This window comes from Agrobacterium sp. ES01, from assembly GCF_050320885.1.
Classification (GTDB): domain Bacteria; phylum Pseudomonadota; class Alphaproteobacteria; order Rhizobiales; family Rhizobiaceae; genus Allorhizobium.
The window spans coordinates 1233421-1346018 of the sequence record NZ_JBNQTH010000001.1 but is presented as its reverse complement, the minus strand read 5'-3'; the positions used below and the strand labels follow the sequence as shown (position 1 = coordinate 1346018).

Genomic DNA, 112598 nt, shown 5'->3' with positions numbered 1-112598 from the left:
GGAAAAAGAAGCAGCGTTAAACGCTGGGAAAGACAGTATGGACGAGCAAGACAACCCGATCACACGGCTTGAGGAAACGGTGGCGCATCAGGGTCGCGTTATTGAGGAATTGTCAGATCAGCTGGCCGAGCAGTGGAAAGTGGTCGAGCAGACCAGAGCGAAACTCGACCGACTCACGGAACGCTTCCTGTCGATCGAGGAGCAGGTCATCGACGCGCCTGCCGATACAAGGCCCCCCCACTATTGATCGACAGGGTAGCGGTGGTGAAGACAGAACTCGGCACAAAAAAGCGCCCCGAAAGGCGCTTTCTTACATATGACTTGATTATTCGCTGAGCGTGTCGAAGAAATCCTTCATCCGGGAGAAGAAGCCGGTCGATTCCGGATTATTCTCCTTGGATGAAAGCTGCTCGAATTCCTGCAGCAATTCGCGCTGTTTCTTGTTCAGCTTCTGCGGTGTTTCAATCCGGATCTGCACATAGAGATCACCAGTCTGCGCGGACCGCAAGATCGGCATTCCCTTGCCCTTCAGACGGAACTGCTTTCCGGCTTGGGTGCCGTCGGGAACCGTCACACGGGACTTGGTTCCGTCGAGTGTGACAACATCGAAGGTGCCACCAAGGGCTGCCGTCGTCATCGAAATAGGCACGGAGCAATAAAGGTCTGCACCATCACGCTGGAAGAACTCATGTGGTCTCACCGACAGGAAGATGTAGAGATCGCCTGCCGGGCCGCCTCGAAGACCTGCCTCGCCTTCGCCTTGCAGACGAATACGTGTCCCATCGTCGATGCCGGCCGGAATGTTGACCGAAAGCGAGCGCTCTTCGGTGACGCGGCCCTGACCATGACACTTGGTGCACGGATCGGAAATCGTCTGGCCGCGACCGTGGCAGGTCGGGCAGGTGCGTTCGATCGAGAAAAAGCCTTGCGCTGCGCGTACGCGGCCCGATCCCTGGCAGGTGCCACAGGTAGTCGGCTGTGTGCCGGGTTTGGCGCCTGAACCTGAACAGACGTCACAGGTGATTGAGGTTGGAACCCGGATCTGCGCTGTCTTGCCGGTGAAGGATTCTTCCAGCGAAATTTCCATATTGTAGCGAAGGTCAGCGCCACGTTCGCGTCCACCGCTCGCCCGACCCCGTTGACCGCCGCCGCGGCCGCCGCCCATCATCTCGCCAAAGATATCTTCGAAGATGTCGGAGAAACCACCACCGCCGCCAAAGCCGCCGCCCTGGAAGCCGCCGCCACCGCCGCCCATTCCGCCTTGCTCGAAGGCGGCATGGCCGAAGCGATCATAGGCAGCCCGCTTCTGCGGGTCCTTCAGCGTTTCATAGGCTTCGTTGATTTCCTTGAACTTCTTTTCCGCCTCGGTATCGTCCGGGTTCTTGTCCGGATGGAATTTCATGGCAAGTTTGCGGAAGGCACTTTTCAGTTCCTTTTCATCCGCCGTCTTGCCAACCCCGAGGGTCTCGTAAAAATCTGCTTTTGCCATGGTTTTTTATAAAGCTCTCAAAGCTTTCCCCACACTCGCGTGGCTGCCAATCTTGTGGCCGGTCAATTTTTCACAAGCCTGCATGTCCTTGCGGAAATCCTCAGCTGCGGATTTGGCGTCGCCAAGAAGTAACTGGCGCTCCTGTTTGCCGTGTGCAAGGCCTTCCAGTGTGGACACCGCTACAAATGCAAGAGAATGTGCTGACATATCGCAGGCCGTGACCGTCTCGCCACGCTCCCGACGCGCCATGGCGCTGTCAATGAGCTTGCCCAGCGCACCGACTGAGCGCTTGAGTGCTGCGCCGTCACTGGCCTTGAGGGCCATCAGGACACGCGCTTCTTCGCTCGCAACCTTCCGATAGACATCTTCGTCCTTGCCCGTCTGGGCACTGGCACCAAAGCCATAGGCCAGCACGAACACGGCTGGCCCTAGGGCCAGCCGTTTCAGAACTGTGCGAAACAGTCGCCCTTTCATCAGGCAGACTTCTTCGTGTCTTCGTCCTTTACCTCTTCATAGTCGGCGTCAACGACATCATCCTCGGCACTGGCTTCCGAAGCGCTTTCGCCGCCTTCAGCCTGCTGTGCCTCGTAGATGGCCTGACCAAGCTTCATGGAAACCTCCATGAGAGACTGGGTCTTGGCCTGAATGTCGTCTGCATCCGGTTCGGAAGCTTCGATTGCAGTCTTCAGAGCAGCAACGCCGTCCTCGATCGCCTTCTTGTCTTCTGCGGAAACCTTGTCGCCATACTCGCTCAACGACTTTTCCGTGGAATGGATCAGGCTCTCGGCATTGTTCTTGGCTTCAACCGCTGCGCGACGCTTTTTATCCTCATCGGCGTGCGATTCGGCATCCTTGACCATCTTCTCGATGTCGGCATCCGACAGGCCACCTGAGGCCTGGATACGGATCTGCTGTTCCTTGCCGGTGCCCTTGTCCTTGGCCGAAACCTGAACAATGCCGTTGGCATCGATATCGAAGGTCACTTCAATCTGCGGAATGCCGCGTGGTGAAGGCGGAAGGCCGACAAGGTCGAACTGGCCGAGCAACTTGTTGTCCTGAGCCATTTCGCGTTCGCCTTGGCTGACGCGGATGGTGACGGCATTCTGGTTGTCTTCGGCAGTCGAGAACGTCTGCGACTTCTTGGTCGGGATCGTCGTGTTGCGATCGATCAGGCGGGTGAAGACGCCACCGAGCGTTTCGATGCCGAGCGACAGCGGGGTCACGTCGAGCAGAAGAACATCCTTGACGTCTCCCTGAAGAACGCCGCCCTGAATGGCCGCGCCCATGGCAACCACTTCGTCAGGGTTTACACCCTTGTGCGGTTCCTTGCCGAACAACTGCTTGACGACTTCCTGTACCTTCGGCATGCGGCTCATGCCGCCGACGAGCACGACTTCATCGATTTCGGAAGCCGACACGCCAGCGTCCTTGAGAGCTGCCTTGCAAGGTGCAACGGTGCGCTGGACCAGATCGTCAACCAGCGTTTCGAACTTCGAGCGCGTCAGCTTCATGGTCAGGTGCTTCGGACCGGAAGCATCAGCGGTGATGAACGGAAGGTTGATTTCGGTTTGCTGCGAGGAGGACAGTTCGATCTTGGCCTTCTCGGATGCTTCCTTGAGGCGCTGCAGAGCAAGCTTGTCACCCTTGAGGTCGATGCCCTGATCCTTCTTGAACTCGGCTGCAAGGTATTCGACCAGACGCATGTCAAAGTCTTCACCACCGAGGAAGGTGTCGCCGTTGGTCGACTTCACTTCGAAGACGCCATCGCCGATTTCAAGAACCGAGATATCGAAGGTACCGCCGCCCAAGTCGTAAACGGCGATGGTCTTGCCGTCCTTCTTGTCGAGGCCGTAAGCCAGAGCGGCAGCCGTTGGTTCGTTGATGATGCGCAGAACTTCAAGGCCTGCAATACGACCGGCATCCTTGGTGGCCTGACGCTGGGCATCGTTGAAGTATGCGGGAACGGTGATGACGGCCTTTTCGACCTTTTCACCGAGATAGGATTCAGCAGTTTCCTTCATCTTTTGAAGGATCATGGCCGAAATCTGAGCCGGGGAATAACCCTTGCCCTGCGCTTCGACCCAGGCATCGCCATTGTCACCGCGAACGATATCAAAAGGTACGAGACCCTTGTCCTTTTCGACGGTCGGATCTTCGTAGCGGCGGCCAATCAGGCGCTTGACTGCGAAGAGGGTATTGGTGGGGTTGGTAACCGCCTGGCGCTTGGCCGGCTGGCCAACGAGGCGCTCGCCATCGTCAGTGAAGGCGACCATTGAAGGCGTGGTACGTGCGCCTTCGGAATTTTCGATGACCTTCGCGTCTTTACCATCCATGACAGCGACGCAGGAATTTGTCGTTCCAAGGTCGATACCGATTACTTTAGCCATGTCATTCTCTCCTTGAAGCAGACTGTCGGAACCCGGTTGAGGCATTCATAGACAGCCCCTTGACGTGGATTGCCGTTAGGGTTGTGCAGTCGTGACTGCTCTGTATGCGGCGTATATAAGAAGCGAATTTTCCGACTGCAAGTCTTCAAATCCGGCGTTATCCAGTAAAAATAAGATATTGCGGCTCGATCGTGTTCCGTCAACGGTTGCATGCTCGCTTCCCCGAGCGCTCCGGCGCCGGGCGTTATGGAGCGATAGCCTTGCCCAAGGCATGCCACCAAACCGGATTCCCCCCTCTGCAGCGGGCAGAGGGTGACCTTAACCTCCCATAATCAGATCGAGAAGTGTCGTTTTTCGCGGCGCTGAAGGTGTGGGTTGGGTGCCGATATCTCCCGGTGGAACCGGGCCGGTCGTACCGGTCTTGCGCCCGTCTGTGCCAATTGTTGCCGGAGCGTTGGGGAAGCTGTCTTTGCCCGTAAAGACCTCGGAAATGATCTGGCTGATGGACGCAGGCTCTTCGGGTTCGCCACCTCCGCTAAGCGGCACGGATCTCAGACCCGAATGCGCTGCGGTCATGAATTCGTGCCAGGCCTTCGCCGGCAGTCCTCCGCCAGTCACTTTCTTCATCGACGTACCGTCGTCATTGCCGAACCAAACGCCGGTGGTGAGGTTGCTGGTATAACCTACAAAAAGTGCATCTCTGAAAGATTGCGTCGTGCCGGTCTTGCCCGCTGCCTGCCAGCCCGACAGCCGCGCATTTTTTCCGGTTCCTTCCGTGAGGACCCGCGTCAGCATGCTGTTCATCTCGTTCACAACAGTACCGCTGAGAACGCGGGGAGGATTGGCGTAATCTGTCTCGTAGAGCGTCTTGCCAGCGGTCGTGGTGATGCTCTTGATCACATGGGGCGTTGCCTTGTACCCCCCATTCATGAAGGGCGCATAGGCCGATGTCAGCTCGACAAGTGACACTTCAGACGTTCCAAGCGCGATCGAGGCATTGGCCTGAAGATCCGACTCGATGCCCAAGCGGTGTGCGAGCTTGACCACGCGCTGCGGTCCAACCTCCATCACCAGTTGAGCTGCAATCGTGTTCAGCGAATGCGTCAACGCATAGGAAAGCGTTACCGGTCCACGGTAATTCTTCTCGTAGTTTTCCGGTGTCCAGTTTCCGATTTTCACCGGCGCATCGTTGCGCACCGATTCCGGCGTATCGCCGATTTCCATTGCAGCAGCATAGACGAAGGGCTTGAAGGAGGAGCCGGGCTGACGCTTGGCGGTCACGGCACGATTGAACTGGCTGGTCGCATAATCTCGTCCTCCGACCAGTGCGCGAATGGCGCCTGTCCCGTCGACTGAGACAAGTGCGGCCTGTCCTGCGCGGAATTTCTTGCCATCCTTGGCGAGACTGTCGGCGATCGCCTCTTCGGCCTTCTTTTCGAGAGTCATGTCGATGGTCGTCTGAACCACGAGGTCCTGATTGACCGTGCCGATCAGGTTTTTGACGTCACTCATGACCATGTCGGCAACATATTGCCCGGCACCTGACCAGTAGCTTCGCGCCTTGGTCGGTTTTTGCGACATCGCGGTCTTCACTTCACTTTCAGTGATGAAGCCGACTTCGCGCATGGTCCCCAGCACCACCTGCGCACGCTCCTCCGCAGCCTTCGGATCACGCGCCGGCGAAAGCCTTGAAGGCGCCTTTAAAAGTCCGGCGAGAAGAGCCGCTTCGCCAAGGTTTACGTCTCGTGCAGACTTGTTGAAATATCGCCGGGATGCCGCCTCGACGCCATAGGCATTAGAGCCGAAATAGACTCGGTTCAGATACATCGCCAATATCTGATCCTTGGAGAACTTGTGCTCCAGCCAGAAGGCGAGCAGCACTTCCTGCACTTTTCGCTCGATGGTCCGCTCAGGCGACAGAAAAAGGTTTTTTGCCAGCTGTTGCGTAATCGTCGATCCGCCCTGAACCGTGTGCCCGGTCACAAGATTAGTGACGATCGCACGAGCGAGCCCCAGCGGATCTATGCCGAAATGAGAGTAGAACCGTCGGTCTTCGATCGCCACAACCGCTTCCGGAATGAAGGGAGACATCTCGTCAAGCGAAACCGCTTCGCCGCCGGTGATGCCGCGATTGGCAATCACGGCCCCGTCCACGGACACGATCTTGATGTTGGGCGGCCGGTCGGGAATAGACCAAGTGCTGGCGCTTGGCATGCGCGCGCCATAATAGACAAGAATACCGGCAACGCCGATACCGCCCCAAATACCCAGAACCACGCACCAGTAGGCCAGCCGCTTGAACAACCCGAAGATGCCACCCGAAGAGTGCCGACGCCCGCCCTTTGCTTTGCCCTTGCGAGGTTTGGAACCGGATCGGGACGACTTCGTGGTCTTCTGTTTCGAAGAACCATTCCCTGCCACACGGTCACTGGCATCCAGCCTCAAGTCGCTGCTGCTGCGGCGTCCATCAAGGGTGGGTTCGATGCGTTGTCTTGGATTGCGTTTGCCAGCCATTGCGAGCGGATCTTGCTCCTTGAGGATAATCGCCGCGTGACGCAGCGTCTCGATGGGAAGTTCGCCGAGACCCGAAAGCCTCGAATTTGAGGTGAACTTTAATTGCGGCGATTTAAGGGGACGTTAAACCTGGGTTAACCGAGTGGTTTTCAGGCGCAGCCGTGCGCGATTTTCAACGCGCCTTGTGATTGTCTTGCGGGTTGGTGCTGTCTCAGTTGCAGACATCGACCCAGGTAGCCCCGACCAGTTCCGCCATTCTTTCGGGCGAAATACGGATCGCCGAATTTGTGGAGCCGGCCGCTGGTACCACCTCGCCATAAGCCTTCAACGATGTGTCGCAATAGATTGGCAATACCGTCGCCAACCCGAAAGGGCACACGCCACCGACAGGATGACCGGTCAGTGACGCAACGTCTTCTGCGCCCAGCATTCGGGGCTTTGCTGCGAACTGATCTTTGAATTTCCTGTTGTCCAGCCGTCTCATGCCTGCCGTGACAACAAGCATGGCCTGATCGCCAACGCGTACGCAGATCGTCTTTGCGATCTGGTCAGGCTCAACGCCATGGGCATCTGCTGCCTCAGCAACGGTCGCCGAACTGGCTTCTGTCTCGATGATTACAATGTCGGGCGCGCGGTCAGCAAAGAACGCTTTTACGGAATCAAGGCTCATGCAAGTTTTGTAAAAAATGGAACCTCTTTGAGCAAGCCCAAACCCCGCAGATCGTCTTGCGTCTTGAAATTGGGGCCGGGAATAACCACCTCATGCCTATTGCGATGCTCCCTGGGTTTCCAGGATCGTCACGTAATGTTGCAAGAGCGTTTCAGTGAATAACGATTTGTTAATCACATCGCGGCAACATGAAGACGTCAGATAGGGAATTGAAGGCCGACCGGCCACAGGAACTGTCTGGAAGCATTACAGCGTTCATCGCGGGTCTGACCACGGATGTACTGGCAGGTCGTTGAATGAACGGAGGAAAGGTCGGGCTTGCCCGGCCTTTTTGCTTTTCCGGGCTGCCCGACAGATCTGTTACTTCTTAGCCAATGCGTCCAGAATGCGAATCCATGACCGGATCCCCTTATGGAAGGATTTGAGCTCGTATTTTTCATTCGGCGAGTGGATGCGATCATCGACCAGTCCGAAACCGACCAGCAATGAATCCATGCCGAGCGTCTTCTGGAAATTGCCCACAATCGGGATAGAACCACCCATGCCGATCACAACGGCTGGATTGGGCCATTCTTCCGAGAGCGCATTCTTTGCTTTTGTAAGCACAGGCGAATCATAGGACAACTGGATGGCAGGCGAGCCGCCATGTTCGTGAAACTCGACCGAGCAGTCACCGGGAATGTTCGAACGGACATAGGCGCGGAAACTTTCGCGGATCTTCGCCGGATCCTGTTCACCGACAAGCCTGAAGGACACCTTGGCGGATGCCTTCGCCGCGATGACGGTCTTGAAGCCTTCCCCGGTGTACCCGCCAGTGATGCCATTCACCTCCGCAGTGGGGCGTGCCCATGTCAGTTCCAGGATGGAGCGTCCCTTTTCTCCTGACGGAATGGAAAGGCCCACCTCGCCAAGGAAATCGGAGGAAGAACGTTCAAGCGTCTCCCAGGACGCCTTGACGTTGGAAGGTGTTTCTTCGACCCCATCGTAAAACCCGTCCAGAGTGATGCGGCCATTCTCGTCATGCAGTCCCGCCAGGATCTTGGTCAGAATATGAATGGGGTTGGCGGCAGCGCCTCCAAAAAGTCCGGAATGCAGATCGCGGTCGGCCGCGATCACGGTCACTTCCTCGCCAACAAGACCGCGCAAAGCTGCAGCGATTGCAGGTGTATCCTTGTCCCACATGGACGTATCGCAAACGAGGGCGAAGTCTGCCTTCAGTTCGTCCGTATTGGCCGTGAGAAACGGCATCAGCGATGGCGAGCCCGATTCTTCTTCGCCTTCGAACAGGATTGTAATCTTGATCGGCAGAGATCCATGCGTGTCCTTGTAGGCACGGCAGGCCTCAACGAAGGTCATCAACTGACCCTTGTCGTCCGATGTGCCACGACCGGTGATCACCTTGCGTCCGGGCTCCAGTTCCTTGAGTGCCGGCGCGAATGGATCATTTTCCCAAAGATTGAGCGGATCAACCGGCTGAACGTCGTAATGCCCGTAAAACAGGGCATGCGGCGCGTCTGGTGAAGCGGCATCATGATGTGCGACCACCATCGGGTGACCGGCGGTCTCGCGTATAGATGCCTCGAAACCGATATCGTTCAGCGTTGTCACCATATATTCGGCAGCCTTTCGGCATTCCGCCTTGTAGGCGGGGTCCGTGGAGATCGATGGAACTTTCACAAGCTCGAACAGACGCTCAAGGCTCTGGTCGAAATTCGTGTCGGCTCGCTGAAGAACGGCGGAAATGTCAGTCATGAGGGAGGTCCTGCTTTTTCGAAGGTCGCGGGACGTTATCGCAAAGCAGTGCGCGTTGCGAGACTGTTAGCGGAAAATCCCCGGCATCCACCGCAGCAGAGGTGTCAGAGTTTCTTGGAGTTCTCGATCGCCCAGCGGATATATTCCAGCATCAGTTCTTTTTCGAACCGTCGAAAGCCGGCAAACAGAAACTCGTCTGCCTCTTCGGCTGTGCTCATGGCCTCTTCACGCATGGCGCGCGCCTTCTCGGTCAGGAATACAAGTTGCGCGCGCTTGTCTTTTGGATGAGGGCGCCGCTCCACCAGACCGTCGCGCTCCATGCGTGACAATGTGTTGGCCATCGTGGCCTGCTCGATGTCGACCCGGTCCAGCAACTGCTTTTGCGTCAGGCCTTCTTCCTCCCAGAGTTCGATCAGGATGGGAAACTGGCCAGGGGAGAATCCCAGACGGGCAGCCTTCATCTGCAAAGAGCGGTTAAAGCCTTTGGCGAGTTGTGCGGCGAGATAAGTGGCGGATTCCATGCTGTCCCGGGAAATTGCTGTCATTGCCGCGAGTGTCTCCGCGAAAGGATAATAAATCGCTAGCGATGCATTTTATTTTCGATCGCTCGGCTGAAAGCGGGCATGCAAAAGCCGCCATGGCATTGGGGGGAGGACCATGGCGGCTTGAGATGAATTGGACAAAGGCCCGGAGAGGGGGATAAGGCCTTTGTCCTAGCCTGAAGCGGCGGGGGACGAGCCAACTTTCAGACGGCGGCGTGATCAAGCGCCGGTGACTATGAAATGCGCCGCCAAATGTGTTTTTTCAAGGGATAGGTCGATTACAAATCGGTAACATTGGCGTGACGCTATCTGACGCCTTCGGTCCAAGTTTGTATGGACGTGCAACACGGCCCACGCTATCCATGCAACCATGAAAAAAGGCGATCATTTATTTCTCGTTGACGGCTCGGGATTTATCTTCCGTGCGTTCCATGCCCTGCCGCCGCTGACGCGGAAATCCGATGGCTTGCCGGTGGGCGCAGTTTCGGGCTTCTGCAACATGCTCTGGAAACTCCTGACAGATGCGCGCGATACCTCTGTTGGTGTCACGCCCACGCATTTCGCTGTTATCTTTGACTATTCCTCAAAGACGTTTCGCAAGGACATCTATCCGGAATACAAGGCAAATCGTTCCGCACCACCGGAAGAGCTGGTCCCACAGTTTGGTCTCATTCGCGAGGCCACCCGCGCCTTCAACTTGCCCTGCATCGAAACCGAAGGCTTTGAAGCGGACGATATTATCGCCACGTATGCCCGCAAGGCGGAAGCAACCGGAGCAGATGTCACCATCATTTCTTCCGACAAGGATCTGATGCAGTTGGTGACCGACAATGTCCACATGTATGACAGCATGAAGGACAGGCAGATCAGTATCCCTGAGGTGATCGAAAAATGGGGCGTCCCACCGGAAAAGATGATCGACCTGCAATCGCTGACCGGTGATTCCACCGATAATGTCCCAGGCGTTCCAGGCATCGGTCCTAAAACCGCAGCTCAGCTTTTGGAAGAATATGGCGATCTGGACACGCTTCTTGAGCGCGCCGGCGAGATCAAGCAGGCCAAGCGTCGCGAAAACATTATGGCCAATACTGAGCTCGTCCGTCTGTCGCGCCAACTCGTCACATTGAGAACCGATGTTCCTTTGGAACTGGAACTTGATGCACTGGTGCTGGAGCCGCAGGATGGCCCGAAGCTGGTCAGCTACCTGAAGGCCATGGAATTCACCACGCTGACGCGCCGGGTTGCTGAGGCGACCGAGACTCAAGCCAATGCAGTGGAATCTGCGGAACTGACGGTCGAGTGGGGCGATAAGGCACATGGGCCCGATATCGATGAATCGGAAGGTGGCACTACAACTGAAGGCGCTGCCGCAACGGGTGATGCCGGGGGGGCAAAGTCACCGACGGTTCTCGCCAACGCGCGCGCAGCAGCCTTGCGCGATCAGGAGATAGACCGCTCAACCTATGTGACCATCCGCGATATGCCGACCCTGATGGAATGGATCGCATCGGCGCGCGAAACAGGGCTCGTGGCCTTCGATACGGAAACGACATCGCTCGACCCGATGCAGGCGGAACTTGTCGGCTTCTCACTGGCCATTCAAGCCAATGACGCAGCACCCGATAGCAGCAAGATCCGCGCGGCCTATGTGCCTCTGGCCCACAAGAACGGACATGGCGATCTGCTCGGTGGCGGTTTGGCCGAGGGGCAGATTTCGTTTGACGATGCCCTGGTGGTGCTGAAGGATCTACTGGAAGATCCATCCATTCTGAAGGTCGCGCAGAACCTGAAATACGATTATCTGGTGATGAAGCGCCACGGTGTCGCCATTCAGAGTTTCGATGACACCATGCTCATCTCCTATGTGCTGGAAGCCGGCAATGGCACCCACGGTATGGATGCCTTGTCCGAGCGCTGGATCGGCCACAAGCCGATTGCGTATAAGGATGTGGCAGGCTCCGGCAAGTCGGCGCTCACCTTTGATCTGGTCGAGATCGACAAGGCCACCACCTATGCCGCTGAAGATGCCGATGTCACACTGCGCCTCTGGCTTGCCTTGAAACCGCGCCTTGCGGCCGATCGCCTGACAACAGTCTACGAACGTCTGGAAAGGCCACTGGTGCCCGTTCTGGCCGATATGGAAGCGCGGGGCATTTCGGTCGACCGTCAGATCCTGTCGCGCCTTTCCGGCGAACTGGCGCAAAAGGCCGCAGCCTTTGAAGACGAAATCTACAAGCTGGCGGGCGAGCGTTTCAATATCGGTTCACCGAAGCAACTGGGCGATATCCTGTTCGGCAAGATGGGGCTGCCCGGCGGAAGCAAGACCAAGACAGGCCAATGGTCCACGTCGGCGCAGGTCCTCGAAGATCTCGCCGCAGAGGGCGAGGAACTGCCCCGCAAGATTGTCGATTGGCGCCAGCTTACCAAGCTGAAATCGACCTATACCGACGCGCTTCCAGGCTATATTCATCCGCAGACAAAGCGTGTTCATACGTCCTATTCGCTCGCATCGACCACGACCGGGCGCTTGTCATCGTCAGAACCCAATCTGCAGAACATTCCAGTGCGCACCGTCGAGGGTCGAAAGATACGGACGGCCTTCATTTCAACGCCCGGGCATAAGCTTCTGTCTGCAGACTACAGCCAGATCGAACTGCGTGTGCTGGCTCATGTGGCCGATATTCCGCAGCTTCGTCAGGCGTTTGAGGATGGCATCGACATCCACGCGATGACCGCGTCCGAGATGTTCGGCGTTCCGGTCGAGGGCATGCCGTCGGAAGTTCGTCGGCGGGCAAAGGCCATCAACTTCGGCATTATCTACGGCATTTCCGCCTTTGGTCTGGCCAATCAGCTTGGCATTGAGCGATCTGAGGCAGGCGAGTATATCAAGAAGTATTTCGAGCGTTTTCCGGGTATCCGCGATTATATGGATCAGACCAAAACCTTTGTCCGGGAACACGGATATGTCGAAACCATCTTCGGCAGGCGTGCGCACTATCCGGAGATCAAGTCGTCCAATCCGTCCATGCGGGCCTTCAACGAACGCGCAGCCATTAATGCCCCGATCCAAGGCTCTGCTGCCGATATCATTCGCCGGGCCATGGTGCAGATCGAACCCGCCATTGCGCAGGCGGGTTTCGCCGAAAAGGCGCGCATGCTGCTACAGGTCCATGATGAATTGATCTTCGAAGTCGAAGACAAGGCCGTCGAGGCTGTCACGCCATTGGTGGTCAGCGTCATGGAACAAGCAGCAATGCCTGCCATTTCCATGAGGGTGCCACTCAAGGTGGATGCCCGTGCCGCCCATAACTGGGACGAAGCGCATTAGCACCATCGCCCATAGAAATTCAGCCGACAAGATGTTTTGCATCTCGTCGGCTGTCCACGACACAATCAATTTTTAACAATCAGCGGCAGATCTTTTAGCCGGTTTTGCCCATGCGAAGCGCGCGTCGTCGCTCCACCCGGGCCCGGATCGCTTCGATATTCGTCACCGGTGTCGCTGCAAATAGCTGTTGGGTGTAGGGATGTGTCGGATTGGCAAATACCTCTTCCCGGCTTCCCTTTTCGACCACTTCCCCTTGCGACATCACCATTACATCGTCAGCGATATATTTGACCACAGAGAGATCATGGCTGACGAAAACATAGGTCAGGTTAAACTCTTCCTGAAGGTCGGCGAGCAGGTTCAACACCTGTGCCTGCACAGAAAGGTCAAGCGCCGACACAGGCTCATCCAGCACCAGAAGCGTCGGATTAAGCATCAGTGCACGGGCGATGGCGATGCGCTGCCGCTGTCCGCCCGAAAACATGTGCGGGTAACGGTTAAAATGCTCCGGGCCAAGGCCGACTTTCACCAGCATGGCTTCTGCGCGCTCCTGGCGTTCAGCGGTGGAGACGGATGTATTGATTACCATCGGCTCCATCAACACGTCGCCGATCTTCTGGCGAGGATTGAGGCTGCCATAGGGGTTCTGAAAGACCATTTGCACCTTGGATCGCAGTCCCCGACCGGGACGACGGCGGCTGATATCCACCACGTCTCCGTCCATCCGTAGTTCTCCGCTGGATGGCGCGTCGATCAGCGCGATGATACGGGCAAGGGTCGACTTGCCCGAACCGCTTTCACCGACAATCGCGAGGGTCTTTCCCTGCTCAACCGCAAAGTCCACGCCTTTCAGCGCCCGAACGGTCTTCGCGCCACCAAACATGCCGCCGGGAACATGGTAATCTTGGGTGATGGCCTTGCCTTCAACGGTGAAGTTCATTGCACACCCTCCTGCCCGAAGAAGTCTGAAACGGTCGACAGACGATCACCGGTCGCATGTTCCGGCAGAGAAGCCAGCAAGGCCTTGGTATAGGCGTGCTGCGGCGCTTCAAACAGGCTCAGTACATCGGCCTCTTCCATCTTGCGTCCCTTGTATTGCACAACGACACGGTCGGCTGTTTCTGCAACCACGCCCATGTCGTGCGTGATGAGGATCAGGGCCATGCCATATTCTTCCTGCAAGTCCATCAACAGGTCGAGGATCTGTTTCTGGATCGTCACGTCGAGCGCGGTGGTCGGTTCGTCGGCAATCAACAGGCGCGGTTTGGATGCAATCGCCATTGCGATCATGACGCGTTGGCATTGCCCACCGGACATCTGGTGCGGATAGGATTTGAGCTTGGTCTCCGGTTCGGGAATGCCGACGGATTTAAACAGTGCAAGCGCTTGCGCACGCGCGTCTGCTCCTGACAGTCCGAGATTGAGACGCAGGACTTCCTCGATCTGGAAACCGACCGTGAATGATGGATTGAGCGAGGCAACCGGTTCCTGGAAGATCATGGTGATCTCCCGTCCGATCAGCCTGCGTCGATCCTGTGCCGACATGTGAAGTATGTCCTGACCGTCAAACGTCATCTCGTCGGCAGTCACGGTCGCGGTATCCGGCAAAAGGCCCATTACTGCGAGCATGGAAACAGATTTTCCGGAGCCCGATTCACCAACGATGGCCAGAACTTCGTGCTTGCTGACGGACACATCGATGCCGTCGACAGCGGTAAAAGCTCCGGCAGCGGTGGCGAACTTGACAGTCAAATTCTTGATATTGAGCAGGCTCATCGCTTAGCTCCGCTTCAGTTTGGGATCGAGCGCATCACGCAAACCGTCACCCATAAGATTGATGGCAAGCACCGCGATCAGGATCGCCAGGCCCGGCAAGGTCACCACCCACCACGCGCGCAGAATGAACTCGCGCGCTTCGGCCAGCATCGTGCCCCATTCCGAAGCCGGCGGCTGTGCGCCCATGCCAAGGAAGCCCAAGGCTGCGGAATCGAGTACGGCCGACGAGAATGACAGCGTTGCCTGAACGATCAGAGGTGAAAGACAGTTGGGCAGAATGGTCTTGAACATCAGGCGCAGATTGCCGGCACCGGCAACGCGGGCGGCGGTCACATATTCGCGCTGAAGTTCGCCCATCACCGCAGCGCGTGTCAGGCGCGCAAAATGCGGTTGGTAGACGATCGCGATGGCGATCATCGCATTGGTGAGTCCGGGTCCCAGAATGGCCACCAGCACAAGAGCCAGCAGCAGCGACGGGAATGCCAGGATCACATCCATCACACGCATGATGACCGTATCGACCCATCCGCCGAAGAACCCTGCCAAAAGGCCGATGAAAATGCCTCCGACAAGTGCGATCGATACCACCACGATACCGATAAACAGCGAATACTGGGCGCCGTAAATCAGCCTTGACAGCATGTCGCGGCCGACAGCATCCGTGCCAAGCAAAAATTCGGCACGCCCACCTTCTTGCCAGAACGGCGGCAAGAGAAGGAAGTCACGATACTGCTGGGTCGGGTCGTGTGGCGCCAGTATCTGGGCAAAGAGCGCCACAAAGACCAGCAATGCGAATACAGCCAGACCGACAACCGCACCGCGGTTCTGTCGGAAGTAGAACCAGAAGTCGGCCAGCATCTGTCGACGGATGGCAGCACTTGAGAGCTTGACGCCCGTCTGTGTCGTCATATCGCTCATTTGTGACGAATCCTCGGATTGATGAGACCATAGGTGAGGTCGACAAGCAGGTTCACGATCATGACCAGTGCCGCAATCAGCAGCAGGCCGCTCTGCACCACCGGATAATCGCGGCGGGAGATGGAGTCGATCATCCACTTGCCGATACCCGGCCAGGAAAAGATGGTTTCTGTCAGGATGGCACCGGCCATAAGCACGCCGACCTGAAGGCCGATCGTGGTGATGACAGGGATCATGGCATTGCGCAGTGCATGGATGCCGACAACACGGGAGGGCGGCATGCCCTTGGCGCGCGCTGTCCGCACATAGTCTTCCCCCATCACTTCCAGCATGGCCGAGCGCGTCTGCCGCGCGATGACGGCAAGCGGAATAGTGGCCAGCACGACGGATGGCAGGATGAGATGCGACAATGCCGAAGCAAAGGCGCCCTTCTGGCCTGACAGCAGGCTATCGATCACCATGAAGCCCGTCACCGAAGGGAAATAATACATCAGCGAGATGCGGCCCGAAACCGGCGTCCATTGCAGGATGCCGGAAAACAGGATGATGAGAAGCAATCCCCACCAGAAGATTGGCATGGAAAAGCCGATCAGCGCACTGGTCATGGAGATCTGGTCAAACCACGAGCCGCGCTTGATGGCGGCAATCACGCCAACGGGAACGCCGATCAGCGTGGCGATCAGGATCGCCGCGATGCCAAGTTCTGCGGTCGCTGGAAACAGCGCCAGGAACTCAGTCAGCACGGGTTTCTTTGTCACCAGGGAATAGCCGAGATCGCCATGCAGCAACCGGCCCAGAAATTCGAAATACTGTGCCCAGATCGGCCTGTCGAAGCCCAGGATGGCTGACAGTTCCGCATGGCGCTCAGGCGTAATACCGCGCTCGCCCGCCATCAGCAGCACTGGGTCTCCAGGCAGCACGCGGACAAAGGCGAAGGCAATGATCGTTATCCCGAGGAATGTCGGGATCAGATAAAGAAGTTTGCCAAGAATGAACCGGATCATGGACCTATCCTGAAAAGAGCGCGCGGGCAGAACCCGCGCGCTCCGTAAGCGGAAATTACTCTGCGATATCGACGTTGTCGAAGGTGAAGTCACCAAGCGGGCTCATTGTGAAGCCTGTAACCTTGGCAGACATCGGCACAAACTGTGTCGAATGCGCAAGCGTGGCCCATGGAGCCTGTTCCTTGAAGATCACCTGGGCCTGTTCGTAGAGCTTGGTGCGCTCTGCGACATCAGTCACCTGCTTGGCCTTGGAGATCAAATCGGAAAAGTCTTCATTGCACCACTGTGCACGGTTCGAGCCACCTTCGCCGGCAGCAGCGCATGACAGCAGAACGCCCATGAAGTTGTCCGGGTCACCGTTATCGCCGGTCCAGCCGAGAATGACGGCACCGTCACGGTTCACTTCGGTCGACTTCTTGAGATACTCGCCCCATTCGTAGGAAACGATTTCCACCTTCACGCCGACCTTGGCGAAGTCTTCCTGCAGCAGTTCAGCCGTACGGCGTGCGTTCGGCATGTAAGGACGCTGAACAGGCATCGCCCAGATCTTCATTTCAAGATCCTTGACGCCAGCTTCTTCGAGCATCTTCTTGGCGGCTTCCGGATCGTATGGATCGTCCTTGATGGACTCGTTATACGACCACATTGTCGGTGGGATCGGGTTTTTTGCAACCTGACCGGCACCCTGGAACACGGCGTCGATGATGGCCTGCTTGTTCATGGCCATGTTGAGCGCCTTGCGCACCTTCGGATTATCGAAAGGAGCAACAGTGGTGTTGTAGGCAAGGTATGCAACGTTCAGACCTGGCTGCTCATCGAGCTTGAGGTTGGAATCGGCGCGGATCGAGTCGAGGTCAGCCGGAGCCGGATATGGCATCAGGTTGCACTCGCCAGCCTTCAGCTTCTGCAGGCGAACGGCAGCATCCGGCGTGATCGCGAAAATCAGATCGTCGATCTTTGGCGCGTCGCCCCAGTAGTCGGCATTCTTTTGGTAGCGAATGACCGCGTCCTTCTGATAGGCGACGAACTTGAACGGACCTGTGCCGATCGGCAGGTTGTTGAAGTCTTCCTTGGTGCCGGCCTTGTCGAGCGTGTCGGCATATTCCTTGGAAACGATCGAAGCAAAAGGCATCGCAATATTGGCGATGAAAGGTGCTTCCGGGCGGGTCAGCATGAACTTGATCGTGTAGTCGTCGACCTTGACGATTTCCTTGATCAGCGACGGCATTTCCATGGCTGTATAGTATTCGTAGGTGATGCCCGCGATATACTGGTTCCACGGATTGCTCGTGTCGCCCTGACGGTTGAAGCTGAAGATTACGTCATCGGCATTGAAGTCACGTGTCGGCGTGAACTTGTCGTTAGACTGCCACTTGACGCCCTTGCGCAGATGGAAGGTGTATTCCAGACCGTCTTCGGAAACGTCCCAGCTTTCTGCCAGACCAGGCTCAACCTCGGTCGTGCCCTTTTTGAATTCGGCAAGGCGGTTGTAGATAGGGTGTGCGGAGGCGTCAAAAGTGCCGCCTGCTGTGTAGGGAGCCGGATCGAAGCCTTCAGGAGACGCTTCAGAGCAGTAGACAAAAGTCTTTGCCATCGTCGGCATGGCCGAGGCCAGCATGATCGCGGAAGCCGCGAGCAGGCTACGGGTTAGCAGTTTCATTTTATTGTTCCTTTCCCTCTTATTGATACAAGTCCGATCTCATCGGACCTTCCTTCTTCGTCTCTTCCTCGCAACCGCGGCTTGATTTCAAGTTCTGCGGTACGCGACCATCAGTTCCTTAATCGGATCCTGATGCGAAGAGACGATCGAGGCTCGTTTCCGGCGGGCAGAACCATTTGGGTCCCTCCGCCGTCATATAGGCGATATCTTCCAGCCGGACGCCGCACTCCCCATAAACGCACAGCATCGGTTCGATGGAGAAGCACATTCCGGGTTGAAGCTTCGTGGTGTTGCCAGCGACGATATAAGGTTCCTCGTGGATGTCGAGTCCCAAGCCGTGGCCTGTGCGATGCGGCAGACCGGGTACCTTGTAGCCCGGGCCAAAGCCGGCATCGCCCAGCACCTTGCGTGCGGCAGCATCCACATCGGCGCATGCTGCATCCGGTTGCGCGGCTTCAAACGCTGCGGCATGGGCATCACGTTCGATGTTCCATAGAAAGCGCTGCCGTTCGCTCGGCTGCCCGAAGACATATGTTCGCGTGATGTCGGATCTGTATCCGTGCAAGATGCCGCCCATGTCGATCAGTACCATGTCGCCGTCGTTCAGGGTCTGTGCATCTGGCACGCCATGCGGATATGCGGTCGCCTCACCAAACTGTGCAGCATAAAACAGTGGCTTCAAGCCTTGAGCGCTGTGGGCAGCGGTGATGAATTGTCCAACTTCCGTCGTCGAGATCCCGCGACGCAATCCGGCATAGACGGCCTTTTGCACGCGGTAACTCGCATCCATGGCTTCCTGGATGATCGCGATTTCGGCTGCCGACTTGATCTGGCGCTGGGCGGCGATGATGGCCTGTGCCGAAATGATCGGCCGGCGCAGTTGCTGCATGTAGGCTGCGGCAAACGAAAAGGGCGTTGCTGGGTCTATGGCCAGCGTCTCTCCGGCGCAAGAAAATGCGTCGATCCGCTCTGCCGCCAGTGCGAAGGGGCTCTCATCCTCTTCCCATACGAGAATTTCACCATCGATACGCAACAGGCTCTTGAGCTTGGGCTCTTCGAAGGCGGGGCTGACATAGGTAATTGGGCCACTCGCTGGTATAAACGCGCCATGAATGCGCTCTGACAGACCGAGAGAAATGCCGGTGAAATAAGTGAGGGATGAGGAAGCGTCGAGCCAAACGGCCTTCACACCATCCGTCATCATTCTGGCTTGAAGCGATGCAATCCGCTGCCGCAATTCTGCGTCGCCGATGGCCGGGGCACTCACACGCTGAAAAAGCCCGAGAGCCTTCTGGTAATCCGTCATATTTCCTTTCCGTTGCCCGGGTCATCTGGCATTGAAGACCGGGCTGAACGGCTGATATCGATAGTTCTATACACGGTTGCATAAAGCTCCAAAGCGTTGCACGCAACTCATTGTTTTATGTTAGAAGCTTTATCGCTAGGGTTTTTTAGCCGCACGCCGGGAAACGAACCGCCAAAGTTTCGCGTCATGAAATACTTGCGACTGGAACGGCGCACCGTCGCACAGACTGGCAGCGCCCAGGCGCAAAAAAAGGACACCCTCGCAGATGCCCTTTTGTAGCTCGCTCAATTTGGCAAGTCAGGCCACAGCCATCATTCCCACTCGATCGTGCCAGGTGGCTTGGAGGTCACATCGTAAACCACGCGGTTGATGCCGCGAACTTCGTTGATGATCCGGGTCGCGGCACGGCCGAGGAATTCCATGTCGTAGTGATAGAAATCCGCTGTCATACCGTCGACCGACGTGACGGCGCGAAGCGCGCAGACGAATTCATAGGTGCGTCCGTCGCCCATGACGCCGACAGTCTGCACCGGCAGCAGCACGGCAAAGGCCTGCCAGATGGCGTCGTACAGCCCGGCCTTGCGGATCTCGTCGAGATAGATGGCGTCGGCTTCGCGCAGAATATCGAGCTTTTCACGGGTTACGCCACCTGGGCAGCGGATCGCGAGACCCGGGCCCGGGAAGGGGTGGCGACCAATGAATGAATCGGGCAGGCCAAGTTCCTTGCCGAGCACGCGCACTTCATCCTTGAACAATTCGCGCAATGGCTCCACCAACTGCATGTTCATGCGCTCGGGCAAGCCACCCACATTGTGGTGGCTCTTGATGGTGACCGACGGTCCGCCAGAGAAGGAAACGCTCTCGATGACATCAGGATAGAGCGTTCCCTGGCCGAGGAAATCGGCGCCGCCGAGCTTCTTGGCTTCGTCTTCAAAGGTTTCGATGAACAGGCGACCGATGATCTTTCGCTTGGTCTCAGGATCAGCAACGCCTTCCAGCTCGCCAACGAACCTGTCGATCGCGTTCACGTGGATCAGGTGAAGATTATAATGCTCCTTGAACATGGCAACGACATCCGCCGCCTCGTTCTTTCGCATCAGGCCGTGGTCGACGAGAATGCAGGTCAACTGGTCACCAACGGCTTCATGGATCAGAAGGGCTGCGACCGAAGAATCGACGCCGCCGGACAATGCGCAGATGACGCGCTTGTCGCCGATCTGGTCACGGATCTGCTGAACGGCCTTGGCACGATAGGCAGACATTGACCAGTCGCCCTTGATGCCAGCGATCTTGTGCACGAAATTGCCGATCAGCTTGGCGCCATCGGGTGTGTGCACCACTTCGGGGTGGAATTGAACCGCGTAATATTTGCGCTTTTCGTCAGCAATGAAGGCAAAGGGCGCGTTGGAAGACGTTGCAACAACTTCGAAGCCCGGTGGGATCGCGGTGACGCGGTCGCCATGGCTCATCCAGACCTGGTGCCGGGAGCCGACCGACCAGAGGCCGTCGAAGAGTGGGCAGTCCTTGTTGATTTCGAGGAAGGCACGTCCGAATTCGCGGTGGTGACCGCTTTCCACCTTGCCGTCGAGCTGCATGCACATGGTCTGCTGACCATAGCAGATACCGAAGATCGGCAATCCGCTTGAGAAAATGATCTCTGGCGCGCGTGGGCTTCCCTCGTCAAGGGTCGAGGCCGGGCTGCCGGAAAGGATGATCGCTTTCGGCTGAACGCGCTTGAAGCCCTCTTCGGCGGATTGGAATGGAACGATCTCGCAATAGACACCGGCTTCGCGCACGCGGCGTGCGATCAGCTGGGTAACCTGGCTGCCGAAATCGATGATGAGGACGCTGTCTGGATGTTCTATCTGGGTCATGGCGAGCCTTTAATGAAATGCGTCCATTCTTTCAATCGGAGAATTGTCGCGATTGTCTGCAATTGGGCGTATCAGAGCGGAAAAGTGGTGTTCTCGATGGAATTCAGCAAGCTGTCGATGGCGACCGCCAGCTTTTGATCGATCACATGCAGATATTCGGTCCAGTCGTTTACATGGGTGAGCTCGGCCTTGCCGTCCGAGATTCCTCGGATGCCGACCATGGGCAAATCAAAGGCCTGGCACGCACGCAACACTGCAAATGTTTCCATGTCGACCATATCGGCGTCAATCGACGCGTAGGCAGCGCCCGACACGATATTGGCACCGGTCGAAAGTCTGGCCTCGCCAACACCTGGAATGCAGTGCGGAAGTTCCACTGATACCGGCAGGTCGAGAAATGGCGTTCGCCCTTTCTCAAAGCCGAGGGGTGACGCATCCATATCTCGGTAGGAAACGGAGATCGCCTGATACACCTCTGTCTGCTCCAGTGTACTGGAGCCGGCAGATCCAAGAGAGACGACGAGATCCGGCTTCTTGTCCTCGGCCGCAAGCGTGGTCAGCGCGCGCGTCAGCGTAACGGCAGCTTCAACCGGTCCAACTCCTGTCATCAATGGTGCTATTCGAGCCCGCAAATGCGGCCCATATTCAGCGTCGACAGCCATCACAAACAACAGGGATTTGCCGGCAACCTGCTTCAGTTCAAAACTCATCCGCTAATTCCCTCTCGGCCGCGAATGACCATCATGGTGCTGGTCATCGAGGCGATCAGTTTGGCCGGTCCGTCGCCCATTGCATAACCGCGTCCGTCGGCGACGATAATTGTCGAGCCGGGCTTCGTGATCTCGCCGCGGAATAAGAAGCGTTCACCTCTGCCGGGCGACATCAGATTGACCTTGAATTCGATGGTGAGGATAGAGGCTTCGGGCTCAATCACCGAATAGGCGGCGTAGCTGCAGGCGGTATCGAGAGCCGCAGAGATTACGCCTGCATGAAGAATGCCATGCTGCTGTGTCAGCTTGGTGTCGAAAGGCAATTCGATCTCGACTGCACCTTGATTGATGCGAGTCAGTTCGGCACCCAGGGTGCGCATGGCCCCCTGTCGCTCAAAGCTCAAGCGGATGCGTTCGCGAAAGTCGCCACTGTCCGTTTCTTCGTCCATCGTCCACCGCCCTATTTGCAGATGCGAAATTTGCATTTTGGCGACCGGGCGGCAAGCGTGCCCGAGGCAAATCAGTTCAGAATGAAGAGCGAAAGATTGAGGATGCTGGCAAACCCCACCCATGCGACATAGGGCAGAAAGAGCAGACTGGAAATCCGGTTCTGCTTTCGGGCTGTGACGATAAAGGCGATGACGCTGGCAAGTAGCAGCGCGATGATGGCAAGTCCAAGCGCTGGATTTTGCATGCCGAAAAAGGCCGGGGACCACAGGAGGTTCAAGACCAGTTGCACAAACCAGATCTGCATCGGCAGGGACGAAGGCGCGCGCAGCCATACCCGCGCACCGGCGATGCCGATCAGTACGTAAAGGGTGGTCCAGACCGGCGCAAAGAGCCAGCTGGGTGGATTGAACACTGGCTTTGTCAGGGTCTGATACCACTCGCCAGGCGGATTGGTGAGGCCGGAGAAAATGCCAAGCCCGACGGTGAGGGCGATGAAGAGGGTGTATATGACTATCTTGCGCATGAGCTTCATATAGCGTGCCAGCGGGTCAAGCCAAGTCTGCGCCTAAGCAAGCCTGACAATATGTTGGTCAAAGGCCACCGGCTGGTGGTTTGAGGCAAAGGTGCCGCGGTAGCTCGAAACGGCAAATCCATGTTGGGCGGGCGCAATGCCGGCGGCATCCGGCACGGCTGCTTGATCGATCACCTTGCCCGAAACCGCATCCAGCGTGACGGAAACGCCGCCCTTGGGCGAGGCAAGTCCCACGAGCCCGTCACGACGGTTGACTGCAATCGCACCGACATAGTTCGCAAGACCTTCGGTGACGGTGTGGGGCAAATCCACGAATGTCATCTCTTCACCGGGGGCAAAGTGCCCGACAAGGGGAGGCAGGTCGTTTCGCGGGCCTTCATACTGGCAGGCGAACCACACACGTCCGCTTTCCATCGTATCGAGATGCCGTGTTGAAACCTGTCTGAGTGCCGGCGGCAACACGTGTTTTTCAACAAGTTCCCCGGTCTTGGCATCCGACAGAACGAGCGACGGCTCCATATGGTCGATATTGAGTTTCGTCCGGCCAAAGTCCGGATGCGTCTCAATGCCGCCATTTGCGATGATAAGATAGCGACCGTCGTCGCTGACGGTCATGTCGTGGGTTCCTATGCCGTGAGCGGGAAACTCGCCGATACGGCGAAAGCCGTCTGTCGCATCATAAAGGCCAATCACGCCGTGCCCGGCCCCGAAGTCATTTTCGCTCGCATAAAGCAGGCGTCCATTGGGAGAGAAATGGCCGTGGCCGAAGAAATGCCGGCCTTCGGGCGAGGATATGATGACCGGCTCTGCCTGCCTGCGGACGTCAAAGACGACGGCAAACGTTCCAGGGCGCCGGGCAAAGGCGACGGCCATCCCCGATGCTGGGCTGTAACCGAGACCGTGGATACGGTCAGGCAGGTCTATTCGGTCGATGATGTCGCCGCTCTCGGTCAGCAAGGCGATGCCGAACCGGCCGTCGGGCGATCGAAACCCTGAGGCAAAGACGGCATCAGCGCGCTCAAGCGCAAAGGCGGCTTGTGGTGAAAGGCCGGCAAGGAAAGCAATTCCCGCAGCCTTCACAAATCCGCGCCGGTCGATAAGCGCGCTGCGCATGCCGTTAATCTCCGTCGGAAAATGAAAAGCCTGAGCTGAGACCAACCGCGCCGCCATATTCATCGTTGAGACGAAGGATCAGGTCCTTTGCGTTGAGGATCAGGAAGTCGAGCTTGGCGCGTGCGGCCTTGTCTGTCACCGCCAGTTCCACGTCAGATTTGACATCCGCATCAAGGCTTCGGGTCGTCCGCTTCAGCGACTTCAGTACGAATTCTATCGAACTGACAACTGACCGCACTTCGGGATCGAGCAGCTCGGCCATATCAGAGCGGTCCAGAAGGGTCTCGATCCCGATGAAGTTGTCTTCGATGGATGTGAATGTGAGGCCCGACCGACGATAGATAGCCTGCAGCGGGAATGGCCGAGCATCGGCTCCCTTGTAGAAGGTCTCGATGCGCTGATCGCGGATGGCCTCGGCGCCGTGAACGAGAATGCCGAGAAGGGCCGTGACCGCCTCGGCATTGGTCCTGAAGGCCGGATTGTCTTTGCCCGGATGTTTCCACGCGGACTGGATGCCGTCCGGCTGGTCCCAGGCTGCGACCAGTTCGCCAGCCAACCGCTTCAGATTTTCCGAAACGGCCATGCCGTAGCGGCAACGATAGCCATCATGGCTGTCGAGCAGATCCTCGTTCCCGGTGCCGTAGAGAATGAATTCCAGCGCCCCAAGACCCTGCATCGCAACACTCTTGCGCTGAAGGGTGTCCACTGATGTCGCTGTCTCATCCTGGCTCGCGAGGGCAGCCTGAACCTGTTTCAGGCCGGTGCTCTTTCGATCCGGATAAAACAGGATGCGTTCAAAACGGTTGTCCTCGAGAACTGGCCCCACGCGAACGATCTCGATTTTTGACCATGCCTCGACAGTGGATGCAAAGGCGTGCCGCGCAGCATCGAGGTTCTTGGGAAACGGCTCGGCACACAGCCCGCCGACATCGGCGACCAGCTTGTCAGTCGATTTCAGAAAGTCGCTGTAGCCCGGGCGGATGAAGTCATCCACGGCCTTCGCCATGACGTCCGGTACTTTCTCGGCGTTGAACTCCGGCGGCGGAAGATTGGCATCCTGGGCAAGGACGGGTACGGCAAGGGCCGTTCCAACGAGGAGAGCGAGAACAAAACGCATCAGAGGGACTCCAGAAATGTAATGAGCGCTTCGCGATCATCAGGTTCCATCGCGGCGAACGCATTGCGTGCCGCTTCCGCTTCGCCGCCATGCCACAGAATTGCTTCCTTGAGCGACCGCGCGCGGCCGTCATGCAGGAAATTTGTGTGGCCGCTCACGGCATCGGTGAGACCGATACCCCAAAGTGGAGCCGTGCGCCACTCGTTGCCATTGGCAAGCCCAACCTCTTGGCCGTCGGCCAATCCGTCGCCCATGTCGTGCAACAGGAAATCGGAATAGGGCCAGATGAGCTGGAAGGCATGGGCCTTGTTCGCGGCCTTGCGGCTTGTGACGAATTTGGGCGTATGACAGGCCGCACAACCGGCCTCGTAAAAGGCGGACTTGCCTTTGAGCACATCGGGACTGTCGACATCGCGGCGCATCGGGACCGCGAGGTTCTCGGCGTAAAACGTTATGAGATCCATGACAGGATCGGGTGCCTCTGTTTCGCCGAGGCGCTTCTGCACGCCATTTTGCATTTGACGACATTGAACTTGCGCTTCAGTGCAGTCTCCCCAATGGCGCGGTGCATCCGGGGAAGATATACCGATGTCGCCGGCAAGGGCCCCGGCGCTCTGGTCTCGGACAGACGCATTTTGCGCCTTCCAACCGAAACGTCCGATCTGGATGTCACCGCTTCGATGATCTCGGACCTTGGCGAGCTTTCCCGAAATGCCGTCGCCGTCACGATCATCGGGATCTGCAAGTCGTTCGAGGTCCTCATCGGCGATGGCCTCTATCAGGCCGAGGCCGATCATGGGATTGGCAACGCGGGGCGAAAGCGTTGTGTCCGGATCGAGTGGACCATATTGCGCGCCGCCGACGTCGTAGTGGGGTTCGCGAAGGGAAACCGTTTCCCCGTCCGCAAGCGTGACTGATCGCTCGGCATATCGGATCTTTATCTCGCCTTCAGAGGCAAGTCCTGGCACGGCGAAATTTTGAAGTTGCTCCCCATAGACCGGGTCGGGAAAGTTGAGGACTTGAAGATCGGATACGGCTTTTTTCTCTTCTGCGGTTCGCGCGGGCCGCGCGAGCCTCAGAAACATCGACGTCGCGGCTTCGCCTGCCATTGGCGGCCGTCCGCGGCCATCCTTCAGGTGGCAGCTTTGGCAAGCGCGCGCGTTGAACAACGGACCGAGGCCATCGGATGCCTGCGTGGAGGAGGGCGATGAGACCCAGAATTTGCGAAACAGCGCATTTCCCAGCTTGAAGGTTTCTTCTTCGGCAAAGGTAATGTTGCTGGAGAAATGCGAGAAGGAATCGGCGTTGACCGGTTTTGTCGAGGTTGCAGCGCCGCCTTGCATAGCCTCGAAACTCTCCGGCTTGGAGAAATCGCTGGTCGGACGTGTCACGCTCTCGACCCGTGCGGCATCCTTGGGATTGAGATCGCTACGGGCGGGTCCAGCATCGGCCAAAGCCGTTGAGACAATTGACAGGGAAGAAAGGGCGGCCAGAACGACCGCGCCCGCAGGTCCAGATTTGACCCTGATCATATTGGCATCGGGCTGCCGATCAAACGACAGACAGCCCGCCTTTTGCTTATTGGAACACAGCGTTAGGATTATCGAGGCTGTCAGAACCTTCAAGGGCAATCGTGCCAAGATCCAGTGACGCAATGACGCGCTCGATGGTCTTGGTCTGGTCGATCAAACCGTCAATGGCGGCCTGGACGGTGGCATTGCCCTCGTCATTGCCTTCACCGATCATCTGGTCATAGGCCTCAACAGTCTCCGCACGCTTCACCATGGCCGACATGGCATCCATCGTCGCTGTCAGCTTTGCCTGCATTTCTGCGTCAAGCTCGGGGTTCTTGGCCTTCACCAGTTCGGAAAGCGAAGGACCGGTCATCTTGGTGCCGTCGGCGCGGGTATATTCGCCGGTATAGGCCGACTGAATGCCCAGCGCGTCGTTGTAATGCGAGGCATGTGTGTTGTCGGAGAAGCAATCATGCTCTTCTTCAGGATCGTGCAACAGCACGCCAAGCTTCATGCGTTCGCCAGCGAGCTCGCCATAGGACAGCGAACCCATGCCGGTCAGTATGGTCGAAATGCCCTGACTTGGGTCTGCTTCAACCGTCTTCGTTGCTTCGCCTTCCGGCGCCCACGCATCCACCATCTCCTTGAGATCGGAGACGAGCAAAGTCGAGGCGGACTTCAGATAGTCAGCGCGACGGTCGCAATTGCCATGGGTGCAATTTGCTGTGTCATAGTCCGTGTAAGGTCGGTTGCCTGCGCCCGGGCCGGTTCCGTTCAGATCCTGGCCCCACAGCAGGAATTCGATGGCATGATAACCGGTGGCCACATTGGCCTCGACTTCTCCGGCTTCATGAAGCGTATTGGCCAGGAAGTCCGGCGTGATCTTGCTTGCGTCAACCTCTTCACCATTGATCTTGATGGAAGGGTTGGCAATCACGTTAGCGACGTAAAGCGAATTTGAATCGCTCTCGCTGCCATAGGATGCATCGACGTAGTCGATCAAGCCTTCGTCCAGCGGCCACGCATTGACCTTGCCTTCCCAGTCATCGACGATCGGGTTGCCGAAACGGTAGACTTCGGACTGCTGATAGGGAACGCGCGCTGCGATCCATGCAGCCTTGGCAGCCTCCAGTGTCTCTTCGCTTGGTGTGGCAATCAGTGCGTCGATGGCGCTGTCGAGCTTTTCAGCTGTCGCCAGCGAGTCGGAATATTTCGCTTCCGCCATTTCTGCATAGTATTTCACGACCTCGGCGGGCGTCGTGTCTGCCCAGGCCGAAGTCACTGCAAACGCGGTCGTTGCCGCCAGAAGCGCCAAGGTAGCGCGCAAAGGGCTTGTCGGTCTCATGATCTCTCCTTTGACGCTTGAAAGCGCCATATCCTCAAATGAACGGCCCTTATTCGCGTAAAAATAAACTGGTGTCAAATAGTCCAGTATAAAAACTGGCGGATTTGCACTTCGTCAATTTTACGCGAAAGCAAGCTTAAGTAAGTTTTGTCATCCGGCAGAAGAAGAACCCGTCGGTGTTGGTGCGGGCAGGGGTCAGAGTGATCGTTCCCTCATCGCTGAAATGTGGCTTGGGGGCCGCGGGGAAGAGAGTTTCCCAGGATGTCTGCGCCGATGTGATCGAGAAATCGGAATGCTCTTCGCAAAAGCGACGAACCTGATGCTCGTTTTCGGTCGGCAACATCGAGCAGGTGATGTAGATAAGCGAACCACCGGGACGAACATAGCGACATGCCTGTTCCAGCACTTTTTTCTGCTGATCGACACGCTCCTGCAGTGTGCGCTCGCTCAGCCGCCACTTGGTATCGGGTCGCCGACGCCATGTTCCGCTTCCCGTGCAGGGGGCATCAACAAGAACGCAATCAAGACGACCGGCCAGCGATTCCAGTTCCTGAGCATTGCCATGAACCTGAACATTTCGAGTGCCTGCTCGCTTGAGACGCTCGATGATGGGGGCCAGGCGACGCGCTTCTGCATCGTAGGCATGCACCTGTCCCTTGTTTTCCATCGTTGCGGCCATAGCAAGCGTCTTGCCGCCGCCGCCGGCACAATAGTCGAGCACCTGATCGCCAGCCTTGAGGTCTGCCAGATCGGCGACGATCTGCGATCCCTCGTCCTGGATCTCGAACCAGCCTTTCTGGAAAGAAAGTTCTGCCGTAACATTTGGAAGACGTGATGCGCCTTCTCCGGCCGGCACACGAAGACCCATGCGGGCAATGTGAGCCGGAACAGCGCCTGCGCGGTCCAGCGCCTTCATCACTCTTTCTGGACTGGATTTCAGGCTGTTGATTCGCAGGTCAAGAGAAGGCCGCGCTGCAAGCGCTTGCGCTTCTATGATCCATTCCGAACCGAAGCGCTCTTCCATGAGCGCCGCAATCCATTGCGGCATGTCAGCCTGTATATGCGGTGCGGCATCTTCAAGCCTTCGTTGCGAGAAGGCTTCCAGCCGAGCCGCGTCGAGAGGTGCCGGGGCATGTGTATCCCCCTCGAGTTCTGCGGCCAATGTTTCGGACGTGTAACCCCATTGCCGCAGCATCACTGCAAAAGCCAGAGAATGCGAGCTGTCGTCATCCATAAGCCAGGCGTGAGACAGTTTCATACGCAAGGCATCGTAAACGATATTGCCAATTGCTGCCCGGTCGCCCGAACCCGCAAATCGGTGCGCAAGGCCCCAGTCCTTGAGGGCTTCGGCAACCGGACGTCGCCGTCCCTCGATATCGTCCAGAACCTCGATGGCTCCGGCAAGACGCCCACCCATTCGCATGTCATGCTCTCCTGATCAAAGTCCGCGTCGTAAAGCCGAACGGTTCACGGAGCAAGCGAATAGGCGTGAAGACCGCCTTCATTCGAAAATTAGCCGATGATCTGGTAGCAGACCTTGGCCGTACCGGAACGGATCATGCCGATGTTCTGTGCAGCAGCTTTTGAGAGATCCAGAACACGTCCGCGGATGAACGGACCACGATCATTGATCCTGACGACGACACTCTTGCCGTTCGTTCTGTTGGTCACTTTCACCTTGGTGCCGAATTTCAGCGTCTTGTGGGCGGCAGTAAGCTTGGCCGGGTTCATGCGTTCACCGGAAGCAGTCTTCGAGTGCAGGGCATACCACGAAGCACCACCGCATGAGTCAGACGCATTTGCATCTTGCGCAGCGATTGAAAGGCCGAGCGCCATTGCTGCGACGCCAATGATGGATAGTCGGTTATTCGCCAATTTTGTTTTCCCTAGTCCTTCGCCTGAGCACAGTTTTGCTCTGCAGCGCTTAAACGAGGGAAAAAATGGCAAAAACGTGCCTCAGGCGATCACGACGTATTACAGAGCGTAACATTCGTGATCGAGGACTACTTAATTTTTGGTGAGGGAAAAGCCGCCTGAGCGGAAGAAACCGTAAAGATTCTAGACAGCTAGGCAAATTCCGCGGTAATGCGCGAAAACGCCTTTGCTGTTCACGAAAAAAATGCGTTCAGCAAAAGACCAAGGCCCGATTTTTCGGGAAATTTGTGACGTTTGAAGGCTTCGGGACATCGGATCTGACAGATTGAGGGGACGACCTACCGTCTTCGACATCCCGAAAACCTTCATACGTGCAGCAGAGAAACGAGCCTCATGGCATTTTGTTCCAGCTTTCGTTAGCCCAAAGTTCGGCCAGCGATTGGCGGTAGTCCGGGAAGCAGAAGCTGAAACCGAGAGATTTTATCTTCGCATTGGAAACGCGCTTGTTTTCTCCATAAAAGGAGCGCGCCATCGGGCTGAGCTCGGCGCTTTCGAAATCCTGCTCAGGTGGTGGTGCGAGACCCATGAGGCGAGACGCTTCCTCGACAACAGTCTGCGGAGGGGCAGGTTCATCATCCGTGACATTGAAGATGCCGGCAAGATTGCCCGCCATGAGAAAGCGAGTGGCTGCGGCGATGTCCTCGACACGGATGCGATTGAACACTTGCCCCTCTTTGATCAAGCGTTTCGCCGTTCCCTTTGAAAGATTGACGAAGCCGTTCCGCCCGGGGCCATAAATGCCGGACAGCCGAAGGATGGCGAGCGGTATGCCGTTATCCTTCGCAAGCGATGCCCAGTCCCGCTCGGCCTCGACACGTTCCACGGAACGCTGCGATTGTGGTCGGCACGCCGTCTCCTCGTCGACCCAGGCCCCATCATGGTTGCCGTAGACCCCTACCGTCGACAGATAGCCGATCCACTCAAGGCGCGGCATGAGGGTCGCAAGATCGGCTGCAAGCAACGGGATCAAGGGGTCGCCGGAACGTCCGGGAGCAATGGATTGGACCAGATGGGTTGTCTGGGCAAGCGCACCGCGTAGATCGTCCGTGAGCACGTCACCATCAAACAACAGCGGTGTTAAACCGGCTTTCTCCAAATGCTGGAATTTATCGTGAGATCGGGTCGTGCCGAAAACTGTTTGTCCACTTGATGCGAAGAGTTGGCCTATCGCCTTGCCAGAATAGCCGGCACCAAAAATCATGAGCTGCATGGGGTCATGCTCCTCTTGCCCATTCCCGAACGACTCCGGGATCTGTTTCATGTTTAGCCCTTGCCCGCAGATCGTTGAATTCCGCACCGGCAAGCAGTTGTGAGAGCGCCCAAACCGCCATGGCGCGAACAACAGGGGAGCCGTCTTCGAGCAGTAACCTGCAGGGTTCAATCAAGGCCGCCTGACCGGAATTTCCAGCGGCGATCAGGACATTGCGGACAAAGCGGTCGCGACCGATGCGCTTGATCGGTGAGCCGGAGAAGAAGCGCCGGAACGTCGGATCGTCGAGCGTGAGCAGGAATTCGATGTCCGGCTCCTTGAGATCCTCGCGCGCCGAGAGTTTGGCCTCCTGGGCAAGGCTTGCGAACTTGTTCCAAGGGCAAGCTGCAAGACAATCGTCGCAACCATAAATGCGGTTTCCGATCAGGGGACGCAATTCGGGATCAATCTCACCCTTATGCTCGATTGTGAGATAGGAAATACAACGGCGCGCATCGATTTTGTAAGGTGCCGGAAAAGCGTTGGTCGGGCAGGCGTCGAGGCAGGCGCGGCAGGAGCCGCAATGATCGGTCTCCGCAATGTCGACGGCGAGCGCTGCGGTCGTGAAAATGCTGCCCAGAAACAGCCACGACCCAAATTCGCGACTGACAAGATTGGTGTGCTTTCCCTGCCAGCCAAGGCCTGCTTGTGCCGCCAGAGGCTTTTCCATCACCGGCGCGGTGTCGACGAAGACCTTCACGTCCGCTTCAGACCGGGCGGCAAAGCGCGTGGCAATTTCCTTCAAGCGTCCCTTGATCACGTCGTGATAGTCGCGATTGCGCGCATAGACCGAGATTGCACCCTTTTCCGGCTGGTTTTGCAGTAATCGAGGGTCGGCATCCGGACCATAATTCATGCCTAGCATGATGACAGAGCGCACGTCGGACCATAATGCGTCTGGACGCGCACGCCGGTCACGGGTCTCTGCCATCCATTCCATCGTGCCGTGATGGCCGGCTGAAAGAAAGCCATCAAGCCCGGCTTCTATCTGTGGTGAGGATTGCGGAAGCGTGATGCGGCAGACATCGAAGCCCTGAGCCGCAGCCTCCTGCTTCACGAAAGCAGTCAGTTGACTGCGGATCCGGGCACTCGTGTCGATGGGGGCGCCATGCGCCATATTTCCTCCGTCAGACGATCGGACAGTCAGAAGTCCAGATCGGCATAATGCGACACGGGTGTCAGGCCGCGTACGCGCTCGGTCAGCAGCGGGCGGAAGGATGGCCGCGACTTCAGCCGCTGGTACCATTCCTTGGCCGCAGGCAGGTCGGCCCAGTCGATCTCCCCCATATAGTCGAGGATGGAGACGGCAGCGCCCGCTGAAAGGTCCGCATAGCTCAAACGGTCGCCCGCCAGCCACTGCCGTGATCCGGCCAGCCACGACAGATACTTCATGTGTTGGCGAACATTGCCACGGGCTGTCCGCAACACTTTGGAGTCGGGTGCGCCGCCGCCAAGCGATGGTGGCATATGCACCTTGTGCACCAGTTCCCGCACCAGCGGGCGGGTGACATCTTGTTCCAGCTTCTGCAGGAACCATTCGGTCAGCCTGCGGATTTCGGCCCTGTGGAACGGATCTTCAGCCAGAAGCCGCCTGTCTCTTTTGAGGATGCCGTGAACCTCATCGAGGAACTCGGAGATCACAGTCGCGCCACATAAGGCACGCATGTTGTCGTCAATGTAGACTGGGATCGTTCCTGCGGGATTGATGGCCAGAAACTCCCGGCGCATCTCCCAGGTCTGCTCCTCGACGAAATCGACCTGGAAGCCGTATTCTGAGAGCACAAGCCGGATAAACCGAGACGCGGCGGACATCGGATGATGATATAATGTTGGCATGAGAACTTAAATTCGGTTTCGTTCAGTGTCGCTCGGCGCACATGATGAATGTGCCTCTGGCATCGCTATCAGCTTCCAAGCTATAGGAGCTTGGCACTTACAACACAAGTCAGTCCCATCTGCACACCTTGCCAAAAATTTTAAGGATCTTTTATGGACGCTCAATCGATTATCAGCGCGCTGGTGCTCGGCCTGATAGAGGGCCTGACCGAGTTTATTCCTGTTTCATCGACCGCGCACGTCCTGTTGGCGGGTCACTTCTTGGGCTTCGAATCGCCAGGCAACACCTTCGCGGTGCTCATTCAACTAGGTGCCATCCTTGCGATCCTGAGCGTTTACGCGACAAAGCTCATATCATTGGCCACAAGTCTTCCGTCGAGCCAGAAAAGCCGACACTTTGTCGCGGCGGTTCTGCTGGCCTTCCTGCCTGCGGCAGTGATCGGCGCCCTGGCGCATGACTTTATCAAGACGGTTCTCTTCGAGACGCCGATGTTGATCTGCGTTGTTCTGATCCTTGGCGGTTTTGTCCTGCTGTGGGTCGATCGGCTGGACTTGAAGCCGAAATATCACGACGTCATGGACTATCCGCTGCCATTGGCGTTCAAGATTGGTCTGTGCCAGTGTGTGGCCATGATCCCCGGCACGTCGCGTTCCGGGGCAACGATTGTCGGCGCATTGCTGATGGGGACTGACAAGCGGTCGGCTGCAGAATTCTCGTTCTTCCTGGCCATGCCGACAATGGCCGGCGCCTTCGTGCTCGATCTTTACCAGAACCGCAATGCGATCAGCTTCGATGACGGTAGCCTGATTGCTATCGGCTTCATCATGGCATTCGTGTCAGGAGTTTTCGTGGTACGCAGACTTCTCGACTTTATTTCAAGACGTGGCTTCATGCCGTTTGCCATCTGGCGCATTGCCATTGGCTTTATCGGCCTGGTCTTGTTGTCGCTTGGTCATTGAGGAGATGGCGCCCTTCTTGAGGGCGCCTCATCCAGCCGTCAGTTGGCGGCGGCCGGGATAGAGCTTGTACTGCAGGGGTCGATGCCGTAAGCGGGTGCGCAGTTGCCTTTGCGGGCTGCGAGAGTCGTCGGAGCCATGAATGAACCGGCGAGGATTACCATTGCCGCACACGCGAAAAAGAGTGCGATAGACTTGCCCATGTATAAGTCCTTCAAGGTATAAAATGCTGCCAGCCTCTGGCCAGCAGACGATCCAAATTGTGTCGCGCTGTTTACGAATTGCTAACGAAAACATCAATAGCGGTTTTTGATAAATCGCCCGTTAACAGAGCTAGGTTGTCGCTGCGATATTTTTGCAACGCAGGGCGATCCAGCATTCAGTTTAAGGCCGTTCTTATGCCGCTTTGCCGGAGCCGGTATATTGTCCCTGAGGACGGTACTGCACCAGATAAGAAGGCAAAATCGACGATAGAAGCGTCGGCGTGATGCCCATCCCTTCAAGTGTCAGACCCTTGGATTTGGCCTCCTCGGAGACAATATTGTTGCTTTTCAGCAGTGTCACCTGGTCAGAGGTCAACGGTGGCGTAATCAAAGGAATGGCAGACGCTATGCTGCCCATCAGAGAGGCAATTCCAAACGGCAGAGAAACCAGCGGGTTTTTGCGACCGATCGTGTGCAGCATAACCTCAAGACATTCGCGGAAGGTCAGCACTTCGCGTCCACCGAGTTCATAGGTCTCGCCAGCTGCAAGCTTTCCATCGACGGCGCGACCGACAGCTTCGGCGACATCCTCGACATAAACGGGCTGGAACTTCGTTTTGCCACCGCCGATCAGCGGCAGGATAGGTGAAAGGCGTGCCATGGCAGCAAATTTGTTGAAGAATCCGTCTTCTGGCCCGAAAATGATCGACGGGCGCAGGATAATCGCATCCGGCTTGATGCTCTTGATGGCCTGCTCTGCCTGACCCTTGGAGGCACCGTACACTGATGCTGAATTCACGTTTGCACCGATTGCGGAGATATGGGTCAGCGTAGCGCCGGCGGCACGCGCGGCTTCCGCGACGGCGCGTGCGCCGAAATCCTGTACGGAGTCAAACGTGTTGCGCCCGCTTTCAAACAGGATGCCGACACAATTGACCACATGATCGGCGTCGCGGACTGCGGCGTCTACGGAGTTGCGGTAACGCAGATTGGCTTGAACAAAAGAGATCTGCCCCACATTTCCCAAGGGCTGAAGAAAGCCCGCAAGATCCGGTCGGCGCACTGCAACGCGGATACGATATCCGCGCTGTGCGAGTGTTCGCACCACGTGACGTCCAACAAAGCCTGAACCGCCAAAAACAGTGACGAGTGGCGGAAGATTGGACAGTGTCATGATGTGTTCTCCGGAATGGCTTGACGGTCTGGCAATTCGACTTGCCGTTTCTTAGCCGAATCGCGTTGTCAGGGGAAGCCGCAAAGGATGCGGCCTTAGCGTCAAATACCTTCGACCACCATCATCTGCGCATCCGCGACTTCCTGGCGGATCTTGGCGGCGATCTGATATTCGGGCGAGTTATAGCAATCAACCGCTGCCTGCATGGACGGAAACTCGATGATCACGTTACGGGCGCGTGCCTTATCTTCCAGCGCGGTCACCGGACCACCGCGCGCGAGGAAATTGGCACCATATTTCTCGAAGGCCGGTTTCGCCGCAGCAACATAATCCTTGTAACGCTCGGTGTCGCGAACGTCGACATGTGCAATCCAGTATCCCTTGGCCATGATATTCCTCCTGCTGGCATTTTCGCCGATTTTCTCAGCCAATTGTGCGCCCGGGTCAAGCGCGTTCATTTTGTGGTCAGCTTCATGGGGTTACCTTGCCGTCAAATTGACTTGAAAGCCGAAGTGACAAACTGCCATGCCAGTTCAGAAAAAAAGTCTGCGAAACTCACTTGTTTTCGCGGCAGTATTCACAGTTTACTGTCTCGCGCCTGCAGGCGGTTGGGCTGAGCAATCCGGCTCCGGCGAGGTCAAGGCCTGCAGCGCCGATTTCTATGCCAAACTGCGGTCTCCCGTGAAGAAAGACGACAACACCATAAAAGTCGATTGCAACATTGATCTCAAACCAGGCGAAGTCATCGCCCGCAAGCTGGACTTTGCCGGTGCCGAGGCGTCCGGTACATCGCTGGATTGTCATGGAGCGACGCTGGGCACCAATGCCTCGAAGCCCAGCGCCAAATCTCCGATCATTGCCATCCGGTCGGTGAAAAAGGGCAAGGGTGACGGTGACGGCTGGAGCGTGCCGCAGGGGATTACGATCCGCAATTGCAAGATCGTCGGCAACCTTCGCCTTATCGGTCTGGGGATCTCGGGCGAGGCCGAGGAGGTGCGGAAGTCTTCGCTTCACCGCAACCACACCGAAAATGCCCAGGCAAATGCGCCGTCCGATATCCTGATCAGCAAGGTCACCATCGAGGCGACCGGCGGCATTCCACTTTACTTCGGTCCAGGGGTAACCCGAACGACCGTGGAAAAATCGACATTGCGCGGCAAGAGCAGCAAGACCGCCGTCTATCTGGATGCGGAGTCGGCCAACAATGTCCTCGACAGAAACACCTTCGCGGTAAAGACGTCACTGCGCGAGCAAGTGGCGATTGATGGATCCGCCAAGAACCGCATCACCAACAACCGGTTCGATGATCCGGTGAGAGGCGGTATTTATGTCTACCGCAATTGCGGGGAGGGCGGAACGATCCGCCATCAAAAGCCGCAATATAATGAGATCATCGGCAATACATTCACCTATGATCATTTTCGGCTTGCTGCACCGGCGATCTGGCTCAATCACCGCGATGTAGGTAAGCTGTACTGCAAACTGAACCCGAAATATCCATTTGGCAGCAGCCTGGACTGGCACGATTTTGCCAAGCACAATCTTGTCAAGGACAACCGCTTCAAGGGTCCCTGGTCGCTTCGGATTGTCAACTTCGACGACACCAATAAGATCACGGGCAATAAGTGACCTTTACCGGGACAATTTGATCAGCTTGAAAGCGCTGCATCCATTTCCGAGAGAATGGCGCGGGCTGCGGACAGTGGATCGGCAGCCTTCACGATAGGCCGACCGACAACGAGATGGCTGGAGCCAGACTTCAATCCTTGGGTAGGTGTCATGACGCGCTTCTGATCGCCCTTGTCTGCGCCGAGGGGTCGAATGCCGGGTGTGACGACAGCTAAGCTTGGTCCGACGATCTTTCTGACCGCACTTGCCTCTTCTGCGGAGCAGACAATGCCACCCATGCCCGCCTGAAGCGCTTGTTCAGCACGACGGAGCACCAGCGTGTGCGGATCATATTCATAGCCGGCATCGGTGAGATCCCGTTCATCCATGGAGGTGAGGACGGTAACCCCCAGCAAGCACAGGTCGGATCCCTTGGCGGCATCCACGGCAGCGCGCATCGTCTTTGGGTACGCGTGGAGGGTCAGCATGGTCATGCCCATCTTGACGATATTTTCGACCGCAGATGCGACCGTATTGTCGATGTCGAGCAGTTTCATGTCGAGAAAGATCTTCTTTCCCGCTTGCGCCAGTTCCTTGGCAAAGTCGAGGCCACCAGCGAATGCCAGCTGATAGCCTACCTTGTAAAATAAGACGTCGTCGCCAAGCGTTACGACCATTTTTTCGGCTTCGGCGACTGTTGGAAGATCAAGGCCGACGATAAGCTTTTCACGCGCTGTCATGATGCGGAAACCCCTGCCATTTTTCGATGGATGTCAACTCGCATGAGTGCCCGAGCTTCGCAAGAGGCAACAGGGAAACCCCCATTGCTCTTTAGACAATATCGACATTTTACGTTGGGCTCAGCCGCGACTGTAGATCCACAACTGCGCAGGCGGAATATTGCGCACGACGAAGTCGAAATGGCGGATGGTGTAGCGGTCCGGATTGGCAATAATGGGGGACACGGGGCCGTAGGTAATCTGCATCACCGGTCTGCCGGGAGGCATCCGGTCGAGAAGATCTTCCAGAAGGGCAATGCGCGATTGCATCGGAAAGCTCAAAAGCGGCACAGCTGAGATGACGGCGTCAAATGTCTGGTCAGCCGCCTTGCCGAGAGACGCCTCGAGGTCGAATGCGTCGCCATGCACGAAATTCACACCGGGATAACTTGTCAGGAGATGGTGATAGAAGTCGCTGGAATATTCGATGGAATACAGCTTTTCAGGCGCAATGCCGCGAGCAAGGATTGCTTTGGTGATCACGCCAGTTCCGGGACCCAGCTCTAAAACAGGCAGGCCTGAGCTCGGGTTGACGACGCTCGCCATCCTTTTGGCGGTGATGGACGAAGTGGGTACAATCGCTCCGACACTTTTCGGCCCCTGCATCACGCCTTTGAAGAAGCGGATCTCTTCATCGAACTTCTTCTCGAAGCGTTGTTTCAACCCCAATGCCATAGACGTCTCCCTGTACTCTTCCGCACATCATGTACGTGAAAAATCATGTTGGCTGCGTTTGTCGCAAAAACAAGGCGAAACGACGCTATGGAGATATATTTATGGCGATGCCTAGACCCGCATTGGCATCAAAACATAAATAGCATCATCACCGGCCGTATCCCGGATCAATGTCGGCGAACCCGCATCGGCCAAGAGAAAAATCGCGTCATCGCCAGAAAGTTGCGCCGTGATGTCAAGGAGGTATTTGGCGTTGAAGCCGATCTCCATGGTGTCGTTTTCATAGCCGACGGCAAGCTCTTCCGTCGCGCTGCCGGAATCCGGGTTGTTGACGGCCAGCACAAGATGGCCTTCCGAGAGAGACAGCTTGACCGCACGTCCCCGTTCCGACGAAATCGTCGAGACACGGTCGACCGCATGCGCGAAAGTCTGGCAGTCCACGCGCATTTCCTTGTCGTTATTCGCCGGAATGACGCGCTGGTAATCGGGGAAGGTGCCGTCGATCAGCTTGGAGGTGATCACCACGCCACCGATGGTCAGGCGGATCTTCGCATCGGAAAGTTCAATCGAGACGATCAGGTCCGGATTGTCCATGAGCTTCTGCAGCTCGCCAACGGTCTTGCGTGGAATGATGATACCCGGCATTCCTTCGGAACCCGAGGGGGCGTCGATGTCGGCGCGCGCCAGACGGTGACCGTCCGTTGCAACGGCACGAAGCTTGAGGTCGTTGCCGGCCTCGATCGTGTGGAAAAAGATACCGTTCAGGTAGTAGCGCGTTTCCTCGGTCGAGATTGCAAACTGTGTGCGATCGATCAGCATCTTGAGGTCACTGGCCTTCACCTTGAAGGAGTGGCTGAAATCGCCGGTTGTCAGATCTGGGAAATCGGTCTCCGACAGGCATTGCAGCGAAAACTTGGAACGGCCGGAGGCGACAGTCATCGCTGTGCCGTCGGGATTGGTCGACAGCAGGACTTCCGAACCATCGGGAAGCTTGCGCACGATTTCGTAGAGAAGATGCGCAGGAACCGTGGTCGCGCCGGCCTGTTCGACCATGGCCGGTGTCGCCTCGGTGATTTCGAGATCAAGGTCGGTTGCCTTCATGTCGAGGTTTGCACCCTCGGCGCGCAGCAACACGTTGGACAGGATCGGAATGGTATTGCGCCGCTCGACCACCCGGTGGACATGGTTCAGCGATTTGAGAAGGTTGGACCGTTCAAGAGTAATACGCATCGACGCTACCGTTTTCGACCTTGCGCGGACAGGGACCCGTCCGCCGAATTGTTCTTCCGGCCTTCAAAGGCCAGTTCAATATGGACCGGCAAAATGGCAGCAAACTGCCGCGAAATGCAAGTGCCTTGGACGCCATCGACCAATTGGGGCGCGGAAATCACAGGCGATGCACAGAAGAATTGCCGCACTTGCGAATTGAACGATGCTCCACCATAAAGATCGAAGGGCCAACAGGCCGACCAAACGCCAAGGATGCCGCGCTTGAAAAATGAAAACGGCCGTCCTGCACGGACCTACCGTCTGAACGATACAGCTGTCACGCCAAGGCCACTCGAATGTGCGCTTTATCTCGTGGCAACGCCGATCGGCAATCTGGGCGACATCACGCTTCGGGCGCTGGAGACACTGGCCGCAGCAGATGTTCTTGCCTGCGAGGATACACGTGTCACACGGGTTCTGCTTGACCGCTTCGGCATTACGACCCGGCCCTACGCTTACCACGAGCACAATGCAACAGAGGTCGGACCAAAGCTGATCGAGGCACTGGCATCGGGTAAGTCGGTGGCACTGGTTTCCGACGCGGGCACTCCTCTCGTCTCGGATCCGGGCTACAGACTTGGCCAGCTGGCAATCGAAGCCGGGCTTCGCGTCGTGCCGATCCCCGGAGCGTCGGCGCCGCTTGCGGCCCTCGTCGGTTCCGGTTTGCCGAGTGACGCCTTTCTCTTCGCCGGTTTTCTTCCGCAAAAAGACAAGGCCAAACGGGATCGGCTGACAGAACTGATGGCGGCACCTGCGACATTGATATTCTTCGAGTCTCCTAATCGCATAGGCGCGACGCTTGCAGCCGCGGCCGACGTGTATGGGAGCGAACGTCCCGCAGCAGTCTGTCGCGAACTGACGAAGACTTTCGAGGAATTCCGCCGGGGAACGCTCGCCGAACTCGCCGAATTTTACGGCGGTGACAGGAATGTCAAAGGAGAGGTGGTTCTGGTGATTGGGCCGCCACTGCCGTCTGCACCGCCGAAAGGAGCTGAGGTTGATGCTATTTTGATGCAATTGCTGGCGGAAATGCCGTCAGCCAAGGCAGCATCAGAAGCGGCGCGCCTGACGGGCTTGCCGCGCAAGGAGCTTTATCAGCGTCTGTTGGAGCTGAAAGAGAGATCGGGTGACAAACAATAGGCCGGACCGCAGTCGTAAAAAGGCCGAACGGCGGGGACACTTCGCCGAATATGTTGCCACCCTCTATCTCATTTTGAAGGGCTATCGTGTTCTGGCATTGCGTTACAAGACGCCGCTGGGTGAAATCGACATTGTTGCGCGAAAGGGGGATGTGGCCGTCTTCGTCGAGGTCAAATCGCGCAGATACCCGAGGGCAGCGATCGATGCAGTGACCCCATCAGCCCAGCGTCGGATCCGTGCGGCGAGCGATCTGTGGCTCGCGCGACGTGCCGATGCCAGCGAGCTTTCGCAGCGCTACGACATTATCGCGGTGTTACCACGGACATTGCCAAGGCATTTTATTGACGCCTTCTGAGGTCGGCGAACTGGCGCATATATTCCCCACCGCAATCGCAGGTCTGCATTGTAATATATCTGTCACCAAACTGTTATTGAGGCGTCACGAGACCTCACTATTGCGATCCGCATCCCCAATTCAGGCGGAGAGGATTTTACCATGTTCAAGAAACTTTCGATGGCCGCGCTGGCTGTCAGCTTCACGGCGTCGTCGTCGCTTGCCGCCACCAATATTACCTGGTGGCACGGCATGGGCGGTCGCAACGGCGAAGTCATCAACGAAATCTCGCAGAAGTTCAACGAAGCGCAGAGCGAATGCTCCCTGACTCCGGTATCCAAGGGCACGTACGAAGAAGCGCTTGCTTCGGGGATCGCCGCTTTCCGTTCAGGCGAACAGCCGAACATCCTTCAGGTTTTTGATGCCGGTGCTGCCACCATCATCAACGCCAGGGGCGCGACCATTCCCGCCGAAGATCTGATCAAGAACGCCGGCTATGACTTTAATCGTGACGATTTCATTGAAGGCGTTCGCTACTTCTATGCCGACTCAGACGGCAAGTTCGTTGGCATGCCGTTCAACTCCTCGGCGCCGATCATGTATATCAACGACGAGGCCATCAAGAAGGCTGGTGTCGAAGCGCCCAAGACTTGGGAAGAGTTCGAAGCGATTGCGCCCAAGCTCAAGGAAGCCGGCTATATTCCGCTCGTCCAGTCGCAACTGACCTGGGAGTTCACCGAGAACTTCTTCTCACGTCACAACATTCAGTTTGCGTCGAACAACAACGGTTACGACAGCGTTCAGGATACGACGATCAACGTTACCGATCCGAACCACGTCATGATGTATGAGAAGCTGAAGGCCTGGTACGACGAAGGCTATTTCGCCTATTACGGTGCTGGCTGGTCCGATAACCAGAAGCCTTTCGAAGAAAACAAGGTCGCCTTCTGGATCGGCTCTTCAGGTTCGTTCGGCGGACTGCAGAAAACGGCCCAGATGCCTTTCTCGGCAACTTTCCTTCCTTACTGGAAGTCGATCATTCCTGAAGGTGTACACACCTTTATCGGTGGTGCTGCACTGTTTGCCATGTCCGGCAAGTCCGATGCTGAAAACAAGTGCACTGCGTCCTTCTTCCACTTCCTGACTTCGCCTGAGATCCAGAAGTTCTACCATCAGGCGACTGGCTACGTGGCGATCACCAAGGAAGCCTACGCGCTTGCCAAGTCGGAAGGCTACTACAAGGAAAAGCCTGCCGCTGAAGTTGGTATCGAGCAGCTTTCCCTGCCGGGCGGCGATTGGGACAAGGGCTATCGCCTTGGCTTCTACCCGCAGATCCGCTCTGTGATGGAACGCGAATACAACCGCATCTTCTCTGGCGAAACCACACCGAAGGACGCCATGGAAACCATCAAGAAGGAAGGCGACGAATTGCTCGCACGCTTCGCCAAGACCGCTGGCTGATTGCCACAGTCTCGAATTGAACAGGGTTCCGGGGGTGCTGCACCCCCGGGCTTTTCAGTAAAAAAGGGTTCCTAATGAAGCGCGTGCAGTTCAACTCGCCGGTTCTCCCCTACCTGTTTCTGTTGCCGCAGATGCTGGTCGTGATCATCTTCTTCTATTGGCCGTCGGTGCAGGCGATCCAGTCCTCCTTCTATATCGAGGACCCTTTCGGCTTCGGTTCCACCTTCGTTGGAGCTGCGAACTACACGGATGCTCTTCTGTCCGTGGAGTACCAGAAAATTGCGCGCTTCACGCTCGTCTTCACCATCCTTGTGACGTTTCTTTCTTTGTCGATCGGGCTGCTGCTTGCCGTAAAGGCCGATGCCGTCATTCGCGGCAACGCAACGTATAAAACCTTGCTCATCTGCGTTTATGCGATTGCGCCGCCAGTGGCAGGATTGATCGGCATGATGTTTTTCGACCAGCATATCGGTCCGTTTGTCCAGATGGCCTCGTATCTCGGCTGGGACATGAAGGTCGGTATCAACTATTTCGATACCGCATTTGCAATGGTCACCGTCGCTGTCTGGAAACAGATCCCGTACAATTTCATCTTCGTGCTTTCCGGATTGCAGGGCATTCCGGCCTCCATTCGCGAGGCGGCAGCCATTGACTGTCGTTCAAGCAGTCGGCGCTTCTGGACCGTCATTCTGCCGCTTTTGACGCCAACTGCTTTCTTCCTTCTGATCATCAATATTACCTATGCGTTGTTCGACACCTTCTCGGTCATCGACGTCATGGTGAAGGACAAGGCAGCCAACAATCCGATTACGCTGGTCTACAAGGTCTTCCTTGATGGCTTCCGCGGCAACGATCTCGGCTCCTCATCGGCGCAGTCGGTGATTCTGATGGTGGTCGTCTTTGTCCTCACCATCGTCCAATTCCGCTTCATCGAGCGGCGCGTTCATTACGGTTGAGGACTGACAAGATGTACAAGACCAAATTCTGGGACCATCTCGTTCTCATGGTGGGTGTGGTGTTCATGCTGACCCCGGTCGTGGTGGCGTTCATGACCTCCACGCATGAAGCCGCCGATATCCACATGAAAGGACTGATGCTCACCTGGGGCGGACACTTCACCGATACCTATGAGGCAGTTCTCACCAAAAAAGGCGGTTTTACCGGTCAGGTGACCGGCGCTCGGATGGTGCTCAACTCGCTCATTCTGGGGCTCGGCTTCGCCATCGGCAAGATCGTTCTGTCCATGTTGGCGGCCTATGCGATCGTCTATTTTCGCTTTCGCTTCGCGACACTGGCCTTCTGGATGATCTTCACCACGCTGTTGCTTCCTTTGGAAGTGCGCATCGTCCCATCCTACCAAGTGGCAAGCCAACTTGGCATGCTCAACAGTTATTCCGGCTTGATCGTGCCGCTGCTGGCATCGGCGACCGGCACCTTCTTCTTTCGGCAATTCTTCAAGTCTGTCCCGGATGAATTGCTCGAGGCTGCACGGATCGACGGCGCAGGTCCCTTCAAATTCTTCATCGATATCTTGCTGCCGATATCGCGTACGATGATCGCGGCAGTGTTCATCATCATGTTCGTCTATGGATGGAACCAGTATCTCTGGCCGTTGCTGGTGACGACCGATGAGACCTATTACACGTTGATGCGGGGCATCAAGCAGATCCTGCAGGTATGGATCGGTTCCCAGATTCCCGACTACAATGAAGCCTTCGCGCTCGCCGTGCTGGCACTTCTGCCCCCATTGTTGATTGTCGTCGTCTTCCAGAGTTGGTTCATCAAGGGCCTGACCGAAAGCGACAAATAAGAGGTAAGCGTCCCATGGCGTCGATTGCAATTGAACACGTTTCGAAGATCTATGATGGCGGCGTCCGCGCCGTAAAATCGGTCGACATCGATATCGTCGATGGAGAGTTTATCGTCCTTGTCGGCCCGTCCGGCTGCGGCAAGTCAACTTTGTTGCGAATGGTTGCCGGACTTGAAGACATATCCGAGGGCACGGTTCGCATCGGCGACCGCGTGGTCAACCAAGTGGAACCTGCCGACCGCGACATCGCCATGGTGTTTCAGAACTACGCGCTCTATCCGCATATGACAGTCTATGACAATCTCGCCTATGGCCTGAAAAACCGGAAAACACCCAAGGACGAGATCGCAGCCCGGGTTGCCGAGGCAGCGCGCATGTTGGAGCTTGAGCCCTATCTCAAGCGTAAGCCGAGAGCACTTTCAGGCGGGCAGCGCCAGCGCGTTGCAATGGGTCGAGCCATCGTGCGCAAGCCGGCGGCCTTTCTCTTCGATGAGCCGCTCTCCAATCTCGACGCCAAACTTCGCGTGTCCATGCGCGGCGAAATTCGTCGTCTCCAGCGCCGTCTCGCAACCACTGCGATCTATGTAACCCACGACCAGCTGGAGGCCATGACACTGGCCGACCGTCTGGTCGTTTTGAACGGTGGTGCAATCGAGCAGATTGGAACCCCGCTGGAGGTTTATCACCAGCCAGCATCCACTTTTGTCGCAAGCTTCATCGGTTCGCCGGCCATGAACCTTTTGAATGGTACGGTCGAAGGGTCTCATCTTAGCATAGGCTCTTCGCAGATCGAACTCGGTGCCACGATCAGCGAGGCTGGACCAGTGACGATCGGTATTCGCGGAGAGGATCTGTCGATTGCGACCGACCCGGAGCATGCCATGCTGAGGCTGGAAGTGGATTACGTGGAGGAACTTGGTGCGCAGCGTCTCGTTCATGGACTGCTGGGCGATCAAGCCCTGACGGCTGTACTGCCGACCGAAGTCACCATATCGGGCCGGATGCCTCTTGCCGTTACCGTCGACCGGTTGCATTTCTTCAACGCCGATACGGGCAAGCGGATCGCGACACCGTTTCAGCGTTCCGTGACAGCGGAGCTGGGGCAGGTGGAGATCAATGCACCGGCAGAAGTTCTGTAAATATCCCAAACGCCCGCCCGATCCCTAACGCTTTCGATGGTTACAAGTCTAACAATCCGCTGAACATGTATTTTACCGGGTAATGATAGCGTCGAAGGATCAGAACGTCTTTCGAGGGGGCAGGTATCATGCCGATCAAACTTCTTATTGCCGGGTTGGCCGGGACCATGGCAATCCGCAATGGCTATCGGCAGGCGCCGGTCGCACCGCCGCTTGTGGCCGCAAGCAGCGGGCTTCTGGCGTTGGAAGCGGCACCAATCAAGCCCGAGTGGATCATTCGCGGCACACCTGTCGCGCGGCTTGCCCATCATTCTTCCAGCGATGACGGGGGCGGTATGACAGCTGTTTGGGACTGCACAGCAGGCGAGTTTCGCTGGTTTTTCGGTTGGGATGAGACGGTCGTCATCCAGGAGGGCGAAGTTCATGTTACAGCCGAAGATGGCACGCAGCGTCTCTTGAGGGCCGGTGACATTGCCTATTTCCGTGGGGGAACCTGGGCCGTATGGCGTGTCGATAACTATGTACGAAAGATAGCATTTCTGCGTCGGCCTTTGCCTTTTCCGCTTGCAATTGCGCGTAAAATAAAGGCCGCGATACGCCCCTCTAAACAGCCAGGCATTGACGCGTGACCATGATCGATCTGCGGGCCGGCTAATTCACGTCCGGGCCGTTGCCTTTGCAGTTGGCTCGCCCTAAATCAGGGTGGGTTTCAATGAGGTTCTGGCAATGGCAAAAATTACATCCGTCGCGGTTCAGATGGACCACGTCTCTGGCATCAATATCGCCGGCGATTCTACATTCGCCATGAGCCTTGAGGCGCAGAACCGCGGCTACAAGCTTTTTCACTACACACCAGATCGCCTGGCCATGCGCGATGGCAAGGTTTTTGCGGTTGTAGAGCCGATGGAACTGCGCGACGAGAAGGGCAATCATTTCACGCTTGGTCAGCCCGAGCGGATCGATCTGTCGACTATGGATGTGGTTCTGCTGCGTCAGGATCCGCCCTTCGACATGGCCTATATCACCTCCACCCATTTGCTGGAGCGTATCCATCCGAAGACACTGGTGGTGAATGATCCGGCCTGGGTTCGCAATTCGCCAGAGAAGATCTTCGTTACCGAGTTTGCCGATCTGATGCCGCCGACGCTCATTACCAAGGACGGTGATGAGATTGCGCGTTTTCGTCAGGAAATGGGCGATATCATATTGAAGCCGCTCTACGGCAATGGCGGAGCCGGCGTTTTCCATTCCAGCAAGGATGACCGCAACTTTACCTCGCTACTGGAAATGTTCGGCCAGATGTACCGCGAACCCTATATAGCGCAGGCCTATCTGCCCGCGGTACGCAAGGGTGACAAGCGCATCATTCTGATTGACGGCGAACCGGTTGGCGCCATCAATCGTGTGCCTGCCGAAACAGACAGCCGTTCCAACATGCATGTCGGTGGACGTGCAGAAGCAACCGAACTGACTGCACGGGAAATGGAAATCTGCGCACGCATCGGGCCGGCGCTGCGCGAACGCGGATTCATTCTGGTCGGCATCGATGTGATCGGCGACTATATGACCGAGATCAACGTCACCTCTCCAACTGGAATTCGAGAAGTGAAAAACTTCGGAGGCGCTGACATTGCCGCCTTGATGTGGGATGCGATCGAGAAGAAGCGCGCCTAGGTTATCCGAGACTCCTTCTCTCTGGACACGTTTTGTTCTTGTCGCTCAACCGCTTACAACCCAAATGCTCGCTTGGGTTTAAGTTGTTCGCTAAATGTTCTTGTTTTCCGCGGGAAATGATGTCACCTTGCAACCTGTTGTCCGCGAAAGATGTATTTCGTGGTCCTCTCCGGGTGGATTGGGGCAGGCAATGGTTGCACGTGTCAGTACAGTTGCATTTCAGGGAGTCGATGGCGTTCCGGTCGATGTTCAGGTCATGGTGGCGCCTGGAAAGGTCGGCATGCAGATCGTCGGACTGCCCGACAAGGCAGTGGCGGAGAGCCGAGAACGGGTACAGGCGGCACTCCACGCCTCTGGCCTTTCACTGCCGGCAAAGCGCGTAACGGTCAATCTCGCGCCAGCGGATTTGCCCAAAGAGGGTTCTCATTTCGACTTGCCGATTGCACTTGGTCTTATGGCGGCACTCGGTGCCATTCCAGCGGACGCCCTGCAGGATTATGTCGTGATCGGGGAGTTGAATCTGGACGGCACCATTGCTCTGGTCGCCGGTGCACTTCCTGCGGCAGTCGCCGCCAACGCCATGGGCAAGGGACTGATCTGCCCTGCCGATAGCGGGTCGGAAGCTGCTTGGGCCGGCGCCGATATCGACATCTTGGCACCCAGAAGCCTGATTGCGCTCGCCAATCATTTTCGTGGCACACAGGTGCTGAGCAGGCCCGAGCCGGTCGTACGCGCTTTGCCAAAAAACGTGCCGGATCTGGCAGATATAAAGGGGCAGGAAAGTGCCAAACGTGCGCTTGAGGTCGCGGCCGCAGGAGGCCACAACCTCTTGATGGTCGGCCCACCAGGGTCCGGAAAATCCATGCTCGCGGCACGCCTGCCTTCAATTTTGCCGCCACTGTCCGCGGCAGAACTGCTGGAAGTCTCGATGATCCACTCGATCGCAGGTCAGTTGTCAGGCGGCAAGCTATCGGACACCCGGCCTTTCCGGACGCCTCATCATTCGGCGACCATGGCAGCGCTGGTTGGAGGCGGTTTACGGGCCAAACCAGGCGAGGCATCGATTGCCCATCACGGCATTCTCTTTCTCGACGAACTCCCGGAATTCTCGCCCCAGGTGCTGGATGCCCTGCGCCAGCCGCTGGAAACGGGAGACTGTATCATCGCCCGGGCCAACCACAGGGTCACTTATCCCGCGCGCTTCCAGCTCGTGGCTGCCATGAATCCATGTCGTTGCGGTATGGCTGGCGAGCCGGGTCACAGCTGTGCGCGCGGTCCGCGCTGCGCCTCTGACTATCAGGCCCGTATTTCCGGCCCGCTCATGGACCGCATCGATATCCGTATTGATGTCCCATCCGTGTCTGCAACGGACCTTATAAGGCCGCGACCGGCTGAGGCCAGCGCAGAGATCGCAAGGCGTGTAGCCACTGCGCGGGAAAGGCAGAGAATACGCTTCGAAGAGGCCGGCATGCCCGACATCTACCTCAATGCAAGGGCTTCCACTTCCCTCATCGAAAAACTGGCAGAACCTGATCCCGGCGGCCTGCAATTACTGAGAGATGCAGCCGAGAAATTCCGGTTTTCCGCAAGGGGTTACCATCGGGTATTGAAGGTTGCCAGAACGCTTGCCGATCTCGATGGGTCGGACAAGTTGGGCCGCATCCACTTGGCCGAAGCGATATCCTACCGTATTCCGGCCGAACGGCAGATGGCCGCTGCGTGACGTCGCGCGCAGCGGCCAGTTGATAGATTTCGTCAATCATTCAATTGGGGCGAGCGGCCTCATTCACCAAGGCCGTCGAACAGTGACGTCGACAGGTAGCGTTCGGCAAAGGATGGAATGATAACCACAATTGTCTTGCCGGCGTTCTCCTCGCGGCTACCGATCTTGACCGCGGCCTCCAGGGCTGCACCTGACGAAATGCCGACAGGTACACCTTCCAGACGTGCAACCAGACGGGCATTGGCAAAGGCTTCGTCGTTGCTCACGGTGACAACTTCGTCGTAGATCGATGTGTCGAGGATCTTGGGTGCAAAGCCGGCGCCGATACCCTGGATCTTGTGTGGACCGGGATTGCCGCCTGAGAGAACCGGACTGTCTGCAGGCTCAACTGCGATAACTTTGATGGAAGGCTTTCTCTCCTTCAGTACCTGGCCGGTGCCGGTAATCGTGCCGCCGGTGCCAATACCCGCCACCAGAATGTCGATCGCGCCGTCGGTATCGTTCCAGATCTCTTCGGCAGTAGTCTTCCGGTGGATTTCCGGATTGGCGGCATTTTCGAACTGCTGAGGAATGAGGGCATTCGGCGCGGATGCAGCAAGTTCTTCTGCCTTGGCAATCGCGCCTTTCATACCCTTCGGACCCTCGGTCAGAACCAGCTCTGCCCCAAGAAGCGCCAGCATCTTGCGGCGCTCGATCGACATGGTTTCGGGCATGGTCAGGATCAGCTTGTAGCCTTTGGCGGCAGCGGCAAAGGCAAGCGCGATGCCGGTATTCCCGGATGTCGGTTCGATCAGAGTGGTCTTGCCAGGTGTGATTTTTCCTTGAGCTTCCAGCGACTCGATCATGGCGACACCGATACGGTCCTTCACGGACGCAATCGGGTTGAAGAATTCCAGCTTGGCCAGCAGATTGGCTTTAACGCCCTTAGCCTTGGCGAATTTGTCGAGCCGCACAATCGGCGTATCGCCGATAGTTTCCGTGATCGAGGCATAGACGCGTCCGCGTCCCGGTTTCTTTGCATCGGCCATTGTGGTGCTCCCTTTGAATATTGTCGTTGCTTAAAAGATAGGATCAACAGGCACAAATCGCCAGCATGCAATCACTAAGTCCTCAACTGGCGAGGAAAAAAACGCATGTCCTGACGACGCAAGGCAGATCTTTATTCCGCTGACTCAAAAATCGGCCATAGGTGTAAGGCGGAACGCCCTCTTTGGTCGATGTTCAATTGGGCCGCGCATCATCAAAACGAGATCGTCATCGTCTTGACGTATGTCGACGTTTTCAACGCCGATCTTGTCGGGAGGAAAGCCGATACGGATGCACTTTTCGTCCCAACTCAGTGATTGCGCAATATCGGCCAGCGATGGGATGCAGGGTCCGATAATATCAAGAAGTTCAGTCTCGCCATCGGTTGTCTTGCGCCATCCGATGATAACCCCACTTCTTTCCATCAAGGTCAAGTGAACGCCGGTGATGAGATGACAGTTCAGGAAAAACATGCGCGAATGGCAGCACACTGAAAAGCGCGAAGAAACCGGAATGCGCTGGTCCAGATGGCGGCTCAACAGATCAACATCGTCTGGTATCGCGAGATCGAGCATTCGTGTCTGCTCACGAGAACCATCGCCAGGGACCGAAGCTTTGAAGATGTGTTGGGGCAGCACTTCGAATTCGTAGGGCGTATAGAGTGTTGGTTTGTCCGTCAGCAGGACCAAGCTCTCAAAGCCTGCCTCCTCACATCGCTCAAACATTCGCTGAATCAGGCTCCGGAAAAGGCCTCTTCCCCTGTATTCAGGTAGCACCGCGCCACTTTGCCAACCGCCACAGCGTCTGACCTGCCCGTCAATCATCATTGGCAGTGAAAACGCGCTGAGATTGGCGACAACTCTGCCATATTCATCGAACCAGGCGCATGCAATGCTGCTGCGGTCATGGCCGCCATAAAGATCGATCGGGTTGATCTCGACCTCGAAGACGTCACGAAGCAACTGTTTGACCGACTGCCAGCCAGCGGCATCAGCGAAATAGTCTTCTCGGTAAACGAGTCCGGGTCGAGCTGGGGGTAACGTCATGCCGTTCCCGTCGATCCGAAGCCGCCATGTCCGCGTGTCGTTTCACTTGCAGACGATGTCTCGGCAACACGTGCTTGCACCACCGGCGCGATCACCATCTGCGCAATTCGCATGCCGCGATTGATCACGAAGGGATCATGGCCCAGATTGATGAGCAGCACCTTCACCTCTCCGCGATAGTCGCTGTCTATGGTGCCCGGAGTATTGAGGCAGGTTATACCGTTCTTGTAGGCGAGGCCGGACCGCGGACGGATCTGGGCTTCAAATCCATGTGGCACCTCAAACACAAAGCCCGTTGGAATAAGCGCGCGCTGACCGGGGTCGAGAACGACAGCATCGTCTTCACTGACAGCTGCACGCAGGTCCATGCCAGCGGCGCCCGCCGTCTCATAGGCTGGCAATTCCATGCCGTCACCGTGGGGGAGGCGAACGAGATTGAGCAAGGGTCCGAGAACGTCGCGCATGGCATTTTCCTTCCTGGCGGGAGTTGCGTGTCTCCAATTGCATATTCGCCCTCAAGTCGCTAGATAACCGCCCAACGAATAAGGATTTTCAGCTCATGGCCGAAACACTTGCCGAGGCGGTCTCTCGTCGCCGAACCTTTGCGATCATCGCGCACCCGGATGCGGGTAAGACAACGCTCACCGAAAAGCTGTTGCTGTTCGGTGGTGCGATCCAGCTCGCCGGCGAAGTTAAGGCAAAGAAAGACCGGATTCAGACCCGTTCGGACTGGATGAAGATCGAGCGCGAGCGCGGCATTTCGGTTGTCACCTCCGTGATGACCTTCGAATACGGCGGCAATGTCTTCAACATTCTTGACACACCCGGCCATGAAGATTTCGCAGACGATACCTATCGCACCCTGACCGCTGTCGATGCAGCGGTCATGGTGATCGATGCTGCAAAGGGTATCGAGTCTCGCACGCTGAAGCTCTTTGAAGTGTGCCGGATGCGCGATATTCCGATCATCACCTTCGTCAACAAGATGGACCGTGAAAGCCGCGATCCGTTTGAAATTCTGGACGAAGTGGAAGAAAAGCTGGCGCTGGATACCGCTCCGGTCACCTGGCCTGTTGGCCGCTCGAAGTCGTTTTGCGGTTCCTATCATCTGACCAACAACACCTATCGCGGCCCAGACTCACAGGTCCAGGCAACACCGGTCAACGGACCTCAAACTGTCGCGGTAAATTTGCCACAGAACGAGCGCGAGAGCTTTATCGAGGAGCTGGAACTCGCCCGTGAAGCCTGCCGTCCGTTCGACCGGCAGTCTTTCCTCGAAGGGCATATGACGCCGGTCTTCTTCGGTTCGGCGCTTCGCAATTATGGTGTGCGCGACCTCATCAACGCGCTTGGCGCACTTGCCCCGCCCCCGCGCGACCAGGTGGCGGATATTCGTACCGTCCATGCAAGCGAAGACAAGATGACGGCCTTCGTCTTCAAGATACAGGCCAATATGGACCCGAACCACCGCGACCGTATTGCCTTTGCACGTGTCTGTTCTGGCAAGCTGGAGCGCGGCATGAAGGCAAAGCTTGCCCGTACCGGCAAGCAGCTTGGCCTGACCGCGCCGCAGTTCTTCTTCGCGTCCCAGCGTCAGCTTGCCGACACGGCCTATGCCGGCGATGTCGTTGGCATTCCGAACCACGGAACACTGCGTATCGGCGACACACTGACAGAGGGCGAAGCGCTCGTCTTTCAGGGCGTGCCCAATTTTGCCCCGGAGATCCTGCGTCGCGTTCGCCTGGAGGATGCCATGAAGGCCAAAAAGCTCAAGGAAGCCTTGCAGCAGATGGCGGAAGAGGGCGTGGTTCAGTTGTTTCAGCCGGAGGACGGTTCACCCGCCATCGTCGGGGTTGTTGGAGCGCTGCAGCTTGACGTCTTGAAGGAGCGCCTTCAAGGGGAATATGGCCTGCCGGTCTCGTTCGAGATGGCGCGTTTCTCTGTCTGCCGATGGATTTCAGCCGATCAGAACGCCGATCTGGAAAAGTTCATCACCGCACGTCGCGGCGATATCTGCCGGGACCTAGATGGCGATCCAGTCTTCATGGCGCAGGATACGTTCTCGCTTCGCTATGAATCCGAACGCCATCCTGCGATCAAGATGGTCGAGATCAAGGAATATCACGTCGCAAAGGCGGCGTGATTACCGCCTGACCAATCGCAGTCGGCCATCCTCGTCTGTCGTAGCCGAGATTTCGCGATAGTCGACGATCGATGGCTCGCCAAGGGTGTGCTCGTGCTGATGCGTCGAGGTGATGACCATCACATCCGCGCCCGCTGCCTTGCCCGCCTGAACGCCGGCCGGCACATCTTCAAACACAAGGCAGCGGCTGGGGTCGAAGCCGAGCCGGGACGCGCCCAGGCGGTACCCGCTCGGATCTGGCTTGCCCACCGTTACATCCTCTGCGGTCACGCTGCCTGACGGTAGTGTCAGTCCGACCGCGCCCAGACGGGCCTTTGCCAGATTGACGGGTGACGATGTCACGATGGTCCACCGCGACGGCGGCAGCGACGATAGGAACGCTGCGGCACCTTCGATCGTGACCACGCCCTCGACATCCTCGATTTCCCCGCGTTCGACGTCAGCTGCCTCTGCCAACGGATCCACTCCCGGCAGGGCAAGTCCGCGGATTGTGTCGATGCCGCGCTTGCCGTGCATGGTCGGCAGAAAAGCTTCCACATCCAGACCATGCTTTTCTGCCCAACGGCTCCACACACGCTCGGCGGCCAGAATCGAGTTAATCAAGGTTCCGTCTAGATCAAACAGAAAGGCGTCGTAACCGGTTGCAAAGACGTCATTGGTGTTCTGAGGCATTGAGGGACTTTCAGATGGAAGCGGTCTGCGCGGATGTGGCAGGGTGGGGAACGGATTCGGTAGGCAAGGTAATCTCTCGAGGCGGGCTGTCCAACAGGCCCGCCGGAAATATTTCAGGAGGCAAAGTTGGAGCGCCAGCATCAGGGCCGAAGGCTGTTTGCTACATCCCAGCGCGCCTCAGCTTCGCGCGTGACACAGCGTAGGCTTTGTCGTTAAACTGAGGTCTGGAGAGACAGGGGCGTTCGTTGCAAGACGGGCTGAGAGGTACCCTTGGAACCTGAACCAGATAATGCTGGCGGAGGGAGTCGCTCGGGATCGTCCGATTGGATCGCTTTCTGATCAAGATCTCCCGCGTCTTCGCCCGGTTGAAAGGGACGAGATGAAGTACAGCGCAAATTCGAGATCATGTTTCACCGGTGGTGGGGGGATGAACGCATGATCCGAAACGTCCTTTCCATTGCAGGATCTGATCCATCCGGCGGGGCGGGCATCCAGGCAGACCTGAAGGCCTTTTCCGCTTTGGGCGCCTACGGAATGGCAGCGCTCACCGCATTGACCGCGCAAAACACGCAAGGGGTGTCTGCGGTTTATCCGCTGCCGCATGCCTTTGTTGCCGAGCAGATCCGCATGATCTTTGCCGATATTCGCGTGGATGCCATTAAGATCGGCATGATCGCCAATGCAGATATTGCGAAGGCTGTGGCGGAGGCATTGCAGCGCCATCGATCTGTCCCGGTCGTCCTCGATCCGGTCATGATCGCCAAGGGTGGCGCACCGCTTCTCAAACCGGATGCCGTCGCAGTCTTGAAAAGCGCACTCCTGCCACTTGCAACCTGCCTCACACCAAATCTGCCAGAGGCTGCCGTTCTGCTCGGTTTAGCGGAAGCTGCGACTAGAGAGCAGATGGAAGGTCAAGCGCGCCAGATATTGACGCTTGGACCAAAGGCAGTTCTGTTGAAAGGCGGACATTTGGAAGGCAAGGACAGTCCGGACGTTCTGGTGACGAGCGACATAACCCACTGGTTCGAAGCAAACCGCATCGATACGCCCAACACCCATGGAACCGGTTGTTCTCTATCCAGTGCTATTTCAGCCGAACTTGCAAAGGGTGTGGACGTCCTCACTGCCATTTCCACTGCCAAGATCTGGCTGACGGGGGCTGTTCTGGCTGCCGGTCAGTTGGCGGTTGGAGCAGGTCACGGCCCGGTCCATCACTTTCACGAGCTGTGGCGCCAAAGCTGACCTCCAAGGGCAGGCAGTCCGTTGCCTCGCGTCAATCTTCCTGATCTTCGGGAAGGTCACTGATGTCAGGCAACCAGGTTGCTGCGGACCGGCACCACATCTGTTCGCGAGGAAACAGTTGTGAGCGTTGGTTGATGCTTCCCCAGCGAATTCCGCGCTCACCGGTTTCATCTTCGCCTGTGGTAAAGAGCGGCGATCCGCATTCGGGGCAGAAAAACTGCTTTCGCACATTCCCGTTGTCGCCATGCTTTATATAGAGCTTTGGTGCCGAACCGGTCAGGCGAACGGTATTTGAGGCGGTGATAACCGTGACGCGGAACGGCGACCCGGTCAGCCTTTGGCAGTCTGTGCAATGGCAGATATAGACTTCGGCCGGATCGATCTCTGCCTCATAGGTCACCTTGCCGCAATGGCACTGCCCGTCAATCCGCATTGTCCGCTCCCTCGTTGGTTCAAGACAACATCGCAATCCGGGCAAAGGTCTGCCACCTGAAAATGCCGAATTTTTCATCCCGCACTTTCGAGTGGTTCAGGTCGCGCCGTTAGTGATCGGCCTTGATGAATGTTCCGTTTTGCAGTTCCTGCATCGCCAGCATCAATTCTTCACGTGTGTTCATCACGATCGGGCCATGCCAGGCGACCGGTTCTTTGATCGGTTTACCCGACACCAGCAGGAAGCGGATGCCTTGGTCACCTGCCTGAACCGTAATTTCATCGCCCGTGTCGAAGACGACCAGTGTACGATTGCCGGAGAGGTCGCGGATATTGAGTTCTTCGCCCTCGAACTCCTTCTCCACCCGCACGCCGAACGGCTTCGAGGCATCCCGAAAAGTGCCGGAACCCGCAAAGATATAAGCAAATGCCGAGCGGTAGGTATCAACTGGAAACGTCTTGCGCTTGCCCGGCGGCACCGAGATATCGAGATACACAGGCTCGGCAGCGATACCGTCCACGGGTCCGGATTTACCCCAGAAGCTGCCGGAGACCACCCGCACTGCCGTGCCATCGTCGTCGACGACGACCGGAATGTCTGCGGCCTTGATGTCCTGATAGCGCGGTGCCGTCATCTTCAGTGAAGACGGCAGGTTGGCCCATAGCTGGAAGCCATGCATCTTGCCGGCGAAATCGCCCTTCGGCATTTCCTGGTGCATGATGCCGCTACCGGCTGTCATCCACTGAATGTCTCCGGCACCGAGCATGCCTTGATTGCCAAGACTGTCGCCATGCTCAACGGTGCCTGCCAAGACATAGGTAATCGTTTCGATACCCCGATGCGGGTGCCAGGGAAAGCCGCGAATATAATCCTGCGGATTGTCGTTGCGAAAATCATCCATCATCAAGAAGGGGTCAGTCATCGACGGATCGCCGAAGCCAAAGACCCGATTCAGTTTGACACCGGCGCCTTCCATGGTGGGCTGGGCTTGGCTTTCGTGTTTGACAGGTCGAATGGACATCCGTGGCTCCTTTCGAGCAAAAACTGAGTTGCAGTCAATATAGTCGAAACAGCCGTGACGCGAAGAGGGTGGGCCAGAACGCACTGTTCACCTTTTTGCTGCCGTATCTCCGTTCGATTTGGCGAGACCGGCAAAATTCTTTCAATGAAAAATGGGCGGATTAAGATAATCTTAGCCAAGAATGCCAACACTGTCTGGACCGCCGCATGCGGATGCGGCTGGCCGGAGAACAAAAGACATGTGCCGTTGGGCAGCCTATCGCGGAGCGCCTCTCTATCTTGAAGAGCTTGTCAGCTCGCCTGCTCATTCCCTGATTGAACAATCCCATTGTGCCACGAAGGCCATGACCTCGACCAATGCGGATGGTTTCGGCATCGCCTGGTATGGTGATCGTCCTGAACCGGGCCGTTTTCGCGATGTGCTGCCGGCATGGTCTGACTGCAATCTGAAAAGTCTTGCCGGGCAAATCCGGTCACCGCTCTTTCTTGCCCATGTGCGGGCTGCAACCCATGGTTCGACACGCCGTGACAATTGTCATCCCTTCGTGCACGACTCCTGGTCTTTCATGCACAATGGTCAGATCGACCATTTTGACAAACTGCGTCGCTCCATGGAAGCCATGCTCGACGATGATTTGTTTAATGCGCGCTGTGGTTCGACTGATTCCGAACTTCTGTTTCTGTTGGCTCTCCAGCTGGGCATGCGCGAACAACCCTTGCAGGCCATGGCCAATGCAATTGGTTTTGTCGAACAGCTGAGCAATGAGATCTTGGGCTCAGCGCGCGTGCGCTTCACGGCCGCCTTCTCAGATGGAAAGGCCTTGTATGGGGTCCGCTACGCGAGCGATGCCAACGCGCCGACGCTGTTCGCCGCACCCATGGGCGGCGGCTACTGCCTTGTGTCAGAGCCGCTGAACGACGAGAAAGACACCTGGGTCGAAATTCCGGAATGCAGCGCTGTGGTCGTCACCGACAACGGGCTTGACGCTGCGGAGTTCAAGCCGGCGGTGGCGCAGTCGCACGCAGTTGAGGCTGCGGAATAAGCGACCGATACACATGAATGCATTCGGTGTCTTGGATACTGCTTTGCTAGGACTTTGCCTTCAGCCTGTCCGCGATCTCCTGAGCAAGCTTGGCGGCGACCTCGTCCTTTGATAAATCGGGCCATTCGCTGATGCCAGATGCCTCAATGATCTTTACGCGATTGCGCAGGCCGCCCATGATGCCGGTCTCGGGCGAAACATCATTGGCAACAATGATATCGGCACCCTTGCGCTCAAGTTTGGCGCGACCATTGATTTCCACATCCTGCGTCTCCGCCGCAAACCCGACAACCATACTGGGGCGCAACGTGTGGTGTCCGACGGTTTTCAGGATGTCGGGGTTTTCCGTAAGCTCAAGCGGTTGCGGTGCTTCGCCCGGCTTTTTCTTGATTTTCTGGCGATCCATGGAGGCCACTCGCCAATCGGCGACGGCAGCAACCATTACGGCGATATCGGCAGGCAAAAGCCCAAGCACCGCATCGCGCATTTCTTCCGCGCGCTCTACGTGCATAACGGATACACCGGCCGGATCAGGAATCGTCACAGGCCCGGATACCAGGGTTACATCCGCCCCGAGTTTCGCAAGAGCCGCCGCAATCGCATGGCCTTGCCGACCAGATGAGCGGTTGGCGATATAGCGCACCGGGTCAATCGGCTCATGGGTGGGACCGGAAGTGACAATGGCTTTCTTGCCGGTAAGAGGGCGCTCCATGGGCGCAAGCAGCCCTTCGACCGCCGTGACAATGGCGAGCGGTTCTGCCATCCGGCCTGTGCCGGACTCTCCGCTCTCTGCCATTTCACCTTGCATCGGACCGATGAAGTGAAAACCGTCGTTGTGGAGCGTCTCGACATTGCGTCTGGTTGCCGGATGGTTCCACATTTTCGGGTTCATCGCAGGTGCAACCAGCACGGGCCTATCAGCGGCCAGAAGAATTGCCGATGCCAGATCTCCGGCAAGCCCGTTTGCCATCTTGGCCATCAGATCAGCCGTCGCCGGGGCCACGACAATCAAGTCGCAGTCCCGCGCCAGCCGGATATGGCCGACATCCTGCTCATCTTCGCGGGAAAACAGATCGGTGAAGACATGGCCCGAAGAAAGAGCTCCCACAGCCAGAGGAGTGACGAATTCTTGCGCAGCCTTGGTCATCACGGGTCGAACCTCGGCACCGCGTTCACGCAGCCTGCGAATAAGGTCGAGGCTTTTGTATGCCGCGATCCCGCCGGCTATGATCAAAAGAATTCGCTTGTTTTCCAAGACCATCGCTATTTTCAGCCTTCTATGTATCCGGCGGCGACCCTAGCGCAAAAGCCATTGCGCTGGAAAGCGCCATTGCTTCTCACATATGCGACGGCAGAAAAAGAACAATGGCGGGAAAGGCAAGCAGGATGGCAATGCGAACGAAATCGATGGCCACAAAGGGTATGAGACCGGAAAAGATCGTCTTCAGGCGGACATTGCGCACCACTGATCGCAAGACGAAGGCGTTCATGCCCACCGGCGGTGTGATGTAACTGATCTCGGTCACCACGACGATGAAGATGCCGAACCAGATCAGATCAAACCCGGCTGCGGCAACCACCGGATAGAAAATCGGCACAGTCAGCGTGATCATCGACAAGCCTTCAAGCATGCAGCCGAGCACAATATAGATGGCAAGGATTGTGAGGATGATCGCTGTCGGGCTGTCACCGAATATGGTCAGCCCCGTTTGAAGGTCTTGGGTCATGCCGGACAGGTTCACGTAGCTGGTGAATGTCAGCGCGCCGAACAGGATGAAGAACATCATGGCCGTGTTCTTCGCCGTCTCAAACAGCGTTCCCAGCGCATCGGTCAGCTTGAAGCGTCCGCTCAGAACGGCCAGCAAGAAGGCACCGGCGGCTCCCATGCCGGCCGATTCCGTCGGCGTGAACACACCAAAGTAGATGCCGCCCATGACAAAGGCGAACAGGATCAGGGCGCCAAGTGTCCCGCGCAACGCCCGCAGTCGCTCGACAAGTGGCAGCTTCTCCTGAACGGGAAGGTCAATGCCCCGTAAGCGGACAGAAATCGCAACCGCGATCATATAGCCGATCACCCCGAGGATGCCCGGAATGAGGCCGGCAAGAAACAGCTTGCCAATGTCCTGCTGGGTCATGATGCCATAGAACACCAGAATGACGGATGGCGGTATGAGGATGCCAAGTGTCCCGCCGGCTGCGATCGAGGCCGTTGAGAGACTATCCGGATAGCCGAAACGCCGCATGGATGGCAGCGCGATTTTCGACATGGTGGCCGCTGTTGCAAGCGATGATCCGCAAACGGAAGAAAAGCCGCCGCAGGCAATCACAGTTGCCATGGCCAAGCCACCTTTGCGGTGTCTCAGCCACGCATTGGCCGAGCGATAAAGATCCTCGGCAATTCCCGACTGAACGACAAAATTGCCCATCATCAGGAACAGCGGCAGTACGGAGAGTGAGTATTCCCGGCTGTTGTCGAAGAAGGTTTGTCCAAGGAGCGAGAGTGCCGGCTGAAGACCGATGATCGACATTGTTCCGAGTGTCCCGACGATTGCCAGAGCAAAGGATATAGGCATGCCAACCAGCATCAGGACGAGAAGAAGAAGGCTGCCGATCGGCCAGGTCATGAGGATCTCGAGAAATTTCGCCCGCTAGCGTTTGCTTGACAGGACTTGGGAAAGGGTAATGAGAGCCGCGACTGCAGTGGCCGTTGCACAGAGATAGGCGATCGGCGCAACAGGCAAGTGCAAGCTCACCGTGCGTTCGCCATAGTTCGCCATGGCCTGACCCTGCGCCAGTAAGCGCCAGGCGATCACTGCAAGAGCGCCTGATGATAGCATGCTTATGGCCGCACGCCGTATCGGCTGGAACCAGGAGGGCATGCGGTCAACAAGAAGATCGACCGTGACATGCTCGTCGTCGAGACAGACCGCTGGCAGACCGATGAAGATGACAGAAGAAAGCAGCAATGCGGTAATTTCCGTTGCACCGCTCAACGGGCTATTGAACGCATAGCGTCCAATGACGTCGGCAACGGTGACCAGCATCATGATCATCAGCAATACCCCACTGACGATCGCAAGCAGCATTCTGACGGGCGACAGCCTGAGAGCCGTCGCCGTTTCCTGTCCGCCTGCCTGTTCCGGGGTCATTCGCCTTTTTCTGCCTTGGCGATCTCGGCCTTCAAGGCGTCGACGGCGGCTGTTACATCGATGCCGGTTTCAGCTGCCTCAGCGAGCTTTGCGTCGATGATCGGCTGGAGGTCGGCTTTGATTGCCGTCATCTGCTCCTGAGACGCGTCAATAAGCTTGATCTTGCCCTCCATCGCAGTCTTGCCGTCGGCATCGGCCTTATCCCAGGCCTTGCCGGCCATGCGGGCCAGTGCCTCACCGGAAACGCTGTCGATAGCCGTCTTGTCCTCGTCAGAAAGCGCATCCCACTTCGCCTTGTTCATGACGACGAAGAACGAGGTGTTGTAGAGACCGCCGCGTACCACGAGTGCCTGGTCGAGCATCGGGATCAGCTTGAAAAAAGCGACAGATTCGAACGGGAACGTAATGCCGTCGGCCACGCCGCTCGAAAGCAGTTCGTAGGTCTTGGAGGAAGGGCCTTCCACCGGCACGGCGCCGAGGCCCTTGACCAGTTCGCCAACAATGCCGCCGCCGACACGCAGCTTGGCGCCATCTACGCCATCCATGGTCGAAAGATCACGGCCCTTGGCGAAGATTTCGCCCGGTCCGTGGGTGAAGACGGCCAGAACCTTGACTTGATCATATTCTCCAGCCTTGCGCAGCATCTTGTCGAATACGCGCCAGTAGCCGACGGAGTTTGCTTCCGCGCTGTCGCCCAGGAACGGGATTTCAGTCAGGTTGGTGGTCTTGAAACGGCCGGGGTTATAGCCCTGCACACCATAGGTGATATCGGCGACGCCATTGACGGCAAAATCAAAATGCGCAGCCGGCGGGCCAAGCGGAGCCGGCAGCACGTTGATAGTCACGCGACCGTCGGTGGCTTCCTTCACGGCCTCGGCATAGGGCACCATCACATCCTTCATCAGCGGGTGCGACGGTGGAAGCCAGTTTGCCATGTTCAATACGGTTTCGGCACGTGCGACCGACATGGAGGCGAGGCTTGAGCCGAAGGCGATGGCAAGCGGAAGGATGAACTTCGAAAGCTTCATAAAATACTCCAGGAGGTGGCCGACAGCCGAACCAGATTTTGAGAGGGCGATCGGAAATCGACCGTCAGGAACGTGTGAAGACGGGGACGTCGTCAAATGAATATGTGGCACAATATGCGTATTTTCCGCCACCAAGGTCAAGGCGGGGCAGGCGCATCAATGCATGGATGAGAGGAGGCTGAACGCAATGGCCATCAGTGAAAGGGCGATCACCCAAAGAGCAATGCGTCCTGACCGTGTGTGACGCGCTTCCGCCTTGCCGATCGCTTCTGCCGTCGAGGCGTCAAAGCGCAGACCGTTTTCGCTCATATTCATCAGCGAGGTGTGAAGCTTCTCCGTCTGGGCAGCGATTTCAGGAGCGGCTTCCGCCAGTCTAAGCGCGGCCTTCAGGCCGTCCTGAACATCAACGAGTAGTCGCTTCGGACCGAGATTGTCCTTGATCCAGCCGCTCACAACGGGTTCGGACGCCTTCCACATGTTGAACTGCGGATTGAGGATGCGCGAAACGCCCTCGACCACGACCATGGTCTTTTGCAGCATCACGAGTTCTGGCCGCGTTTCCATCTCGAACAGCTCTGTCACCTCGAACAGAAGTGTCAGCAGCTTGCCCATGGAGATCGTTTCTGCAGGCTGGCCATGGATCGGTTCGCCGATTGCGCGAATCGCCTGGGCAAAACTCGCCATATTATGATGGGATGGAACATATCCGGCTTCGAAATGCACTTCTGCCACGCGCATATAGTCGCGGGTTATGAAGCCGTAGAGAATCTCGGCGAGAAAACGCCGTTCCTTTTTGCCAAGGCGTCCGGTTATGCCAAGGTCGACGGCAACGATCATGCCGGCAGGATCGACGAACAAATTGCCCGGATGCATGTCGGCGTGGAAAAACCCGTCCCGCAACGTGTGGCGCAGGAACGACTGGATCAGCGTGTCAGCAAGCGCGTTGAGATCGTGACCAGCGTCCCGCAGACCGTCCACATTCGACATCTTGACGCCGTCGATCCATTCCATCGTCACGACGTCGCGACCGGTGCGCTCCCAGTCGACGGTTGGAACCCTGAAGCCCGGATCGTTGCGGGTATTTTCGGCCAGTTCGGACAGCGCCGCAGCTTCCAGCCGCAGGTCCATTTCGATCTTCGTCGTCTGCTCCAGCGTCTGGGTTACTTCAACCGGACGCAGTCGCCGGCTGAGCGGCAGGAAACGCTCTTGCAGATGTGCAACGAGATACATTGCCTCCAGATCGTCGGCGAAACGTTTGCGCACACCGGGACGGATAACCTTGATTGCAACCTTCTGCGGTCCGTCATCGCGCATGACTGCGCCCGCATGAACCTGGGCTATCGAGGCTGCTGCGAGCGGTTCCTGGAAATCGGTGTAAAGGGCTGAAATCGGCCTCCCGAGAGAGGCTTCAATGGAAGTCTTGGCCTCGGATGTGGGAAAAAACGCCATGCGATCCTGCAGGCCGGCCAGATCTTCGGCCATGTCGGCACCGACAACATCGGGTCGTGTAGCCAGAAACTGTCCGATCTTCACATAGGAAGGCCCAAGCCGCTCCACAGCTTTTGCCAACCGGTCCGATCGTTCGCGGCTCTTGACCTTGCGTCGGGCAAAAACCCCGGCCACTGCCTTTGCGAAGCGCACCTTGCCTGGAAGATCTTCAGACGGAAGCTCGGCAATGACGCCTTCGCGCATCAACACCCAGCCTACCCGAACAAGACGGAAATATGCGCCAACAGTGCTCATGAATGTCAGAGCTTCCAGGCGGAGTGCAAGGCGGCGATGCCACCGCTGTAATTCGTATAGGTGACGCGCGAAAAACCGGCTTCGCTGATCATCTTGGCAAAGTCCCCCTGATTGGGAAACTTGCGGATCGATTCCACCAAATACTGATAGGGTTCACTATCTCCGGTAATTGCTTTGCCGAAGCGCGGTATCGCGTTGAACGACCACTGGTCATAGACGCGGTCGAGCAATGGCATCTCCACTTCGGAAAATTCCAGCACCAACAGACGGCCGCCACGCTTCAAGACCCGAAAGGCCTCCTGCAATGCCACATCGATGCGCGGCACGTTCCGGATGCCGAATGCGATCGTATAGGCATCGAAACTATTGGCCTCGAACGGGAGGCTTTCGGCATTGGCCTCTACGAACGTCAGATTGTCGGAGAGTTTTCTTTGTACCGCACGCTCCTCGCCAACCGCCAGCATGGAGCCATTGATGTCGAGCACAGTGCAGTGCGCCTTGCGGTCTGATGCCTCAACGATGCGAAAGGCGATGTCGCCTGTTCCGCCGGCAACATCCAGCGCCTTGAACGATGCATCCTTGCGTGGGTTGAGCGCCGCGATCATGGCATTCTTCCACACCCGGTGCAGTCCTGCCGACATCACGTCATTCATGATGTCGTAGCGCTTGGCCACCTTATGGAAGACGTCATTGACCAGTCCCTGCTTTTCGCCTTCGGTGACGTCGCGGAAGCCGTAAGAGGTTTCCATGCCGCCGTCTGCGGAAATACGGCTCTTCGCCATGCGGTCTGCTCCATTCAATTCTGGTCGAAAGACCATAGCGGTTTCGTCCCGCCCGCGCTATCTCTGCGGCGAAATGCCCACCACCGTTAGCCAGCGGCAGGTCTATAGACCACATGGGTCGAAGAGAAAACAGAAAGATGGAACGGCATGCCCGAATTGCCCGAGGTTGAAACGGTCAGGCGCGGCCTGGCGCCGGTTATGGAACAGGCGATCATCACACGCCTTGTTCTGCGTCGTCCCGATATGCGCTTTCCCTTTCCCGCCGACTTTGCCATGAATGTTGCCGGGCAGCGCATCATCTCGCTGTCCAGGCGCGCCAAATATCTGCTGATCGATCTCGAGAACGGATTGACCATCGTCAGCCACCTCGGAATGTCCGGTTCATTTCGCATTGAAGCGGGTGGAACCGCAGATGTGCCGGGTGACTTTCTCATGGAACGATCAAAGGACGAGAAACACGATCACGTCATTTTTCATCTCGAAGGCCCATCTGGTCCGTCGCGCGTCATATATAATGATCCACGCCGGTTCGGTTTCATGGATCTTGCTCCGCGCTCTGAACTCGCGACCCTTCCAGCCTTTAGGGACCTCGGTCCAGAGCCAGTCGGAAACAGTCTCGATGCCGAATATCTCGCCACACGTTTTGCCGGCAAGGCGCAGCCCATAAAACTGGCCTTGCTGGATCAGAAGGTCATTGCCGGACTTGGCAATATATATGTGTGCGAAGCCTTGTGGCGCACGGGCATATCGCCTCTGCGTCCAGCCTCAAGCCTGCTGACAAAGACGGGCCGCATGAAGAAAGAGCTTCCCGCTCTGGTCGACGCCATCCGCCAGGTCATCGCGGATGCGATCGCTGCAGGCGGTTCGTCTCTCAGGGATCACATCCAGACCGACGGATCGCTCGGTTATTTTCAGCACAGCTTCAAGGTCTATGATCGTGAAGGTGAGGCTTGCTTGTCGCCGGGATGCGGCGCTACGATTCAACGCATAACACAAGGTGGCCGTTCGACGTTTTATTGCGCGCGCTGCCAGACATAAGTCACAGCGCGAACTTTCGGAGGACTATAATGACGTTCGATAATTTGTTGGTCGAAACCCGAGGCAAAGTGGCCGTTATCACCATCAATCGACCTGAGGCTCTGAACGCCCTAAACTCGGGCGTTATGACGGATCTGGTGAAGGCGCTAAAGAACATTCAGGCTGATCCCGAGATTGGTGCGGTCGTCTTGACCGGCTCGGAAAAAGCCTTTGCCGCCGGCGCTGACATTAAAGAGATGCAGGCTCTGACTTTCCCTGATGTCTATCTGGGCGATTTTATTGGCGGTTGGGATGAGGTTGCCGGTTTTCGCAAGCCGATGATTGCAGCCGTTTCCGGCTTTGCGCTGGGGGGCGGTTGCGAACTCGCTATGATGTGCGATTTCATCATAGCCTCGACGACAGCAAAGTTCGGACAACCGGAAATCACACTCGGTGTCATGCCCGGCATGGGCGGCAGTCAGCGGCTGACTCGTGCTGTCGGCAAGGCGAAAGCTATGGATCTATGCCTGACTGGTCGAATGATGGATGCGACCGAAGCCGAAAGTGCAGGTCTTGTGGCGCGTATCGTGCCTGATGAAGCTCTTCTCGATGAGGCAGTGGAAGCGGCCGCAAAGATAGCGTCTTTCTCACAGACGGCGGTCTCTATGATCAAGGAGAGCGTGAACCGCGCTTTCGAACAAACCCTGACCGAAGGGCTTCGGTTTGAGCGTCGCCTGTTCCATTCGCTATTTGCGACCGAGGACCAGAAAGAGGGAATGGCAGCCTTCGTCGAGAAGCGGAGGCCGGAATTCAAGAACCGATAGGCTAAAGAGTCTGCCTATAAGGCGATTGCAGCAATTTGCGCGTTGACGCCTGCGGACTTTCCAGCTATATGCCCGCCCACAGTTAGGAAAGTTTGTGACTTTCCGAGATTGCTCCCCGATCGCTGGCAGACAGGTTGTACGACCCGGTGTGGCGGAGGTGGAGTTTGTTTGAATTTGAAGAGAGGCATCTATGGCCAATACGACTTCGGCGAAAAAGGCGACCCGCAAGATCGCTCGCCGTACTGCTATCAATAAAGCCCGCCGCTCGCGCGTTCGTGGTTTCATCCGCAAGGTAGAAGAAGCACTTGCTTCCGGTGACGCAGCGCAGGCGAAGGATGCCTTCCAGGCTGCTCAGCCTGAATTGCATCGCGCAGCCACCAAGGGCGTTCTTCACGCCAACACCGCATCGCGCAAGATCTCGCGTCTGGCGCAGCGTGTTAAGGCACTTTCTGCCTGATTTTTGACGTCATTTAGACACATTTAATAAGCCCGGTATTCTTGCCGGGCTTTTTTGCGTTTCCCACTCTCGTTTGACTTTGGTTAAAAGTGCATTGCAATATTGTGTCGTCAGAATGACACAAAAAACAATTTAAATTCAGTTACTTAGGAGAGGATAAAACGCCGGACCGCACTTCACTCAACGGCAGTTTGGCTCAATCATGAGTCAAGAAGATTTTTATTTTTTTTGTTTTTGACCCCGAAAAAGGTCGCCCAAATGGGAATCTCCTTGATTCAAAAGCGATTCTTTTTTTGAGATTGTGGCACCCCAAAACACGCGACCAGAGTCAATGGCTCGAACTTAATTTTGCGTAAAATTCACGGTTGATATTCCACATCGATCCTGCCTAAATGAATTCCACAAGAGGCGGGGACGCGGCCTGAGAGGGTGGTTCCAGAACGGTTTTATTGAGATCGTTTGAAAGCGCTCCAGCCTCTTGGAGCGAAACGTTTCAGTTTCGTTTTTTCGCAAAGAGCAGACGATTGCACCGGACTCCTACAGATTCCGGGCAGGGGATTTTTGTGTCAATTTGCCTGTTTGGACGGGGCAGGCTGAGCGGAGTGAGGAACAGGAGACTGACCCGGTAGTTTCGTTACGAGGACGAATTTGCTGGTAGGCGGGCGACCGCAATAAACGCCGAGCGGGAGAACCATGAAGGAGCTCTGGCATCGGCGGCAGAAAAAAAGATCGGCGGTCGGACATTTGTCTGGGCGCTGGAGAAAAATTGGAAGGCGGCAGAATGCAGATGACTACAGGGACGGGCAGTGCGCTGGTGGGGGATAACCATGTTCGCACACGGCTTGACGCGGTTTGCTCGGAGACGGCAGAGGAAAATACCCACATGAAGAACGACGTGCTCTTTGAGCGTTTCAGCGCCCGGCTGAAAGCTCAAGTTGGGCCAGACGTATATGCGAGCTGGTTTGGCCGTCTCAAGCTTCATGCCTCATCGAAGAGTGTTGTACAGCTGACAGTCCCCACGACCTTCCTGAAGTCATGGATCAACAATCGTTATCTCGACATCATCACCAGCCTCATCCAGGCAGAAGATCCGAATATCCTGAAGGTCGAGATCATGGTGCGCAGCGCCAGCCGCGCCGCAAAGAGTGTTGCGCCCGAGACGCGCGCCCTGCCGCTTGATACGGCAGTGTCGACTGCGCCGCGCAAGCAGCCTGCGCAACAAATCGGCCAGATCATGTCAGCGCCAGGTGCATCCGTACAGGTGTCACGTGGGCCATCCCAGGGCGGACCGCTATTTGGATCTCCGCTGGACCCGCGCTATACGTTCGACGCCTTCATTGAAGGTTCGTCCAATCGCGTGGCACTTGCTGCAGCAAAGACCATTGCAGAAGCCGGTGCCGGCGCAGTGCGCTTCAACCCTCTTTTCATCCATTCGTCGGTAGGGCTTGGCAAAACGCATCTGCTTCAGGCCATCGCAAATGCCGCGATCGGCAGCCCGCGCGTACCCCGCGTCGTTTATCTGACGGCTGAGTATTTCATGTGGCGCTTCGCCACCGCCATTCGCGACAACGACGCTTTGACACTCAAGGACTCGCTTCGTCACATCGATCTTCTGATCATCGATGACATGCAGTTCTTGCAGGGCAAGATGATCCAGAACGAGTTCTGCCATCTTCTCAATATGTTGCTCGATAGTGCCAAGCAGGTCGTGGTTGCCGCCGACCGCGCACCGTGGGAACTGGAATCTCTGGACCCGCGCGTTCGTTCGCGTCTCCAGGGCGGTGTTGCCATCGAAATGGAAGCACCCGACTTCGAAATGCGCGAAGAGATGCTGAAGATCCGTCTGGAAGCAGCGCGCAAGGAAGATTCCTCGCTCGAGATACCAGACGAAGTTCTGGCCCATATCGCCCGCAGCATCACCAGCAGCGGACGTGACCTTGAAGGCGCTTTCAACCAGATCCTGTTTCGCCGCTCATTCGAGCCGAATCTGTCGATTGAGCGTGTGGACGAGCTCTTGGCTCACCTTGTCGGTGCGGCCGAGCAGAAGCGCGTGCGCATTGAGGACATCCAGCGCATTGTCGCGCGTCACTACAATGTGTCGCGGCAGGAACTGGTGTCCAATCGACGAACCCGCGTGATCGTTAAGCCCAGACAAATCGCTATGTATCTGGCAAAAACTCTCACGCCTCGATCATTCCCAGAAATTGGGCGTCGCTTCGGCGGAAGAGACCACACAACGGTTCTCCATGCTGTCCGCAAGATCGAAGATTTGATCAGCGCAGATAACAAGCTTAGCCATGAGGTTGAGCTTCTCAAAAGATTGATCAACGAAAACAACGCCTGAGGCCATCGATGGCCTGCGCCAGCCTTGCCATGTACGACATGCTGGCGCCGGTCTCCCGTGGCAACGATACGCTCTGGCACTTTGTTCGTGATCGATTGCGGGACGCCGGATTTGCGGCTCCGGAGGAGCTCGAGAGGCAGTCGTCCCATGATGCCCTCTGGCCGCAATCGGATCTGATCCTGGCGCAAACCTGCGGCTATCCATACATTACAAAACTGAAGGGTAAGGTCCGTCTCGTTGCGACTCCCATCTATCAGTTTGCCGGGGGGCGTGGAACGGAGCGTCTGAGCTATGTCGTGGTCTCAGTTGCTTCCAGCTATCGCACGCTGGCGGATCTGCGTGGCAAGACGGTCGCTCTCAACGATCGCGGTTCCAATTCCGGTATGAACCTGCTGCGCGCTGCCGTGGCACCGCTCGCGCAAGATGGCCATTTCTTTTCAGATGTTTTGGTGACTGGTGGTCATCATGCATCGCTGGCAGCCGTTGCTGCCGGACACGCGGATGTTGCAGCAGTTGATACCGTAACATTTGGCTTGCTTCAGCGACACGCGCCGGAAAGTCTGGCCGGCATCCGCGTGCTTCAGTCGACGGATAGTGGCCCGGGTCTCCCTTTGATCACGAGCCTTAACGCATCTGACGAAATGGTTGGGGTGCTGAGGAAGGCGCTATCAGAGGCGGTGGCGACCTCAAGTCTCGGATTGGCGGATGATCTCGGCATGATCGGGATCGAATATCTGACAGACAGCGACTATGCCCGTCTGGATAGCTACCGCCTTCAAGCGGAGAAGCTGGGCTATCCAGTGATCGCCTGACCGTCCTTCGACATCAGCGGTACATCATGCTGGTCAGGTTGAGCGCTCTCAGCGTGCTGGGGATGTATCGGCTCGTGGTGCAACCGAAAGAGATAGCGATTGGCGACCTCGCGATAGCCGTCATAAACAAGCCCGCCATTCAGCGATATGAAGGCCTGACGATGTGTGCGGTAGAATTTGGGGATGTCATACCATGCGACCTGCGGCCACCAATGGTGGACGATGTGGAGATTGTTATGGAGAAAGAGTAAACCGAAGACCGGTGAGTTTTCGACGATTGCCGTGCGCTCTTCCTTTGTGCCGGAATAACGATGCTCCGCGAAGGAGCGCAGGCGCGATAGTGACAGGCCCGAATAGACGAAGGCTGTCAGGTAGACCCATATAGGCATGTCACAAACAAGCGTTGTCCAGGCAAAAACCGCGAGGCAGCTGATGATATGTAAAATCCAGATGCGGATATGACGACGGTCACCTCTCACGATGCGGCTGATCTCAGAGCTGCCGAATACGAAAAGTGCCACGAATGGCCCAAGAATAAGCCTGCCTGCCAGCGTATTGTTCATCTTGAAAACAAGCCGTCCGATCGGTCCCATCTCGCTCCAGTCTGTGCCGGTCAGATAATAGGTTTCCGGATCTTCGATCGGGTCCGTAAGCCACTCATCATTGTGGTGTTTGAGATGCGAGGATTTGTAGATCCTGTAGGGCAGCCATATCGAGAGTGGTGGCCAACCGATCAGATCGTTGATGCGTCGAGAGCGTGTGGGATGGCCGTGCAAAACCTCATGTTGAAGCGAGCCATGCCAGGCGATAATCCATCCGCCAGCCAGAAACAAAATGACATATGGGATGGAGTGCCAGAAGAGCGTCAGTCCGATCCAACTGCCATAAATGATGATCGTGAGGGCAGCCGTATGCCACTCGATCCACGAGCGGGATGAGCGGGTGCTTGGCTGAGCTTTCATCTCTGGATAGTTGACGGATGACTTCATGAAAAATCGTGCCAGACCTGAGGTGTTGAAAAACTGTTTAGACTCAATAACCTGCAGGAATTGTGGTCGTGATTTGGCAGCTGCGTCAACGCCAGTTTGACATGTGTTTGAGCGACCCATGCGGACAAAATTCACCAAAATCCGCGCATGGCGAATTTATCTTTTACGCTGCGGTGTAAAGTCGCCGTCGTCTAGGCGGTGGCAATGACTATGATTTCCGGGCTGTCGTCTGAGAAGGCCGAGCCGTCCCAGTCACCGATCCAGTCGATTTGTCCAAATCCACTGTCGTGGAGCAGTTGCGCAATCGTCTGCGGGTCAGGAAAGCGCAACGTGCTCTCGCTGATTAGCCGCTCACCGGTCGACTTGAGTGTAAAGACAGCGTCGAAGGTGACGAAAGCGTCCCAGGTGCGTGTGGTCTGATAATAGACGTCCACATCGCCGATGCCGGGTACATCGGCCGAAGTAAGGGTCTGATTTTCGGTCCAGCTCTCCCAAGCACGATGCAAGGGGTTGCGGCTTTCAAAAACCAGACGTCCGCCGGCTGCCAGATGTCGGCGTGCATTGGCAAGCACCCTGTGGGTCTCATCATCGTCCAAAAACACCTGGAAGACATGGCCCGTCATCACGATCAGATCGAAGCGTCGGGAAAGATCGAATTCCCTGGCGTCTCCGGCCACCCAGCGCACGCTGCCTGAACCTTGCTTGCCAAGTGCTACGCTGAGCATTCCCGCACCAGGTTCAAGACCTGTCACCTGATGGCCGCGCTGCGCATATTCGATTGCAAGCGCGCCGGTCCCGCAGCCCAGATCGAGGATCCGTGACGGTGCGTCAACCAGCCCCAGATAGAACTCGCTGTCTGCACCGGATCGGTTGAAGCTGTCGTAGAGCACCGCCATGTCGTGACGAGAAAAGGCATCATCAATAGGCATTGTCTGCGCTCCATGGCATCAGCAGGCGAGGTCTGCCACCACTGCATCAAGTATCAGCATACCGGCTGGCGTACAGCGCAGGCGGGAATTTCCCAGACGCTCCAGATAACCGTAATCCAGCAGGTTCTGTTCCCGCACAGGATCGGGGGAACGACCGGACAACGTCTGCCATCGCGCCAGATCCACGCCCTCGCGTAATCTCAGTCCCATCAGTAGCAATTCATCGGCCTGCGCATCATTTTCGAGATGCTCTTCTTCGATGATCCCGTGACCCTGACGTTCGACCAGTTCAACCCAGCGTTCGGGATGCCGTTCCATGACGGTCGCCAGTTTCTGGCGGCCGCGCGTTAACCGTCCATGAGCGCCGGGACCGATACCGGCGTAATCACCATAGCGCCAATAGGTCAGGTTATGCCGGCTCTCGGCACCCGGGCGCGCATGGTTGGATACCTCATAGGCAGGCATACCCTGCTCGCAGGTGAAATCCTGCGTGGCTTCATAGAGGTCTGCGGCCTGGTCGTCATCAAGCGTCAACAGCTTGCCTGCCTTGTAGAGGCCATAGAAGGGTGTGCCTTCTTCGATTGTCAGTTGATAAAGCGATAGGTGATCGACCGCGTAGGAAATCGCTTGTTTGAGCTCCGCTTGCCACGCTGCAATCGTCTGTCCGGGCCTTGCATAGATCAGATCGAAGGACATGCGCGGAAAGATATCGCGTGCCAGGCCGACAGCCTTCAGGGCATCCTCGACATTGTGCAGGCGGCCGAGAAATTTCAGGTCCTTGTCATTGAGAGCCTGAACACCAAGAGAAACCCGGTTGACCCCGGCTGATCGATAGCCTCGAAAGCGTTCCGCCTCGACACTGGAGGGGTTTGCCTCCATGGTGATCTCGATGCCTTGCGGGACATGCCAATGCCGGGCGATCCCATTCAGGATCGTCTCGATGGTTGCCGGATCCATGAGCGACGGCGTGCCGCCACCGACAAAAACGCTTGTCACCGTCCTTGGACCACTGATGGCGCGAAGCCACTTCATTTCTGTCAGAAAGGCCGCCGCAAACCGCGCCTGATCAACAGGCTGATGGCGCACGTGGCTGTTGAAATCGCAATAGGGGCATTTGGCCGCGCAGAAGGGCCAGTGCACATAGATACCGAAACCGGGTTCGCCGGTATCAGGCAGGATGAGCGCCGTGGGCTCGACCATAAAAATCAGGCCTCCAGGCAGTGTTCGACGAACAATTTGAAGGCGCGTGCGCGATGTGACAACGCTTCCGGATCGCCCGGTTTCCAGCCATGCTTTTCTTCTGCGGACATCTCGCCGAAGGTCGTGTCATAGCCTTGCGGCTGGAAAACAGGATCATACCCGAAACCCTTTTTCCCCCGTGGGGGCCATACAACCGTGCCCTCCACTTCGCCACGGAAAAACTCGGTGTGGCCGTCCGGCCAGGCAAGGCACAGCACGCTCACGAACCGTGCTGTGCGCTGTTGCGGCTGTGTCGCGCCGCGCTCTGCGAGTGCCGTTTCGACCTTCTGCATCGCCATGTCAAAGTTGCGTGTGCCGTCTTCCAGTTCCGCCCAGTTGGCTGTGTAGACACCAGGGTTGCCGTCGAGTGCGTCGACCACCAGCCCTGAATCGTCCGAGAGTGCGGGAAGACCGGATGCCTGCGCGGAAGCCTGCGCTTTGATCGCGGCATTTTCTTCGAATGTCGTGCCTGTCTCTTCGGGCTCCGCAAACTGCAATTCTGCAGCCGACTTTGCGGAAAAGCCGAATGGACCAATCAAGTCGGCGATTTCCGCAATTTTTCCGGCATTGTGGCTTGCAACAACGATCGTCTTGGTTTCGAGTTTGCGCATTTCTAATCCTGTTCGATGCCCCACAGGCCGGGCTCGGCACATTCAAGACTATTGCCCGCGGGATCGCGGAAATAGATGGAGCGGGCACCGTTGGGCCAGTTGAAATCGGCCTCTATATCGATCCCGGCCTGTGTCAGGCGATCAACCATGGCATCCAGCTTGTCACCACGCACTCGAAAGCAGGCATGTCCCGGGCCACGGGTGCCGTGGGTCGGAACCGGCAGCTTGCCGGTCGGTGAAGGCACAGAAGTCGCCTCCGGGTTGAAAACCAGCAGGATGCCGGCACCGCAGCGAAAGAACACGTGCCGGTCTTTTACCCGTGTTACCGTTTCCAGACCGATCACCGAACCGTAAAAATGCTCGGCGGCATCCAGATCATCGGCGTAAAGCGCCGTTTCCAAGATGCCTTCCGTGAGCGAAGTCATGCCGTCTCCTTTGAGCCTTAGCCGATAGACTGCTTCTGCATGGCCACCAAATCGGCGACGCCGGACTTGGCAAGGCGCATCAGTGTCAGAAATTCTTCTTCGGAGAAGGGAGCGCCTTCTGCCGTGCCCTGAACTTCAACGATGGAGCCTGCGCCCGTCATCACGAAGTTTGCGTCTGTTTCGGCAGCCGAGTCTTCCAGATAATCAAGGTCGATAACCGCCTGCTGGGCAAAGATACCGCACGAGATCGCTGCAACATGGTCCTTAAGGACCCGCTCAAGCTTGATCATGTTGCGGGTTTCCATCCACTTCAGGCAATCGTGAAGGGCAATCCAGGCGCCGGTGATCGATGCAGTGCGTGTGCCGCCATCCGCCTGTATCACATCGCAGTCAAGCGTGATCTGCCGTTCGCCAAGCGCTTCCAGATCAACGACCGCACGTAACGAACGACCGATAAGGCGCTGGATTTCCTGTGTGCGACCGCCTTGCTTGCCGGCAGCTGCTTCGCGCCTCATCCGGTCACCGGTGGCGCGGGGGAGCATGCCGTATTCTGCCGTGACCCAGCCCTTGCCGCTATTGCGCAGCCAAGGTGGCGTCTTTTCTTCAAGGCTTGCGGTGCACAGCACATGGGTGTCACCGAACTTCACCAGGCATGAGCCCTCGGCGTGTTTGGAAAAGTTTCGCTCAAACGAAACTGCCCGCATTTGATCTGTTTTTCTGCCTGATGGACGCATACCGACTTCCTTTCGCGATCTACGGTCTTCTACGGATGGCAGTGCCGATTTGCAAAGGAAAAGCGGCAAAAGAGAAGAAGTCAGATTCCCGTTGGTGATTGGAGCGGGAGTGACTATATTTTGTCAGGACGATATCGAAGGCGTCCGGAAGGCAATATGGATTTATCAACGACCATGCAGATGGAGTTCGGCTCTAACCTTGACGATAGGTCGCGCGAAGTATTCCGTCGCATTGTCGAAAGCTATCTGGAGTCCGGGGAGCCGCTGGGATCTCGCAACCTTTCCCGCATCTTGCCCATGTCGCTATCGCCGGCATCTGTTCGCAACGTGATGAGCGATCTCGAAGAGCTAGGCCTCATCTATTCGCCTCATATCAGTGCTGGCAGGCTCCCAACGCAAACCGGGCTGCGGTTTTTCGTCGACGCCTTCATGCAGGTCGGAAATCTCTCCGATGAAGAACGTGGAAGCATCGACAGGCAGATCCGTCCGGTCGGTCCGGACGCGTCGATGGAAAACCTGCTGAGCGAGGCAAGCCTGATGCTGTCAGGGCTGTCGCGTGGGGCAGGGCTCGTGATCTCGTCCAAGAATGACGCCGTACTGAAACATGTCGAGTTTATCCGGCTGGAGCCGACCAAGGCGCTTTGCGTTCTGGTGGGTGAGCACAATCAGGTCGAAAATCGTATCATCGAATTGCCGGCAGGGATCACCACCTCGCAATTGACCGAGGCTGCGAATTTTCTCAATGCCCATTTGGCCGGTCAGACGCTGGGTGAACTCCGTGGCCAACTGGTGAAGCTGAAGCAGCAGGTCTCAGGCGAGTTGGACATCTTATCCCAGGACCTTGTTGAGCGCGGGCTCGCTGTCTGGTCGGGTGGCAAGGAAAACGACAAGCCGACCCGTCTCATCGTCCGCGGTCGGGCCAATCTTCTGGAAGGTCTCGCTGGAGAGGAAGATATTGATCGCTTGCGCCTCCTTTTCGATGATCTCGAGCGTAAGGAAAGCCTGATCGAGATCTTGAACCTGGCTGAAACTGGCCCGGGCGTCCGAATATTCATCGGCTCGGAAAACAAGCTTTTCTCCTTGTCGGGATCGTCACTCATTGTGGCACCATTCCGGGATGGAGAGGATCGCATCATTGGTGCGGTCGGAGTGATTGGTCCGACACGGCTGAACTACTCGCGCATTGTGCCGATGGTTGACTATACGGCCCAGCTAATGGCGCGGCTTTCGCGTAATCCGCTATAGCCATAAGCGGAGTCAGCCGCTTCTTTTGGCTGAAGCCTTGATTTTTCCGCGACAAACGCTGATATCGGGCACGAAATTTCAATCACAAATTCCGGAGAACGTCATGACCGACGAGACCAATAAGAACGGACCTGACGCAACGGCCACAGAAGACGAAAACGTCGTGTCCATCGATCAGGTTGCAGACGAAGCAGATGCTGGCGAGCCCGATCCTATGGAGGCCGTGAAGGCGGAGAATGCGGAGCTGCGCGACCGCTTCCTGCGTCTGGCCGCCGAGATGGATAATCTTCGCCGTCGCACCGAGCGCGACGTCAAGGATGCCAAGGCATACGCCGTCACCAACTTTGCCCGCGATATGCTGTCGGTGTCGGACAATCTGCGCCGTGCACTCGATGCGATCCCGGAAGAGGCGCGTTCCGCTGCAGAAGCGGGTTTGACCGCACTGATCGAAGGGGTCGAAATGACCGAGCGCGCGATGCTCTCTTCTCTTGAGCGTCATGGCGTTAAGAAGATCGAACCAGAAGGTCAGAAATTCGATCCGAACTTCCATCAGGCAATGTTTGAAGTGCCGAACGCTGATGTCCCGAACAATACCGTCGTTCAGGTCGTCCAGTCTGGATATTCGATCGGCGATCGCGTCCTTCGCCCTGCCATGGTCGGTGTGGCAAAGGGTGGCCAGAAGGCAGAGGGAACAGAGCCCGGCACAGCACCAGTCAACGAAAAAGACGCCTGACATCAGGCGTCCATTTCTTCAGCAATTCGCAGAAATTGAAATGATCCTTGCGCCGCCTTTTCAGGCGGCGTTCGAGGCATGTTCCTCGTTGAGGAATGTGTAGATTGCTGTTGCGGAATCGGTCGCACGCAATTTCGCCACGAGCTCGCTATCCCGAAGAACGCGCGCGATACGCGACAAAGCCTTGAGATGATCGGCGCCGGCGCCTTCAGGCGCCAGCAGCAAAAACACCAGATCGACGGGCTGGTCGTCCAGCGCTTCAAAATCGACAGGTGTTTCAAGTCGGGCAAACACGCCCACAATCTGATTGATACTGGTCAGCTTCCCATGCGGAATGGCGATACCGTTACCAACGCCGGTCGATCCGAGACGCTCTCGCTGCAAGATGACATCGAAGATTTCCCGCTCGGGAATGGATGTGACTTTCGACGCCTTGGCTGCCAGTTCCTGGAGAAGTTGTTTCTTGGAGTTCGCCCTGAGGGCTGGAATGACCGCATCTTGTTGCAGCAAATCTGCCAACGCCATATTTAAATCCTTCATTCCGCCGAAATGAGCGAAGGTGGGTCGGCAGTAACCTGCCGACCCACGCTGTCTCAGCTTTTGATACTGGTGGAATCGATCCAGCCAATATTGCCGTCATTGCGACGGTAGACGATGTTTAGTTCATCCTTGCCCGGGCTGCGAAACAGCAAGACTGGCTCATCCGTCATATCGAGAGCCATGACGGCCGTAGCCACGGACATGGTGCGAAGTTGTTTTGTGCTTTCTGCGACGATGGTCGGCGCGAAGTCTTCAGGCACTTCCTCGTCGTCTTCCGACATCGCGTCCATGACGGTATAGGCGACCGCGATCTCGCCGTTCACGTGTTCCGCGGCGTGGTGGTCTTTCAGCTTGCGTTTGTAGCGCCTCAGCCGTTTCTCGATCCGTTCGGCCGCAATGTCGAATGCGACTTGCGGATCGTTCGCCTCGCCGGCGGCATGCAGGTTCACCCCTGTATCGAGATGGACAAGGCAATCCGCAGAAAATCGTGCTTGCGAAAGCTTGCTCACCGTTGCCTGGCTTGAATAGCCACCGTCAAAATATTTGCCGATCGCTTCTTCGATGTGTTCCTCGATCCGTAGGCGGAAGGAATCGCCGATTTCCATATGTTTTCCGGATACACGCACACTCATGGGGTTTCCCTTCATTATCGTGATTTGCGGGTATCAGTTTACGTCAAGCCTCGCTCTCATCCAAGCGTTTCGAGCATCAATCTTGGTCACGTCTCTGACCATCGGCATAAGTTGGACATCGACGCCACTGCGTTTAAAATGTCGACCAATCGCGGCGGGCTTCTATCGACTGAAATGATGAGAGTCAACGGTTGGCGGGTTCTTTTCTGATCACGGAGACGTCAGGTGTCAGCCCGCGGAGACTTTAGACAGGGCGCGCTTTTCACGTCTGCGTTGAACGGAAGAGGGGATGTTCATTGCCTCCCGATATTTTGCCACGGTCCGCCGCGCGAGATCCACACCGTCCCGCTTGAGGCTGTGAACAATGTCGTCATCAGACAGAACGTCTTCTGCGGTCTCTTGGGCAATCAAAGCGCGTATGCGATGGCGCACGGATTCGGCGGAATGCGTCTCGCCACCTTCCGCGGATGCAATCGAGACGCTGAAGAAATACTTCAGTTCAAACAGCCCACGGGGCGTGAGCATGTATTTGTTGGAGGTTACACGGCTCACGGTCGATTCATGCATCTTGATGGCATCGGCAACCGCCTTCAGATTGAGCGGGCGAAGATGCTCCACGCCGTGGCGGAGAAAGGCATCCTGTTGCCGTACGATTTCCGCTGCCACTTTCGCAATTGTCTTGGCGCGCTGGTCCAGACTGCGCGTCAGCCAATTGGCGTTTTGCAGGCACTCGGACAAGAAGCTCTGATCGGATTCGCTCTTTCTTGCGACCACGGTCAGGTAGTTCTGGTTGACGAGAACGCGTGGCAGAACATCTGGATTAAGCTCAACCACCCACTGTCCGCCGCTGTTTGGGCGAATAATGATGTCGGGAACGACAGATTCACTGATAGCGGGTTCGAAGCAATTGCCCGGCTTCGGATTGAGTTTTCGAATCTCTGCCAGCATGTCGATGAGGTCTTCCTCATCCACACGGCACAGTTTCTTCAGAGTGGCAAAGTCGCGCTTCGCCAAAAGCTCCAGATTGTCGATGAGCACTGCCATCGCGGGATCAAGCCGATCGCGAAGCCTAAGCTGTATGGCGAGGCACTCGCTGAGAGAGCGTGCGAAGACGCCTGGCGGATCGAGGCTTTGGAGCTGAAACAGAATATTTTCGACATGCTCGACACCCGTGCCGAAACGCTCGGCGATTTCGCGGAAATCACCGCTCAGATATCCAGTGTCATCTATTTGATCGAGCAGCGCCATTGCGAGAAGCCGATCGCCGGCGCCATGCACTGCAAAGGGAATCTGTTCTTTGAGATGATCTTGAAGGCTTACGCGTCCCGCGACGAAATCGTCGAGATCATAGGCGTCTCCTCCCGGGGCAGCACTGCCGTGGATGGACTTCCATTGCCCCAGAAGCTCAGGCGTGTCCGCCGAGGTGGCCCCGCCCTCATCGGCAAACGAGGTATCGAAATTCGTGTCGAGGCGCTCCGAGAGCGTGTTATCCTGGCCGGGTTCATACCAGTCGCTGGCAAGCTGCCCGCCTTCGCCCTCTGTTCCCTCGCCAACGCCTGTATCGGAGGCAGCGTCATCGGAACTGCGATGCGGCTCGCCGATGAAGTCGTCATCATCTGGCACGAGTTCAAGAAGAGGGTTCTTTTCTATTTCCTGGGAGATGAAATGCGTGAGCTCGAGATGGGTCATTTGCAGCAGCTGTATCGACTGCATCAGCTGCGGCGTCATGACCAGAGATTGGCTCTGGCGCAAGAAAAGGTTGGCGGATAAGGCCATGGCGGACGCTATACTCCCCTGCAATCCCCTTTTTTGGCGTTTCCAGCACCTCCGCCGTGCCAGAAAAGTCCAACTGGCCCAAAAATTGCTTTTTTATGGGGTTTGGTCAAGCTTGCTTGTGGCGAAAGCGAGACTTTCTTGGGTCTCAGGCTTTACAGGCTGAACTTGTCGCCGAGGTAAAGTCTGCGCACATCCGCGTTATTGACAATGTCATCAGCGCGACCGTGAGTCAAAACTTCGCCAGCGTGGATAATATAGGCGCGATCAATAAGGCCCAGTGTTTCCCGCACGTTATGGTCGGTGATGAGGACGCCAATGCCGCGTGCGGTCAGGTGCCGCACCAGATTCTGAATGTCGGATACCGATATCGGATCGACGCCTGCGAAGGGCTCGTCAAGCAACATGAATGTCGGATTGGTGGCCAACGCACGGGCAATTTCCAAGCGTCGTCTTTCGCCACCTGAAAGGGCAACTGCCGGAGATTTGCGCAATTTTTCGATGTGAAATTCATCAAGAAGCTCGTCGAGCTTGTTTTCACGGCTCGCCTTGTTCTTGTCGTGAACCTCCAGAACGGCGCGAATATTGTCCTCCACACTCAATCCGCGAAAAATAGAGGCTTCCTGTGGCAGATAACCGACACCCAGGCGCGCCCGCCGATACATCGGCATGGCCGTCACGTCATTGCCGTCGATAGCGATGATGCCTTCGTCAACCGGAACGAGACCGGTGATCATATAAAAACAGGTCGTCTTGCCAGCGCCATTGGGGCCGAGCAGGCCGACGGCCTCCCCGCGTCTCACGACGAGCGAGACCCCGTTGACCACGCGACGAGCGTTATAGCTCTTCGTCAGACCATGGGCGATCAGGGTGCCCTCATACCGCTCTTTGTCGAGTTTCGGCTGGGCAGGGTCTTGTCGCTTGGCGCGACCAGCGCCGAACAGTTTGGAGACTTTTGGGATTTTCACAGGCGATACCGGCTTTACTTCTTTTTTTGCTGGGATTTGGGATCCAGCTGGATCTGAACGCGGCCACCGCAGCTTTCCAGTTTAGCCTCACCATTGGTCATTTTAACAGTGAGCTTGCAGCCCACGAAGACGTTTTGACCTTCAGATAGAACAACGCGATCTCCCTGGAGGACGAAGACCTGGGACTCAAGATTGAAGTTTCCGGTCTCTGCCGTCGCCTGCTGTGCGCCGGACGATAGGAAGACCGTGTCGGAAACATCGATCTTTTCAATATCGGCATTACCCGCGGTCACGGACGCGCCTTCACCCTTGTAATGAACGATCATTCGACCGGCGCGCAGCATAGTCGATCCCTGAACCACCTTCACATTGCCGGTGAAGATGGCTTGCTTGTCTTGCTCGCGAAACTGAAGTTCATCGCTCTCGATCTGGATTGGCTGGTCATTGGAAAGCTTCATACCCTCCATGTTGGTCGTTTGTGCCATGACCGGCATTGTCAGAGTGGACGCCGCCAGAGCCGCCGCGATCATAGCGCTGCTGAAACGAACAAATGCGTGGTGATGGAGGCTCATCTTTGACCTGGCTTTCAATTGCCCTGCTGGCGAATGGTTGACGGCTCTATGTTGACCTTCACATGGCCCGCGAAGGTAATGGTGCGCCCTTTATCGGTTATCTTTAGTGAGTCCGCAACAATGGAGGCCTCATTCGCCTTGATGGACACGGGGTCGCTGGTGTCCATATTGCCGCCTGGAATATCAAGATGGGCCGATTGGAAGTCCGCTACCAACCCGTTGCTCAGTGTCAATGTGAACGGCTCTTCCATATCGAGACGATCCGCCGTCCTGTCGAATATGCCGCTTGTGGCCACCACCCGTGCCGTGACCTTGTCATTCACCGGTACAGCAGCAGCAATGTCCTCAAGGGTAATGATGTTTGGGTTCTTGATGTCCTGCAGGGCACGCTCTGCCCGCATGGAATAGCTGATACCGTCCTTGTTGCGACCGGAAATAGCGGGTTTTTCCATGACGATCTTGCCGTTTTCGATCCGCGCGGAATCGATATTCAAATTCTCCGGCAAATAGGTGCGCACCACCGAGACGGCGATAAAGGCAAGGGAAATCAGGGTTGCAGCGATGGGAAGCAGGACTTTCAGCCGCCGGACGCGCACGGAATGGCGCAATGCGGACGCATAGGCGTTGCGCCCGACGGATCGGGCGGCAATTCCATCATTGTCGGCAACCCTGTTTAGCATTCAATCGGGCCTGTATCTTAAGAACTGCAACATGCTGGGGCTCGTAAAAGGTCGCCGCGGCGCGCGGCAGGACGTTTCGCATGATTGCTATAGCTTGCCAATATGGAAATTGTGTTGATTTTTGCAAGAGTTGGCGCACTTCAAGGCCCGCTGCAGCGACGATTTGCGCCAATTTCAGATAAAGTGATCACTGGCAGTAGCGCATCTGTTCCAAGGCGGGCTATGTAATGCTTGGAACAGAGGCGAAGCCTTTGGAATGGAAGTTGTTTCTTGACGGTGCTGATCGGGTTTGGCACCTTGTCTTCGTTTTTTAAAGTTGTTCAGGGGGCAACCGTGATCAAATCAGAACTGGTGCAGATCGTCGCCGCTCACAATCCGCACCTCTATCATCGCGATGTCGAAAACATCGTTAATGCGGTTCTTGACGAGATCACAGACGCTTTGGCAGCTGGCAACCGGGTCGAGTTGCGCGGCTTTGGGGCCTTTTCAGTGAAGAACCGACCTTCGCGATCCGGTCGGAACCCGCGCACGGGTGAATCCGTTTTTGTGGAAGAAAAATGGGTTCCCTTTTTCAAGACCGGCAAGGAATTGCGCGAACGCCTGAACCCAGGGATGAAGGACGAAGACGAATAGGGCCAACCCCGTAGGAGCAATTCCGTAGTTTTGGCTGCGGTTGTTCATCGTTTCGCCAAAGTTTGTCGATCATCCCATAAGGGTGTCTGGCTACCGCCGAGGAGATGGCATGATTAGAAAAATCGTAAATCTGGTGATTTTTGTGCCGCTCGGCATCGTGCTCATCGTGCTTTCAGTGGCCAATCGGCAGGAAGTCAGGCTCGCGCTCAATCCGTTCAGGCCCGAAGACAGCCTTTTGTCGCTCAGTGCGCCATTCTTCGTTTTCATTTTTCTGGCTCTCATATTCGGCATGGTCATCGGGTCTCTCGCCACGTGGTTTGCGCAAAGCAAATATCGCAAGCGCGCCCGCAACGAGAAGCTTGCGGCAGTGCGCTGGCGCTCCGAGGCAGACAAGCAGAAGAACCGTGCCGAAGAAATTGCAGGCCAAACTCTGCCGCAACTTGGCGCGAAATAGGCTCACGCTGTCGCTGAAGTCATGATTGCCAGCGGAAAGTGCCTTTTCGCGACGGCGGTGGAGTGCTAGTCCCTTCGCCGAGCGAAGATAGCGATAAGCGGATCAGGACATTGAAGAACAATAAAACGCGTCACGCGCCGAAATCGACGTCGCGTCCCGCGGCGCGCAAGGATCGTTCGGTTGAGCGCGGGGAGGGGCCTCCGAAGGCGGCGCATGCATCTGCGCCCCACAAACAGCGCCCGGCCGAACCAACTGCGCCGCAAGAGCAGCGCAAGCTGGAGATCCGCGCAGGCGAGCGACCTGCCGAGCGTGTTCCGCTGATTCTGGAATCCGTGGCCGCCGGCGACTTTCATCTGATTGACAGCGGTGATGGCCTGAAGCTCGAGAAATACGGGCCATACCGGATTGTCCGTCCCGAGGCGCAGGCTCTCTGGCCAAGGGCGCTACCTGCCCATGTCTGGGACGCAGCCGATGCAATCTTTACCGGTGACACCGAAGAAGATGGCATGGGACGCTGGCGCTTCCCGCGCGAAGCCCTGGGCGAGACCTGGCCGCTGTCCCTTCTTGATATCGATTTTCTCGGGCGGTTTACCAGCTTTCGCCACGTCGGCGTATTTCCCGAACAGATTGCCCATTGGACGTGGCTCAAGCAGACGATCGAGGCACGCAAGCAGCCGACCAAGGTGCTGAACCTGTTCGGCTATACCGGCGTCGCCTCGCTTGTCGCAGCATCTGCTGGCGCAGAAGTGACCCACGTGGATGCCTCCAAGAAGGCAATCGGCTGGGCGCGCGAGAACCAGCAACTCAGCCGCCTCGACAAGGCACCGATTCGCTGGATTTGCGAAGATGCGATGAAGTTTATCCAGCGTGAGGAACGTCGCGGCAACCGCTACGATATCATCCTGACCGATCCGCCAAAGTTCGGGCGCGGTCCCAATGGCGAAGTCTGGCACCTGTTTGAGCATCTTCCCGCAATGCTGGATATATGTCGGGAAATTCTCTCTCCAAATGCAGCCGGTCTGGTCCTGACCGCCTATTCGATCCGCGCCAGCTTCTACTCGATCCATGAACTCATGCGCGAAACCATGCGCGGCAAGCGCGGCGCAGTGGAATCCGGTGAACTGGTCATCCGCGAAACCGGACTTGACGGCAAGACTCCGGGCAGGGTGCTGTCGACCTCCCTCTTCAGCCGATGGGTTCCCAAATGAATGACTTCAGAGAAAAAGGCGGGCCGCGCCGTGTGGGCCAGGTGAAGGAGATTACCAGCCTTGCCAATCCGGTCATCAAGGACATCAAACTCCTTGCGCAGAAAAGACACCGCGATGAGAGCGGATCGTTTCTGGCCGAAGGATTGAAGCTGGTGATTGATGCGCTGGATCTGGGCTGGACGATCCGCACGCTGGTCTATTCCAAGGCCGGCAAAGGCAAGCCTCTGGTCGAGAAGACAGCGGCGCGGACGGTAGCAGCCGGCGGGCTCGTGCTTGAAGTGAGCGACAAGGTCATGTCTTCCATGACGCGTCGCGACAATCCGCAAATGGTCGCGGGCGTTTTTGAACAAAGGTGGTCGCCCCTCGGGAATGTTCGGCCACAAAAAACTGAGACCTGGGTCGCACTTGACCGCGTCCGTGATCCCGGCAACCTAGGCACCATTATTCGCACTGCGGATGCATCAGGTGCCTCCGGCGTCATTCTCGTTGGTGAATGCACGGATCCATTTTCGATGGAGACGGTCCGCGCTACCATGGGATCGGTCTTTGCACTTCCTCTAGTGAGGACGTCCGCAGAGGATTTTCTGCGCTGGAAAAAAGGCTCGGGCGCAAAGATTGTTGCGACCCATTTGGCAGGTGCGGTGGACTATCGCACGATCGACTACCGCGAAAAGCCGGTCGTGCTTTTGATGGGCAACGAACAGTCAGGGCTTCCCGAAGAGCTGGCACGAGAAGCCGATGCGCTCGCGCGTATTCCCCAGGCGGGTCGTGCCGATTCTCTCAATCTGGCCGTTGCAACGGGTGTCATGCTGTTTGAAGCCAGACGTCATATCCTATCGCTGGACGGGAAGAACTGATGGTGCGCCCGGCCATTTTTTCGCGCATAGGACCGGCGCTGATTTTTATTGCCTTCGCACTGGCTCTCGATCAGATCGCGAAATTGCTGGTGGAATGGTATCTGCCGATGCATGAGCTTGTCCCGGTCATGCCGATGCTGGGGCTGTACCGCACCCACAATCTGGGCGTGGCATTCTCGCTTCTGTCTGGCCTGGATGGCTGGCTGATTGTCGGCTTGCGGGTGGTAATCGTTATCTTTGTTATCTCGATGTGGCGCCGCTCGGGCCCGGAACACCACTTTGCTCATCTGGGCTTTGCTATGATCATTGCCGGCGCCCTTGGTAATATCATCGACCGTTTGGTCTATGGTCATGTCGTCGACTATATCCTTTTCTATACGCAAACATGGTCTTTCGCTGTCTTCAATCTGGCTGACAGCCTGATTACCGTTGGCGCAATTTTTGTGATCGCGGACGAGGTTTTGTTCAAGAAATCGAGTGGCGAAAAGACATAGTTTTAGTCCTCGATAACTGTCGGGGATCACATGAGAGCGTGACGAAGTCTGTCACGATAGTGTCGCAGATCCATGGTTTATCCAACATGACTCATAGGTCGGGACGAATCGATATGACGCTTGAAATGCTGAACCGCCCTTCATCCGCAGCAGCCGATGACCGCTCGGCAGTTGCCATTCCCAGTCCAACCTCGGATGTGCTTGGACGTATTGGCAATCTCGAAACACGTCTGGCACGCACGGATCGCGAGATCGATGCCGCCCAAGCCGTTCGCTACCGCGTATTCATCGAGGAAATGAATGCCAAGGTCGCGCCCGAAGCCATGCGGCGCAAGCGCGATGTAGACGCGTGGGATGAGATCTGCGAGCATTTGCTGGTTCTGGACCGCTCGATTGACGGTGATCCGGAAGATCAGATTGTCGGCACCTATCGACTGCTGCGGCAGGATGTTGCCGAGCGCAATGGCGGTTTCTATTCCGCCTCCGAATTCGATATCGAACCTCTGCTGAGGCGCCACCCGGATCAGCGTTTCATGGAACTTGGGCGCTCCTGTGTGCTCCCCAATTACCGCACGAAGCGCACTGTCGAACTGCTATGGCAGGGCAATTGGGCTTATGCCTTGAAGCACGGCATAAGCGCTCTTTTTGGCTGCGCCTCATTTCATGGAACACAGCCCGAAGAGCATGCGCTGGCCCTGTCTTTCCTGCATCACAACCTGCGGGCGCGTGACGAGTGGGCAGTCGAGGCGCGGCGTGAATTGTTTCGCAACATGGATTTGATGCCGGTTGAGGCGATCAGCGCGCGCAAGGCAATGACTGCCCTGCCTCCTCTGATCAAAGGCTATATGCGCCTCGGCGCAATGGTCAGCACCGGCGCTGTGGTCGATCACGCCTTCAATACAACCGACGTCATGATCATTTTGCCGATCACAAGCATCTCTGATCGCTACCTGAATTATTATGGCGCTGATGCGGGTCGTTTCGCGAGCTGATTAACCTCTATCGGTTTGCGTGCCGCCAAAACGGGGCATTGGAAGATCGCCAATTTCCCGTTCGCTCATGCGCGAAATTGCTGGATGGGCGAGAATGTCCCGCTCATGACGTTCTGGTTCGGTATCCTGATATCTGCATTGCAGGATGCCCTGTATGATATTGCAGAGAAAGGTGAGCATTGTCGCCGGCCAATTACCTCATTTCGCCGTTTGATAATCCCTCTCACGCGGTAGAGATTCAATTGAGCTTTTCAGCGTCCCGCTTTAGAAAAGCTATATGAAAAACCTCAATCTCGTTCATCTGAATGGCTTACGGGCGTTGGAAGCGGTGGGCCGTTTGGGTTCGCTGCAAGCAGCTGCCGATGAACTGGGTGTGACAATCGGCGCGATCAGCCAGCAGGTGATCAAATGTGAAAAGCAGCTCGGTCGCCAGATCTTCATTCGCGAGTCCAAGGGCATGGTCGTGAGCGCCGCCGGTCGGGAATTGTTATCGCAGCTAACGCCTGCTTTTGGGGCGCTGTCACAGGCCGTGGAAAGCGTGCGCAGCGATCGCGATGAAGTGCTTACAATATCCGTGGCACCCGTATTTGCGGCGCGCTGGTTGGTCTTCCGTATCGGCGAATTTGCTGAAATCTATCCGAATATCCGTTTGCGCCTCGATGCGACCAGTAAGATTGTCGATCCGGCAGCCGGCGATGTCGATCTCTGCATCAGGGTCGGCAAGGGAGAGTGGCCGGGTGTGGATTCCTCGCTGCTGTTGGCTCAGGAGATCTTTCCCGTCTGTGCGCCGTCGATTGCAGCCGGACTTCGCAAGCCATCGGACCTTTTGACCCTTCCTGCGGTGATCGATGGCCAGTCCATGTTCAGTTGGGATGTCTGGCTGTCACGCGTGGGGCTTGGCGGTCGGAAGGTGCAGGCCGGCCACGTCTACAACGAAGCCTCGCTCTGCCTGGATGCGACCATTGCGGGACAAGGTGTCATGCTGGCATGGCAGACGCTGGCATCGCACGCGATCCAGACCGGACAACTCGTGGTCCCATTCGGCCCCTTCGTCGCCACCGGCAATGGCCACCATCTTGTCACGGCAAAGGGTGCCAGAAAGTCGCCAAAACTGGACGCCTTTCAAGCTTGGCTGCGTCACGCGCTCGACACTGATATGGCAGCGCTGCAAGCCTTCGTGCGAAAGCAAGGAATAGATCCCGGCGCGCAGCTTTGAGCTTCAGCGTAAATGTGTCGTTTAACTGCGCGCGTTATAGGCCGCAATCGTTGCCATGTTGACGATATCGGTATCCTTTGCGCCATACTGGGCGATTTGCACCGATTTCTCCAGTCCAACCAGGATCGGACCGATGACGGTCGAGCCACCGAGTTCCTGCAGCATCTTGGTCGAGATCGAGGCAGAATGGATGGCCGGCATGACCAGCACATTGGCCGTGCCCGACAGACGGCAGAATGGATATTGTTCCATCCGGTGCGCATTGAGCGCCACATCGGCCCCCATTTCGCCATCGTATTCGAAATCCACATTGCGACTGTCGAGGATCTTGACGGCTTCGCGCAGCCGTTCCGAACGCTCGCCAGTGGGGTGACCGAAGGTCGAATAGGCAAGCAGGGCAACGCGTGGTTCATACCCCATGCGGCGTGCCATGCCGGACGCCTCCTCAGCAATATCGGCAAGCTCCTCGGCTGTCGGCATGTCATGCACAGCGGTATCCGCCACCAGCACTGTCCGACCGCGCGTGAGCGCCAGCGAAACGCCGATCACACGGTGGCCAGGTAGCGGATCAATGCAGCGGCGAACGTCTTCCAGTGCGGTCGAATAATTACGCGTTGTACCGGTCACCATTGCATCGGCGTCGCCAAGAGCCACCATGCAGCTGGCAAAATGATTGCGGTCCGTATTGATCAGACGCTGGCAATCGCGATGGAGGAAGCCTTTACGCTGAAGCCGGGAATATAGATATTCCGTATAGGCGTCGACCCGATTGGAAATGCGCGCATTGACCAGTTCGATGCCCGGTCGGTTGAGATCGATACCGGCGCGCTCTGCGGTCGCTTTGAGCGGCTCGTCTCGTCCAAGCAGGATGGCCGTTCCAAGCCCCTGCGAGGCAAAGGAAATCGCTGCACGCATCACCTGCTCTTCTTCGCCCTCTGCGAAGACGACACGTTTCGGGTCCCGTTTCACATGCTCGTAAAGCTGTTGCGTGGTGGCAGCGATCGGGTCGCGACGGGCGGATAGCTCGCGGGCATAGGCATCGAGATCCTCGATTGCCTTGCCTGCCACACCGCTTTCCATCGCAGCCCTTGCAACGGCAACCGGTATCGCGGAAATGAGCCTCGGATCGAAGGGGACTGGAATGATATATTGCGGGCCGAAGCGCGGCCGGTTGCCCTGATAGGCAGCTGCCACATCGTCGGGCACGTCCTCACGGGCGAGATCGGCTAGCGCCTGGGCTGCGGCAATTTTCATGGCCTCATTGATTTCCGACGCGCGAACATCGAGCGCACCCCGAAAAATATAGGGGAAGCCCAGCACGTTGTTCACCTGGTTAGGATAGTCCGACCGCCCCGTCGCCATGATCGCGTCTTCGCGGATCTCGGCCACTTCTTCCGGCGTGATTTCCGGATCGGGGTTTGCCATGGCGAAAATGATCGGATTGGGCGCCATAGAGCGGATCATCTCGGCGGTATAGGCGCCTTTCTGTGAAAGCCCGAAGGCGACATCCGCATCCTTCATCGCTTCCATCAGCGTCCGGTCATCGGTCTTGCTCGCATGAGCCGACTTCCACTGGTTCATGCCGTCCTGGCGACCTTGATAGATCACGCCTTTGGTGTCGCAAAGTGTGATATTGGCCGGGGTAAAGCCCATGCTCTTGATCAGTTCGATACAGGCAATGGCAGCAGCGCCAGCGCCATTGCAGACAAGCTTTGTCGTCTTGAAGTCGCGTCCCGTCAGCGCCAGGGCATTGATAAGGCCTGCAGCGGCAATGATGGCTGTGCCATGCTGATCATCATGGAAAACAGGAATGTCCATGAGTTCGCGTAGCCGCTGCTCGATGATGAAGCAGTCAGGCGCCTTGATGTCTTCCAGATTGATGCCGCCGAAAGAGGGGCCGAGATAACGCACGGAATTGATGAACGCGTCGACATCTTGCGTGTCGACCTCAAGATCGATCGAATCGACATCGGCAAAGCGCTTGAACAACACCGATTTGCCTTCCATAACCGGCTTCGACGCAAGAGCTCCAAGATTGCCAAGGCCAAGGATCGCAGTTCCGTTGGAAATGACGGCAACCATATTGCCGCGCGTCGTGTAGTCGTAAGCGGTGCTGGGATCGGCAGCGATTGCCTTGACTGGCACTGCAACACCCGGGGAATAGGCCAGTGACAGATCTCGCTGCGTCGCCATGGGTTTGGTCGGCGTGATTTCCAGCTTTCCTGGACGTCCCTGAGAGTGAAAATCAAGCGCTTCCTGTTCGGTCACGGATGTGCGGGCCTTTTTGGCCTTGTCGGTTCCTGGCATGTTCCCTCGAAGCTTGTTGTGGGCAGCCCTCTTCGTGGCCGTCCCTGCTGTTGTTTTTATTCGCGCAAGGCCGTTAGTGTGGCACGACTTTTTCTCAAAAGAAATCTGCAGCCGTGACTTTCAGCAATCCACTCGACACAGGTGTTTTAAACACAGCCGCGCTTGCCACAGAAGAGAGCCGTGCCTCGGCTACTCCGATGATGGAGCAATATATCGAGATCAAGGCCGCCAATCCGGATAGCATGCTGTTTTATCGCATGGGCGACTTCTACGAGCTGTTCTTTCAGGATGCGGTCGATGCTTCTCGTGCGCTCGGCATAACGCTCACCAAACGTGGGCAGCATATGGGGCAGGATATCCCAATGTGCGGCGTGCCGGTGCATGCGGCCGATGACTATCTGCAAAGGTTGATCTCTCTGGGTTTTCGCGTTGCTGTCTGCGAGCAGGTAGAAGATCCGGCAGAGGCCAAGAAACGGGGGTCCAAATCGGTCGTTCGTCGCGATGTGGTGCGTCTTGTAACGCCCGGTACGCTCACCGAAGAAAAGCTGCTATTACCTGGGCAATCCAATTATCTGATGGCCTTGGCGCGCATTCGAGGCGCAAGCGGATCGCAGATGGCGCTTGCCTGGATCGATATTTCCACGGGCGTGTTCCGTCTTGCTGAAACCGATGAGGAACGGCTGCTTGCCGACATTATGCGGATCGAGCCGAGCGAACTCATCTTGGCGGAAAGCCTGTTCCATGATCCGGACCTCAGGCCCGCCATGGATGTGCTGGGACGAGTAGCAGTTCCCCAGCCGGCGGTGTTGTTCGACAGCGCCAGTTCCGAAGGGCGTATAGCGCGCTATTTTGGCGTCGCGACACTGGAAGGCTTTGGTCAGTTTTCACGTGTTGAACTTGCGGCCGCGTCTGCTGCGATCGCCTATGTCGAGAAGACCCAGATTTCCGAACGTCCGCCACTCGGGCAGCCGGAGCGGCAGAGTTCATCGTCGACGATGTTCATCGATCCTGCAACCCGCGCCAATCTCGAACTCGTCAAAACGTTGTCAGGAGACCGTAACGGCTCGCTGTTGAAAGCCATAGACCGGACGGTGACCGGTGGCGGCGCTCGCCTGCTGGCTGAGCGCCTCATGTCACCTCTGACGGACATTGAAGAGATAGCCGCAAGACAGGATTCGATTGCCTTCTTGTTGGCGGAGCCATCGCTCGCCGACCGTCTGCGCGATCTTTTAAAACGCGTCCCGGATATGCCACGTGCGCTTTCGCGCCTGGCTCTGGATCGTGGCGGTCCGCGAGACCTCGGCGCTCTCCTCCAAGGGTTCATCACGGCGCGTGATATTGCCACAATGCTGACAGAACATGCAGCCCTGCCGGCAGAACTATCGAGCGCGCTCGATGGACTGAAGGCAATGCCAATTGAGTTGGAACACGCGCTTGCAGAAAAGCTTTCCGACGAATTGCCGCTGTTGAAACGCGACGGGGGCTTCTTGCGAGAAGGAGCCAATGCCGAACTGGATGAGGTGCGCGCGCTCCGCGACCAGTCGCGCCGCGTGATTGCCGGCCTGCAACTGCAATATGCCGAGGAAACCGGCATCAAGTCGCTGAAGATCAAGCATAACAACATGCTGGGCTATTTCATCGAGGTGACCGCTGGCAATTCCGGTCCGCTCACGGAAGGCGATGCGAAAGCGCGCTTCATCCACCGCCAGACCATGGCCAACGCCATGCGTTTCACCACACCGGAACTTGCAGATCTCGAAACCCGTATCGCCAATGCAGCCGGGCAGGCCATTGCCATCGAACTCGCAGCCTTTGAAGACATGACGGCGAAGGTGGTTGCCGCTGCCGAAAGCATCAAGCGTGCCGCCCGCGCATTGGCCGCGGTCGATGTTGCCAGCAGCCTTGCAGCCTTGGCCGAAGAGCAGGGCTATTGCCGTCCTCTGGTCGATGACAGCCGTATGTTTGCGATCGTCGGCGGGCGCCACCCGGTTGTCGAGCAGGCGCTGCGGCGGCAATCGGCTGGGCCTTTTATCGCCAACAATTGCGATTTGTCTCCGAATGACGGAGGCAGTAACGGTGCCATCTGGATGCTGACCGGTCCGAACATGGGCGGTAAGTCGACATTTCTCCGTCAGAATGCGCTGATAGCCATCATGGCGCAAATGGGGTCTTTCGTCCCGGCTGGATCGGCAACGATAGGCATTGTCGACCGTCTGTTTTCACGCGTTGGGGCATCGGACGATCTGGCACGCGGACGCTCGACGTTCATGGTCGAGATGGTCGAGACAGCCGCCATCTTGAACCAGGCCGGCGATCGGTCACTGGTTATTCTCGATGAAATCGGGCGCGGTACGGCAACATTCGACGGCCTCTCCATTGCCTGGGCGGCGGTCGAACACCTGCACGAGATCAATCGTTGCCGCTCGCTTTTCGCCACGCATTTTCACGAGCTGACAGCCCTGTCGGAAAAGCTCGATCGCCTTTCGAATGTCACAATGCGGGTTAAGGAGTGGCAGGGCGATGTCGTCTTCCTGCATGAGGTAGGCCCGGGTGCCGCCGACCGGTCCTATGGCATTCAGGTCGCCCGGCTAGCCGGCCTACCGGCCTCTGTTGTGGGCCGTGCGCGCGATGTCTTGACGATGCTGGAAGATGCCGATCGCAAGAACCCGGCAAGCCAGTTGATTGACGATCTCCCGCTGTTCCAGGTGGCGGTGCGACGGGAAGAATCAAAATCTTCGGGCCCATCGAAAGTAGAGGAAGCTTTGAAGGCTCTGTCACTCGACGATATGACACCGCGCGAAGCGATGGACGCGCTTTATGACCTCAAGAAACAACTTGGCAAGCCTTGAGCAGTATTATGTCTTCTTCAGCAAAGCGGCATAAGCCAATATCCAACGCCGAACCCGGCCGCGCAATGAAAGAAGGCACTAAGCCCAACATGGCCACGTTTGAACTCATGACTGCAGACATCCTCGACATCGAAGCCCTCCGGGCTGAATGCAACGCCATCGCCAAAAAGCATGCGGGCCAATTGCTGGACACACGTGCAGCTCTTCTGCCGGTACTCAAGCAAGCCAATAGCGATGGCCGTGAAGTTATCCGCAAGAAGCTCTTTGACGACGGAAGCGGAATTGGCTGCGCGTCACGTATTTCCTGGCTGCAGGACCAGATCATCACCATCCTTTTCGATATTGCGGTCAACTATCTCTACAAGGGACAAGCCGACAGGATCACCGTTGTTGCCGTCGGCGGCTACGGTCGTGGTACGCTGGCCCCGGGTTCGGACATTGATCTTCTGTTTCTGATGCCGGCCAAGGTCTCTGTTGGCATGCATAAGGCTGTGGAATTTCTTCTGTATCTGCTCTGGGATATAGGCTTCAAAGTGGGGCATGCCACCCGTACGCTTGATGAAAGCATCAAGCAGGCCAAAGCAGACATGACAATCCGCACGGCCGTTCTGGAAGCCCGCTTCATTTGCGGTCAACAGGCCCTGGTGGAGCAATTGGTCGAGCGCTTCGACAGTGAAGTGGCATCTGGCACGGCACCGGAATTCATCACTGCCAAGCTCAACGAACGCGATGATCGGCACCGAAAAGTCGGCAATACGCGCTATCTGGTCGAGCCCAATGTCAAGGAAGGCAAGGGCGGCCTGCGCGATCTGCAGACGCTGTTCTGGATTGCCAAATACAAATACAACGTCCGCGATACGGAAGAGTTGATCAAGCTCGGCGTCCTCTCCCGTTCCGAATGGCGACTGTTCCAGAAAGCCGACGATTTTCTCTGGGCCGTGCGCTGCCACATGCATTATCTGACGGGAAAGCCGGAAGAGCGGCTGTCCTTCGACATACAGCCGGAAATCGCACAGTCACTCGGCTATCACAGCAGGCAGGGCCTGTCCGAAGTCGAACGCTTCATGAAGCACTATTTCCTGGTCGCCAAGGACGTGGGCGATCTCACCCGCATCATATGTGCGGCCCTTGAGGAGTTGCAGGCCAAGGCAGCGCCGGGACTGACAGCTGTCATTGGCCGTTTTGCAAACCGCCCTCGAAAAATCCCGGGTACGCTGGAATTCATCGAGGACCGTGGTCGGATCGCGCTGGCAAGCCCGGATGTCTTCAAGCGAGACCCGATTTCCATCATGCGGCTGTTCCACGTCGCCGATCTGAATGGCCTCGAGTTCCACCCCGATGCCTTGAAGCGCGTTACGCGTTCTTTGTCCCTGATCGATAGCGCCTTTCGTGAGAACGAAGAGGCCAACCGCCTCTTCCTGTCGATCCTCACCTCAAGACGGGACCCGGCTCTGATGCTCACGCGCCTGAATGAGGCGGGCGTTCTCGGGCGGTTTATCCCTGAATTCGGCAAGATCGTCTCGATGATGCAGTTCAACATGTATCACCACTATACGGTGGACGAGCATCTGATCCGCACCGTGGGTGTCCTGTCCGAGATCGATCAGGGCAATGCGGAAGAAATCCACCCGCTGGCCGCCAAGCTGATGCCGGGTGTTGAAGAGCGCCAGGCACTTTTCGTCGCCGTTCTGTTGCATGATGTGGCCAAGGGACGCCCTGAGGATCATTCGACGGCGGGTGCAAAGGTTGCCCGAAAGCTCTGCCCCAGACTTGGCCTCAGTCCCAAGCAGACAGAACTTGTCGCCTGGCTGATCGAGCAACACCTGATCATGTCCATGGTGGCCCAGACGCGTGATCTCAACGACCGCAAGACAATCACCGATTTCGCCGAAAAGGTGCAGTCGCTGGACCGGCTCAAATTGCTGCTGATCCTGACTGTCTGCGACATCAGGGCCGTTGGCCCAGGTGTCTGGAACGGGTGGAAAGGCCAGTTGCTTCGCACGCTATATTACGAGACTGAAATCCTGATTTCGGGCGGATTTTCCGAAGTATCGCGCAAGCAGCGCGCCAAGCACGCTGCGGCCTCGCTGGAAGAGGCACTTGGCGACTGGAATCCGAAAGACCGGGACACTTACTCCCAGCTTCACTACGAGCCTTATCTGCTGTCGGTTCCGCTCGAGGATCAGGTTCGTCATGCCGGCTTTATCCGCGACACCGACAGGGCAGGCCATGCTCTGGCGACCATGGTGCGCACCCATTCTTTCCATGCGATCACGGAAATTACTGTTCTGGCGCCGGACCATCCCCGTCTGCTGTCGATTATTGCGGGCGCATGCGCGGCAGCTGGCGCTAACATCGCCGACGCGCAGGTCTACACCACCTCCGATGGGCGGGCTTTGGATACGATCCTGATCAATCGCGAGTTTACGATTGATGACGACGAGATGCGCCGCGCCGCGACGATTGGCAAGATGATTGAGGATGTGCTTGCCGGGCGCAAGCATCTGCCGGAAGTCATCGCCACGCGCAGCAAGGGCAAGAAACGCAACAAGGCTTTCACGGTTCAGCCCGATGTCATCATTTCAAACGTGCTGTCTAATCAGTTTACCGTTGTCGAAATCGAATGCCTGGACCGGATCGGCCTGCTGGCAGAGGTAACGGCTGTCATCGCCGATCTGTCGCTCGATATCCATTCGGCGCGCATCACGACCTTTGGCGAAAAGATCATCGACACCTTCTATGTCACAGATCTGATCGGCCAGAAGGTCACCAATGAAAATCGGCAGGCCAACATCATCGCCCGTCTGAAGCCCGCAATGGCCGATCAGTCGGACGAATTGCGTGACCGCATGCCATCGGGCATCATCGCCCCACCGTCACAACGCGGTGTTGTTGTCCGCAAGAAGGCCAAAGCAATTTCATGAGCCTAGTCAAAAAATTTGCGACGGTTGGCGGTGCAACGCTCGGCAGCCGTCTTTTTGGGTTTGTCCGCGAAACCCTGATGGCTGCGGCGATCGGCACCGGCCCTATGGCGGATGTTTTCTACGCAGCCTTCCGCTTTCCCAACCTCTTTCGTCGCCTCTTTGCCGAAGGCGCGTTCAACGCCGCCTTTGTGCCTCTGTTTTCCAAGGAGATAGAGACGCACGGTGTGGAGGGTGCCAAGCGCTTTTCCGAAGAAGTCTTCGGTGTCTTGTTCTCGGTTCTCTTGCTGCTCACTATCGCCATGGAACTTTCCATGCCGCTTCTGGTGCGGTGGATCATCGCGCCTGGATTTGCCGATGATGCGGAAAAGTTTTCCCTGACGGTTCGCATGGCAGCCGTCATGTTTCCCTATCTGATGTGCATGTCGCTGACGGCCATGATGAGCGGGATGTTGAATTCCCTGCATCGATTCTTCGCAGCCGCAATCGCCCCGGTCTTTCTCAATGTCGTGATGATTTCGGCGCTGCTCTACACCCTGCACAACGGCGCCGATCCCGAAACCACAGCATGGTATCTTTCCTGGTCTGTGCTGGTGGCCGGTATCCTCCAGCTCGGGGTTGTCTATGTCGGTGTGCGACGTGCAGGCATCAATTTTGCCATCAAGCTTCCAAAGATCACGCCGAATGTAAAACGACTGCTCATCCTTGCTGTCCCCGCCGCCGTCACCGGCGGCATTACCCAGATCAACCAGATGATCGGACAGGCAATTGCCTCGGGCAAGGACGGGGCAATTGCCGCGCTTCAATATGCAGATCGTATCTATCAGCTGCCCTTGGGTGTGGTTGGCGTTGCTGTCGGTGTGGTGCTGTTGCCGGAACTGTCGCGCGCTTTGAAAGGCGGCGCCATGAAGGAAGCCGGCCATATTCAGAACCGATCGATAGAATTCGTACTCTTCCTAACCATGCCCGCTGCCGTTGGCATCTGGGTCCTGTCGGATGAGATTATCCGGGTCCTCTATGAACGCGGCGCCTTCAGTGCGGAAAACACCGCGGTGGTTGCCTCAATCCTTGCCATTTACGGCATAGGGCTTCCGGGGTTCGTTCTCATCAAGGCCCTGCAACCCGGCTTCTACGCGCGTGAAGATACCAAGACGCCGATGCGGTTCACGGCAATTTCCGTGATCGTCAATTCCGGCCTTGCGATTACGCTTTTCCCCTATCTCTACGAACGTGGCATCGCAACCGCCGAAGTCGCGGCAGGTTGGATCAACACCACACTCCTGTTTTCCACGCTGCTGTTGCGGGGCGACCTGAAATGGGAGTGGGGGCTTTTCAATCGCACAATTCGGCTGGCGCTTGCATCTGCCGCCATGGCGGGGATCCTGATTTATCTCTCTGGACGCTGGAGCGGTTGGCTGCAGCCGCAAACGCCGCTGCTGGTCCAGGTGGCAACGCTCGCTGCCTTGGTCGCCATAGCGATGCTCGTCTATTTCGGACTGGCCTTCGCCATCGGCGGGGCAGACCTTGGCATGATCAGGCGCAATCTAAAGCGCAAGGCTGCAGCAAAGGACAGCGCAAAGCCCGACGCCGGTTAGCGACGGCAATGGGCCCAGCTGCGCTTGGGACCGATATCCACATGCACCATGCCATTGCAGTAGCGGCCGACACCGCCGATGCCGGGGGCACTGCGGGCAGCTGCCAGGATCTTCTTTTCAGAAACGCCCGGAATGCGGAAATCGGCAGCATGGCAATGATGGTGCTGCGACTTTCCGGAATGCGGTCGGTGGCCGGAGGTAATCACCAGCTTGTGACCTGTCGATTTCGAGATATGCACAAGGATACGCTGCAATTTGGCAGGAAAACAGCTTACCCGAACAGCAGGTCGTTGAACGACATAGGCGGCAGAATAACTATGCTTGATAGTCGACTTCTTGGTCTTGTCGGCGGCAGTAGCTTGGCTCACCACGGCGAGCGTCATCAAGCAGGTGAGCGCAACGCGAAACATCATGCGGACTCCTAGGAGGAAAAAGCTATCATCACGACAGCATCATTTGCTTGGGAGGAGTATTTCCTTCCAGAAAGTGGCTCAAAAAAGGAGAAAAATGCTCATTTCCGAGATTTGAGGCGCCCTTTTGGTTAATCCGGGTTAACTTTGTCAAGGCCGAAAGGCTAGTTTCGTTAATCTTTTGTTAACTTTGTTCGATTTTGGGACGAATTTATGGTGAAGCAGGCACTTTTTCTGGTGACGATAGTCGTCGATGACTACGACAGGGCGAAGGCTTTCTACTGTGATATCCTGGGGTTTGATTGCCTGGAAGACAGCGTTCAGCCGGACGGCAAGCGATGGCTCGTGGTCCAGCCGCAAGGCGGTGCCGGTGCGGGCCTGTTGTTGGCAAAAGCAGCGAGTGCTTCACAGTCGAAGGCAATTGGTGCGCAGACGGGCGGTCGCGTCGGGTTCTTCCTGCAGACAGATGATTTTGCCCGCGACCATAAGCGCATGCGGGTGCGTGGTGTCGTTTTCCTGGAGGAGCCGCGTCACGAGGTCTATGGATCGGTCGCTGTCTTCGAGGATATCTATGGCAATCGGTGGGATCTCATCCAGCGGACCTCTTGATTGTGTAATTGTCGGGGTGCATAAGCCCCGGCGAGCAACAAACACGAGATCAGGCCTTCCAACCGCCTGAAGAGGACGACTATGAGCGAATTCAAGCCGCTGGTTTTTTCCGGCGTTCAACCAACCGGCAACCTTCATCTCGGCAACTACCTGGGGGCGATCAAGAAGTTTGTCGCCCTGCAGGAAGACAATGATTGCATTTATTGCGTCGTTGACCTGCATGCTCTGACAGCTCAACTTGTGCACCAGGACATGCCGACGCAGATACGCTCGATTACCGCAGCCTTCCTGGCTGCAGGCATCGACCCGAAAAAGCATATCGTGTTCAACCAGTCAGCCGTCCCGCAGCACGCCGAACTCGCCTGGATTTTCAATTGCGTCGCTCGCATCGGCTGGATGGAGCGCATGACGCAGTTCAAGGACAAGTCTGGCAGCAAGAATGCCGAGCAGGTGTCACTGGGGCTGCTGGCCTATCCAAGCTTGATGGCGGCAGACATTCTTGTCTACCGCGCAACACAGGTTCCTGTCGGCGACGATCAGAAGCAGCATTTGGAGCTGACGCGCGACATAGCTCAGAAATTCAACATCGATTTCGGTGACCACATCCGCAAGAATGGACTTGGCGTCGATATCAAGGTCGGCAACGAGCCGGTTCATGCCTATTTCCCGATGGTCGAACCACTGATCGATGGGCCTGCACCACGCATCATGTCGTTGCGCGACGGCACCAAGAAAATGTCCAAGTCAGATCCATCGGATCTGTCGCGCATCAATCTCATGGATGATGCTGATGCTATTTCGAAAAAAATCAGGAAGGCCAAGACCGATCCTGATGCTTTGCCGAGCGAAGTGGAAGGGCTGAAGGGTAGGCCTGAAGCGGATAATCTCGTCGGCATCTTCGCGGCTCTGGCGGACAAGACCAAGGCACAGGTTCTGCAGGAGTTCGGCGGGCAGCAGTTCTCGACCTTCAAGCCGGCGCTTGTCGAACTGGCGGTTTCGAACCTTGCTCCGGTCAATGGTGAGATGCGTCGTCTGATGGACGATCCGGGTTACATCGACGATGTTCTTCGCGATGGCGGCGGCCGGGCAAGGGCACGCGCTGAAAAGACCATGAAGGAAGTCCGCGACATCATCGGCTTCGTGCAATAAGATAAACGCGTGTGCGCCCAACGGCATTCCGGAGCGCGGGCGCCAAGGGAGATGCACAAATGATTGATCCGGCGACGGGGTTGGCGAATGGTTTCTAAACGCCTGTCACGACTTGACGGCCATAGGCGCAAGTTCATGGCGGTGATCGACAGTACACCTGAATGCTATCAGGCAGTGCATTATGCCGGTCGCCGCGCAAAGAATTCGAATGGTGGGCTGATCCTGCTCTACATCATTCCCGAGGGCGATTTCCAACAGTGGCTCGGCGTGGAAGAAATCATGCGCGCTGAAGCCATGGAAGAGGCCGAAGCCGCGATGGCAAAGGCTGCGCAGAACGTGCGCGAAACCATCGGTATCGAGCCGGAGGTGGTGATTTGCGAGGGCAGTTCGGCGCAGCAGATCAACAACCTGATCGAGGAAGATCGCGATATCGCCATTCTCGTTCTGGCCGCTTCCTCGACGAAGGAAGGCCCTGGTCCTCTGGTCTCCATGATCGCCGGGCGCGGTGCGGCATTCCCGATTCCAGTCACGGTTATTCCGGATACCCTGACTAGCGAGGAAATCGACGCCCTTTGCTGAGTTGTTTTGCGCCTGACAAATGACACGCCTGGTCTTGAAGCGGGCGGTGAAAGAGCATAAGTTTAAAACTATTCTAAAAATCAGGCGAGAACGCCAGGAGACCACCATGTTCATTCAGACCGAAGCGACGCCCAATCCGGCGACTTTGAAGTTTTTGCCGGGCAAGGTTGTCATGGAAAACGGCACAGCGGATTTCCGTGACGCCGCCTCCGCCTCTGCTTCACCGCTGGCGACCGGATTGTTCTCCATTCCCGGTGTAACCGGTGTGTTTTTTGGCTATGATTTTATCACCGTCACCAAGGACTCTGCCGAATGGCAGCACCTGAAGCCGGCAATTCTGGGCACCATCATGGAGCACTTCATGAGCGGTGCTTCGGTCATGGGTGCGGCATCTGCTGCTGGCGAAGACGATCCGGACGGTGAATTCTACGACGCCGGTGATGAAACCATTGTGCGCACGATCAAGGAACTTCTGGAGACACGTGTTCGTCCAGCAGTGGCCCAGGACGGTGGCGACATCACCTTCCGCGGCTTCCGCGAAGGCAAGGTCTATCTGAATATGAAGGGCGCTTGCGCCGGTTGCCCGTCTTCTACGGCAACCCTTAAGCATGGTGTTCAGAACCTTCTGCGCCACTTCGTGCCGGAGGTTCAGGAAGTCGAGGCCGTTTGATGCCGGCACTGGCATGATCGTTCTGGCAATTGATACGGCAGGCGCAGACTGCGCCGCCGCTGTTTACGACACCTCCAGAAATGAACTTCTGTCAGACGTCACGGAGATGATTGGCCGTGGCCATGCTGAAAAGCTGATGGGCATTATCGATCAGGCTCTGGATGCTGCCAAGATCAAGATGGATGCGATCGAGCGGATCGCGGTCACGGTCGGTCCCGGGTCCTTCACCGGCATTCGTGTGGGCGTCGCTGCGGCCCGTGGCCTGGCGCTCGCTTTGGGCGTGCCGGCCGTCGGCATAACGACGCTTGAAGTACTGGCTGCCCAAGCAATTGAGGCTGGAAACCACGACGCTAACGTTCTCGCTGCCATGGACGCAAAGCGTGGTGAGATCTACCGGCAGACATTTTCGCAAGCCGGTGAAGCGCTTGATGAACCCTCAGCGATGTTGCTCGAAGAGGCTCAGAATCTCGCTACAGACCCTCGATTGCTGATTGTCGGCTCGGGGCGCAAGCTGATTTTGGGCGAAGATGGCGCGAGCGAACCAGATCGTTTTCCAATTGGCATTGTGGCTCGCCTTGCAGCCAAAGAGGTTTCAGGCAAGCCTCGGCCCTTATATCTTCGTGGTCCCGATGCGAAGCCACAGATGGGATTCGCCGTAGCCAGAATGTGATGCCGCAATGCGTGATACTCTCTTTGCCCGAAAACCGGAATTCGAAGTCGTTCCGATGGAGGCAGGAGATTGCACCGAGGTATCCCAAGTGCATGGTCAGCGCTTCGCCAGAGGTTGGAATGACGGTGAATTTCACAGCCTGCTGACACAATCCAGCGCTTACGGTTTTGTGGCGCGCCAGACAAATGCCAGATTGTTCAAGCCACCGCTCGCAGGTTTCGTGCTGGCGCGCGAGGCCGCCGGCGAGGCGGAAATCCTGACCATTGCCGTCAATGAGAGATTTGCCCGTGCCGGATTGGGGTGGCGCCTGATGCAGGCCGCAATGCGTGAGGCCTATTCGCGGGGCGGCACCACCATTTTCCTGGAAGTCGATGATGGTAATATGGCAGCCATCGGCCTCTACCGCAAAATGGGATTTGAAACGGCCGGCGCCCGCCCGTCTTACTACACCGGGCCGGACGGGAAAAAAACCTCGGCGCTTGTCATGAAGTATGATCTTGGGTAACTGCCTTACCTGATATTCGCCGAGCCTTTATCCCAAAGCGGAAAACTGCTTGAATGCGATCCCCTCCAAGCAGAAGTGGGCGATGCCGGGTTTGCCATGAATGAGATGAACAAAACGCTGGAAGAAATCTGCGCTGAGCGCGGCATGCGCATGACGGAGCAGCGGCGGGTCATTGCGCGCATTCTCGAAGAATCAGACGATCATCCAGACGTTGAGGAATTGTATCGCCGCTCGGTCAAAGTCGACGCCAAGATTTCGATCTCGACCGTCTACCGAACGGTCAAGTTGTTTGAGGATACCGGCATTATTGAGCGTCACGATTTCCGTGATGGTCGTTCGCGTTACGAAACAGTGCCGGAAGAACATCATGATCATCTCATCGATCTCAAGACCGGCGTGGTAATCGAGTTCCATTCGCCCGAGATCGAAGCCCTTCAGGAACGTATCGCCCGGGAATACGGCTTCAAGCTCGTTGACCATCGCCTCGAACTTTATGGCGTGCCCCTGAAGAAGGATGACGTCTAGCACATGTCGGTTGGCGCGAAGTGACACGGGTTTTGTTGCGGTTGAAGCTCGCCATTGTGCTCGCTGCTGTAGCCCTCCTTGCCTTGCTGCTCGCGCCCTTCCAATTGCTGGGGCTTGCATTCGACTGGAAGATCCGGCGCTGGTTGCCACGATACTGGCACAAGGCGGCCTGCTGGTTGCTTGGCATTCATATCCATTCGCATGGTGCGTTGACGGTCAGGCGACCACTGATGATCGCCGCAAATCACGCATCCTGGACCGACATTTTGGTTCTCGGCGCCTTGGCGGATGTGGCCTTCATCGCCAAGACAGAGGTCAAGGACTGGCCATTCTTCGGTCTGCTGGCAAAGCTTCAGAAAAGCGTGTTCATCGTCCGGGAGGAAAAACGCCGTGCTGGAGATCAGGCCAGCGAGATTGGCCGGCGCATGGCAGATGGCGAGATCGTCGTGTTGTTTCCGGAAGGGACCACATCCGATGGCAACCGGCTGTTGGAAGTGAAGTCCTCCTTGTTCGGAGCTGCTGCAGCAGCCCTCCCGGGGGCGCCCGACGGCGTGGTGTATGTTCAGCCCGTGGCGATTGCCTATACACGGGTTCGCGGTCTGCCGATGGGGCATTATTGGCGTCCGATTGCTGCTTGGCCCGGCGATGTGGAGCTCCTGCCTCACCTTTCGGGCATTGTGGAAGCCGGCGCAATCGATGTTGATGTCTCCTTTGGAGAACCGATTGCCTTTCACGAAGGCGACCGGCGCAAGCACCTCAGTATGGCCGTAGAAAAGAGCATTCGTCGCATGCTGCTTGGCCATTTGCGCGGGCGCAATGTCGATTGACCAAGAAATCCGCGCTTTCCTGTTTTCTCTGGCGCTAAAAACCACTAAATAGCGGCCATGACACAGGACATTTTGATCGAACCCGTTTCCGATACCGTCGCAAACACCTCGCTCGCCGCCAAGAAGGTCTTCATCAAGACCTATGGTTGCCAGATGAATGTTTACGATTCGGGCCGCATGAGCGATGCGCTTGGCCAGGAAGGCTATACGCAGACCGACAATGTCGAGGATGCGGATCTTGTTCTCTTGAATACCTGTCACATCCGCGAGAAGGCTGCCGAAAAGGTCTATTCGGCGCTGGGCCGTCTGCGGGAGATGAAGAAAGAACGCCAGGCACAGGGGCGTGAATTCACAATCGGGGTCGCTGGATGTGTCGCTCAGGCCGAAGGCGAGGAGATCACCCGTCGCGAGCCGGCCGTCGACGTGGTCGTCGGTCCGCAGACCTATCACCGTCTCCCCCAGGCGTTGAAGCGCGTTCGTAATGGCGAGCGGGTCGTCGATACGGACTATGCCGTCGAAGACAAGTTCGAGCACTTGCCGCAGGCACCGAAACCCAAGCTGGTTATACGTCAGGTGACCGCTTTTCTGACGGTTCAGGAGGGATGCGACAAATTCTGCACCTTCTGTGTGGTCCCCTATACGCGCGGTTCGGAAGTCTCTCGCCCGGTCGAGCAGATCGTGGCAGAGGCCGAAAACCTCGTTTCCAATGGTGTTCGGGAACTGACGCTGCTCGGGCAGAACGTCAATGCCTGGCGCGCAAAGGGGCCAGGCGGTAAAACATGGGGGCTGGGCGAACTTCTCTATCGTCTGGCGGAAATCCCCGGTCTTGCTCGCCTTCGTTATACGACCAGCCATCCCCGCGATATGGACGACAGGTTGATCGAAGCCCATCGTGACCTGCGGATGTTGATGCCCTATCTCCACCTGCCAGTGCAGTCGGGGTCGGATCGCATCCTCAAGGCCATGAACCGTCGTCACAAGGCGAGCGAATATGTGGCTTTGATCGAGCGTATTCGCGAGATGCGTCCCGATATCGCTTTGTCTGGTGACTTTATCGTCGGCTTCCCCGGCGAAACCGATGCGGATTTTGAAGCGACCATGGAACTGGTGCGTACCGTCGGTTATGCTCAGGCGTATTCGTTCAAATACTCCACCCGGCCCGGAACGCCGGGCGCAGATCTGCCTGACCATGTGGCAGAAGAGGTCAAGACCGAACGGCTTGCGCGTCTGCAGGAATTGCTGCTGCAACAGCAGAAGCAGTTTGCGGAAGCCTGTGTCGGCAAGGAGATCGATTTGCTGCTGGAGAAGCCCGGACGCAATGCCGGACAGCTCATTGGCCGCTCACCTTGGCTTCAATCAGTGAATGTTGATGCAAAAACATCGCAAATCGGTGACATTATCAGGGTACGAATCACATCAACCGGCTCAAACAGCTTGTTTGCCGAGATGGCAGAGAGCTAAGGTGGGCCAGACTTGAACCCAACAGGAGCCTGACCCGCTTGAACGCACAAGAATTGGTTTCTTCCACTGCGCGCAATCCTAAAACAGCTGCGTCCGACGCCAATCACTTTATACTAACGTTCGAGAATAATCGGTTTGCCAGCGAGCTATTCGGGCAATTCGATCAGAACCTGAAATTGCTGGAAGAGCGCCTGCATGTCGATGCGCGAGCGCGGGGAAACTCGGTTTCCATCTCCGGCGATCTGGTGGCCACCAATCAGGCAAGGCGAGCGCTGGATTTTCTCTACGCAAGGCTGCAAAGCGGCAGCTCCGTTGAAACTTCGGATGTTGAAGGTGCCATCCGCATGGCCGTCGCGGCTGACGATCAGTTGAGCCTGCCCACGATGGAGCGCAAGGCCAAGCTTTCGATGGCTCAGATTTCAACACGCAAGAAGACGATCGCTGCCCGCACACCGACGCAGGATTCCTACATGCGCGCGCTTGAGCGTGCTGAGCTGGTCTTTGGTGTTGGCCCTGCCGGTACGGGCAAAACCTACCTGGCTGTGGCTCATGCCTGCCAACTTCTGGAGCGCGGTCTGATCGACAGGATCATCCTGTCGCGACCGGCAGTGGAAGCTGGCGAGCGGCTCGGCTTCCTTCCCGGCGACATGAAGGAAAAGGTCGACCCTTATCTACGTCCGCTTTACGACGCCCTCTATGACATGATGCCCGGCGACAAGGTCGAGCGTGCCATGACAGCCGGTGTGATCGAAATTGCTCCACTTGCCTTCATGCGTGGACGTACGCTGGCCAATGCGGTGGTCATCCTTGACGAGGCGCAGAACACCACTTCCATGCAGATGAAGATGTTTCTGACGCGGCTTGGAGAAAACGGGCGCATGATCGTCACTGGCGATCCAAGTCAGGTGGATCTGCCGCGGGGTGTGAAGTCCGGCCTCGTGGAAGCGCTGCAGATCCTGAAAGAAGTCGAAGGCGTGTCGGTGATCCGCTTTAAGGATGTCGATGTCGTACGCCACCCGCTGGTGGGGCGTATCGTACGCGCCTACGATGCCCAATATGCGGTTCCGGATGAAAGTGAGCAGACCGGCCGGTAGTCGGTCGCACCTGGTATGCAAGATCTGGACCTGCAACTTTCCGTGGAAACGGATAATTGGCCTTCGGAAGAAGAGTTGAGTGTATTGAGTGCCCGCGTTCTGGGGGCGGCAAGCCATTATCTCGTCGAAAAAGAAGGCCAGCCTTTCCCCGATATCGAGCCGGAACTGTCGCTCGTCTTTACCGATGACGCGTCAATCCGGGAGATCAACGCGGAGTGGCGCGGACAGGACAAGCCGACCAATGTCCTGTCCTTTCCAGCGTTCCCCCTAAAACCGGGCGGGAAGCCTGGGCCCATGTTGGGTGATATAGTGCTTGCCAGGGAAACACTTGAGCGTGAGGCTCTGGAGCTTGGCAAGAGCGTCGAAGAGCATCTGACGCATCTTTTGGTACACGGATTTCTTCACCTTTTCGGCTATGATCATATGAATGTGAGAGAAGCTGAAATAATGGAGGGCCTTGAGACTCGCATTTTGGCTTCACTTGGCCTATCTGATCCCTATGCGGGCCAGGACCCGGTTTGACAGCTTGGAATTATGAACGACTATTCGACTAGAGCGGCCGCGCAGGCCAACGAACAGCAAGAGGGTTCCTCTTCAGAAGAGGGACCGAGTCCTGTAAGGCCCGAAACTGCGGGCCGGGCACACAACTCCCTTTGGGCACGCATGGCGCGACGGCTAAGGCCATACCAGGGTGCGAACCTCCGCGAAAACCTGACAGACGCCTTGCGAGTCGACGGCGACCACAACCAGTCCTTTTCGCCCGAAGAACGGGCAATGCTCCACAACATCCTTCGCTTTCGCGAAGTGCGTGTCGAAGATGTCATGGTGCCGCGCGCGGATATTGAAGCAGTGGACCAGAATATCACCATCGGCGAGTTGATGAAGATATTCGAGGAGTCGGGACGCTCGCGCATGCCGGTTTTCTGCGACATGCTCGACGACCCACGCGGCATGGTCCACATCCGCGATCTGCTTTCCTATGTGACCAAGCAAGCGCGCAACAAGCGCCGCAATGGCAAGGCTGCTGCCCAGCCGCCCGCAGAAAAGGTGGAAAAGACGGTTCGCTCGGCCAAGACGAGCTTTGATCTCGGACGTGTCGATCTGGACAAGACCGTTGCCGAAGCAGGCATTGTGCGCTCGATCCTCTTCGTTCCCCCGTCAATGCATGCATCGGATCTGTTGAAGCGCATGCAGGCCGCGCGAACGCAAATGGCCTTGGTGATCGATGAATATGGCGGCACCGATGGCCTCGTCTCCCACGAAGATATTGTTGAAATGGTCGTCGGCGACATCGATGACGAGCACGACGATGACGAAGTCATGTTCACCCGCGTTGCAGAAGATGTCGTGGTGGCCGATGCACGCGCGGAACTTGAAGATATTGCCAAGGCGATAGGGTCAGATTTCGATATCCGCGAGCAAGTTGAGGACGTCGATACACTCGGCGGTTTGATCTTCTCCGCACTGGGGCGAATTCCCGTGCGCGGCGAAGTGGTACAGGCTCTGCCTGGGTTCGAATTCCATATTCTCGATGCCGATCCGCGACGGATCAAGCGCATTCGCATTATCCGCAAGCGCCCGTCGCTGGCGCGTCGTCGGGTGGCCAAGGACGAGCCGGAAACGAAAGTTGCTGCAAAGCAAGTGACCGGGAAGACTGAACTTGTGCCTGTCATGGTTGAGTCTCCGCCTGGCACCACCAAAGCGCCGGCATCAGGCGGCTAATCGCCTCAGGCTTATTTTGCCAAGCGTACCCAATTGGCTCTGCCTCGCGGGACAAGGTGGTCTTTTTTTGAAAGACTGCGGCTGAATTGATTCGCACCTTGACGTGAAGGGAGAGGGCATGGTTCGGCTGGTGGGCAGCGTCATGCTACTATGGGGCTGGAAGCGCGCTGTCTTGGCTATTGTGGCAGGCGCGGTAGCGGCGCTTGCGCTTCCCCCTGTCGGCTTTGTCGCGGCTCTTTTCGTATCCTTCACGCTTCTGATCTGGCTTCTGGATGGCGCAACCGGAGGTCCGGATGGTGGCAGCTTCAGTGGTTTCGGCACCTCTTTCTTTATCGGCTGGTGCTTCGGGTTTGGTTATTTCGTTGCCGGTCTCTGGTGGCTTGGTGGCGCATTGCTGGTCGAGGCTGACGAATTCGCCTGGGCTTTGCCCCTGGCCGTGCTGGGGCTTCCGGCGGTTCTTGCGCTCTTTTACGGGCTGGCTGCATTTTTGGCGAAGATACTGTGGTCAGATGGGTGGGGTCGTCTTGCAGCCCTTGCTGCTGGATTTGGTGTTGTCGAATGGCTGCGCGGTTTCGTCGCAACCGGCTTTCCATGGAATGCGATCGGTTATGGGGCGATGCCCGTTCCCCTGATGATGCAATCGGCCCATCTCGTCGGCATCTATGGCGTTTCGGCAATCGCAGTGTTTGTCTTCTCGGCGCCGGCCCTTATAGCAACGCGCCGCGGCATGCGCACAGGTTTGACGTTGGCTGCGCTGCTGGCCTGTGCGCATCTGGGCTATGGCGTCTATCGCCTCTATGGCCCTCAGCCGTCGCAGGAGGGTGTGCAGAAGGTGACAATGCGCCTCGTTCAGCCGAATCTCGATCAAGCAGAAAAGATGGACAACGCCGCGCGCGATGCGATTTTTGAAGACCTTCTTCGCTTGACCGCATTGCCACCCGAAGAGGGCATGCCTACACCCGAGATTGTCGTCTGGCCTGAGACTTCCATTCCCTTTATCTTGACAGAAAACCCGGACGCTTTCGGTCGCATAGCTGGCGTTTTGCAAAAGGGACAAATCCTCATCGCTGGTGCTGTAAGGTCGGAGGACGCGGCCGCCGGACAAGCACCGCGTTACTACAACTCGGTCTATGTCATCGACGATGGCGGCCAGATTCTGGGCGCCTCCGACAAGGTGCACCTCACACCTTTCGGTGAATATGTTCCATTCGAAAGTATGCTCAGGCGCATTGGTATCGAGAGCCTCATCAGCCTGCCGGGCGGGTTCTCCGCTGCTGCAAACCGCACGATGCTGGAACTCCCCAGTGGCCTAAAGTTCTATCCGTTGATCTGCTACGAAGTGATCTTCCCGCAGGAGATGAAGGCGGGTTGGCAGCACGCAAATGCCGTCCTCAACATCACCAATGACGCCTGGTTTGGCATAACGCCCGGTCCTTACCAGCACCTTCAACAAGCGCGCCTAAGGGCAGTCGAAAACGGGATCCCTGTCATAAGGGATGCCAATAGCGGAATTTCTGCCTTCATTGACGCGTATGGACGCATCAAAGTTGGTGCGCCAATATCAAAAAAAGTAATTGTAGATGCAACGATGAGTTTGCTAAATGTATACGAGTTAAGCAATTTTGGGAGAAAAAGAAACTTCTGGTTGATCGTCTTGTCATTTATATTGCTGGCAGCAATTTCGCGTAAAAGTTTTATAAAACGGATCAATTGACCAAAAACCCCTAAAATTGCATAGTGGCGGCGCCAAATACTGTAAGTATGCTTTCGGTCCTTCGTAGGCGTTTCAACGCCTCGCAATTGGCTCTTGAGCGAACCCGGTTGAAGGCGCAAATCTTCAATTACCTGTCAGGGTCTAATCATGATCGAAAATAAGAAGAAACCGAACCCGATTGATATTCATGTCGGAAGTCGGATTCGCCTACGTCGTACAATGCTCGGTATGAGTCAGGAAAAGCTGGGTGAAAGCCTCGGAATTACTTTCCAGCAAATCCAGAAATATGAAAAGGGTACTAACCGGGTCGGCGCAAGCCGTCTGCAGAATATTTCCAATATTCTCAACGTCCCAGTGTCATTCTTCTTTGAAGATGCTCCTGGCGATCATACGTCCGGCGCAGCCGGAATGGCTGAAGCGTCAAGCTCCAACTATGTCGTAGACTTTCTGTCCTCCTCGGAAGGTCTTCAATTGAACCGTGCATTTGTAAAAATCGCGGATCCCAAGGTTCGACGTCGTCTTGTCGATCTTGTCAAAGCACTTGCCGCTGAAGCGGATAGCGAGTGATCTTTTGAGATCATCTAAAAAAGAAGCGGCGTCACAGCCGCTTTTTTTATGCCGCATTGCAAGATGGAATTTGTAGACATAAAGATATATTTATGTCGTTGTGCGCTTGTTTTTCAGTGACGAACTGACTAACAAAGGCCAGATCACGTCTATGAGGGAATCCCGCATGCGCGCCAATTATCTCTTCACAAGCGAGTCCGTATCCGAAGGACACCCGGATAAGGTCTGTGACCGTATATCAGACGAGATCGTCGATCTGGTCTACCGCGAAGCAGCGAAAACGGGCATCGACCCCTGGAAGGTGCGCATTGCCTGCGAAACGCTTGCAACCACCAATCGTGTTGTGATCGCCGGTGAAGTGCGACTTCCTCCAAGCCTGATGAAGACCGACAAAAATGGCAAAGAGGTAATCAATCCGTCGCGCTTCAAGTCGGTAGCGCGCAGAGCAATTCGCGATATTGGCTACGAGCAGGACGGCTTCCATTGGAAGTCTGCAAAGATCGATGTTCTCCTGCATTCGCAGTCTGCGGATATTGCGCAGGGCGTGGACAACGCCAGCGATCAGCAGGGCGAAGAGGGCGCAGGCGACCAGGGCATCATGTTCGGTTACGCCTGCAACGAAACGCCGGACCTCATGCCGGCACCGATCTATTACGCACACAAGATACTCCAGCTCTTGTCCGACGCCCGCCGTAAGGGTGAGGGCGATGTCGGTCGTCTGGGGCCAGATGCCAAGAGCCAGGTGACGGTTCGCTACGTTGATGGAAAGCCCGCTGCGGTCACCTCTATCGTTCTCTCGACCCAGCATTTCGACGAGACCTGGGATTCGAAGAAAGTCCGCGCGGTTGTCGAACCCTATATCCGCGAAGCGATCGGCGAACTGCCGATCGACGCGGAATGCAACTGGTACATTAATCCGACTGGCAAATTTGTCATAGGCGGACCTGACGGCGATGCTGGTTTGACCGGCCGCAAGATTATCGTCGACACATATGGGGGCGCGGCACCGCACGGCGGCGGTGCATTCTCAGGCAAGGACACCACAAAGGTCGACCGTTCTGCGGCCTATGCAGCACGATATCTTGCCAAAAATGTTGTGGCAGCAGGACTTGCAGAGCGTTGCACCATCCAGCTTTCCTACGCCATTGGCGTAGCACAGCCGCTGTCGGTCTATGTTGACCTGCATGGCACAGGTAAGGTGACGGAAGAACAGGTCGAAGCCGCTGTTCGTGACACCATGGACCTGTCGCCGACCGGTATCCGCCGGCACCTCAATCTCAACAAGCCTATTTATGCGAAGACTGCTGCTTACGGGCACTTTGGGCGCAAGGCTGGCCGCGACGGTTCGTTCTCCTGGGAACGTCTCGATCTTGTCAAGCCGCTGAAAGAAGCGATCAAGGCGTGAGCGAGACGGGCGACCAGTCGGGACGCCGCTCGCGGGCCACCGAGGCATTCTACGGTCGGCGCAAGGGCAAGCCCCTGCGCGATCTCCAGGTTGATCGCATGGAGCATGTCCTCCCTGCGCTCAAGATTGATCTCGGCACGGCTGCACCGGAAGAGCTTCAGGAGCTTTTCCCCATTCCGGCCAAAAATACTCGCCTGGAAATCGGTTTTGGCGGCGGTGAGCATCTCGTTCATCGCGCCTCAGAGCTTACGTCTACGGGATTCATCGGCGTTGAGCCCTTCATCAATTCGATGGCCAAGCTGCTTGCGAGTGTCGAGGAAAAAGGTCTGCGCAATATCCGCGTCTATGACGACGATGCGACCCAGCTTCTCGATTGGCTACCGGCGAATTCCATCGATCATATAGACCTGCTCTATCCGGATCCCTGGCCTAAGCGCAAACACTGGAAACGCAGGTTTGTCAGCCAGGTCAATCTCACGCGGTTCCACCGTGTTCTGAAGCGTGACGGTTTGTTCTGCTTCGCGTCCGACATCGATACATACGTCAACTGGACGCTGCTAATGTGCCGCGATCACGGTGGGTTCGAATGGCTGGCGGACACGTCTGCAGATTGGTTGACGCCCTATGAGGGCTGGCCGAGCACACGTTACGAAGTCAAGGCTAAGCGCGAAGGTCGTAGCTCCGCCTATCTGACATTCAAGAAACTGGTATAAGTTGGGCACAACGAGTGCCAGCCGAGGCCGCTTTTGCGTGCATCGACTCGTGCGCTCAAACGCAGACTTACATACGCCGGAAATTCTACCGGCGCATGGTCTGTGTCCGCTAATTGGCTAGTGCAGGCTAACCGTACGAAGCTCGTCTTCGGCAGCCTTGTAGAAAGTGCTGGAGCGGTTGTCCGTCAGCAGGATCGGCGTACCATCGGCGCCGAAGAGGGCCCATAGATCAAGGCTTGGATCAATGTCCGGCGCTTCGGGGAAGCAGCGCGAAACTTCTTCAGATCGCATTTTGCGGATATAGCCGATTTCACCTGAGCCTAGATGCGCCAGTTCGGATTGCGTCAGCCCAGTGGTAGTTTCTCTCAGTAACATTCCGATCCTCCACGGTTTCGGGAGCAACGGCGCACATGGCCGTTCACCCTATTGTGGGATCGAAATGTTAATTTTTCTCACCTCTTGCTGCGGGTTCGGGCGGATCAGATCAATTTTCAGCAAGCCATTGTGAAGACTGGCTTTGAGTACATCCATGCCATCGGCTAGCATAAAACTTCGCTGGAACTGGCGGGCGGCTATTCCGCGGAAAAGATAATCTGCGTCCGGGCGCTCGGATTGACGACCCCGAACGAGCAAT

Annotated in this window: 109 protein-coding genes and 1 riboswitch (2 of these 110 only partly in view); of the genes, 50 read left to right on the top strand and 59 right to left on the bottom strand. The window is 56.8% G+C overall.

Translation table 11 applies throughout. The annotated features are described in order from the left end of the window. Nucleotides 1-20, top strand: the 3' portion of a protein-coding gene (locus ACQQ2Q_RS06595) for a hypothetical protein (protein ID WP_428186217.1). It extends 271 nt beyond the left edge of the window; the window shows 20 of its 291 coding nt (coding positions 272-291); its start codon lies beyond the left edge, outside the window; it ends in the stop codon at nucleotides 18-20. 17 nt (nucleotides 21-37) lie between these two features. Beyond that, nucleotides 38-247 carry a SlyX family protein gene (locus tag ACQQ2Q_RS06590; RefSeq protein WP_428186216.1) on the top strand — a complete coding sequence of 70 codons (210 nt, stop codon included), beginning with the start codon at nucleotides 38-40 and terminating at the stop codon, nucleotides 245-247. Between the two features lie 78 nt (nucleotides 248-325). Here the strand turns inward: ACQQ2Q_RS06590 and dnaJ are convergent, their stop codons facing one another. The 7 genes from dnaJ to ACQQ2Q_RS06555 all read right to left on the bottom strand — a co-directional run bounded on the left by dnaJ (nucleotide 326) and on the right by ACQQ2Q_RS06555 (nucleotide 9333). After that, nucleotides 326-1489 (bottom strand): molecular chaperone DnaJ, encoded by a 1164-nt coding sequence (gene dnaJ, locus ACQQ2Q_RS06585; protein ID WP_428186215.1) that lies wholly within the window; start codon nucleotides 1487-1489, stop codon nucleotides 326-328. A gap of 6 nt (nucleotides 1490-1495) precedes the next feature. Further along, the gene (locus ACQQ2Q_RS06580; protein ID WP_428186214.1) at nucleotides 1496-1963 is read right to left on the bottom strand and encodes a hypothetical protein; all 468 of its coding nucleotides are present in this window, start codon (nucleotides 1961-1963) and stop codon (nucleotides 1496-1498) included. Continuing rightward, on the bottom strand, nucleotides 1963-3876 hold the full coding sequence (gene dnaK, locus ACQQ2Q_RS06575; RefSeq protein ID WP_428186213.1) for a molecular chaperone DnaK: 1914 nt from the start codon (nucleotides 3874-3876) through the stop codon (nucleotides 1963-1965). Before dnaK ends, ACQQ2Q_RS06580 begins: the two co-directional genes overlap by 1 nt. Before the next feature lie 318 nt (nucleotides 3877-4194). Beyond that, nucleotides 4195-6390, bottom strand: coding sequence for a transglycosylase domain-containing protein (locus tag ACQQ2Q_RS06570; protein WP_428186212.1), 2196 nt, complete (start codon nucleotides 6388-6390; stop codon nucleotides 4195-4197). 211 nt (nucleotides 6391-6601) lie between these two features. Continuing rightward, nucleotides 6602-7060 (bottom strand): YbaK/EbsC family protein, encoded by a 459-nt coding sequence (locus tag ACQQ2Q_RS06565; RefSeq protein WP_428186211.1) that lies wholly within the window; start codon nucleotides 7058-7060, stop codon nucleotides 6602-6604. 360 nt (nucleotides 7061-7420) lie between these two features. Then, nucleotides 7421-8812, bottom strand: coding sequence for a dipeptidase (locus ACQQ2Q_RS06560; RefSeq protein WP_428186210.1), 1392 nt, complete (start codon nucleotides 8810-8812; stop codon nucleotides 7421-7423). 104 nt (nucleotides 8813-8916) lie between these two features. After that, nucleotides 8917-9333 (bottom strand): MarR family winged helix-turn-helix transcriptional regulator, encoded by a 417-nt coding sequence (locus ACQQ2Q_RS06555; RefSeq protein WP_428186498.1) that lies wholly within the window; start codon nucleotides 9331-9333, stop codon nucleotides 8917-8919. A gap of 391 nt (nucleotides 9334-9724) precedes the next feature. On the opposite strand from ACQQ2Q_RS06555, the gene polA reads away from it, so the two are divergent. Then, entirely contained in the window at nucleotides 9725-12682 is a 2958-nt protein-coding gene (gene polA / locus ACQQ2Q_RS06550) for a DNA polymerase I (RefSeq protein WP_428186209.1), read from the top strand. A 94-nt stretch (nucleotides 12683-12776) separates the two neighbouring features. Here the strand turns inward: polA and ACQQ2Q_RS06545 are convergent, their stop codons facing one another. The 19 genes from ACQQ2Q_RS06545 to ACQQ2Q_RS06455 form a co-directional block, all read right to left on the bottom strand. Further along, the gene (locus ACQQ2Q_RS06545; protein WP_428186208.1) at nucleotides 12777-13622 is read right to left on the bottom strand and encodes a dipeptide ABC transporter ATP-binding protein; all 846 of its coding nucleotides are present in this window, start codon (nucleotides 13620-13622) and stop codon (nucleotides 12777-12779) included. After that, nucleotides 13619-14458 carry an ABC transporter ATP-binding protein gene (locus ACQQ2Q_RS06540; RefSeq protein WP_428186207.1) on the bottom strand — a complete coding sequence of 280 codons (840 nt, stop codon included), beginning with the start codon at nucleotides 14456-14458 and terminating at the stop codon, nucleotides 13619-13621. Before ACQQ2Q_RS06540 ends, ACQQ2Q_RS06545 begins: the two co-directional genes overlap by 4 nt. 3 nt (nucleotides 14459-14461) lie before the next feature. Then, nucleotides 14462-15376, bottom strand: a complete 915-nt coding sequence (locus ACQQ2Q_RS06535) for an ABC transporter permease subunit (RefSeq protein ID WP_428186206.1) — start codon at nucleotides 15374-15376, stop codon at nucleotides 14462-14464. Then, nucleotides 15373-16380, bottom strand: a complete 1008-nt coding sequence (locus tag ACQQ2Q_RS06530) for an ABC transporter permease subunit (protein WP_428186205.1) — start codon at nucleotides 16378-16380, stop codon at nucleotides 15373-15375. The genes ACQQ2Q_RS06535 and ACQQ2Q_RS06530 overlap by 4 nt, the downstream gene beginning before the upstream one ends. 55 nt (nucleotides 16381-16435) lie before the next feature. Beyond that, nucleotides 16436-18040: an ABC transporter substrate-binding protein gene (locus ACQQ2Q_RS06525; protein ID WP_428186204.1), complete on the bottom strand. Its 1605-nt coding sequence runs from the start codon at nucleotides 18038-18040 to the stop codon at nucleotides 16436-16438. Nucleotides 18041-18158: 118 nt separating this feature from the next. Further along, complete coding sequence (locus ACQQ2Q_RS06520) at nucleotides 18159-19346, bottom strand: M24 family metallopeptidase (protein WP_428186203.1); 1188 nt, start codon at nucleotides 19344-19346, stop codon at nucleotides 18159-18161. A 311-nt stretch (nucleotides 19347-19657) separates the two neighbouring features. Further along, nucleotides 19658-21220 carry a glutamine-hydrolyzing GMP synthase gene (gene guaA / locus ACQQ2Q_RS06515; RefSeq protein ID WP_428186202.1) on the bottom strand — a complete coding sequence of 521 codons (1563 nt, stop codon included), beginning with the start codon at nucleotides 21218-21220 and terminating at the stop codon, nucleotides 19658-19660. A gap of 71 nt (nucleotides 21221-21291) precedes the next feature. After that, nucleotides 21292-21930: a 5'-methylthioadenosine/S-adenosylhomocysteine nucleosidase gene (locus tag ACQQ2Q_RS06510; protein ID WP_428186201.1), complete on the bottom strand. Its 639-nt coding sequence runs from the start codon at nucleotides 21928-21930 to the stop codon at nucleotides 21292-21294. Further along, nucleotides 21927-22379 (bottom strand): PaaI family thioesterase, encoded by a 453-nt coding sequence (locus ACQQ2Q_RS06505; RefSeq protein WP_428186200.1) that lies wholly within the window; start codon nucleotides 22377-22379, stop codon nucleotides 21927-21929. Before ACQQ2Q_RS06505 ends, ACQQ2Q_RS06510 begins: the two co-directional genes overlap by 4 nt. A gap of 71 nt (nucleotides 22380-22450) precedes the next feature. Further along, a complete protein-coding gene (locus tag ACQQ2Q_RS06500) occupies nucleotides 22451-22903 on the bottom strand; it encodes a TspO/MBR family protein (RefSeq protein WP_428186199.1) in 453 nt (150 codons plus the stop codon). A gap of 42 nt (nucleotides 22904-22945) precedes the next feature. Continuing rightward, entirely contained in the window at nucleotides 22946-24025 is a 1080-nt protein-coding gene (locus ACQQ2Q_RS06495) for a DUF1513 domain-containing protein (protein ID WP_428186198.1), read from the bottom strand. 4 nt (nucleotides 24026-24029) lie between these two features. Further along, nucleotides 24030-25142, bottom strand: coding sequence for an imelysin family protein (locus ACQQ2Q_RS06490; protein WP_428186197.1), 1113 nt, complete (start codon nucleotides 25140-25142; stop codon nucleotides 24030-24032). Beyond that, the gene (locus tag ACQQ2Q_RS06485; protein ID WP_428186196.1) at nucleotides 25142-26674 is read right to left on the bottom strand and encodes a di-heme oxidoredictase family protein; all 1533 of its coding nucleotides are present in this window, start codon (nucleotides 26672-26674) and stop codon (nucleotides 25142-25144) included. The genes ACQQ2Q_RS06490 and ACQQ2Q_RS06485 overlap by 1 nt, the downstream gene beginning before the upstream one ends. A 46-nt stretch (nucleotides 26675-26720) precedes the next feature. Next, a complete protein-coding gene (locus ACQQ2Q_RS06480) occupies nucleotides 26721-28001 on the bottom strand; it encodes an imelysin family protein (RefSeq protein WP_428186195.1) in 1281 nt (426 codons plus the stop codon). Nucleotides 28002-28137: 136 nt separating this feature from the next. After that, entirely contained in the window at nucleotides 28138-29424 is a 1287-nt protein-coding gene (locus tag ACQQ2Q_RS06475) for an RsmB/NOP family class I SAM-dependent RNA methyltransferase (protein WP_428186194.1), read from the bottom strand. Nucleotides 29425-29513: 89 nt separating this feature from the next. Further along, nucleotides 29514-29876, bottom strand: coding sequence for a septal ring lytic transglycosylase RlpA family protein (locus ACQQ2Q_RS06470; RefSeq protein WP_428186193.1), 363 nt, complete (start codon nucleotides 29874-29876; stop codon nucleotides 29514-29516). A 391-nt stretch (nucleotides 29877-30267) separates the two neighbouring features. After that, nucleotides 30268-31146 (bottom strand): SDR family oxidoreductase, encoded by an 879-nt coding sequence (locus ACQQ2Q_RS06465; RefSeq protein WP_428186192.1) that lies wholly within the window; start codon nucleotides 31144-31146, stop codon nucleotides 30268-30270. 4 nt (nucleotides 31147-31150) lie between these two features. After that, on the bottom strand, nucleotides 31151-32302 hold the full coding sequence (gene queG / locus ACQQ2Q_RS06460) for a tRNA epoxyqueuosine(34) reductase QueG (protein WP_428186191.1): 1152 nt from the start codon (nucleotides 32300-32302) through the stop codon (nucleotides 31151-31153). 26 nt (nucleotides 32303-32328) lie between these two features. Then, complete coding sequence (locus ACQQ2Q_RS06455; protein ID WP_428186190.1) at nucleotides 32329-33021, bottom strand: glutathione S-transferase family protein; 693 nt, start codon at nucleotides 33019-33021, stop codon at nucleotides 32329-32331. A 153-nt stretch (nucleotides 33022-33174) separates the two neighbouring features. Between ACQQ2Q_RS06455 and ACQQ2Q_RS06450 the strand changes: the two genes are divergently transcribed. Then, nucleotides 33175-33981 (top strand): undecaprenyl-diphosphate phosphatase, encoded by an 807-nt coding sequence (locus ACQQ2Q_RS06450; RefSeq protein ID WP_428186189.1) that lies wholly within the window; start codon nucleotides 33175-33177, stop codon nucleotides 33979-33981. A gap of 393 nt (nucleotides 33982-34374) precedes the next feature. Here the strand turns inward: ACQQ2Q_RS06450 and ACQQ2Q_RS06445 are convergent, their stop codons facing one another. Together ACQQ2Q_RS06445 and ACQQ2Q_RS06440 are read right to left on the bottom strand one after the other, a co-directional pair. Further along, nucleotides 34375-35355 carry a complex I NDUFA9 subunit family protein gene (locus ACQQ2Q_RS06445; RefSeq protein WP_428186188.1) on the bottom strand — a complete coding sequence of 327 codons (981 nt, stop codon included), beginning with the start codon at nucleotides 35353-35355 and terminating at the stop codon, nucleotides 34375-34377. 101 nt (nucleotides 35356-35456) lie between these two features. Further along, entirely contained in the window at nucleotides 35457-35744 is a 288-nt protein-coding gene (locus ACQQ2Q_RS06440; protein ID WP_428186187.1) for a DUF1330 domain-containing protein, read from the bottom strand. A gap of 136 nt (nucleotides 35745-35880) precedes the next feature. On the opposite strand from ACQQ2Q_RS06440, the gene ACQQ2Q_RS06435 reads away from it, so the two are divergent. Further along, entirely contained in the window at nucleotides 35881-36984 is a 1104-nt protein-coding gene (locus ACQQ2Q_RS06435) for a right-handed parallel beta-helix repeat-containing protein (protein ID WP_428186186.1), read from the top strand. 20 nt (nucleotides 36985-37004) lie between these two features. Here ACQQ2Q_RS06435 and pyrF read toward each other — a convergent pair whose 3' ends face one another. The 3 genes from pyrF to dnaN all read right to left on the bottom strand — a co-directional run bounded on the left by pyrF (nucleotide 37005) and on the right by dnaN (nucleotide 39647). After that, nucleotides 37005-37703: an orotidine-5'-phosphate decarboxylase gene (pyrF, locus tag ACQQ2Q_RS06430; RefSeq protein ID WP_428186185.1), complete on the bottom strand. Its 699-nt coding sequence runs from the start codon at nucleotides 37701-37703 to the stop codon at nucleotides 37005-37007. Nucleotides 37704-37823: 120 nt separating this feature from the next. After that, nucleotides 37824-38417 (bottom strand): phospholipid N-methyltransferase PmtA, encoded by a 594-nt coding sequence (gene pmtA, locus ACQQ2Q_RS06425; RefSeq protein ID WP_428186184.1) that lies wholly within the window; start codon nucleotides 38415-38417, stop codon nucleotides 37824-37826. A 111-nt stretch (nucleotides 38418-38528) separates the two neighbouring features. Then, a complete protein-coding gene (gene dnaN, locus ACQQ2Q_RS06420; protein ID WP_428186183.1) occupies nucleotides 38529-39647 on the bottom strand; it encodes a DNA polymerase III subunit beta in 1119 nt (372 codons plus the stop codon). Nucleotides 39648-39908: 261 nt separating this feature from the next. Here dnaN and rsmI point away from each other — a divergent pair, with 261 nt between their 5' ends. The 9 genes from rsmI to ACQQ2Q_RS06375 all read left to right on the top strand — a co-directional run bounded on the left by rsmI (nucleotide 39909) and on the right by ACQQ2Q_RS06375 (nucleotide 48967). Beyond that, nucleotides 39909-40826, top strand: coding sequence for a 16S rRNA (cytidine(1402)-2'-O)-methyltransferase (gene rsmI / locus ACQQ2Q_RS06415; protein WP_428186182.1), 918 nt, complete (start codon nucleotides 39909-39911; stop codon nucleotides 40824-40826). Beyond that, nucleotides 40813-41181, top strand: coding sequence for a YraN family protein (locus ACQQ2Q_RS06410; RefSeq protein WP_428186181.1), 369 nt, complete (start codon nucleotides 40813-40815; stop codon nucleotides 41179-41181). Before rsmI ends, ACQQ2Q_RS06410 begins: the two co-directional genes overlap by 14 nt. Nucleotides 41182-41322: 141 nt before the next feature. After that, nucleotides 41323-42621 carry an extracellular solute-binding protein gene (locus ACQQ2Q_RS06405; protein ID WP_428186180.1) on the top strand — a complete coding sequence of 433 codons (1299 nt, stop codon included), beginning with the start codon at nucleotides 41323-41325 and terminating at the stop codon, nucleotides 42619-42621. Nucleotides 42622-42695: 74 nt separating this feature from the next. After that, a complete protein-coding gene (locus ACQQ2Q_RS06400) occupies nucleotides 42696-43577 on the top strand; it encodes an ABC transporter permease subunit (RefSeq protein ID WP_428186179.1) in 882 nt (293 codons plus the stop codon). Between the two features lie 11 nt (nucleotides 43578-43588). Further along, on the top strand, nucleotides 43589-44431 hold the full coding sequence (ugpE, locus tag ACQQ2Q_RS06395) for a sn-glycerol-3-phosphate ABC transporter permease UgpE (RefSeq protein ID WP_428186178.1): 843 nt from the start codon (nucleotides 43589-43591) through the stop codon (nucleotides 44429-44431). Nucleotides 44432-44445: 14 nt separating this feature from the next. Continuing rightward, nucleotides 44446-45570: a sn-glycerol-3-phosphate import ATP-binding protein UgpC gene (locus ACQQ2Q_RS06390; RefSeq protein WP_428186177.1), complete on the top strand. Its 1125-nt coding sequence runs from the start codon at nucleotides 44446-44448 to the stop codon at nucleotides 45568-45570. A gap of 128 nt (nucleotides 45571-45698) precedes the next feature. Next, nucleotides 45699-46199, top strand: coding sequence for a cupin domain-containing protein (locus ACQQ2Q_RS06385; RefSeq protein ID WP_428186176.1), 501 nt, complete (start codon nucleotides 45699-45701; stop codon nucleotides 46197-46199). Nucleotides 46200-46296: 97 nt separating this feature from the next. Next, a complete protein-coding gene (gene gshB, locus ACQQ2Q_RS06380) occupies nucleotides 46297-47244 on the top strand; it encodes a glutathione synthase (RefSeq protein WP_428186175.1) in 948 nt (315 codons plus the stop codon). 190 nt (nucleotides 47245-47434) lie between these two features. Beyond that, on the top strand, nucleotides 47435-48967 hold the full coding sequence (locus ACQQ2Q_RS06375; protein WP_428186174.1) for a YifB family Mg chelatase-like AAA ATPase: 1533 nt from the start codon (nucleotides 47435-47437) through the stop codon (nucleotides 48965-48967). A gap of 59 nt (nucleotides 48968-49026) precedes the next feature. On the opposite strand, the gene cysK is transcribed toward ACQQ2Q_RS06375, so the two are convergent. The 3 genes from cysK to dut all read right to left on the bottom strand — a co-directional run bounded on the left by cysK (nucleotide 49027) and on the right by dut (nucleotide 51503). Then, a complete protein-coding gene (gene cysK, locus ACQQ2Q_RS06370) occupies nucleotides 49027-49995 on the bottom strand; it encodes a cysteine synthase A (RefSeq protein ID WP_428186173.1) in 969 nt (322 codons plus the stop codon). Between the two features lie 144 nt (nucleotides 49996-50139). Continuing rightward, complete coding sequence (locus ACQQ2Q_RS06365) at nucleotides 50140-51039, bottom strand: GNAT family N-acetyltransferase (protein ID WP_428186172.1); 900 nt, start codon at nucleotides 51037-51039, stop codon at nucleotides 50140-50142. Next, on the bottom strand, nucleotides 51036-51503 hold the full coding sequence (gene dut, locus ACQQ2Q_RS06360; RefSeq protein ID WP_428186171.1) for a dUTP diphosphatase: 468 nt from the start codon (nucleotides 51501-51503) through the stop codon (nucleotides 51036-51038). Before dut ends, ACQQ2Q_RS06365 begins: the two co-directional genes overlap by 4 nt. A gap of 95 nt (nucleotides 51504-51598) precedes the next feature. On the opposite strand from dut, the gene ACQQ2Q_RS06355 reads away from it, so the two are divergent. Next, the gene (locus ACQQ2Q_RS06355) at nucleotides 51599-53182 is read left to right on the top strand and encodes a peptide chain release factor 3 (RefSeq protein ID WP_428186170.1); all 1584 of its coding nucleotides are present in this window, start codon (nucleotides 51599-51601) and stop codon (nucleotides 53180-53182) included. Here ACQQ2Q_RS06355 and ACQQ2Q_RS06350 read toward each other — a convergent pair whose 3' ends face one another. Continuing rightward, a complete protein-coding gene (locus tag ACQQ2Q_RS06350; protein WP_428186169.1) occupies nucleotides 53183-53854 on the bottom strand; it encodes an HAD-IA family hydrolase in 672 nt (223 codons plus the stop codon). A 224-nt stretch (nucleotides 53855-54078) separates the two neighbouring features. Further along, a riboswitch (TPP riboswitch) is annotated at nucleotides 54079-54175 on the top strand. 114 nt (nucleotides 54176-54289) lie between these two features. Between ACQQ2Q_RS06350 and thiD the strand changes: the two genes are divergently transcribed. After that, nucleotides 54290-55096: a bifunctional hydroxymethylpyrimidine kinase/phosphomethylpyrimidine kinase gene (gene thiD, locus ACQQ2Q_RS06345; protein ID WP_428186168.1), complete on the top strand. Its 807-nt coding sequence runs from the start codon at nucleotides 54290-54292 to the stop codon at nucleotides 55094-55096. Nucleotides 55097-55127: 31 nt separating this feature from the next. Here thiD and ACQQ2Q_RS06340 read toward each other — a convergent pair whose 3' ends face one another. After that, nucleotides 55128-55529 carry a GFA family protein gene (locus ACQQ2Q_RS06340; protein ID WP_428186167.1) on the bottom strand — a complete coding sequence of 134 codons (402 nt, stop codon included), beginning with the start codon at nucleotides 55527-55529 and terminating at the stop codon, nucleotides 55128-55130. Nucleotides 55530-55638: 109 nt separating this feature from the next. Next, nucleotides 55639-56550, bottom strand: coding sequence for a pirin family protein (locus tag ACQQ2Q_RS06335; protein WP_428186166.1), 912 nt, complete (start codon nucleotides 56548-56550; stop codon nucleotides 55639-55641). Between the two features lie 238 nt (nucleotides 56551-56788). Between ACQQ2Q_RS06335 and ACQQ2Q_RS06330 the strand changes: the two genes are divergently transcribed. After that, nucleotides 56789-57592 carry a class II glutamine amidotransferase gene (locus ACQQ2Q_RS06330; protein ID WP_428186165.1) on the top strand — a complete coding sequence of 268 codons (804 nt, stop codon included), beginning with the start codon at nucleotides 56789-56791 and terminating at the stop codon, nucleotides 57590-57592. Between the two features lie 46 nt (nucleotides 57593-57638). Here the strand turns inward: ACQQ2Q_RS06330 and coaBC are convergent, their stop codons facing one another. The 6 genes from coaBC to ubiE form a co-directional block, all read right to left on the bottom strand. After that, on the bottom strand, nucleotides 57639-58853 hold the full coding sequence (gene coaBC / locus ACQQ2Q_RS06325) for a bifunctional phosphopantothenoylcysteine decarboxylase/phosphopantothenate--cysteine ligase CoaBC (protein WP_428186164.1): 1215 nt from the start codon (nucleotides 58851-58853) through the stop codon (nucleotides 57639-57641). A 76-nt stretch (nucleotides 58854-58929) separates the two neighbouring features. After that, nucleotides 58930-60216 carry a TRAP transporter large permease gene (locus tag ACQQ2Q_RS06320; RefSeq protein ID WP_428186163.1) on the bottom strand — a complete coding sequence of 429 codons (1287 nt, stop codon included), beginning with the start codon at nucleotides 60214-60216 and terminating at the stop codon, nucleotides 58930-58932. A gap of 24 nt (nucleotides 60217-60240) precedes the next feature. After that, nucleotides 60241-60741 carry a TRAP transporter small permease gene (locus ACQQ2Q_RS06315; protein WP_428186162.1) on the bottom strand — a complete coding sequence of 167 codons (501 nt, stop codon included), beginning with the start codon at nucleotides 60739-60741 and terminating at the stop codon, nucleotides 60241-60243. Continuing rightward, nucleotides 60738-61769 carry a TRAP transporter substrate-binding protein gene (locus ACQQ2Q_RS06310; RefSeq protein WP_428186161.1) on the bottom strand — a complete coding sequence of 344 codons (1032 nt, stop codon included), beginning with the start codon at nucleotides 61767-61769 and terminating at the stop codon, nucleotides 60738-60740. The genes ACQQ2Q_RS06315 and ACQQ2Q_RS06310 overlap by 4 nt, the downstream gene beginning before the upstream one ends. A 156-nt stretch (nucleotides 61770-61925) precedes the next feature. Further along, nucleotides 61926-63512 carry a 2-polyprenylphenol 6-hydroxylase gene (gene ubiB / locus ACQQ2Q_RS06305; RefSeq protein ID WP_428186160.1) on the bottom strand — a complete coding sequence of 529 codons (1587 nt, stop codon included), beginning with the start codon at nucleotides 63510-63512 and terminating at the stop codon, nucleotides 61926-61928. A 5-nt stretch (nucleotides 63513-63517) separates the two neighbouring features. Continuing rightward, complete coding sequence (gene ubiE / locus ACQQ2Q_RS06300) at nucleotides 63518-64294, bottom strand: bifunctional demethylmenaquinone methyltransferase/2-methoxy-6-polyprenyl-1,4-benzoquinol methylase UbiE (RefSeq protein ID WP_428186159.1); 777 nt, start codon at nucleotides 64292-64294, stop codon at nucleotides 63518-63520. Nucleotides 64295-64441: 147 nt separating this feature from the next. Here ubiE and mutM point away from each other — a divergent pair, with 147 nt between their 5' ends. The 5 genes from mutM to ACQQ2Q_RS06275 all read left to right on the top strand — a co-directional run bounded on the left by mutM (nucleotide 64442) and on the right by ACQQ2Q_RS06275 (nucleotide 69748). Then, a complete protein-coding gene (mutM, locus tag ACQQ2Q_RS06295) occupies nucleotides 64442-65332 on the top strand; it encodes a bifunctional DNA-formamidopyrimidine glycosylase/DNA-(apurinic or apyrimidinic site) lyase (RefSeq protein WP_428186158.1) in 891 nt (296 codons plus the stop codon). Nucleotides 65333-65361: 29 nt separating this feature from the next. Then, nucleotides 65362-66135, top strand: a complete 774-nt coding sequence (locus ACQQ2Q_RS06290) for an enoyl-CoA hydratase (protein WP_428186157.1) — start codon at nucleotides 65362-65364, stop codon at nucleotides 66133-66135. 190 nt (nucleotides 66136-66325) lie between these two features. Next, nucleotides 66326-66592: a 30S ribosomal protein S20 gene (gene rpsT, locus ACQQ2Q_RS06285; protein WP_428186156.1), complete on the top strand. Its 267-nt coding sequence runs from the start codon at nucleotides 66326-66328 to the stop codon at nucleotides 66590-66592. Nucleotides 66593-67373: 781 nt separating this feature from the next. Then, nucleotides 67374-68936, top strand: a complete 1563-nt coding sequence (gene dnaA / locus ACQQ2Q_RS06280; protein ID WP_428186155.1) for a chromosomal replication initiator protein DnaA — start codon at nucleotides 67374-67376, stop codon at nucleotides 68934-68936. 8 nt (nucleotides 68937-68944) lie between these two features. Beyond that, nucleotides 68945-69748, top strand: a complete 804-nt coding sequence (locus ACQQ2Q_RS06275; protein WP_428186154.1) for a phosphate/phosphite/phosphonate ABC transporter substrate-binding protein — start codon at nucleotides 68945-68947, stop codon at nucleotides 69746-69748. Here the strand turns inward: ACQQ2Q_RS06275 and ACQQ2Q_RS06270 are convergent. The 6 genes from ACQQ2Q_RS06270 to rph form a co-directional block, all read right to left on the bottom strand. After that, nucleotides 69730-70737: a fatty acid desaturase gene (locus tag ACQQ2Q_RS06270; protein WP_428186153.1), complete on the bottom strand. Its 1008-nt coding sequence runs from the start codon at nucleotides 70735-70737 to the stop codon at nucleotides 69730-69732. The genes ACQQ2Q_RS06275 and ACQQ2Q_RS06270 overlap by 19 nt on opposite strands. Nucleotides 70738-70928: 191 nt before the next feature. After that, nucleotides 70929-71666 (bottom strand): class I SAM-dependent methyltransferase, encoded by a 738-nt coding sequence (locus tag ACQQ2Q_RS06265; RefSeq protein ID WP_428186152.1) that lies wholly within the window; start codon nucleotides 71664-71666, stop codon nucleotides 70929-70931. 18 nt (nucleotides 71667-71684) lie between these two features. After that, nucleotides 71685-72866, bottom strand: a complete 1182-nt coding sequence (gene hemW, locus ACQQ2Q_RS06260; protein ID WP_428186151.1) for a radical SAM family heme chaperone HemW — start codon at nucleotides 72864-72866, stop codon at nucleotides 71685-71687. 5 nt (nucleotides 72867-72871) lie between these two features. Continuing rightward, complete coding sequence (gene rdgB, locus ACQQ2Q_RS06255; RefSeq protein ID WP_428186150.1) at nucleotides 72872-73516, bottom strand: RdgB/HAM1 family non-canonical purine NTP pyrophosphatase; 645 nt, start codon at nucleotides 73514-73516, stop codon at nucleotides 72872-72874. A gap of 2 nt (nucleotides 73517-73518) precedes the next feature. Further along, nucleotides 73519-73941: a VOC family protein gene (locus ACQQ2Q_RS06250; protein ID WP_428186149.1), complete on the bottom strand. Its 423-nt coding sequence runs from the start codon at nucleotides 73939-73941 to the stop codon at nucleotides 73519-73521. A gap of 17 nt (nucleotides 73942-73958) precedes the next feature. Continuing rightward, nucleotides 73959-74675 (bottom strand): ribonuclease PH, encoded by a 717-nt coding sequence (gene rph / locus ACQQ2Q_RS06245; RefSeq protein WP_428186148.1) that lies wholly within the window; start codon nucleotides 74673-74675, stop codon nucleotides 73959-73961. Nucleotides 74676-74831: 156 nt separating this feature from the next. Between rph and hrcA the strand changes: the two genes are divergently transcribed. Both hrcA and grpE read left to right on the top strand, forming a co-directional pair. Further along, nucleotides 74832-75920: a heat-inducible transcriptional repressor HrcA gene (hrcA, locus tag ACQQ2Q_RS06240; RefSeq protein ID WP_428186147.1), complete on the top strand. Its 1089-nt coding sequence runs from the start codon at nucleotides 74832-74834 to the stop codon at nucleotides 75918-75920. A gap of 103 nt (nucleotides 75921-76023) precedes the next feature. Beyond that, complete coding sequence (grpE, locus tag ACQQ2Q_RS06235) at nucleotides 76024-76653, top strand: nucleotide exchange factor GrpE (RefSeq protein WP_428186146.1); 630 nt, start codon at nucleotides 76024-76026, stop codon at nucleotides 76651-76653. Between the two features lie 60 nt (nucleotides 76654-76713). Here the strand turns inward: grpE and ptsN are convergent, their stop codons facing one another. The 6 genes from ptsN to lptC form a co-directional block, all read right to left on the bottom strand. Next, nucleotides 76714-77178 (bottom strand): PTS IIA-like nitrogen regulatory protein PtsN, encoded by a 465-nt coding sequence (gene ptsN / locus ACQQ2Q_RS06230; protein ID WP_428186145.1) that lies wholly within the window; start codon nucleotides 77176-77178, stop codon nucleotides 76714-76716. Nucleotides 77179-77246: 68 nt separating this feature from the next. Next, nucleotides 77247-77825, bottom strand: coding sequence for a ribosome hibernation-promoting factor, HPF/YfiA family (gene hpf / locus ACQQ2Q_RS06225; protein WP_428186144.1), 579 nt, complete (start codon nucleotides 77823-77825; stop codon nucleotides 77247-77249). Nucleotides 77826-78053: 228 nt separating this feature from the next. Then, nucleotides 78054-79601, bottom strand: a complete 1548-nt coding sequence (gene rpoN, locus ACQQ2Q_RS06220) for an RNA polymerase factor sigma-54 (RefSeq protein WP_428186143.1) — start codon at nucleotides 79599-79601, stop codon at nucleotides 78054-78056. Between the two features lie 152 nt (nucleotides 79602-79753). After that, nucleotides 79754-80542, bottom strand: a complete 789-nt coding sequence (gene lptB / locus ACQQ2Q_RS06215) for an LPS export ABC transporter ATP-binding protein (RefSeq protein ID WP_428186497.1) — start codon at nucleotides 80540-80542, stop codon at nucleotides 79754-79756. 38 nt (nucleotides 80543-80580) lie between these two features. Next, on the bottom strand, nucleotides 80581-81138 hold the full coding sequence (locus tag ACQQ2Q_RS06210; protein ID WP_428186496.1) for an LptA/OstA family protein: 558 nt from the start codon (nucleotides 81136-81138) through the stop codon (nucleotides 80581-80583). A 14-nt stretch (nucleotides 81139-81152) separates the two neighbouring features. Beyond that, the gene (gene lptC / locus ACQQ2Q_RS06205) at nucleotides 81153-81818 is read right to left on the bottom strand and encodes an LPS export ABC transporter periplasmic protein LptC (RefSeq protein ID WP_428186142.1); all 666 of its coding nucleotides are present in this window, start codon (nucleotides 81816-81818) and stop codon (nucleotides 81153-81155) included. Between the two features lie 297 nt (nucleotides 81819-82115). On the opposite strand from lptC, the gene ACQQ2Q_RS06200 reads away from it, so the two are divergent. The 7 genes from ACQQ2Q_RS06200 (at nucleotide 82116) to ACQQ2Q_RS06170 (ending at nucleotide 87672) form a co-directional block, all read left to right on the top strand. After that, nucleotides 82116-82451 (top strand): integration host factor subunit beta, encoded by a 336-nt coding sequence (locus tag ACQQ2Q_RS06200; protein WP_428186495.1) that lies wholly within the window; start codon nucleotides 82116-82118, stop codon nucleotides 82449-82451. A 109-nt stretch (nucleotides 82452-82560) separates the two neighbouring features. Further along, nucleotides 82561-82905, top strand: coding sequence for a DUF1049 domain-containing protein (locus ACQQ2Q_RS06195; RefSeq protein WP_428186141.1), 345 nt, complete (start codon nucleotides 82561-82563; stop codon nucleotides 82903-82905). 110 nt (nucleotides 82906-83015) lie between these two features. Next, nucleotides 83016-84113 carry a class I SAM-dependent methyltransferase gene (locus tag ACQQ2Q_RS06190; RefSeq protein ID WP_428186140.1) on the top strand — a complete coding sequence of 366 codons (1098 nt, stop codon included), beginning with the start codon at nucleotides 83016-83018 and terminating at the stop codon, nucleotides 84111-84113. Beyond that, on the top strand, nucleotides 84110-84970 hold the full coding sequence (locus tag ACQQ2Q_RS06185) for a TrmH family RNA methyltransferase (protein ID WP_428186139.1): 861 nt from the start codon (nucleotides 84110-84112) through the stop codon (nucleotides 84968-84970). Before ACQQ2Q_RS06190 ends, ACQQ2Q_RS06185 begins: the two co-directional genes overlap by 4 nt. Then, nucleotides 84970-85464, top strand: coding sequence for a signal peptidase II (gene lspA / locus ACQQ2Q_RS06180; protein WP_428186138.1), 495 nt, complete (start codon nucleotides 84970-84972; stop codon nucleotides 85462-85464). Before ACQQ2Q_RS06185 ends, lspA begins: the two co-directional genes overlap by 1 nt. 125 nt (nucleotides 85465-85589) lie before the next feature. Then, complete coding sequence (locus ACQQ2Q_RS06175; RefSeq protein ID WP_428186494.1) at nucleotides 85590-86456, top strand: GNAT family N-acetyltransferase; 867 nt, start codon at nucleotides 85590-85592, stop codon at nucleotides 86454-86456. A 277-nt stretch (nucleotides 86457-86733) separates the two neighbouring features. After that, nucleotides 86734-87672, top strand: a complete 939-nt coding sequence (locus ACQQ2Q_RS06170; RefSeq protein WP_428186137.1) for a LysR substrate-binding domain-containing protein — start codon at nucleotides 86734-86736, stop codon at nucleotides 87670-87672. A gap of 21 nt (nucleotides 87673-87693) precedes the next feature. Here the strand turns inward: ACQQ2Q_RS06170 and ACQQ2Q_RS06165 are convergent, their stop codons facing one another. Further along, entirely contained in the window at nucleotides 87694-89979 is a 2286-nt protein-coding gene (locus ACQQ2Q_RS06165) for an NADP-dependent malic enzyme (RefSeq protein ID WP_428186136.1), read from the bottom strand. A gap of 197 nt (nucleotides 89980-90176) precedes the next feature. Here ACQQ2Q_RS06165 and mutS point away from each other — a divergent pair, with 197 nt between their 5' ends. The 3 genes from mutS to murJ all read left to right on the top strand — a co-directional run bounded on the left by mutS (nucleotide 90177) and on the right by murJ (nucleotide 97344). Beyond that, a complete protein-coding gene (gene mutS, locus ACQQ2Q_RS06160) occupies nucleotides 90177-92828 on the top strand; it encodes a DNA mismatch repair protein MutS (protein WP_428186493.1) in 2652 nt (883 codons plus the stop codon). 65 nt (nucleotides 92829-92893) lie between these two features. Beyond that, nucleotides 92894-95752 (top strand): [protein-PII] uridylyltransferase, encoded by a 2859-nt coding sequence (locus ACQQ2Q_RS06155; protein WP_428186135.1) that lies wholly within the window; start codon nucleotides 92894-92896, stop codon nucleotides 95750-95752. Next, a complete protein-coding gene (murJ, locus tag ACQQ2Q_RS06150; protein ID WP_428186134.1) occupies nucleotides 95749-97344 on the top strand; it encodes a murein biosynthesis integral membrane protein MurJ in 1596 nt (531 codons plus the stop codon). Before ACQQ2Q_RS06155 ends, murJ begins: the two co-directional genes overlap by 4 nt. On the opposite strand, the gene ACQQ2Q_RS06145 is transcribed toward murJ, so the two are convergent. Beyond that, entirely contained in the window at nucleotides 97341-97754 is a 414-nt protein-coding gene (locus ACQQ2Q_RS06145) for a YcbK family protein (RefSeq protein WP_428186492.1), read from the bottom strand. The two genes, murJ and ACQQ2Q_RS06145, sit on opposite strands and share 4 nt — an antisense overlap. 213 nt (nucleotides 97755-97967) lie before the next feature. Between ACQQ2Q_RS06145 and ACQQ2Q_RS06140 the strand changes: the two genes are divergently transcribed. From ACQQ2Q_RS06140 to trmB, 16 genes are all read left to right on the top strand, one after another. Continuing rightward, nucleotides 97968-98363: a VOC family protein gene (locus tag ACQQ2Q_RS06140; protein ID WP_428186133.1), complete on the top strand. Its 396-nt coding sequence runs from the start codon at nucleotides 97968-97970 to the stop codon at nucleotides 98361-98363. An 81-nt stretch (nucleotides 98364-98444) separates the two neighbouring features. Continuing rightward, nucleotides 98445-99512 (top strand): tryptophan--tRNA ligase, encoded by a 1068-nt coding sequence (gene trpS, locus ACQQ2Q_RS06135; RefSeq protein ID WP_428186132.1) that lies wholly within the window; start codon nucleotides 98445-98447, stop codon nucleotides 99510-99512. 87 nt (nucleotides 99513-99599) lie between these two features. After that, nucleotides 99600-100091, top strand: a complete 492-nt coding sequence (locus ACQQ2Q_RS06130; protein ID WP_428186131.1) for a universal stress protein — start codon at nucleotides 99600-99602, stop codon at nucleotides 100089-100091. 106 nt (nucleotides 100092-100197) lie between these two features. Beyond that, a complete protein-coding gene (locus ACQQ2Q_RS06125; protein ID WP_428186130.1) occupies nucleotides 100198-100761 on the top strand; it encodes a NifU family protein in 564 nt (187 codons plus the stop codon). Between the two features lie 13 nt (nucleotides 100762-100774). Further along, entirely contained in the window at nucleotides 100775-101431 is a 657-nt protein-coding gene (gene tsaB, locus ACQQ2Q_RS06120) for a tRNA (adenosine(37)-N6)-threonylcarbamoyltransferase complex dimerization subunit type 1 TsaB (protein WP_428186129.1), read from the top strand. A gap of 7 nt (nucleotides 101432-101438) precedes the next feature. Beyond that, complete coding sequence (locus ACQQ2Q_RS06115) at nucleotides 101439-101936, top strand: GNAT family N-acetyltransferase (protein ID WP_428186128.1); 498 nt, start codon at nucleotides 101439-101441, stop codon at nucleotides 101934-101936. Between the two features lie 96 nt (nucleotides 101937-102032). Next, the gene (locus ACQQ2Q_RS06110) at nucleotides 102033-102461 is read left to right on the top strand and encodes a Fur family transcriptional regulator (RefSeq protein WP_428186127.1); all 429 of its coding nucleotides are present in this window, start codon (nucleotides 102033-102035) and stop codon (nucleotides 102459-102461) included. A gap of 20 nt (nucleotides 102462-102481) precedes the next feature. Continuing rightward, a complete protein-coding gene (locus ACQQ2Q_RS06105) occupies nucleotides 102482-103288 on the top strand; it encodes a lysophospholipid acyltransferase family protein (protein WP_428186126.1) in 807 nt (268 codons plus the stop codon). Nucleotides 103289-103345: 57 nt separating this feature from the next. Next, nucleotides 103346-104749 (top strand): tRNA (N6-isopentenyl adenosine(37)-C2)-methylthiotransferase MiaB, encoded by a 1404-nt coding sequence (gene miaB, locus ACQQ2Q_RS06100; RefSeq protein WP_428186125.1) that lies wholly within the window; start codon nucleotides 103346-103348, stop codon nucleotides 104747-104749. A 38-nt stretch (nucleotides 104750-104787) separates the two neighbouring features. Next, nucleotides 104788-105843: a PhoH family protein gene (locus ACQQ2Q_RS06095; RefSeq protein ID WP_428186124.1), complete on the top strand. Its 1056-nt coding sequence runs from the start codon at nucleotides 104788-104790 to the stop codon at nucleotides 105841-105843. A 15-nt stretch (nucleotides 105844-105858) separates the two neighbouring features. Beyond that, nucleotides 105859-106365 carry an rRNA maturation RNase YbeY gene (gene ybeY, locus ACQQ2Q_RS06090; protein ID WP_428186123.1) on the top strand — a complete coding sequence of 169 codons (507 nt, stop codon included), beginning with the start codon at nucleotides 105859-105861 and terminating at the stop codon, nucleotides 106363-106365. Between the two features lie 12 nt (nucleotides 106366-106377). Next, nucleotides 106378-107565 carry a transporter associated domain-containing protein gene (locus tag ACQQ2Q_RS06085; RefSeq protein WP_428186122.1) on the top strand — a complete coding sequence of 396 codons (1188 nt, stop codon included), beginning with the start codon at nucleotides 106378-106380 and terminating at the stop codon, nucleotides 107563-107565. Between the two features lie 118 nt (nucleotides 107566-107683). Continuing rightward, complete coding sequence (lnt, locus tag ACQQ2Q_RS06080) at nucleotides 107684-109279, top strand: apolipoprotein N-acyltransferase (protein ID WP_428186121.1); 1596 nt, start codon at nucleotides 107684-107686, stop codon at nucleotides 109277-109279. A gap of 147 nt (nucleotides 109280-109426) precedes the next feature. Further along, a complete protein-coding gene (locus ACQQ2Q_RS06075; RefSeq protein WP_428186120.1) occupies nucleotides 109427-109846 on the top strand; it encodes a helix-turn-helix domain-containing protein in 420 nt (139 codons plus the stop codon). Between the two features lie 166 nt (nucleotides 109847-110012). Next, complete coding sequence (gene metK / locus ACQQ2Q_RS06070; RefSeq protein ID WP_428186119.1) at nucleotides 110013-111251, top strand: methionine adenosyltransferase; 1239 nt, start codon at nucleotides 110013-110015, stop codon at nucleotides 111249-111251. After that, the gene (gene trmB / locus ACQQ2Q_RS06065; protein ID WP_428186118.1) at nucleotides 111248-111964 is read left to right on the top strand and encodes a tRNA (guanine(46)-N(7))-methyltransferase TrmB; all 717 of its coding nucleotides are present in this window, start codon (nucleotides 111248-111250) and stop codon (nucleotides 111962-111964) included. Before metK ends, trmB begins: the two co-directional genes overlap by 4 nt. A 117-nt stretch (nucleotides 111965-112081) precedes the next feature. On the opposite strand, the gene ACQQ2Q_RS06060 is transcribed toward trmB, so the two are convergent. Beyond that, entirely contained in the window at nucleotides 112082-112339 is a 258-nt protein-coding gene (locus ACQQ2Q_RS06060; protein WP_428186117.1) for a DUF1150 family protein, read from the bottom strand. Nucleotides 112340-112387: 48 nt separating this feature from the next. Then, nucleotides 112388-112598: the end of an Hsp20 family protein gene (locus ACQQ2Q_RS06055; RefSeq protein ID WP_428186116.1), read on the bottom strand. It continues 218 nt past the right edge of the window; 211 of the gene's 429 nt are visible here — the last part of the coding sequence; the start codon falls outside the window, past its right edge; the stop codon is at nucleotides 112388-112390.

What these genes read in the sequence shown, in the direction of transcription:
- ACQQ2Q_RS06490 (WP_428186197.1), bottom strand. Translation starts at nt 25,142, where the DNA reads ATGCGTTTTGTTCTCGCTCTCCTCGTTGGAACGGCCCTTGCCGTACCC.
- ACQQ2Q_RS06355 (WP_428186170.1), top strand. Translation starts at nt 51,599, where the DNA reads ATGGCCGAAACACTTGCCGAGGCGGTCTCTCGTCGCCGAACCTTTGCG.
- ACQQ2Q_RS06485 (WP_428186196.1), bottom strand. Translation starts at nt 26,674, where the DNA reads ATGATCAGGGTCAAATCTGGACCTGCGGGCGCGGTCGTTCTGGCCGCC.
- queG (WP_428186191.1), bottom strand. Translation starts at nt 32,302, where the DNA reads ATGGCGCATGGCGCCCCCATCGACACGAGTGCCCGGATCCGCAGTCAA.
- ACQQ2Q_RS06555 (WP_428186498.1), bottom strand. Translation starts at nt 9,333, where the DNA reads ATGGAATCCGCCACTTATCTCGCCGCACAACTCGCCAAAGGCTTTAAC.
- ACQQ2Q_RS06455 (WP_428186190.1), bottom strand. Translation starts at nt 33,021, where the DNA reads ATGCCAACATTATATCATCATCCGATGTCCGCCGCGTCTCGGTTTATC.
- dnaJ (WP_428186215.1), bottom strand. Translation starts at nt 1,489, where the DNA reads ATGGCAAAAGCAGATTTTTACGAGACCCTCGGGGTTGGCAAGACGGCG.
- ACQQ2Q_RS06195 (WP_428186141.1), top strand. Translation starts at nt 82,561, where the DNA reads ATGATTAGAAAAATCGTAAATCTGGTGATTTTTGTGCCGCTCGGCATC.
- ACQQ2Q_RS06390 (WP_428186177.1), top strand. Translation starts at nt 44,446, where the DNA reads ATGGCGTCGATTGCAATTGAACACGTTTCGAAGATCTATGATGGCGGC.
- gshB (WP_428186175.1), top strand. Translation starts at nt 46,297, where the DNA reads ATGGCAAAAATTACATCCGTCGCGGTTCAGATGGACCACGTCTCTGGC.
- ACQQ2Q_RS06165 (WP_428186136.1), bottom strand. Translation starts at nt 89,979, where the DNA reads ATGCCAGGAACCGACAAGGCCAAAAAGGCCCGCACATCCGTGACCGAA.
- pyrF (WP_428186185.1), bottom strand. Translation starts at nt 37,703, where the DNA reads ATGACAGCGCGTGAAAAGCTTATCGTCGGCCTTGATCTTCCAACAGTC.
- hrcA (WP_428186147.1), top strand. Translation starts at nt 74,832, where the DNA reads ATGGATTTATCAACGACCATGCAGATGGAGTTCGGCTCTAACCTTGAC.
- ACQQ2Q_RS06500 (WP_428186199.1), bottom strand. Translation starts at nt 22,903, where the DNA reads ATGCGCAAGATAGTCATATACACCCTCTTCATCGCCCTCACCGTCGGG.
- ACQQ2Q_RS06530 (WP_428186205.1), bottom strand. Translation starts at nt 16,380, where the DNA reads ATGATCCGGTTCATTCTTGGCAAACTTCTTTATCTGATCCCGACATTC.
- ACQQ2Q_RS06520 (WP_428186203.1), bottom strand. Translation starts at nt 19,346, where the DNA reads ATGACGGATTACCAGAAGGCTCTCGGGCTTTTTCAGCGTGTGAGTGCC.
- rdgB (WP_428186150.1), bottom strand. Translation starts at nt 73,516, where the DNA reads ATGCGCAAACTCGAAACCAAGACGATCGTTGTTGCAAGCCACAATGCC.
- ACQQ2Q_RS06340 (WP_428186167.1), bottom strand. Translation starts at nt 55,529, where the DNA reads ATGCGGATTGACGGGCAGTGCCATTGCGGCAAGGTGACCTATGAGGCA.
- ACQQ2Q_RS06545 (WP_428186208.1), bottom strand. Translation starts at nt 13,622, where the DNA reads ATGAACTTCACCGTTGAAGGCAAGGCCATCACCCAAGATTACCATGTT.
- thiD (WP_428186168.1), top strand. Translation starts at nt 54,290, where the DNA reads ATGATCCGAAACGTCCTTTCCATTGCAGGATCTGATCCATCCGGCGGG.
- ubiE (WP_428186159.1), bottom strand. Translation starts at nt 64,294, where the DNA reads ATGGCGAAGAGCCGTATTTCCGCAGACGGCGGCATGGAAACCTCTTAC.
- mutS (WP_428186493.1), top strand. Translation starts at nt 90,177, where the DNA reads ATGATGGAGCAATATATCGAGATCAAGGCCGCCAATCCGGATAGCATG.
- dnaN (WP_428186183.1), bottom strand. Translation starts at nt 39,647, where the DNA reads ATGCGTATTACTCTTGAACGGTCCAACCTTCTCAAATCGCTGAACCAT.
- ACQQ2Q_RS06250 (WP_428186149.1), bottom strand. Translation starts at nt 73,941, where the DNA reads ATGACTTCGCTCACGGAAGGCATCTTGGAAACGGCGCTTTACGCCGAT.
- ACQQ2Q_RS06085 (WP_428186122.1), top strand. Translation starts at nt 106,378, where the DNA reads ATGAACGACTATTCGACTAGAGCGGCCGCGCAGGCCAACGAACAGCAA.
- grpE (WP_428186146.1), top strand. Translation starts at nt 76,024, where the DNA reads ATGACCGACGAGACCAATAAGAACGGACCTGACGCAACGGCCACAGAA.
- ptsN (WP_428186145.1), bottom strand. Translation starts at nt 77,178, where the DNA reads ATGGCGTTGGCAGATTTGCTGCAACAAGATGCGGTCATTCCAGCCCTC.
- ACQQ2Q_RS06130 (WP_428186131.1), top strand. Translation starts at nt 99,600, where the DNA reads ATGGTTTCTAAACGCCTGTCACGACTTGACGGCCATAGGCGCAAGTTC.
- ACQQ2Q_RS06560 (WP_428186210.1), bottom strand. Translation starts at nt 8,812, where the DNA reads ATGACTGACATTTCCGCCGTTCTTCAGCGAGCCGACACGAATTTCGAC.
- hemW (WP_428186151.1), bottom strand. Translation starts at nt 72,866, where the DNA reads ATGGTCGAGCCCACGGCGCTCATCCTGCCTGATACCGGCGAACCCGGT.
- lspA (WP_428186138.1), top strand. Translation starts at nt 84,970, where the DNA reads ATGGTGCGCCCGGCCATTTTTTCGCGCATAGGACCGGCGCTGATTTTT.
- ACQQ2Q_RS06060 (WP_428186117.1), bottom strand. Translation starts at nt 112,339, where the DNA reads ATGTTACTGAGAGAAACTACCACTGGGCTGACGCAATCCGAACTGGCG.
- dut (WP_428186171.1), bottom strand. Translation starts at nt 51,503, where the DNA reads ATGCGCGACGTTCTCGGACCCTTGCTCAATCTCGTTCGCCTCCCCCAC.
- ACQQ2Q_RS06335 (WP_428186166.1), bottom strand. Translation starts at nt 56,550, where the DNA reads ATGTCCATTCGACCTGTCAAACACGAAAGCCAAGCCCAGCCCACCATG.
- ACQQ2Q_RS06075 (WP_428186120.1), top strand. Translation starts at nt 109,427, where the DNA reads ATGATCGAAAATAAGAAGAAACCGAACCCGATTGATATTCATGTCGGA.
- dnaK (WP_428186213.1), bottom strand. Translation starts at nt 3,876, where the DNA reads ATGGCTAAAGTAATCGGTATCGACCTTGGAACGACAAATTCCTGCGTC.
- cysK (WP_428186173.1), bottom strand. Translation starts at nt 49,995, where the DNA reads ATGGCCGATGCAAAGAAACCGGGACGCGGACGCGTCTATGCCTCGATC.
- ugpE (WP_428186178.1), top strand. Translation starts at nt 43,589, where the DNA reads ATGTACAAGACCAAATTCTGGGACCATCTCGTTCTCATGGTGGGTGTG.
- ACQQ2Q_RS06330 (WP_428186165.1), top strand. Translation starts at nt 56,789, where the DNA reads ATGTGCCGTTGGGCAGCCTATCGCGGAGCGCCTCTCTATCTTGAAGAG.
- ACQQ2Q_RS06535 (WP_428186206.1), bottom strand. Translation starts at nt 15,376, where the DNA reads ATGAGCGATATGACGACACAGACGGGCGTCAAGCTCTCAAGTGCTGCC.
- ACQQ2Q_RS06290 (WP_428186157.1), top strand. Translation starts at nt 65,362, where the DNA reads ATGACGTTCGATAATTTGTTGGTCGAAACCCGAGGCAAAGTGGCCGTT.
- ACQQ2Q_RS06210 (WP_428186496.1), bottom strand. Translation starts at nt 81,138, where the DNA reads ATGAGCCTCCATCACCACGCATTTGTTCGTTTCAGCAGCGCTATGATC.
- ybeY (WP_428186123.1), top strand. Translation starts at nt 105,859, where the DNA reads ATGCAAGATCTGGACCTGCAACTTTCCGTGGAAACGGATAATTGGCCT.
- ubiB (WP_428186160.1), bottom strand. Translation starts at nt 63,512, where the DNA reads ATGAGCACTGTTGGCGCATATTTCCGTCTTGTTCGGGTAGGCTGGGTG.
- ACQQ2Q_RS06115 (WP_428186128.1), top strand. Translation starts at nt 101,439, where the DNA reads ATGCGTGATACTCTCTTTGCCCGAAAACCGGAATTCGAAGTCGTTCCG.
- ACQQ2Q_RS06570 (WP_428186212.1), bottom strand. Translation starts at nt 6,390, where the DNA reads ATGGCTGGCAAACGCAATCCAAGACAACGCATCGAACCCACCCTTGAT.
- ACQQ2Q_RS06185 (WP_428186139.1), top strand. Translation starts at nt 84,110, where the DNA reads ATGAATGACTTCAGAGAAAAAGGCGGGCCGCGCCGTGTGGGCCAGGTG.
- ACQQ2Q_RS06405 (WP_428186180.1), top strand. Translation starts at nt 41,323, where the DNA reads ATGTTCAAGAAACTTTCGATGGCCGCGCTGGCTGTCAGCTTCACGGCG.
- trpS (WP_428186132.1), top strand. Translation starts at nt 98,445, where the DNA reads ATGAGCGAATTCAAGCCGCTGGTTTTTTCCGGCGTTCAACCAACCGGC.
- ACQQ2Q_RS06525 (WP_428186204.1), bottom strand. Translation starts at nt 18,040, where the DNA reads ATGAAACTGCTAACCCGTAGCCTGCTCGCGGCTTCCGCGATCATGCTG.
- ACQQ2Q_RS06445 (WP_428186188.1), bottom strand. Translation starts at nt 35,355, where the DNA reads ATGACACTGTCCAATCTTCCGCCACTCGTCACTGTTTTTGGCGGTTCA.
- ACQQ2Q_RS06365 (WP_428186172.1), bottom strand. Translation starts at nt 51,039, where the DNA reads ATGACGTTACCCCCAGCTCGACCCGGACTCGTTTACCGAGAAGACTAT.
- ACQQ2Q_RS06155 (WP_428186135.1), top strand. Translation starts at nt 92,894, where the DNA reads ATGAAAGAAGGCACTAAGCCCAACATGGCCACGTTTGAACTCATGACT.
- ACQQ2Q_RS06565 (WP_428186211.1), bottom strand. Translation starts at nt 7,060, where the DNA reads ATGAGCCTTGATTCCGTAAAAGCGTTCTTTGCTGACCGCGCGCCCGAC.
- metK (WP_428186119.1), top strand. Translation starts at nt 110,013, where the DNA reads ATGCGCGCCAATTATCTCTTCACAAGCGAGTCCGTATCCGAAGGACAC.
- ACQQ2Q_RS06400 (WP_428186179.1), top strand. Translation starts at nt 42,696, where the DNA reads ATGAAGCGCGTGCAGTTCAACTCGCCGGTTCTCCCCTACCTGTTTCTG.
- rpoN (WP_428186143.1), bottom strand. Translation starts at nt 79,601, where the DNA reads ATGGCCTTATCCGCCAACCTTTTCTTGCGCCAGAGCCAATCTCTGGTC.
- ACQQ2Q_RS06125 (WP_428186130.1), top strand. Translation starts at nt 100,198, where the DNA reads ATGTTCATTCAGACCGAAGCGACGCCCAATCCGGCGACTTTGAAGTTT.
- ACQQ2Q_RS06590 (WP_428186216.1), top strand. Translation starts at nt 38, where the DNA reads ATGGACGAGCAAGACAACCCGATCACACGGCTTGAGGAAACGGTGGCG.
- ACQQ2Q_RS06170 (WP_428186137.1), top strand. Translation starts at nt 86,734, where the DNA reads ATGAAAAACCTCAATCTCGTTCATCTGAATGGCTTACGGGCGTTGGAA.
- ACQQ2Q_RS06450 (WP_428186189.1), top strand. Translation starts at nt 33,175, where the DNA reads ATGGACGCTCAATCGATTATCAGCGCGCTGGTGCTCGGCCTGATAGAG.
- ACQQ2Q_RS06435 (WP_428186186.1), top strand. Translation starts at nt 35,881, where the DNA reads ATGCCAGTTCAGAAAAAAAGTCTGCGAAACTCACTTGTTTTCGCGGCA.
- ACQQ2Q_RS06320 (WP_428186163.1), bottom strand. Translation starts at nt 60,216, where the DNA reads ATGACCTGGCCGATCGGCAGCCTTCTTCTTCTCGTCCTGATGCTGGTT.
- lnt (WP_428186121.1), top strand. Translation starts at nt 107,684, where the DNA reads ATGGTTCGGCTGGTGGGCAGCGTCATGCTACTATGGGGCTGGAAGCGC.
- ACQQ2Q_RS06110 (WP_428186127.1), top strand. Translation starts at nt 102,033, where the DNA reads ATGAATGAGATGAACAAAACGCTGGAAGAAATCTGCGCTGAGCGCGGC.
- ACQQ2Q_RS06175 (WP_428186494.1), top strand. Translation starts at nt 85,590, where the DNA reads ATGCTGAACCGCCCTTCATCCGCAGCAGCCGATGACCGCTCGGCAGTT.
- pmtA (WP_428186184.1), bottom strand. Translation starts at nt 38,417, where the DNA reads ATGGCATTGGGGTTGAAACAACGCTTCGAGAAGAAGTTCGATGAAGAG.
- hpf (WP_428186144.1), bottom strand. Translation starts at nt 77,825, where the DNA reads ATGAGTGTGCGTGTATCCGGAAAACATATGGAAATCGGCGATTCCTTC.
- mutM (WP_428186158.1), top strand. Translation starts at nt 64,442, where the DNA reads ATGCCCGAATTGCCCGAGGTTGAAACGGTCAGGCGCGGCCTGGCGCCG.
- dnaA (WP_428186155.1), top strand. Translation starts at nt 67,374, where the DNA reads ATGCAGATGACTACAGGGACGGGCAGTGCGCTGGTGGGGGATAACCAT.
- ACQQ2Q_RS06145 (WP_428186492.1), bottom strand. Translation starts at nt 97,754, where the DNA reads ATGTTTCGCGTTGCGCTCACCTGCTTGATGACGCTCGCCGTGGTGAGC.
- tsaB (WP_428186129.1), top strand. Translation starts at nt 100,775, where the DNA reads ATGATCGTTCTGGCAATTGATACGGCAGGCGCAGACTGCGCCGCCGCT.
- guaA (WP_428186202.1), bottom strand. Translation starts at nt 21,220, where the DNA reads ATGACCCAGATAGAACATCCAGACAGCGTCCTCATCATCGATTTCGGC.
- ACQQ2Q_RS06480 (WP_428186195.1), bottom strand. Translation starts at nt 28,001, where the DNA reads ATGAGACCGACAAGCCCTTTGCGCGCTACCTTGGCGCTTCTGGCGGCA.
- ACQQ2Q_RS06375 (WP_428186174.1), top strand. Translation starts at nt 47,435, where the DNA reads ATGGTTGCACGTGTCAGTACAGTTGCATTTCAGGGAGTCGATGGCGTT.
- ACQQ2Q_RS06475 (WP_428186194.1), bottom strand. Translation starts at nt 29,424, where the DNA reads ATGCGAATGGGTGGGCGTCTTGCCGGAGCCATCGAGGTTCTGGACGAT.
- ACQQ2Q_RS06265 (WP_428186152.1), bottom strand. Translation starts at nt 71,666, where the DNA reads ATGCCTATTGATGATGCCTTTTCTCGTCACGACATGGCGGTGCTCTAC.
- ACQQ2Q_RS06510 (WP_428186201.1), bottom strand. Translation starts at nt 21,930, where the DNA reads ATGAGTTTTGAACTGAAGCAGGTTGCCGGCAAATCCCTGTTGTTTGTG.
- ACQQ2Q_RS06350 (WP_428186169.1), bottom strand. Translation starts at nt 53,854, where the DNA reads ATGCCTCAGAACACCAATGACGTCTTTGCAACCGGTTACGACGCCTTT.
- ACQQ2Q_RS06385 (WP_428186176.1), top strand. Translation starts at nt 45,699, where the DNA reads ATGCCGATCAAACTTCTTATTGCCGGGTTGGCCGGGACCATGGCAATC.
- ACQQ2Q_RS06315 (WP_428186162.1), bottom strand. Translation starts at nt 60,741, where the DNA reads ATGACCCCGGAACAGGCAGGCGGACAGGAAACGGCGACGGCTCTCAGG.
- rph (WP_428186148.1), bottom strand. Translation starts at nt 74,675, where the DNA reads ATGCGTCCATCAGGCAGAAAAACAGATCAAATGCGGGCAGTTTCGTTT.
- ACQQ2Q_RS06465 (WP_428186192.1), bottom strand. Translation starts at nt 31,146, where the DNA reads ATGCAGCTCATGATTTTTGGTGCCGGCTATTCTGGCAAGGCGATAGGC.
- ACQQ2Q_RS06310 (WP_428186161.1), bottom strand. Translation starts at nt 61,769, where the DNA reads ATGAAGCTTTCGAAGTTCATCCTTCCGCTTGCCATCGCCTTCGGCTCA.
- rpsT (WP_428186156.1), top strand. Translation starts at nt 66,326, where the DNA reads ATGGCCAATACGACTTCGGCGAAAAAGGCGACCCGCAAGATCGCTCGC.
- coaBC (WP_428186164.1), bottom strand. Translation starts at nt 58,853, where the DNA reads ATGGTCTTGGAAAACAAGCGAATTCTTTTGATCATAGCCGGCGGGATC.
- ACQQ2Q_RS06505 (WP_428186200.1), bottom strand. Translation starts at nt 22,379, where the DNA reads ATGGACGAAGAAACGGACAGTGGCGACTTTCGCGAACGCATCCGCTTG.
- ACQQ2Q_RS06140 (WP_428186133.1), top strand. Translation starts at nt 97,968, where the DNA reads ATGGTGAAGCAGGCACTTTTTCTGGTGACGATAGTCGTCGATGACTAC.
- polA (WP_428186209.1), top strand. Translation starts at nt 9,725, where the DNA reads ATGAAAAAAGGCGATCATTTATTTCTCGTTGACGGCTCGGGATTTATC.
- ACQQ2Q_RS06270 (WP_428186153.1), bottom strand. Translation starts at nt 70,737, where the DNA reads ATGAAGTCATCCGTCAACTATCCAGAGATGAAAGCTCAGCCAAGCACC.
- miaB (WP_428186125.1), top strand. Translation starts at nt 103,346, where the DNA reads ATGACACAGGACATTTTGATCGAACCCGTTTCCGATACCGTCGCAAAC.
- murJ (WP_428186134.1), top strand. Translation starts at nt 95,749, where the DNA reads ATGAGCCTAGTCAAAAAATTTGCGACGGTTGGCGGTGCAACGCTCGGC.
- ACQQ2Q_RS06440 (WP_428186187.1), bottom strand. Translation starts at nt 35,744, where the DNA reads ATGGCCAAGGGATACTGGATTGCACATGTCGACGTTCGCGACACCGAG.
- ACQQ2Q_RS06540 (WP_428186207.1), bottom strand. Translation starts at nt 14,458, where the DNA reads ATGAGCCTGCTCAATATCAAGAATTTGACTGTCAAGTTCGCCACCGCT.
- ACQQ2Q_RS06495 (WP_428186198.1), bottom strand. Translation starts at nt 24,025, where the DNA reads ATGCGCAGCGCGCTTATCGACCGGCGCGGATTTGTGAAGGCTGCGGGA.
- ACQQ2Q_RS06275 (WP_428186154.1), top strand. Translation starts at nt 68,945, where the DNA reads ATGGCCTGCGCCAGCCTTGCCATGTACGACATGCTGGCGCCGGTCTCC.
- ACQQ2Q_RS06580 (WP_428186214.1), bottom strand. Translation starts at nt 1,963, where the DNA reads ATGAAAGGGCGACTGTTTCGCACAGTTCTGAAACGGCTGGCCCTAGGG.
- lptC (WP_428186142.1), bottom strand. Translation starts at nt 81,818, where the DNA reads ATGCTAAACAGGGTTGCCGACAATGATGGAATTGCCGCCCGATCCGTC.